The 114,416-nt window shown below is 68.2% G+C and carries 101 protein-coding genes (2 of these 101 only partly in view); 46 read left to right on the top strand and 55 right to left on the bottom strand.

What is annotated here, in order from left to right:
* On the bottom strand, window positions 1–757 hold the 5' portion of the coding sequence (locus O5K39_RS02450) for an SDR family NAD(P)-dependent oxidoreductase (RefSeq protein WP_271145725.1). The gene continues 26 nt to the left of window position 1, outside the view; the window shows 757 of its 783 coding nt (coding positions 1–757); its start codon is at window positions 755–757; its stop codon lies off the left edge, out of view.
* Window positions 758–812: 55 nt separating this feature from the next.
* On the opposite strand from O5K39_RS02450, the gene O5K39_RS02445 reads away from it, so the two are divergent.
* On the top strand, window positions 813–1,211 hold the full coding sequence (locus O5K39_RS02445) for a YkvA family protein (RefSeq protein WP_271145724.1): 399 nt from the start codon (window positions 813–815) through the stop codon (window positions 1,209–1,211).
* A 9-nt stretch (window positions 1,212–1,220) separates the two neighbouring features.
* On the opposite strand, the gene mutS is transcribed toward O5K39_RS02445, so the two are convergent.
* The gene (gene mutS, locus O5K39_RS02440; RefSeq protein WP_271145723.1) at window positions 1,221–3,902 is read right to left on the bottom strand and encodes a DNA mismatch repair protein MutS; all 2,682 of its coding nucleotides are present in this window, start codon (window positions 3,900–3,902) and stop codon (window positions 1,221–1,223) included.
* Between the two features lie 95 nt (window positions 3,903–3,997).
* Between mutS and O5K39_RS02435 the strand changes: the two genes are divergently transcribed.
* The 3 genes from O5K39_RS02435 (at window position 3,998) to O5K39_RS02425 (ending at window position 6,162) form a co-directional block, all read left to right on the top strand.
* Complete coding sequence (locus O5K39_RS02435; protein ID WP_271145722.1) at window positions 3,998–4,702, top strand: DUF4328 domain-containing protein; 705 nt, start codon at window positions 3,998–4,000, stop codon at window positions 4,700–4,702.
* A 139-nt stretch (window positions 4,703–4,841) separates the two neighbouring features.
* Window positions 4,842–5,000 (top strand): hypothetical protein, encoded by a 159-nt coding sequence (locus O5K39_RS02430; protein WP_271145721.1) that lies wholly within the window; start codon window positions 4,842–4,844, stop codon window positions 4,998–5,000.
* A gap of 16 nt (window positions 5,001–5,016) precedes the next feature.
* The gene (locus tag O5K39_RS02425; RefSeq protein ID WP_271145720.1) at window positions 5,017–6,162 is read left to right on the top strand and encodes a serine hydrolase domain-containing protein; all 1,146 of its coding nucleotides are present in this window, start codon (window positions 5,017–5,019) and stop codon (window positions 6,160–6,162) included.
* Here the strand turns inward: O5K39_RS02425 and rarD are convergent.
* Both rarD and O5K39_RS02415 read right to left on the bottom strand, forming a co-directional pair.
* Window positions 6,147–7,067, bottom strand: a complete 921-nt coding sequence (gene rarD / locus O5K39_RS02420) for an EamA family transporter RarD (RefSeq protein ID WP_271145719.1) — start codon at window positions 7,065–7,067, stop codon at window positions 6,147–6,149. The two genes, O5K39_RS02425 and rarD, sit on opposite strands and share 16 nt — an antisense overlap.
* A 157-nt stretch (window positions 7,068–7,224) precedes the next feature.
* Window positions 7,225–8,268 (bottom strand): aspartate-semialdehyde dehydrogenase, encoded by a 1,044-nt coding sequence (locus O5K39_RS02415; RefSeq protein WP_271145718.1) that lies wholly within the window; start codon window positions 8,266–8,268, stop codon window positions 7,225–7,227.
* Window positions 8,269–8,454: 186 nt separating this feature from the next.
* Between O5K39_RS02415 and zapE the strand changes: the two genes are divergently transcribed.
* On the top strand, window positions 8,455–9,555 hold the full coding sequence (gene zapE / locus O5K39_RS02410; protein ID WP_271145717.1) for a cell division protein ZapE: 1,101 nt from the start codon (window positions 8,455–8,457) through the stop codon (window positions 9,553–9,555).
* A gap of 207 nt (window positions 9,556–9,762) precedes the next feature.
* Window positions 9,763–10,326, top strand: coding sequence for a YbjN domain-containing protein (locus O5K39_RS02405; RefSeq protein ID WP_271145716.1), 564 nt, complete (start codon window positions 9,763–9,765; stop codon window positions 10,324–10,326).
* 92 nt (window positions 10,327–10,418) lie between these two features.
* Here the strand turns inward: O5K39_RS02405 and mdh are convergent, their stop codons facing one another.
* Window positions 10,419–11,381, bottom strand: coding sequence for a malate dehydrogenase (mdh, locus tag O5K39_RS02400; RefSeq protein WP_271145715.1), 963 nt, complete (start codon window positions 11,379–11,381; stop codon window positions 10,419–10,421).
* Window positions 11,382–11,548: 167 nt separating this feature from the next.
* On the opposite strand from mdh, the gene O5K39_RS02395 reads away from it, so the two are divergent.
* The gene (locus tag O5K39_RS02395; protein WP_271145714.1) at window positions 11,549–12,394 is read left to right on the top strand and encodes a WcbI family polysaccharide biosynthesis putative acetyltransferase; all 846 of its coding nucleotides are present in this window, start codon (window positions 11,549–11,551) and stop codon (window positions 12,392–12,394) included.
* A 156-nt stretch (window positions 12,395–12,550) separates the two neighbouring features.
* Window positions 12,551–13,474, top strand: a complete 924-nt coding sequence (locus tag O5K39_RS02390; RefSeq protein ID WP_271145713.1) for an SIMPL domain-containing protein — start codon at window positions 12,551–12,553, stop codon at window positions 13,472–13,474.
* A 75-nt stretch (window positions 13,475–13,549) separates the two neighbouring features.
* Here the strand turns inward: O5K39_RS02390 and O5K39_RS02385 are convergent, their stop codons facing one another.
* Window positions 13,550–14,407: a sterol desaturase family protein gene (locus O5K39_RS02385; RefSeq protein WP_271145712.1), complete on the bottom strand. Its 858-nt coding sequence runs from the start codon at window positions 14,405–14,407 to the stop codon at window positions 13,550–13,552.
* 53 nt (window positions 14,408–14,460) lie between these two features.
* Here O5K39_RS02385 and O5K39_RS02380 point away from each other — a divergent pair, with 53 nt between their 5' ends.
* Entirely contained in the window at window positions 14,461–14,880 is a 420-nt protein-coding gene (locus O5K39_RS02380) for an HIT domain-containing protein (RefSeq protein ID WP_271145711.1), read from the top strand.
* On the opposite strand, the gene O5K39_RS02375 is transcribed toward O5K39_RS02380, so the two are convergent.
* From O5K39_RS02375 to O5K39_RS02365, 3 genes are all read right to left on the bottom strand, one after another.
* Window positions 14,865–15,473, bottom strand: coding sequence for a hypothetical protein (locus O5K39_RS02375; RefSeq protein ID WP_271145710.1), 609 nt, complete (start codon window positions 15,471–15,473; stop codon window positions 14,865–14,867). The genes O5K39_RS02380 and O5K39_RS02375 overlap by 16 nt on opposite strands.
* Before the next feature lie 80 nt (window positions 15,474–15,553).
* Window positions 15,554–16,939, bottom strand: a complete 1,386-nt coding sequence (gene argJ / locus O5K39_RS02370; protein WP_271145709.1) for a bifunctional glutamate N-acetyltransferase/amino-acid acetyltransferase ArgJ — start codon at window positions 16,937–16,939, stop codon at window positions 15,554–15,556.
* Window positions 16,936–17,865, bottom strand: coding sequence for a peptidylprolyl isomerase (locus O5K39_RS02365; RefSeq protein ID WP_271147213.1), 930 nt, complete (start codon window positions 17,863–17,865; stop codon window positions 16,936–16,938). Before O5K39_RS02365 ends, argJ begins: the two co-directional genes overlap by 4 nt.
* 278 nt (window positions 17,866–18,143) lie before the next feature.
* Between O5K39_RS02365 and secA the strand changes: the two genes are divergently transcribed.
* The 4 genes from secA to O5K39_RS02345 are packed head-to-tail and all read left to right on the top strand — an operon-like array spanning window position 18,144 to window position 22,807.
* Window positions 18,144–20,999 carry a preprotein translocase subunit SecA gene (secA, locus tag O5K39_RS02360; protein ID WP_271145708.1) on the top strand — a complete coding sequence of 952 codons (2,856 nt, stop codon included), beginning with the start codon at window positions 18,144–18,146 and terminating at the stop codon, window positions 20,997–20,999.
* A 58-nt stretch (window positions 21,000–21,057) separates the two neighbouring features.
* Window positions 21,058–21,339 carry a hypothetical protein gene (locus O5K39_RS02355; protein ID WP_271145707.1) on the top strand — a complete coding sequence of 94 codons (282 nt, stop codon included), beginning with the start codon at window positions 21,058–21,060 and terminating at the stop codon, window positions 21,337–21,339.
* Window positions 21,336–21,641 carry a type II toxin-antitoxin system RelE/ParE family toxin gene (locus O5K39_RS02350; RefSeq protein WP_271145706.1) on the top strand — a complete coding sequence of 102 codons (306 nt, stop codon included), beginning with the start codon at window positions 21,336–21,338 and terminating at the stop codon, window positions 21,639–21,641. Before O5K39_RS02355 ends, O5K39_RS02350 begins: the two co-directional genes overlap by 4 nt.
* Window positions 21,642–21,643: 2 nt before the next feature.
* Window positions 21,644–22,807, top strand: a complete 1,164-nt coding sequence (locus O5K39_RS02345; protein WP_271145705.1) for an aminotransferase class V-fold PLP-dependent enzyme — start codon at window positions 21,644–21,646, stop codon at window positions 22,805–22,807.
* 4 nt (window positions 22,808–22,811) lie between these two features.
* On the opposite strand, the gene O5K39_RS02340 is transcribed toward O5K39_RS02345, so the two are convergent.
* Window positions 22,812–23,753, bottom strand: coding sequence for a hypothetical protein (locus tag O5K39_RS02340; RefSeq protein WP_271145704.1), 942 nt, complete (start codon window positions 23,751–23,753; stop codon window positions 22,812–22,814).
* Window positions 23,754–23,895: 142 nt separating this feature from the next.
* Here O5K39_RS02340 and O5K39_RS02335 point away from each other — a divergent pair, with 142 nt between their 5' ends.
* Complete coding sequence (locus O5K39_RS02335; RefSeq protein WP_271147212.1) at window positions 23,896–24,897, top strand: LLM class flavin-dependent oxidoreductase; 1,002 nt, start codon at window positions 23,896–23,898, stop codon at window positions 24,895–24,897.
* A 371-nt stretch (window positions 24,898–25,268) separates the two neighbouring features.
* Here the strand turns inward: O5K39_RS02335 and O5K39_RS02330 are convergent, their stop codons facing one another.
* From O5K39_RS02330 to O5K39_RS02315, 4 genes are all read right to left on the bottom strand, one after another.
* Complete coding sequence (locus O5K39_RS02330) at window positions 25,269–25,763, bottom strand: hypothetical protein (RefSeq protein WP_271145703.1); 495 nt, start codon at window positions 25,761–25,763, stop codon at window positions 25,269–25,271.
* Window positions 25,764–25,875: 112 nt separating this feature from the next.
* Window positions 25,876–27,027, bottom strand: a complete 1,152-nt coding sequence (locus tag O5K39_RS02325; RefSeq protein ID WP_271145702.1) for a polysaccharide biosynthesis/export family protein — start codon at window positions 27,025–27,027, stop codon at window positions 25,876–25,878.
* Window positions 27,028–27,111: 84 nt separating this feature from the next.
* On the bottom strand, window positions 27,112–28,395 hold the full coding sequence (locus tag O5K39_RS02320) for a glycosyltransferase family 1 protein (protein WP_271145701.1): 1,284 nt from the start codon (window positions 28,393–28,395) through the stop codon (window positions 27,112–27,114).
* 253 nt (window positions 28,396–28,648) lie between these two features.
* Window positions 28,649–29,641, bottom strand: a complete 993-nt coding sequence (locus tag O5K39_RS02315) for a KpsF/GutQ family sugar-phosphate isomerase (RefSeq protein ID WP_271145700.1) — start codon at window positions 29,639–29,641, stop codon at window positions 28,649–28,651.
* Window positions 29,642–29,817: 176 nt separating this feature from the next.
* On the opposite strand from O5K39_RS02315, the gene otsB reads away from it, so the two are divergent.
* The 3 genes from otsB (at window position 29,818) to otsA (ending at window position 33,937) form a co-directional block, all read left to right on the top strand.
* Complete coding sequence (otsB, locus tag O5K39_RS02310; RefSeq protein WP_271145699.1) at window positions 29,818–30,627, top strand: trehalose-phosphatase; 810 nt, start codon at window positions 29,818–29,820, stop codon at window positions 30,625–30,627.
* Window positions 30,624–32,426, top strand: coding sequence for a glycoside hydrolase family 15 protein (locus O5K39_RS02305; protein WP_271145698.1), 1,803 nt, complete (start codon window positions 30,624–30,626; stop codon window positions 32,424–32,426). Before otsB ends, O5K39_RS02305 begins: the two co-directional genes overlap by 4 nt.
* A 65-nt stretch (window positions 32,427–32,491) precedes the next feature.
* Window positions 32,492–33,937: an alpha,alpha-trehalose-phosphate synthase (UDP-forming) gene (gene otsA, locus O5K39_RS02300; protein WP_271145697.1), complete on the top strand. Its 1,446-nt coding sequence runs from the start codon at window positions 32,492–32,494 to the stop codon at window positions 33,935–33,937.
* 60 nt (window positions 33,938–33,997) lie between these two features.
* Here the strand turns inward: otsA and O5K39_RS02295 are convergent, their stop codons facing one another.
* Window positions 33,998–34,606 carry a glutathione S-transferase family protein gene (locus O5K39_RS02295; RefSeq protein WP_271145696.1) on the bottom strand — a complete coding sequence of 203 codons (609 nt, stop codon included), beginning with the start codon at window positions 34,604–34,606 and terminating at the stop codon, window positions 33,998–34,000.
* A gap of 232 nt (window positions 34,607–34,838) precedes the next feature.
* On the opposite strand from O5K39_RS02295, the gene O5K39_RS02290 reads away from it, so the two are divergent.
* Window positions 34,839–35,567 (top strand): YafY family protein, encoded by a 729-nt coding sequence (locus tag O5K39_RS02290; protein ID WP_271145695.1) that lies wholly within the window; start codon window positions 34,839–34,841, stop codon window positions 35,565–35,567.
* On the opposite strand, the gene O5K39_RS02285 is transcribed toward O5K39_RS02290, so the two are convergent.
* Window positions 35,561–36,763, bottom strand: a complete 1,203-nt coding sequence (locus tag O5K39_RS02285; RefSeq protein WP_271145694.1) for an acetyl-CoA C-acyltransferase — start codon at window positions 36,761–36,763, stop codon at window positions 35,561–35,563. The two genes, O5K39_RS02290 and O5K39_RS02285, sit on opposite strands and share 7 nt — an antisense overlap.
* Before the next feature lie 202 nt (window positions 36,764–36,965).
* Window positions 36,966–37,874: an SDR family NAD(P)-dependent oxidoreductase gene (locus O5K39_RS02280; RefSeq protein ID WP_271145693.1), complete on the bottom strand. Its 909-nt coding sequence runs from the start codon at window positions 37,872–37,874 to the stop codon at window positions 36,966–36,968.
* Between the two features lie 210 nt (window positions 37,875–38,084).
* On the opposite strand from O5K39_RS02280, the gene O5K39_RS02275 reads away from it, so the two are divergent.
* The 4 genes from O5K39_RS02275 to O5K39_RS02260 all read left to right on the top strand — a co-directional run bounded on the left by O5K39_RS02275 (window position 38,085) and on the right by O5K39_RS02260 (window position 44,338).
* Window positions 38,085–39,245: an outer membrane beta-barrel protein gene (locus tag O5K39_RS02275; RefSeq protein ID WP_271145692.1), complete on the top strand. Its 1,161-nt coding sequence runs from the start codon at window positions 38,085–38,087 to the stop codon at window positions 39,243–39,245.
* A 281-nt stretch (window positions 39,246–39,526) separates the two neighbouring features.
* Window positions 39,527–40,789, top strand: a complete 1,263-nt coding sequence (locus tag O5K39_RS02270) for a capsular biosynthesis protein (protein WP_271145691.1) — start codon at window positions 39,527–39,529, stop codon at window positions 40,787–40,789.
* A 90-nt stretch (window positions 40,790–40,879) separates the two neighbouring features.
* Window positions 40,880–41,500 carry a peptide-methionine (S)-S-oxide reductase MsrA gene (gene msrA / locus O5K39_RS02265; RefSeq protein ID WP_271145690.1) on the top strand — a complete coding sequence of 207 codons (621 nt, stop codon included), beginning with the start codon at window positions 40,880–40,882 and terminating at the stop codon, window positions 41,498–41,500.
* Window positions 41,501–41,824: 324 nt separating this feature from the next.
* Window positions 41,825–44,338 (top strand): TonB-dependent receptor, encoded by a 2,514-nt coding sequence (locus O5K39_RS02260; protein ID WP_271145689.1) that lies wholly within the window; start codon window positions 41,825–41,827, stop codon window positions 44,336–44,338.
* Between the two features lie 427 nt (window positions 44,339–44,765).
* On the opposite strand, the gene O5K39_RS02255 is transcribed toward O5K39_RS02260, so the two are convergent.
* The 3 genes from O5K39_RS02255 to O5K39_RS02245 form a co-directional block, all read right to left on the bottom strand.
* Entirely contained in the window at window positions 44,766–45,800 is a 1,035-nt protein-coding gene (locus O5K39_RS02255) for an alpha/beta hydrolase (protein WP_271145688.1), read from the bottom strand.
* Window positions 45,797–46,711: a methyltransferase gene (locus O5K39_RS02250; RefSeq protein ID WP_271145687.1), complete on the bottom strand. Its 915-nt coding sequence runs from the start codon at window positions 46,709–46,711 to the stop codon at window positions 45,797–45,799. The genes O5K39_RS02255 and O5K39_RS02250 overlap by 4 nt, the downstream gene beginning before the upstream one ends.
* Before the next feature lie 87 nt (window positions 46,712–46,798).
* Window positions 46,799–47,620: a methyltransferase gene (locus O5K39_RS02245; RefSeq protein ID WP_271145686.1), complete on the bottom strand. Its 822-nt coding sequence runs from the start codon at window positions 47,618–47,620 to the stop codon at window positions 46,799–46,801.
* 240 nt (window positions 47,621–47,860) lie between these two features.
* Here O5K39_RS02245 and O5K39_RS02240 point away from each other — a divergent pair, with 240 nt between their 5' ends.
* Window positions 47,861–48,331: an Hsp20 family protein gene (locus tag O5K39_RS02240; RefSeq protein WP_271145685.1), complete on the top strand. Its 471-nt coding sequence runs from the start codon at window positions 47,861–47,863 to the stop codon at window positions 48,329–48,331.
* Window positions 48,332–48,413: 82 nt separating this feature from the next.
* Here the strand turns inward: O5K39_RS02240 and O5K39_RS02235 are convergent, their stop codons facing one another.
* Genes O5K39_RS02235 through O5K39_RS02220 form a run of 4 tightly spaced genes read right to left on the bottom strand, consistent with a single transcriptional unit; the run spans window position 48,414 to window position 52,350 of the window.
* Window positions 48,414–49,667, bottom strand: a complete 1,254-nt coding sequence (locus O5K39_RS02235) for a pentapeptide repeat-containing protein (RefSeq protein ID WP_271145684.1) — start codon at window positions 49,665–49,667, stop codon at window positions 48,414–48,416.
* Entirely contained in the window at window positions 49,664–50,935 is a 1,272-nt protein-coding gene (locus tag O5K39_RS02230) for a pentapeptide repeat-containing protein (RefSeq protein ID WP_271145683.1), read from the bottom strand. The genes O5K39_RS02235 and O5K39_RS02230 overlap by 4 nt, the downstream gene beginning before the upstream one ends.
* A gap of 60 nt (window positions 50,936–50,995) precedes the next feature.
* Window positions 50,996–51,640, bottom strand: coding sequence for a bifunctional diaminohydroxyphosphoribosylaminopyrimidine deaminase/5-amino-6-(5-phosphoribosylamino)uracil reductase RibD (locus tag O5K39_RS02225; protein ID WP_271145682.1), 645 nt, complete (start codon window positions 51,638–51,640; stop codon window positions 50,996–50,998).
* Complete coding sequence (locus O5K39_RS02220) at window positions 51,637–52,350, bottom strand: 2,3-bisphosphoglycerate-dependent phosphoglycerate mutase (protein WP_271145681.1); 714 nt, start codon at window positions 52,348–52,350, stop codon at window positions 51,637–51,639. The genes O5K39_RS02225 and O5K39_RS02220 overlap by 4 nt, the downstream gene beginning before the upstream one ends.
* Before the next feature lie 227 nt (window positions 52,351–52,577).
* Between O5K39_RS02220 and O5K39_RS02215 the strand changes: the two genes are divergently transcribed.
* Both O5K39_RS02215 and O5K39_RS02210 read left to right on the top strand, forming a co-directional pair.
* Window positions 52,578–54,077, top strand: a complete 1,500-nt coding sequence (locus O5K39_RS02215; RefSeq protein WP_271145680.1) for a phosphomannomutase/phosphoglucomutase — start codon at window positions 52,578–52,580, stop codon at window positions 54,075–54,077.
* 57 nt (window positions 54,078–54,134) lie between these two features.
* The gene (locus O5K39_RS02210) at window positions 54,135–55,460 is read left to right on the top strand and encodes an FAD/NAD(P)-binding protein (RefSeq protein WP_271145679.1); all 1,326 of its coding nucleotides are present in this window, start codon (window positions 54,135–54,137) and stop codon (window positions 55,458–55,460) included.
* Here the strand turns inward: O5K39_RS02210 and O5K39_RS02205 are convergent.
* Both O5K39_RS02205 and O5K39_RS02200 read right to left on the bottom strand, forming a co-directional pair.
* The gene (locus O5K39_RS02205) at window positions 55,457–57,769 is read right to left on the bottom strand and encodes an EAL domain-containing protein (RefSeq protein WP_271145678.1); all 2,313 of its coding nucleotides are present in this window, start codon (window positions 57,767–57,769) and stop codon (window positions 55,457–55,459) included. The genes O5K39_RS02210 and O5K39_RS02205 overlap by 4 nt on opposite strands.
* A complete protein-coding gene (locus tag O5K39_RS02200; protein ID WP_271145677.1) occupies window positions 57,766–58,383 on the bottom strand; it encodes a methylamine utilization protein in 618 nt (205 codons plus the stop codon). The genes O5K39_RS02205 and O5K39_RS02200 overlap by 4 nt, the downstream gene beginning before the upstream one ends.
* Window positions 58,384–58,557: 174 nt before the next feature.
* Here O5K39_RS02200 and O5K39_RS02195 point away from each other — a divergent pair, with 174 nt between their 5' ends.
* The 6 genes from O5K39_RS02195 to O5K39_RS02170 all read left to right on the top strand — a co-directional run bounded on the left by O5K39_RS02195 (window position 58,558) and on the right by O5K39_RS02170 (window position 64,199).
* The gene (locus O5K39_RS02195; RefSeq protein ID WP_271145676.1) at window positions 58,558–59,499 is read left to right on the top strand and encodes a DUF3034 family protein; all 942 of its coding nucleotides are present in this window, start codon (window positions 58,558–58,560) and stop codon (window positions 59,497–59,499) included.
* 3 nt (window positions 59,500–59,502) lie between these two features.
* Window positions 59,503–60,030 carry a group 1 truncated hemoglobin gene (locus tag O5K39_RS02190; protein WP_271145675.1) on the top strand — a complete coding sequence of 176 codons (528 nt, stop codon included), beginning with the start codon at window positions 59,503–59,505 and terminating at the stop codon, window positions 60,028–60,030.
* Window positions 60,031–60,142: 112 nt separating this feature from the next.
* The gene (locus tag O5K39_RS02185; RefSeq protein ID WP_271145674.1) at window positions 60,143–61,546 is read left to right on the top strand and encodes a circularly permuted type 2 ATP-grasp protein; all 1,404 of its coding nucleotides are present in this window, start codon (window positions 60,143–60,145) and stop codon (window positions 61,544–61,546) included.
* A 6-nt stretch (window positions 61,547–61,552) separates the two neighbouring features.
* Entirely contained in the window at window positions 61,553–62,491 is a 939-nt protein-coding gene (locus tag O5K39_RS02180; protein ID WP_271145673.1) for an alpha-E domain-containing protein, read from the top strand.
* A 3-nt stretch (window positions 62,492–62,494) separates the two neighbouring features.
* A complete protein-coding gene (locus tag O5K39_RS02175; protein WP_271145672.1) occupies window positions 62,495–63,331 on the top strand; it encodes a transglutaminase family protein in 837 nt (278 codons plus the stop codon).
* 91 nt (window positions 63,332–63,422) lie between these two features.
* Window positions 63,423–64,199: a peptidase gene (locus O5K39_RS02170; protein WP_271145671.1), complete on the top strand. Its 777-nt coding sequence runs from the start codon at window positions 63,423–63,425 to the stop codon at window positions 64,197–64,199.
* Between the two features lie 853 nt (window positions 64,200–65,052).
* Here the strand turns inward: O5K39_RS02170 and O5K39_RS02165 are convergent.
* From O5K39_RS02165 to O5K39_RS02080, 18 genes are all read right to left on the bottom strand, one after another.
* Complete coding sequence (locus O5K39_RS02165) at window positions 65,053–65,538, bottom strand: periplasmic heavy metal sensor (protein WP_271145670.1); 486 nt, start codon at window positions 65,536–65,538, stop codon at window positions 65,053–65,055.
* Window positions 65,535–65,960 (bottom strand): hypothetical protein, encoded by a 426-nt coding sequence (locus O5K39_RS02160; RefSeq protein WP_271145669.1) that lies wholly within the window; start codon window positions 65,958–65,960, stop codon window positions 65,535–65,537. Before O5K39_RS02160 ends, O5K39_RS02165 begins: the two co-directional genes overlap by 4 nt.
* 2 nt (window positions 65,961–65,962) lie before the next feature.
* The gene (locus O5K39_RS02155) at window positions 65,963–66,538 is read right to left on the bottom strand and encodes an RNA polymerase sigma factor (RefSeq protein WP_271145668.1); all 576 of its coding nucleotides are present in this window, start codon (window positions 66,536–66,538) and stop codon (window positions 65,963–65,965) included.
* A gap of 63 nt (window positions 66,539–66,601) precedes the next feature.
* The gene (locus O5K39_RS02150; protein ID WP_271145667.1) at window positions 66,602–67,357 is read right to left on the bottom strand and encodes a hypothetical protein; all 756 of its coding nucleotides are present in this window, start codon (window positions 67,355–67,357) and stop codon (window positions 66,602–66,604) included.
* Between the two features lie 82 nt (window positions 67,358–67,439).
* Entirely contained in the window at window positions 67,440–70,313 is a 2,874-nt protein-coding gene (locus tag O5K39_RS02145) for a bifunctional [glutamine synthetase] adenylyltransferase/[glutamine synthetase]-adenylyl-L-tyrosine phosphorylase (RefSeq protein ID WP_271147211.1), read from the bottom strand.
* Window positions 70,313–71,731, bottom strand: coding sequence for a HAMP domain-containing sensor histidine kinase (locus O5K39_RS02140; protein ID WP_271145666.1), 1,419 nt, complete (start codon window positions 71,729–71,731; stop codon window positions 70,313–70,315). The genes O5K39_RS02145 and O5K39_RS02140 overlap by 1 nt, the downstream gene beginning before the upstream one ends.
* 6 nt (window positions 71,732–71,737) lie before the next feature.
* Entirely contained in the window at window positions 71,738–72,409 is a 672-nt protein-coding gene (locus O5K39_RS02135; protein WP_271145665.1) for a response regulator transcription factor, read from the bottom strand.
* Between the two features lie 78 nt (window positions 72,410–72,487).
* Window positions 72,488–74,038: a trypsin-like peptidase domain-containing protein gene (locus O5K39_RS02130; RefSeq protein ID WP_271145664.1), complete on the bottom strand. Its 1,551-nt coding sequence runs from the start codon at window positions 74,036–74,038 to the stop codon at window positions 72,488–72,490.
* A gap of 86 nt (window positions 74,039–74,124) precedes the next feature.
* The gene (locus O5K39_RS02125; protein WP_271145663.1) at window positions 74,125–74,652 is read right to left on the bottom strand and encodes a cytochrome c-type biogenesis protein; all 528 of its coding nucleotides are present in this window, start codon (window positions 74,650–74,652) and stop codon (window positions 74,125–74,127) included.
* Window positions 74,653–74,669: 17 nt separating this feature from the next.
* A complete protein-coding gene (locus O5K39_RS02120; protein ID WP_271145662.1) occupies window positions 74,670–76,655 on the bottom strand; it encodes a heme lyase CcmF/NrfE family subunit in 1,986 nt (661 codons plus the stop codon).
* Window positions 76,652–77,113 (bottom strand): cytochrome c maturation protein CcmE, encoded by a 462-nt coding sequence (gene ccmE / locus O5K39_RS02115; protein ID WP_271145661.1) that lies wholly within the window; start codon window positions 77,111–77,113, stop codon window positions 76,652–76,654. The genes O5K39_RS02120 and ccmE overlap by 4 nt, the downstream gene beginning before the upstream one ends.
* Window positions 77,110–77,964, bottom strand: a complete 855-nt coding sequence (gene ccmI, locus O5K39_RS02110) for a c-type cytochrome biogenesis protein CcmI (protein WP_271145660.1) — start codon at window positions 77,962–77,964, stop codon at window positions 77,110–77,112. The genes ccmE and ccmI overlap by 4 nt, the downstream gene beginning before the upstream one ends.
* Before the next feature lie 18 nt (window positions 77,965–77,982).
* Window positions 77,983–79,347, bottom strand: a complete 1,365-nt coding sequence (locus tag O5K39_RS02105; protein ID WP_271145659.1) for a hypothetical protein — start codon at window positions 79,345–79,347, stop codon at window positions 77,983–77,985.
* Window positions 79,348–79,432: 85 nt separating this feature from the next.
* Complete coding sequence (locus O5K39_RS02100; protein WP_271145658.1) at window positions 79,433–80,917, bottom strand: sensor histidine kinase; 1,485 nt, start codon at window positions 80,915–80,917, stop codon at window positions 79,433–79,435.
* Window positions 80,918–80,930: 13 nt separating this feature from the next.
* On the bottom strand, window positions 80,931–81,611 hold the full coding sequence (locus tag O5K39_RS02095; RefSeq protein WP_271145657.1) for a response regulator transcription factor: 681 nt from the start codon (window positions 81,609–81,611) through the stop codon (window positions 80,931–80,933).
* Between the two features lie 4 nt (window positions 81,612–81,615).
* Complete coding sequence (locus tag O5K39_RS02090; RefSeq protein WP_271145656.1) at window positions 81,616–81,945, bottom strand: hypothetical protein; 330 nt, start codon at window positions 81,943–81,945, stop codon at window positions 81,616–81,618.
* An 84-nt stretch (window positions 81,946–82,029) separates the two neighbouring features.
* The gene (locus O5K39_RS02085; protein ID WP_271145655.1) at window positions 82,030–82,914 is read right to left on the bottom strand and encodes an alpha/beta hydrolase; all 885 of its coding nucleotides are present in this window, start codon (window positions 82,912–82,914) and stop codon (window positions 82,030–82,032) included.
* Window positions 82,915–82,979: 65 nt separating this feature from the next.
* A complete protein-coding gene (locus O5K39_RS02080) occupies window positions 82,980–83,498 on the bottom strand; it encodes an HAD family hydrolase (RefSeq protein WP_271145654.1) in 519 nt (172 codons plus the stop codon).
* A gap of 181 nt (window positions 83,499–83,679) precedes the next feature.
* On the opposite strand from O5K39_RS02080, the gene O5K39_RS02075 reads away from it, so the two are divergent.
* From O5K39_RS02075 to mnmH, 4 genes are read left to right on the top strand one after another with little or no spacing between them, the layout of a single operon-like run.
* Window positions 83,680–84,837: a DegT/DnrJ/EryC1/StrS aminotransferase family protein gene (locus O5K39_RS02075; RefSeq protein ID WP_271145653.1), complete on the top strand. Its 1,158-nt coding sequence runs from the start codon at window positions 83,680–83,682 to the stop codon at window positions 84,835–84,837.
* 5 nt (window positions 84,838–84,842) lie between these two features.
* Window positions 84,843–85,784, top strand: coding sequence for a Gfo/Idh/MocA family oxidoreductase (locus O5K39_RS02070; RefSeq protein ID WP_271145652.1), 942 nt, complete (start codon window positions 84,843–84,845; stop codon window positions 85,782–85,784).
* Window positions 85,785–85,818: 34 nt separating this feature from the next.
* On the top strand, window positions 85,819–86,877 hold the full coding sequence (selD, locus tag O5K39_RS02065) for a selenide, water dikinase SelD (protein ID WP_271145651.1): 1,059 nt from the start codon (window positions 85,819–85,821) through the stop codon (window positions 86,875–86,877).
* Window positions 86,874–87,950, top strand: a complete 1,077-nt coding sequence (gene mnmH / locus O5K39_RS02060) for a tRNA 2-selenouridine(34) synthase MnmH (protein WP_271145650.1) — start codon at window positions 86,874–86,876, stop codon at window positions 87,948–87,950. The genes selD and mnmH overlap by 4 nt, the downstream gene beginning before the upstream one ends.
* On the opposite strand, the gene O5K39_RS02055 is transcribed toward mnmH, so the two are convergent.
* The 5 genes from O5K39_RS02055 to O5K39_RS02035 form a co-directional block, all read right to left on the bottom strand.
* Window positions 87,934–88,317: a type II toxin-antitoxin system VapC family toxin gene (locus O5K39_RS02055; RefSeq protein WP_271145649.1), complete on the bottom strand. Its 384-nt coding sequence runs from the start codon at window positions 88,315–88,317 to the stop codon at window positions 87,934–87,936. The two genes, mnmH and O5K39_RS02055, sit on opposite strands and share 17 nt — an antisense overlap.
* A complete protein-coding gene (locus O5K39_RS02050; RefSeq protein WP_271145648.1) occupies window positions 88,314–88,586 on the bottom strand; it encodes a type II toxin-antitoxin system prevent-host-death family antitoxin in 273 nt (90 codons plus the stop codon). Before O5K39_RS02050 ends, O5K39_RS02055 begins: the two co-directional genes overlap by 4 nt.
* Before the next feature lie 38 nt (window positions 88,587–88,624).
* On the bottom strand, window positions 88,625–89,074 hold the full coding sequence (locus tag O5K39_RS02045; protein ID WP_271145647.1) for a MaoC family dehydratase: 450 nt from the start codon (window positions 89,072–89,074) through the stop codon (window positions 88,625–88,627).
* A gap of 107 nt (window positions 89,075–89,181) precedes the next feature.
* Complete coding sequence (locus tag O5K39_RS02040) at window positions 89,182–90,171, bottom strand: threonine/serine dehydratase (protein ID WP_271145646.1); 990 nt, start codon at window positions 90,169–90,171, stop codon at window positions 89,182–89,184.
* 38 nt (window positions 90,172–90,209) lie between these two features.
* A complete protein-coding gene (locus O5K39_RS02035; protein WP_271145645.1) occupies window positions 90,210–90,599 on the bottom strand; it encodes a hypothetical protein in 390 nt (129 codons plus the stop codon).
* A 342-nt stretch (window positions 90,600–90,941) separates the two neighbouring features.
* Here O5K39_RS02035 and dnaK point away from each other — a divergent pair, with 342 nt between their 5' ends.
* The 4 genes from dnaK to O5K39_RS02015 all read left to right on the top strand — a co-directional run bounded on the left by dnaK (window position 90,942) and on the right by O5K39_RS02015 (window position 95,571).
* Window positions 90,942–92,846: a molecular chaperone DnaK gene (dnaK, locus tag O5K39_RS02030; RefSeq protein WP_271145644.1), complete on the top strand. Its 1,905-nt coding sequence runs from the start codon at window positions 90,942–90,944 to the stop codon at window positions 92,844–92,846.
* Window positions 92,847–93,020: 174 nt separating this feature from the next.
* Entirely contained in the window at window positions 93,021–94,205 is a 1,185-nt protein-coding gene (gene dnaJ, locus O5K39_RS02025; RefSeq protein WP_271145643.1) for a molecular chaperone DnaJ, read from the top strand.
* Window positions 94,202–94,951 (top strand): 4-hydroxy-tetrahydrodipicolinate reductase, encoded by a 750-nt coding sequence (gene dapB / locus O5K39_RS02020; protein ID WP_271145642.1) that lies wholly within the window; start codon window positions 94,202–94,204, stop codon window positions 94,949–94,951. Before dnaJ ends, dapB begins: the two co-directional genes overlap by 4 nt.
* Window positions 94,952–94,953: 2 nt before the next feature.
* Window positions 94,954–95,571: an alpha-ketoglutarate-dependent dioxygenase AlkB gene (locus O5K39_RS02015; protein WP_271145641.1), complete on the top strand. Its 618-nt coding sequence runs from the start codon at window positions 94,954–94,956 to the stop codon at window positions 95,569–95,571.
* Window positions 95,572–95,784: 213 nt separating this feature from the next.
* Here the strand turns inward: O5K39_RS02015 and O5K39_RS02010 are convergent, their stop codons facing one another.
* On the bottom strand, window positions 95,785–96,435 hold the full coding sequence (locus O5K39_RS02010) for an outer membrane lipoprotein carrier protein LolA (RefSeq protein WP_271145640.1): 651 nt from the start codon (window positions 96,433–96,435) through the stop codon (window positions 95,785–95,787).
* Window positions 96,436–96,610: 175 nt separating this feature from the next.
* Window positions 96,611–98,941: a PAS domain-containing sensor histidine kinase gene (locus tag O5K39_RS02005; protein WP_271145639.1), complete on the bottom strand. Its 2,331-nt coding sequence runs from the start codon at window positions 98,939–98,941 to the stop codon at window positions 96,611–96,613.
* A 165-nt stretch (window positions 98,942–99,106) separates the two neighbouring features.
* Between O5K39_RS02005 and O5K39_RS02000 the strand changes: the two genes are divergently transcribed.
* From O5K39_RS02000 to rlmN, 3 genes are all read left to right on the top strand, one after another.
* On the top strand, window positions 99,107–99,523 hold the full coding sequence (locus O5K39_RS02000; protein ID WP_271145638.1) for a metallopeptidase family protein: 417 nt from the start codon (window positions 99,107–99,109) through the stop codon (window positions 99,521–99,523).
* Window positions 99,523–100,110, top strand: coding sequence for a hypothetical protein (locus O5K39_RS01995; RefSeq protein ID WP_271145637.1), 588 nt, complete (start codon window positions 99,523–99,525; stop codon window positions 100,108–100,110). Before O5K39_RS02000 ends, O5K39_RS01995 begins: the two co-directional genes overlap by 1 nt.
* Before the next feature lie 66 nt (window positions 100,111–100,176).
* A complete protein-coding gene (gene rlmN / locus O5K39_RS01990) occupies window positions 100,177–101,340 on the top strand; it encodes a 23S rRNA (adenine(2503)-C(2))-methyltransferase RlmN (protein ID WP_271145636.1) in 1,164 nt (387 codons plus the stop codon).
* 16 nt (window positions 101,341–101,356) lie between these two features.
* Here the strand turns inward: rlmN and O5K39_RS01985 are convergent, their stop codons facing one another.
* Together O5K39_RS01985 and O5K39_RS01980 are read right to left on the bottom strand one after the other, a co-directional pair.
* On the bottom strand, window positions 101,357–103,768 hold the full coding sequence (locus tag O5K39_RS01985; protein ID WP_271147210.1) for a DNA translocase FtsK 4TM domain-containing protein: 2,412 nt from the start codon (window positions 103,766–103,768) through the stop codon (window positions 101,357–101,359).
* A 106-nt stretch (window positions 103,769–103,874) separates the two neighbouring features.
* Window positions 103,875–104,288, bottom strand: coding sequence for a CBS domain-containing protein (locus O5K39_RS01980; protein WP_271145635.1), 414 nt, complete (start codon window positions 104,286–104,288; stop codon window positions 103,875–103,877).
* 105 nt (window positions 104,289–104,393) lie between these two features.
* Between O5K39_RS01980 and O5K39_RS01975 the strand changes: the two genes are divergently transcribed.
* The 3 genes from O5K39_RS01975 (at window position 104,394) to O5K39_RS01965 (ending at window position 109,415) form a co-directional block, all read left to right on the top strand.
* On the top strand, window positions 104,394–105,923 hold the full coding sequence (locus O5K39_RS01975; protein ID WP_271145634.1) for an aldehyde dehydrogenase family protein: 1,530 nt from the start codon (window positions 104,394–104,396) through the stop codon (window positions 105,921–105,923).
* Window positions 105,924–106,002: 79 nt separating this feature from the next.
* Entirely contained in the window at window positions 106,003–107,208 is a 1,206-nt protein-coding gene (locus O5K39_RS01970) for an acetyl-CoA C-acetyltransferase (protein WP_271145633.1), read from the top strand.
* An 11-nt stretch (window positions 107,209–107,219) separates the two neighbouring features.
* Window positions 107,220–109,415, top strand: a complete 2,196-nt coding sequence (locus O5K39_RS01965; RefSeq protein WP_271145632.1) for a 3-hydroxyacyl-CoA dehydrogenase NAD-binding domain-containing protein — start codon at window positions 107,220–107,222, stop codon at window positions 109,413–109,415.
* A gap of 467 nt (window positions 109,416–109,882) precedes the next feature.
* Here the strand turns inward: O5K39_RS01965 and O5K39_RS01960 are convergent, their stop codons facing one another.
* The gene (locus tag O5K39_RS01960; protein WP_271145631.1) at window positions 109,883–110,710 is read right to left on the bottom strand and encodes an aldo/keto reductase; all 828 of its coding nucleotides are present in this window, start codon (window positions 110,708–110,710) and stop codon (window positions 109,883–109,885) included.
* A gap of 83 nt (window positions 110,711–110,793) precedes the next feature.
* On the opposite strand from O5K39_RS01960, the gene O5K39_RS01955 reads away from it, so the two are divergent.
* A complete protein-coding gene (locus O5K39_RS01955) occupies window positions 110,794–112,038 on the top strand; it encodes a CaiB/BaiF CoA-transferase family protein (RefSeq protein WP_271145630.1) in 1,245 nt (414 codons plus the stop codon).
* 3 nt (window positions 112,039–112,041) lie between these two features.
* Here the strand turns inward: O5K39_RS01955 and pheT are convergent, their stop codons facing one another.
* On the bottom strand, window positions 112,042–114,416 hold the 3' portion of the coding sequence (pheT, locus tag O5K39_RS01950; RefSeq protein ID WP_271145629.1) for a phenylalanine--tRNA ligase subunit beta. It continues 67 nt past the right edge of the window; only the last 2,375 of its 2,442 coding nucleotides appear in the window; its start codon lies beyond the right edge, outside the window — the gene reads right to left on this strand; it ends in the stop codon at window positions 112,042–112,044.

Raw genomic sequence — 114,416 nt, 5'->3', positions numbered from 1 at the left:
CATCAAGCCTGATGCATTCGCCGTTGATGTAGACGTTGCGGGCCAGTTCCAGCACCAGGGACGCATAGTCGGCGGGGCGGCCGAGGCGGCTGGGGAAGGGGATGGCGGCGGCGAGGCTGTCCTGAACCTTCTGGTCCATGCCGGCCATCATCGGGGTCCACATAATGCCGGGCAGGATGGTGTTCACCCGGATGCCCTCCTGGGCCAGGTCCCGGGCGATGGGCAGGGTCATGGCATAGACGCCGCCCTTGGACGCCGAATAGGCCGCCTGGCCGATCTGGCCGTCCTGGGCCGCGACCGAGGCCGTATTGACCACCAGGCCGCGCTCGCCGTCCTCCATCGGGTCCAGGGTCACCATGCCCAGGGCAGACTGCGACAGGACGCGGAAGGTGCCGAACAGGTTGATCCGCACGGTGCGCTCGAACGACGCCATGTCGTGGGCGCGGATCTCGCCCGTGTCCCTCTTGCGCGAGACGGTCTTCTGGCCGGTGGCGATACCGGCGCAGTTGACGGTCAGCCGTTCCTGGCCGTGGGCAGCGCGGGCCTTGGCGAAGGCGGCGGCGACCTCTTCGTCGCTGGTCACATCGACCTTGCAGAAGACCCCGCCGATCTCGGCCGCAATGGCCTCGCCCTTCTCCTCGTTCATGTCGAACAGGGCGACCCTGGCGCCGGTGGCGGCGATGGCGCGCGCCGTGCCCTCGCCGAGGCCCGAGGCCCCGCCGGTGACGACGGCCGAGATGGAGGAGTCGAGTTTCATCGCGGGAGTTCCTATGTTGTCGGGATCGAAGGCCGATGCGGAGGGTTTAGCGGCGATGCCGTCCCGATCACAACCTGTTACGCCAGACGATGTGCTGGACCCGGCCAAGGCGCTGGTACCTGCCGTGGTGCGCGCCAACGAGGTCAAGGTGAAGCGCGGCTTCTGGCCCAAGGTGGTCTCGACCGCCGCCCGCGTGCCCTTCCTCGATCAGCTGTTCTCCGTCTACTACGCCGCCCGCGACCCTGAGACGCCGACGGCGGCCAAGGGGATGATGCTGGGGGCGCTCGCCTATTTCGTCCTGCCGCTGGACGCCATCCCCGACATCTTCGCGGGCATCGGCTTCACGGATGACGCGGCGGTGTTCGCCGCCCTGATCGCCACACTCGGGGCGAACATCAAGCGCCGGCACCGGGATCAGGCCGGCGAAGCGGTGAAGCGGCTGAAGGAGAAGTGACGCCGTCTGCTACCCCTTCATCGCCTTCAGTCTGTACAGCGCCTCCAGCGCCTCGCGGGGGCTAAGGGAGTCGGGGTCCAGCGCCGCGACGGCCTCGTCCATGGCCGATCGCATCGGCGGCGGGGCCGGTTCCATCATGGCGAACAGGGGCAGGTCGTCGAGGCGGTCGTGCGCCGCCTTTTCAGCCTCCAGCCGGCCGAGCACAGCCTTCGCCCGCGCCACGACCGAAGCCGGCACCCCCGCCAGCCTGGCCACCTGCACCCCATAGGACCGATCCGCCGCGCCGGGCGCCGCCTCGTGCAGGAAGACGAGGTCGCCGTTCCATTCGCGTGCCTTCATTGACAGATTACAGACGTGGTCGAGCCGGTCCTCCAGCCGGGCCAGCTCATGATAGTGGGTGGCGAACAGGGTCCGCGACCGGTTGGTCTCGTGCAGGGCCTCGGCGCAGGCCCAGGCGATGGCCAGGCCGTCATAGGTCGCCGTGCCCCGCCCGATCTCGTCCAGAACGACGAAGCTGCGATCCGTGGCCTGCGTCAGGATGGCGGCGGTCTCGACCATCTCCATCATGAAGGTGGAGCGCCCGCGCGCCAGGTCATCTCCGGCCCCCACCCGGCTGAACAGCCGATCGACGACCCCCAGCCGCATCGATCGCGCCGGCACGAAAGATCCCGCCTGGGCCAGGACCACCATCAGGGCGTTCTGGCGCAGGAAGGTCGACTTGCCGGCCATGTTGGGTCCGGTGACGATCGACAGGCGCGGGCAGCCGGAGCCGGGCAGGGGGGCTCCGTCCAGCCGACAATCGTTGGGGGTGAAGGGGTCTCCGGCCTTCTTCACGGCGGCTTCCACGACCGGATGCCGCGCGGCCTGGACCTCGAAGGCCCGGCTGTCGTCCACGACCGGGCGCACCGCCCCGACTTCCTCGGCCCATTCCGCGAGGCTTGCCGTGGCGTCGAGGTCGGCCAGGGCATCCGCCACGGCCTGAAGCGGCTGGGCCAGACGCTGGACCGTGCGTCGCCAGCCCTCGAAGGTCTCGCCCTCCATGGCCAGGGCGCGATGCCCCGCCTGGCTGATCTTCGCGTCCAGTTCCGACAGTTCGACGGTGGTGAACCGCACCTGGGCGGCCAGGGTCTGGCGGTGGATGAAGGGGTTGTCGGGCCCGGCCCGGAACAGGGGTTCGGCGTGTTTCGCTGTGGTCTCGAGGAAGTAGCCGAGCACGGCATTGTGGCGGACCTTGAACGGCACGCCCGACTCGCGCACCGCCCGAGCCTCCAGATCGGCGACGACCCGGCGGCTGTCGTCGCGCAGACCCAGGGCCTCGTCGAGCTCGGGGCGGAAGCCGGGCCGCACGAAACCGCCGTCCCGCGCCAGATGCGGCGGCTCCTCGACCAGCCCCTCGGCCAGCTCGACCCTCAGCCCCGCTACCTCGGGCGACAGGGTCAGGCCGTCCAGACAGGCGATGATCCGCGACGGCGGGCCGGTCAGGGGATCGGGCGACCTCACGAACAGCCCGGCGATCCCCTCGGCCAGGCTCAGGCCGATCCGGATGGCCGCCAGATCGCGTGGTCCGCCGCGTCCGAGCGCCAGGCGAGACACCGCCCGCGCCACATCGGCTGAGGCGCGAAGGCCGTCCCTCAGGTCGCGCCGCAGGTCGCGGCGCTCCAGCAGCCATTCGACGGCGTCGAGCCCATCATTGATCCGGGCCAGATCGCGCAGCGGCCGTGCGATCCGCTCGGCCAGGGCCCGCGCGCCGCCCGACGTCAGGGTCCGGTCGATACAGGCCAGCAGGGACCCTTCCCGCTCGCCCCTCTGGCTGCGGTCGATCTCCAGGCTCTGGCGCGTCGCCGGATCGATGGCCAGGAAACCGACGTCGCCGGAGCGTCGCGGCGGAGCCAGGGCCGGAACCCGGCCCGCCTGGGTCGTCTCCAGATAGGCGGCGATCAGGCCCAGCGCCGAAACCTCCGCCTCCTCGAACGCCCCGAACCCGTCCAGCGAGGCCACGCCGTACAGCCGTTCGACCCGGCTGCGCGCCGCGACCGGCTCGGCCACCGCCGAGGCCAGGGCCTGGACGATGCCGCCCGACCCGTCGAGCGCGGCCTTCAGATCGGGGTCGGAGAAGGCCTTGTCGGTGACCAGAACCTCGGACGGCCGGAACGCCCCCAGCGTCGCGGCCAGGTCGGCGAGATCACAGGCGACCGAATCCACCGCCCCCGCCGACAGCTCGACCACCGCGACCGCCGCCCGTCCCTTGCGGATCGCTACGGCCGCCAGCCGGTTGGCACCCCGTGCGTCCAGCAAGGTGTCTTCGGTCAATGTGCCCGGCGTGACCACGCGGACGATGTCGCGGGCCACGATGGATTTCGAGCCGCGCTTCTTGGCCTCGGCCGGGGTCTCGATCTGGTCGCAGATGGCGACGCGCTTTCCGGCCCGGATCAGCCGCGCCAGGTATCCGTCCAGGGCATGGACCGGCACCCCGGCCATCGGGATGTCGCCACCCTGATGCTTGCCCCGTTTGGTCAGGGTGATGCCCAGCAGGCCGGCCGCGACCTCCGCATCCTCGAAGAACAGCTCGTAGAAGTCGCCCATGCGGAAGAAGACGATCGCATCCGGCTGCGCCGCCTTGGCCGCGAGGAACTGCGCCATGACCGGCGTCACGTCTTCCAGGGCGGGGGGATGTTGGATCGGAGCGTTCATGGGATGGCGACAGGGTGACGGATCACGGCCTCAGCCTCAAGCACTTGCCAAGCTTTGCCTGAAATGGCCTTCTACTGCTGGTTGGAGACACCACTATGGCGCGCAAGACGAAATCCGTCGAACCCAGATCGAGCCTGAAGCTGTGGGGCGCGATCCGTGTCTGGGCCTGGATGTTCATCCTGTCCGCCCTGGCTTTGGCTGGGGTGTCGGTTTGGCGGGCGACAGGCCTGTTCGAACTCGGCGACGTCTACATGACCGAGAACGATATTTTCGGCCACGCCCCCCTTCAGGATCTGGCCTACCTGGGAGTCATCGCCCTGTTTGTCCTGGCCTATGTCGTCTGCGTCATTCTGGTGCTGAAATGGTATTTGCGCTCCGTGCGGAACGGTCAGGTTCTGACCCGTGGGATGGAGACGCGACCGCGCTGGGCCGTGTGGTATTTCATCATTCCGATCCTGTCCCTGTTCCGGCCCTATTCGATGACCAGCGAACTGTGGCGGAGCAGCCTGAAGCCCGAGGGCTGGAAGGCTCTGCCTGACCCCGCCATGCTGCGCTGGTGGTGGGGTCTGGTCCTGGTCGGCGGGATCGTCTCGAACATCGCCAACGTCTTCAGCCGAAACGCGATGTCCGCAGAGCTTCTGGCGCAGGTTGATGTCGCGATGGCGGTGTCGCTTCTGCTTCAAGTCGCGGCCGGTCTGTTGTTTTTGGGGATCGGAGGCCCGGTGTCTCGGCGACAGTCCGCTCTGATCGAAGACGGCTATCGGCCGCCTGCCCCGACGATTCCCGCATGGTCGGCCTGACGACTGACAGTTATCCCTGCACGATCGTCCGAAACAGCGGTTGCGGTTGTCCCCAAGGCCGACTTGGCTCAAACAGGTCGGCTAACGCGCCGACGACGGCTCGTCAGGCGGTACGACCTACGGAAAGAGAGCCTGATCCATGGCCAGGAAGCCCAACTACAGTTTCGAGCGCCAGGAGCGCGAGCGCGCCGACGCCAAGAAGGCCGCCGAAAAGGCCGCCAAGAAGGCTGAACGCAAGGCCGCACAGGCCGCCTTCGAGGCCGGCGAGGGGCCGGACCCGGACCTGATGCAGGACTGACGCCGCAAACGTTCCGATGACCGACCTGCCCGAGATCCACGGCGTCTGCCCGGCGCGGTTCGCCGCCGTCCGTGACGCCTTTGCCGCCAACTTCACCGATGCGCCCGAAGGCCTGGACGAGCAGGCCGCGCGGTTCAGCGTCGTGCTGGCGGGCGAGACGGTCATCGACCTGTGGGCGGGGCTCGCCGATCCCCGCAGCGCCACGCCTTTCGTCCAGACGACGCTGACGCCGGTCTTCTCGACCGGCAAGGCGGTCATGGCCCTGCTGATCGCGACCTGTGTCGAGCGCGGTCTTCTGGACTACGACCGGCCGGTCGCCGAGATCTGGCCCGAGTACGGTCAGGCGGGCAAGGCGGCGATCACCCTGGCCCAGATGATGTCGCATCAGGACGGTCTGCCGGGCTTCGACGCGCCGGTCGATCCGACCATCTGGTTCGACCGACAGGCGGTGCTGGACCGGCTGTGCGCCCAGGCGCCGATGTGGCCGCCGGGGACGGCGTCCGGCTATCACCCGATCACGATCGGCTATCTGGCGGGTGAGGTGTTCCGGCGCGCCGACGGCCGGACCATGGGCCGGGCCCTGCGCGAGGATTTTGCCCAACCCTTCGGTCTGGACCTGTGGATCGGGCTGCCGGAGACGGAGCACGGTCGCGTCGCCACCATGCGCAAGCCGGGCAAGGCCGTGGACCTCGGGCCCATCGACGCGGTCAAGACCGCCGCCTTCCTCGACAAGGGCTCGGCCCCCGGCGGGCGCGGGTCGGCCGAGTGGCGCACGATGGAGATTCCGTCGGCAAATCTGCATGGCACGGCGCTGGACCTCGCGCGGATCCTCAACGTCCTCGCCAACGACGGGCTGCTGGACGGCAAGGCCATCCTGTCGCCGGAGGTGGTCGAGGCGGTAAGCAGCGAGCGCATCCACGGCCTGGACCGCGTCCTGCCCTTCACCTTGAGCTGGGGTGCCGGATATACGCGCAACGCCGGGATCGGCATCTTTGGCCCGAACCCGGACGCTGTCGGTCACTGCGGCTGGGGTGGTTCGTGCGCCTTCGCAGACGCCGATGCGAAGCTGTCGGCCGCCTATGTCATGACCCGCCAGTCGCACCACCTGATCGGCGATCCGCGCGCACGCCGGCTGATCGAGGCCCTCTATTCGGGGATCTGAAGCCGGATCGCCTGACGCTCGGCCCGTTTGCGCCACAGGGCGGCCCCCGCAAAGACGGCGGCACCGGTCCAGATGAAGGCGAACGAGGCGATCCTCAGGGGCGTCAGGGGCTCGCCCGAGGCGACCCCGATGGCGAACTGAAGCGTCGGGGCCAGGAACTGCAAAAAGCCGATGGTCGACAGCGGCAGTCGCCGCGCCGACCAGGCGAACAGGACCAGGGGCAGGACGGTGGCCAGCCCGCTGGAAATCGCCCAGCCCCAGTGCGCCGGGTTGGAGAAGCCGGCGACGCCGACCGTCTGGTTCAGCCACAGCAACAGACCGATCCCGACCGGGATCATCAGCAGGCATTCGACGAACAGTCCGGTTTGGGCGTCCGCATCGACCCGTTTGCGGATGATGCCATAGGCCGCGAAGCTGAAGGCGATGACCAGCGACAGCCACGGCGCCCGGCCCAGCGCGATCGCCTGCAACACCACCCCGACCGCCGCCGCCCCGATGGCGATCCAGCCCCAGCGGTCGATCCGCTCGCGGAACACGACCAGACCCGCCACCATGTTGAGCAGCGGATTGATGTAGTAGCCGAGGCTGGCCTCCAGGGTGTGATGGTTCGTGGTGGCCCAGACATAGGCCCCCCAGTTGATCAGGATCATCACCGTGGACAGGGCCAGCCAGGCCAGGGTCGCCGGCGTGGTCAGGACGCGCCGGACCTGATCAAGCCGCCCCGTGACCAGAACCAGCACGGCGGCGAACGCCACGGCCCACAGCCCGCGCTGAGCCAGGATCTCGGGCGCGGAAAACCCCGCCCTGGCCATGGCCATGAACAGCAGGGGAAAGACGCCCCAGCAGACGTAGCAGACCAGCCCGGCGATCAGGGCGTTGCGGGTCTCGGTGGGGGCGGGGTTCACATTCTACTCCGTCATCCTCGGACTTGATCCGAGGATCGGACGTGGGGCGAGACCGAAAGCCGTTTGGGCCGCGATCTCACCCCACTTCACTGTTCGAGCAGCCCGACGTCCGACCCTCGGATCAAGTCCGAGGGTGACGGCGATGTTGGGCAATCACCTACACCGCGATCGAACGATACCCCGTCGACGGTTTGATCGTCCCCGTCTCGTCCAGCAGCTGGGCGATCTGGACGGCGTTGAGCGCGGCGCCCTTGCGCAGGTTGTCGGACACGACCCAGAAGCACAGGCCGTTCTCGACCGTGTGGTCCTTGCGGATCCGCGACACATAGACGGCGTGCTCGCCGGCCGCGTCGACGGGGGTGATGTATCCGTCGTGCTCCTGCTTATCGACCACCAGGACGCCGGGGGCCTCGCGCAGGATGGCGCGGGCCTCGTCAGGGCTGATGGGCTTATCGAACTCGACGGTCACGGCCTCGGAGTGACCCACGAAGACCGGCACGCGGACGCAGGTGACCGTCAGCTTGATCTCGGGATCCATCATCTTGTGGACCTCGTTCCACATCTTGGCCTCTTCGTCGGTGTAGCCGTCCTCGTTGAACGACCCGATGTAGGGGATGACGTTGAAGGCGATCTGCTTGGGAAACTTCTTCGGCTTGGCATCGCCCAGGCCATAGATGGCCTTGGTCTGGTTCCACAGCTCGTCCATGCCCTCCTTGCCGGCACCCGACACGGATTGATAGGTCGAGACCACGACGCGCTTGATCTTGGCCGCGTCATGCAGGGGCTTAAGCGCCACGACCAGCTGGGCGGTCGAGCAGTTCGGGTTGGCGATGATGTTCTTGCGGATATCCTTGACGGCGTCCGGGTTCACCTCGGGCACGATCAGGGGGACGTCCTTGTCCATGCGGAAGACCGAGGAGTTGTCGATCACGATCGGACCGGCCGCGCCGATCTTCTCGGACCAGGCCTTGGACACCGTTCCGCCCGCCGACATCAGGACGATGTCGACGGTGGAGAAGTCGAACGTCTCCATGTCCTCGCACTTGATAGTCTTGTCGCCCCAGGCGACGTCCATCCCCTTGGATTTTCGCGAGGCGATCGCGTGCATGGTCTCGACGGGGAAGTTCAGTTCCTCGAGGATGGTCAGCATTTCCCGGCCGACATTGCCGGTGGCGCCTACGACGGCGACGCGATAGCCCATGATCTTAGTCCTTCGGACGCGCTAACGCTCGGCTCACGGAGCCTCGCTGCTTGAGCGCGGTTGGTGCGTGGGTGTTGGTTTCGTGTCTGCTGCAAGGTTTCTTGCGGCAGGGCGAGGCATGTAAGCCTTCGCGCGGGCGAAGTCATCGCTTTTCACATCGCTTGCGCAAGACTATGCCCCAGTTCGATGGGCTCCCGTATTCGTTCCGCTTATGACATCCGCGTCGAGGAAGGCGTCATCGCCCCCGATCCGGCGCAGGGTCCGCTGATCGCGGCCCTGGAGCGGCTGGAGGAGGACCTCGCGAAGAAGGGCCTGTTCGGCAAACAGCCCGAGGTGCGCGGTCTCTACATCTGGGGGCCTCCCGGGCGAGGCAAGTCGATGCTGATGGACCTGTTCGTCTCGGCCTCGCCCGAGCCGAGAAAGACGCGCGCCCATTTCCACGCCTTCATGGCCCGGGTCCACGACCTGGTCCGCCAGTGGCGCGAGGGCGACCGTAAGAGCCGCAAGGCCGTGTTCGGTAGCCACAAGGGCGACGATCCGATCGAGCCGGTCGCCGACCTGATCGCGTCCGAGGCCCGGCTGCTGTGCTTCGACGAGCTTCAGGTCACCGACATCGCCGACGCCATGATCCTGGGTCGGCTGTTCGACGCCCTGTTCGAGAGGAGGGTCGTGCTGGCCGTGACCTCGAACCGGGCGCCGGATCAACTCTACAGGAACGGCATCAACCGCCAGCTGTTCACCCCCTTCATCGACGAGATCAAAAGCCGCTGCGCGGTGATCGAGATCGCCGGGGCGCGCGACTGGCGGCTTGATCGGCTGATGGGCTCACCGGTGTGGTTCGCCGACGATGTGGCGGGCCGTCAGGCGTTCGAGACCCTGTGGTACGACCTCAAGGGCGGCGAGCCCGAGGAACCGGCCCATCTGACGGTTCTGGGCCGCGATGTCGTGGTCGAGCGTACCGCCGGGTCCCTGGCGCGCAGCCCCTTCGCCGACCTCTGCGCCCGGCCGCTGGGGCCGCAGGACTATCTGGCGGTGGCGCAGCGGTTCCACACCCTGTTCGTGTCGGATATCCCCCGCCTCGGCCCCGAGAACCGTCAGGAGGCGGCGCGGTTCGTCACCCTGATCGACGCCCTGTACGAGGCCGGAACCCGGCTGGTCGCCACCTCGGCCGCCGAGCCCGAGGCTCTGTATCCCGCCGGCGACGGCACCTTCGAGTTCGAGCGCACCGCGTCGCGCCTGCGCGAAATGGCCAGCGCCAGCTGGCTGGAGAAGGCGACGCATGAGTAGCGCATTCGGTTCTTCCCTCCCCCTGCGGGGGAGGGCAGATCGCGAAGCGATCGGGTGGGGGCGGCAAGGTGATACGGCGCTGTCTTGCCTTGCCCTTCCCACCCGGTCTTCGCTGCGCTTCGACCACCCTCCCCCGCGGGGGAGGGAGAACTCACAACTTCGCCGTATTGTAGCTTAGGCTGAGCCGGACCGCTGGAGACACCGCACATGACCCTCGCCCTCGCCGCCGTCGCGGTGCTCGCCCTCACCACGCCCGACCTGTCGCTGGCCCAGACCCAGACAGCGCCTGTCGCCGCCGCCCCCGCTGCGCGCCCGGCCGCCGCCGCACCGGCCCGCATGGTCCAGGGGGTTTCTCCCGCCGCCGTCATCGCCTGGCTGACCACCCAGGGGACCACCCCCGGCCCGGTCCAGACCGACGAGGGCCGCACCTTCGTGCGCGTCTCGGCCGACGGGCTCAGCTGGCTGCTGTTCTTCCAGTCCTGCGACGCAGCCGGCATGTGCTCGGACCTGCAGTTCTCGACCGGCGTCTCCAGCGCCACCATTACCCCCGACAAGATCAACGGCTGGAACCGCGACCGCCGATTCCTGAAGGCCATCTATGAGGCGCCGGACGGCACCACCCCCGCCTCGGCGGTGGTCCAGTACGACGTCCTGCTGACCGGCGACGGCCCCGACCAGCTCATCGACCACCTCGCCATCTGGCGTGGCCTGTTGCCCGAGTTCGCCCGGCTGACGGTGGGCGGGGCGGCGGCGGCTCCTGCGGCACAATAGAAAAGGGCCGCAGTTTGCACCGCGGCCCCCATTCTTGATCGAAAGGCGCTCAAGCAGCGCGCGACCGCGTCGCGCGCGTTAGCGCCCGCTGGCTATGCCAGCGACGGCTCGATATCCTTGCAGGCCTGCAACAGGCCCTGGACCGAGGCGACCGACTTCTCGAACATCGCCTTCTCTTCGTCGTTGGTGGTGAACTCGACGATCTTCTCGACGCCGCCGGCGCCGATCAGGGCGGGGACGCCGACATAGAGGTCCGACAGGCCGTACTCGCCCGACAGCCAGACGGCGCAGGGCAGGACGCGCTTCTGGTCCAGCAGGTAGGACTTGGCCATGGCGATGGCGCTCTCGGCGGGCGCATAGAAGGCCGAGCCGGTCTTCAGCAGGGCCACGATCTCGCCGCCGCCTTTACGCGTACGCGTGACGATGGCGTCCAGATCGGCCTGGGACAGGAAGCCGGCCGCGACGGCGTCGGGCAGGGGCAGGCCGCCGAGGGTCGAGTGGCGCACCATCGGCACCATGTCGTCGCCGTGACCGCCCAGGGTCCAGGCGTGGATGTCCTGAACCGAGACGCCGGTCTTTTCCGACAGGAAGTAGGCGAAGCGGGCCGAGTCGAGCACGCCGGCCATGCCGACGACCTTCTCGTGCGGCAGACCCGAAAACTTCTGCAGGGCCCAGACCATGGCGTCGAGCGGGTTGGTGATGCAGATGACGAAGGCGTTGGGGGCATGGGCCTTGATGCCCTCGCCGACGGCCTTCATGACCTTGAGGTTGATGGACACCAGGTCGTCGCGGCTCATGCCGTCCTTGCGGGGCACGCCGGCGGTGACGATGCAGACGTCGGCGCTCGCGATGTCGGCATAGTCGTTGGCGCCCTTCAGCGAGACCGACGAGCCGAACACGGCGGTGGCCTCGGCGATGTCGAGCGCCTTGCCCTGGGGCGTACCCTCGGCGATGTCGAACAGGATCACGTCGCCGAGCGCCTCGCGCGCGGCCACGTGGGCCAGGGTTCCGCCGATCATACCGGCGCCGATGAGGGCGATCTTGGCGCGTGCCATGGGATGTGTCTCTAGCTGGGCGGCCGAGGACAGGCCGCGATGGCGAGGGGTCTAGACGCACGCCCGATCACAGGCAAGCCGCCAGCCTGTCAAGCGCCATGCTAGGCCCGGTCCTTGCCTGACGAGACGTTACGCCCTAACTCACCGGAAATTGTGCGCGAGAGATTATGGAACGCTGGCTACTTATCTCCAACTGCCAGACTGTCGGCTTGGCCAACTCGTTCCAGCTCCTGAATCGGCGTTTCGATGTGACCGGCCTGGATATCTGGGGCTATCTGAACGACGTCGAAAAATGGGAAGCGTCCTTCTCCGACTATTTCCGCGTGGTGGTTTCACCCGAGGTCGAGGCCTTCATCCCCAACGGCCTGCCGAACGCGCCCAACCTGACGCGGGTGCCGGCCCTGTCGTTCTCCGGCTTCCATCCTGACCTGAGCTACGTCAACGGCCCGGCCGGCGCGGTGCGCGGGCCCTTGGGCAACTACCACTCCCTGATCGCCTTCGCGGCCTATATGAAGGGACTGTCGTTCGAGGATGCCGTGGCGCTGTTCAACGCCAAATTCTTCGAGCAATGCGGCTATTTCGACTACTGGGAGCCGCAGAAGGCCACCGTCCTCAACCAGTTCAAGACCCACGGCATCGACATTTCCGAGCAGTTCGTGCGCTGGGGCCGCTACGGCTCCTTCATGCATTCGAGCGATCACCCCAAGATCGAGGTGATCTATGATGTCGCCAAGGCCTTTCTCGTCGCCGGCGGCGTCGAGGTTCAGGATTCCGAATTCCGGCCCTACGACGGTCTGAGAAACGGCCCCTGCTGGCCGGTCTATCCCGAAATCGGTGAGGTCCTGGGGATCGAAGGTTCCTACAACTTCAAGCGCGACATGGTCTTCCGCCATACGGACCTGGCCGGCTTCGTCTGGGAATCCTATGCCGCTTACGCCGAGTTCGACCGGGCGGACCTGTCGCCTGCTCCGCCCTTCAAGGGCATGTTCGATCATGTCAGCGGGCTGATCTGACGCCCGCCGCCTTCGCCTGACCCTCCGCCTTTTCCAGGGCCGCAGACTCCCTGTCAGATCTTTCAGACCCGTTGTCGCGTGACCGACGGTCTGAAACCGCTTCCCCATTCCGGCAAAACGCGGGACGGTTGAGCCAATCAAGACAGGGAGATTCGCATGCGTCCCATCCTCTTCGGCCTTCTGGCGGCCGGTCTCGCGGCCCCGCTGGTGCCCGGTCAGGCCCTGGCCCAGACTCCACCTGCGACCATCGGCCAGCAGTATGTCCCCGCCCCTTGGTGGATGCGCGATCCGGTGATCGCCTCGATCGGCCAGGTGCGGACCGAGATCGCCGCCAACCGGGCGGGCTTCACCGCCGGTTTCACCGCCCTGGACCGTTCGGCCGCCGAGGCGTCGCGCAAGGCCGCCGACCTCGTTCGCGCCCTGTCCCAGCAACTGGCGACCTATGGCGCCGACAAGGTGCGGGTCGAGACCAGCCTGACCACCCGGCCGATCTATGAACAGTATCGCGACGAGGCGGGGGTGATGCGCGACAACGTGCGCGCCGACAAGATCGTCCGCTACCAGACCGAGGCCTCGGTCCGGCTGACCATCCGCGACATCGCGGTGCTGGAACGGGCCTATGCCACGGTGGTGGCGACCCAGCCGACGACGCTCAGCCCCGTCTATTTCAACCTCGAGCCCGAGAACGCCTGGAAGACCGCCCTGGCAGCCGAGGCCATGAAGGATGCGCGCCGCCGGGCCGTCGCGGCGGCCGAGAACGCGGGCGCGACCCTGGGTTCGGTCCGGGTCATCGACCCCACGGGCCGGGCCTGCCAGACCGACGTCCTGGCCGGCTGGCCCTCCTACAGCGCGGGCGGCGGGCAGATGCAGACCGATGTGGATGAGGTTGTGGTCACGGGATCACGCATGACCCGGTCCGAAGCCCTGATGGCGCCGCCCGCAGCGCCACCGCCTCCGCCGAGGCCCGTTCGGCCCGGCGAAGCACCCGACGAGGCCCAGATCGAGGCTGCCCGCCTGGCCCTGCAACCGCCGCTGCAGACGATGACCGACAGCGCCTGCGTGGTCTACGGATTGAGCTAGCCTCCCTCTCCCATCGGGAGAGGGCTTGAGCGCCCGGGAGCGCCAGCGACCGGTCTTGCGCGAAAGGGTGAGGGGTTACGGTGCGTCCCGTTGAGGCCGGAACCCCTCATCCGTCCGCTTCGCGGCCACCCCTCCTCGGATCGCATGCGATCCCTCGTCGACCCTCTGGGAGAAGGGAGACCCAATCGGATAACCCAACTGCCCGACGAACCCCTCCGGCACCGGATCGCTGACCCCGTACCGCTCAGGATGCCCCGTCTGCGGCAGGCGGAAGGTGCCGAAGATCCGGTCCAGGATCGACAGCTGGGCGGCGAAATTCATGTCATAGGCCTCGCGCTGATCGGCATGGTGCCAGTGGTGGAAGCGCGGCGACCCGATGACCTGGGCCAGGGGCCCGAAATCCAGCCGGACGTTGGCATGCAGCAGCAGCGCATGCACATGATAGGTCACCCCATAGATCAGCAGCGGCAGGGGCTCGATCCCGAACACGATGGCAGGGGCGAGCGCCACGCCCGAGAACATCAGCTGTTCGACCGGATGCTCGCGGTGCGAACTCATCCAGTCCAGCTCGCGGCTGGAATGATGAACGGCGTGGAAGCGCCACAGGACCGGCACCGCATGGGCCATCCGGTGGGTCCAGTAGATGCCGAGCTCGGCGGTGATCAGAACCGCCAGATACTGCGCCCAGACCGGCTGAGCCCGGACCGCGTCCGCTACCGGGCCCGGGACGAGGGGGGCGGCGATCAGGCTCAGCATCACCGCGATGGCGATCATGCCCAGCCGGATCACGGCCCCGCCGACGAAGATGTGAAGCACATCCGTCAGCCAGCCACTGCGCAGGACCTTCTGGCCCCGCTTCAAGGCGACGAGCCGCTCCAGCAGGACGAAGCCCACCGCGCAGCCGGCCGGAAGAATGAGGTCGATCATCGACATGGCACCAGTCTAGGGCCTCGTCCTTGCAAGGCCCTTAAGGCTAGGATCGCCGCATGACCTTCGAGATCGATCCCCGCCTGTTGGCCAATTCGGTGGCCCTGTCGCCGATGGCGCTGTCGGACCTGCGGCTGATGGACGACGCCCGCTTCCCCTGGCTGGTGCTGATCCCGCGCGTCCCCGGCGCGACCCAGCTCGACGACCTCGATGTGGGCCAGCGCGCTGTGCTGATCGAGGAGATTGTTGCCGTCGGTGCCATGGTCCGCCGTGTCGGCGAAGCCCTCGAACGACCCGTGGAGAAGCTGAACACCGCGGCGCTCGGCAATGTCACGCCCCAGCTCCACATCCACATCGTCGGCCGCCGCCACGACGATCCCCTCTGGCCCGATCCGATCTGGGGCCGGGGCGCTTCTGTGCCGCGCGCGGAGGGCGAGACGGCGGGGCTGGCGGCGGGCCTCGATCAGGAGCGAGGGTGAACGGTGACGTCCGGCAAGATGTCGGTGAAATATCGACCTCCGGGCAGCACGGCGTCGTACCGGAAGGCGATTTTCCCCTCGGTGATCGGTTCGGCACATTCAGCGATCACTGAAACGGTCGTGGGGGCGTTCGCCCGGATGGCAACCTCCGTGCCGACCGGGCCGCGGATGATTGGCCAGCGGCTTTCAGCGGTCTCTGTCAACAGGTCGATCGTCGTGCAATCCGCCAGATAAATGCCGTGGAACAGACCGGAGGCCGAGGTGAAGCGAATGGCCTCCGCGCCCCGGAAGTCGCCCGAAAATGTAGCTTTGTAGGTCAGCCGGAACGAGTTTTCCGATTGTCTGACGATGCGAGCGTCACGCACGGTAACAACGGCGGCCGCCTTCGGCGCAGGCGGTGGCGGCGTCACGGTCGGTATTGTCGCCGGCGACTCGGGCGCGGCTGGCCTCAAGACAGCGGGCAGCGACGTGGCGGGCGGTGCCGTTTCCCTGGCGGCATAGTGGCGTTGGACGAGGAAGCCGATTCCAGCGATCAACGGCACCGATACCGCGACCAGCCAGCCCGAATTTTCCCGGAAATCCTCCCAGCGCACACCGTTCCCCCAAAACTTGCTCAATCGTCGAACACGGTTCGCGCTTGAGTCAAGTCGCTACAACCGAATGGGGGCCTTGGTCAGCTCCGATAGTCCCCGTTGATCTCGATGTAGCCCTTGGTCAGGTCGCAGGTCCACACCGTTGCCGAGGCCCGGCCCGAGCCGACGTCCACGGTGATGTCGATCTCGGGGTTCTTCATATAGGCCGACATCGCGGCCTCGTCGTAGGTCGGGGACGGGGCGCCGTCGATGGCTGCGATATTGGGGCCGAAACGGATGGCCAGGGCGTCGCGGTCGACCGGTTCTTCGGTCTTGCCCACGGCCATGACGACCCGGCCCCAGTTGGCGTCCTCGCCGGCGATGGCGGTCTTGACCAGGGGGCTGTCGGCGATCGACTTGGCCAGCTTGCGGGCCGAGGCGGGCGAGGCGGCGCCGTCCACGGTGATCCGCACGAATTTGGTCGCCCCCTCGCCGTCGCGCACCAGCTGGTGCGCCAGGTCCAGCATGACCTTGTCCAGGGCCGCCGAGAACTCCTTGAGCCGCCGGTCGCCGACCCGGCCGATGCGCGGCGCGTTGGAGGCTCCGGTGGCGAACATCAGACAGGTGTCGTTGGTCGAGGTGTCGCCATCCACCGTCACCGAGTTGAAGGTGGTGCGGACGTGCAGGCCCAGCAGGGCGCGCAGCACGCCGGGATGGATGTCGGCGTCGGTGACGATGAAGGCCAGCATGGTCGCCATGTCCGGGGCGATCATGCCCGACCCCTTGGCGATCCCGGCGATCCTGACCTTTTCGCCGTCGATCAGGCATTCGGCATAGGACCCCTTGGGGAAGGTGTCGGTGGTCATGATGCCGCGACCGGCGCGAGCCCAGCCGTCGGCGTCGAGACCCGCCTCGATGTCGGGCATCCGGGCGGCGATCTTCTTGTCATCCAGCACCACGCCGATGACCCCGGTCGAGGCCAGCATGACGTCGCGCTGGCGACAGCCGAAACGTTTTGCCACTTCTGAGGCCGTGCGGCGGGCCGCGTCGGCCCCGGCCTTGCCGGTGAAGGCGTTGGCGCATCCCGCGTTGACCACCAGGGCGCGCACATCCTTGCCGCCCTCGGCCGCGTCGAGGTGCCGCTTGCACCAGTCCACCGGGGCCGAGCCGATCTTGTGCCGCGTGAAGACGCCGGCGCAGGTCGTGCCCTTGGCGAAGGAGAAGACCACCAGGTCGTCACGCTCGTGCTTGTAGAAGCCCGCGCGCGCCGTCGCGATCTCGACCCCACCGATGGGCGGGATGGTCGGGAAGGGCACGGCCAGGGGCGAGACGGCCAGACCGGGCTTGCCGGGCGCTGCAGGCGCGGGGGCTGTCGGCGTCGTGGCGCGCTTCAGGGCCGAGGCGAAGGGATCCAGCGCCTTGCCGACCGCCGCCTCGAACTTCTGGCCGGCCGAGGGCTTGCCGGGGGGCGGTGGCGTCCGGCTCATTTCGGGGCTCCGGCGGTGGGTTGGGCGGCAGGGGATGTCGCTGCGGCGGGCGCAGGCGCAGGCGCCGAGGCGGGTTCCTGCGGTTCCGGCCCGGTCGTGGTCTCGCCGGCCAGCAGCACCTCGACCTTGGCTCGACCGCGAAGCTGTTCCAGCAACTGGCGTACGCCTTCATAGGTCAGATAGCGCACGATCTGGGGCCGCGCCTGTTCCAGAGTCGGCGGGCTTTCCTTCCTCCGGTCCTCGACCCGCAGCACGGCCCAGCCGCCGTCGGTCTGGAACGGGCCGACCGTCGACCCGGCCGGCGCGTCGCGCAGCGCGTTGGCATAGGCCTGGGGCATCACGTCGATCGTCGAATAGCCCAGGTCGCCGCCCGAGAAGCGCGTCGCCTCGTCCACCGACCGCTCCTGCGCCACCGCCCCGAACTGGGCCCCTTGGGCCAGGATGCCGAGCACCGCGTCCGCCTCGGGCTTGGTGCGCGACAGGATCAGGCGGATGCGGATCTCCTCCGACGTCCGGGCCAGGCGCAGTTGCTCCTGATACAGGGTCTGGACCGCCTGATCGTTGATCCGGCCGTTGACCTCGTTCTCGACCAGCATGTCGCCCAGGATCCGCTCCTGCGTCGCCTTCAGCCGGCGCTGGGCCAGGGCGGAGTTGTCGAGCCCCCGCCGCTCGGCCTCGGCGGCCAGAAGCTTCTGGTCGATGACCTCGTCCAGCACCCGGCGGAACAGGTCGCTGGTCACGTCCAGCGGCTCGCCCTCGCCGACCAGCCCCTGGGCCACTGCCTCGCGCTTGACGTCCGACGCCCACAGGGTCTCGCCCTGGACCTTGGCCACGGCCCGATCGCCGGGTTCCGGCGGTGCATCGTCGCCACTGCCCCGACCGCAGGCCGCGACGGCCAGAACGGCGACGAAAGCGATCAGGATCAGGGGGTTGCGCGAATGACGCCCGGTGGAAAAAAGGGACAAGGGGAGGCTCTCCGTCCCGGACCGCAAAGGCCCTCGCGTTGACAGGGGTATGGCCGGTGCTTAAGTCCCGCCTGCGCCCAAGTCGAGGGGTTTTCGATCGTTCGCGCGGCCCCGCGCAGCGCCCTGTTTCAGGCGCGCCGGGTCGTCGATGACCGGGCCTTTCGGACCCAGGCGCTGACGGCCTTTCTCGGCCACCCTGTTCAAGAGCCTTCAGACGCTCGACCGCCCTCGGATACTCCATGCTCGGCTTCGCCAAGAAACTGTTCGGCTCCTCCAACGACCGCAAGGTCAAGGACTTCCTGGTCCGCGTCGAGAAGATCACCGCTCTGGAGCCCAAGTTCGCCGGCCTGTCGGACGACGAGCTGCGGATGATGACCCAGACCTTCCGGGACCGGCTGGCGGGCGGCGAGACCCCTGACAAGATCCTGAACGAGGCCTTCGCCGTGGCGCGCGAGGCCTCCAAGCGGGTCCTGGGTCAGCGTCAGTACGACGTCCAGCTGGCCGGCGGCATGATCCTGAACGAAGGCGGCATCGCCGAGATGCGCACCGGCGAGGGCAAGACCCTGGTCGCCGTGGCTCCGGTGTATCTGAATGCGCTCTCGGGCGAGGGCGTCCACGTCATTACCGTCAACGACTATCTGGCCCGGCGCGACGCCGACTGGATGGGCCGGGTCTACCGGTTCCTGGGGCTCGAGGTCGGGGTCATCGTCAACGGCCTGTCGTCGGGCCAGCGTCAGGCGGCCTATGCGGCCGACATCACCTACGGCACCAACAACGAGTTCGGCTTCGACTATCTCAGGGACAACCTGGTCTACAATCGCGACGAGATGGTCCAGCGCGGCCATAATTTCGCGATCGTGGACGAGGTCGACTCCATCCTGATCGACGAGGCCCGCACGCCCCTGATCATCTCGGGCCCGACCGAGGACCGCTCGGACCTGTACAAGATCCTCGACGGCATCGTGAAGGAACTGATCGTCGACAAGACGACCTATGACCTCGACGAGAAGCAGAAACAGGCCCTGCTGACGGAGGAGGGCTCCGAGAAGATCGAGCAGATCCTCGAGGATGGCGGCCATTTTGCCGAGGACACGACGGGCCTGTACGACGCCGCCAACATCAGCCTGGTTCACCACGTCAACCAGGCCCTGCGCGCCAACACCCTGTATACCAAGGACAAGGACTATATCATCAAGGGCGGCGAGATCGTCCTGATCGACGAGTTCACGGGCCGGATGATGACCGGACGCCGCCTGTCCGAAGGCCTGCACCAGGCCATCGAGGCCAAGGAGGGCGTGCAGATCATGCCCGAGAACCAGACCCTGGCCTCGGTCACGATCCAGAACTATTTCCGGCTCTATTCCAAGCTGTCGGGCATGACCGGCACCGCCGCGACCGAGGCCCAGGAATTCGGCGACATCTACAAGATGGAGGTTCTGGAGGTTCCGACCAACCGTCCCGTCCAGCGCATCGACTACGACGACGAGGTCTACCGGACCGAGCGCGAGAAGAATATCGCCATCGCCAAACAGATCGCCGACTGCCGCGATCGCGGCCAGCCGATCCTGGTCGGCACGGTCTCGATCGAGAAGTCCGAGACCTTGTCGCGGATGCTGGACGAGTACGAGCACAAGGTCGAGGTGTCGCGCACCCTCAAGCCCGAGTTCGTCGGCAAGCCCAAGGAGGCCGAGAAGCTCGGCGATGCGGCTTATGACATCGTCTGGGAGACCAAGTTCAAGGGCATTCCCCACAGCGTCCTGAACGCCCGCCAGCACGAGCAGGAAGCCTTCATCGTCGCCGACGCGGGCCTGCCCGGCGCGGTGACGATCGCCACCAACATGGCCGGTCGCGGCACCGACATCCAGCTGGGCGGCAACCTCGAGATGCGGCTGGAGAAATTCCGCCTCGACCAGCGCAACCTGGGCATCCCGGTCACGCCGGAAGAGGAAAAGGCCGAGGAAGCCCGGCTCAAGGCTGACATCGCCGTCCAGAAACAGATCGCGCTGGAAGCCGGCGGCCTGTTCGTCCTGGGCACCGAACGCCACGAAAGCCGCCGTATCGACAACCAGCTGCGCGGCCGGACCGGCCGTCAGGGCGACCCCGGTACCTCGAAATTCTTCCTCTGCTGCGAGGACGACCTGCTGCGCATCTTCGCCGGTGACCGGCTGGATTCGATCATGCGGTCGTTCGGGGTGGCCGAGGGCGAGGCGATCTCCCACCCCTGGCTGAACCGCGCCGTCGAGACCGCCCAGAAGCGCGTCGAGACCCGCAACTACGACATCCGCAAGAACCTCCTGAAGTACGACGACGTCGTCAACGACCAGCGCAAGGCGGTCTTTGAGCAGCGCCAGGAGTTCATGGATTCCGACGACCTGTCCGAACTGGTCGGCGAGTTCCGCCGCGACGTGGTCACCGACCTGGTCGACCGCTTCATGCCGCCCAAGGCCTATGCCGAACAGTGGGACATCGACGGGCTGGACGAGAAGGTCCGCTCCACCCTGGGACTCGAACTGCCCCTGCACGACTGGGCCGCCGAGGAGGGCGTGTCCAACGAGGAGGTCGAGGAACGGCTTCAGGCCGCCGCCGACGCCCGCGCCACGGAGCGCCTGGAGCTGATCGGAGAGGGCCAGACCCGGGGGCTGGAGAAGCAGTTCCTGATGCAGCAGATCGACATGAGCTGGCGCGAGCACCTGGTCCATCTGGACCACCTGCGCGGGGTCATCGGCCTGCGCGGCTATGGCCAGCGCGACCCGCTGAACGAATACAAGACCGAGGCCTTCTCCCTGTTCGAGGCCCTGCTGCACGACCTGCGCCACAACGTCACCCGCTGGCTGATGACGGTCGAGTTCCGGTTCCAGCCGCCGCCGGAGATGGAAATGCCCGTCTTCCAGGAAATCCACCTGAACCCCGGCACCGGCGAGAACGAGATGCTGAACGCCCGGGCCCAGAACCCGGAACAGCAGTTCACCGGCGACGACCGCTCGCGCTTCCCGGTCGAACTCCTGCCCGAGGGCTGGGAACGCACCTCGCGCAACTCCGACTGCCCGTGCGGGTCGGGTCGCAAGTTCAAGCACTGCCACGGCAGTCTGGTTTAGCCGCAGCCTTGCGCAATCAACGGGGATGACCGATCCTGAAAGGGATCGGAGGTCCGTGATGGGCAAGATGGAACGGGTCGTCGCCGAGCTTCCGAAGGATGTCTTTGCGGACATCGAAGAGGCCGTCTCGGCCGGAGAATTCAGCTCGGTCCAAGACGCCGTCACCACTCTGGCGACAGAGTGGTCCACAAACCGACGGGCGGACTCACCCGAGTTCAGGGCGCACGCTCTTGCAATGATCGAAGAGTCACGCAGGGATTCTCACCCCGGCTATCCGATGGAGGAGGTCTTCGCGGAGCTTCGGGCGCGATATGCCGATCCCGTGAGTATCAAGGAATGAGGGTTGTCTTCTCGCGAGCCACCAAACGTGATCTTCGCGAGATCGGCGACCATATCAGCGAGAGCAGCAACGAAGCCGCCAACCGCTTCCTGGATGTTCTGGAGGCGCGCTGTCTGGGGTTGGCCAAACGCCCGCTGCGCTTTCGCATCGTGTACTCTTTGGACCCACCGGTGCGTCAGGCCGTTGAGGGGCGATACCGCATCTTCTATTCCGTGCGAGAAGATCATGTGTTGATCGAACGCATCCTCTCCTCTTCGCGCCATATCGATGAGGGTGTCTTCGGTCGTTGTGTATCGGCATAGCCATGACCCACAAACCCCTCTTCTCCCGCGCTCTAGCCCTCGACCCCGCGCGGCTGCATTTCGCGGCGCATAGCCATCACCTGTGGCCTGACGCCTCGTTCGACGGACAGGTGCGGGCCTGGGACGAGGCGAACCGGTTCGCGGACCGGAAATGGGATCTGGTCTTCGGTGAGGTGGTGCCCGAGGCGCAGAGGCATATCGCGTCCGAGCTCGGCCTGCCGGATCCCGAGACAGTGGTGTTCGCCCCCAACACCCATGACTTCCTGATCCGCATCTTTTCGGGCCTGTCGAAAAAGCCCCTCCGCATCCTGACCACGGACGGCGAGTTCCACGCCTTTCGCCGTCAGGCCGAACGCTGGGAGGAGGCGGGCGAGGCAGTGGTGACGCGGGTGCCGCTGGAGCCGTTCGCCAGTTTTGCGGACCGGTTCGTCGCCGAGGCCGAACGGGGCGCCTATGACCTGATCGTGGTCAGTCAGGTCTTCTTCAAGACCGGTCAGGCCTTCGACCGGATCGCCGATCTGGCGGCTCTGGCGCAGCCTGATGGGCCATGGGTCGTCGTCGACGGCTATCACGGCTTCATGGCCACACCGACGGACCTGTCGGGCGTCGCGGACCGTGTATTCTACGTCTCGGGCGGCTATAAATACGCCATGACCGGCGAGGGGGCGGGGTTCCTGCACGCGCCGGACGGCTTCTGTCTGCGGCCCGTGGTGACGGGCTGGTTCGCGGAGTTCGGCAATCTGATGGGGCCGCCGGGTGGGGTTCAGTACCGCGAGGACGCGGGCCGGTTCTGGGGCGCGACCTTCGATTCCACACCGCTGTACCGGTTCAACGGCGTGCGGCGGATGCTGGACGAGGCCGGGCTGACCACAGCCGATGTCTCGGCCCATGCGCTGGCGCTGCAAAAGCGGTTCTCACAGGCACTGGCGGCCGGTGAGTGCCGCGCGCTGGGTCAGGCGACGGTGCTCAATCCGGTCGGGGGCGAGGGACCCCGCGCACGGTTCATCGCCCTCCGGCACCCGGATGCCCAGACCTGGCGGGCGGCGCTGCTGGCCGCCAATGTCGTGACTGACGTGCGCGACGACACCATCCGCTTCGGCTTTGGCCTGTATCAGGACGCCGAGGACGTCGAACGCCTGATTTCCATCTGCCGACGCCTGTTCTGACGTTTCAGTAGAACTGGGTGTCTTCGGGCTCGGGCGGCGGCGGGGTCGTCGGCCGGGTCTGGGCGCGCGGAGGTCGCGGACGGTTGGTCTCCAGCCGCGAGGTCGGACGCTGAGCAGAAGAGCCTGACGCCTGACCTGTCGGGGCCGGCACCGCCTGGCTTGGCTGGGGCGCTGTGGTCGGTGGCGTGGCCGCCGGGGGTGTAGCGGGCAGGTCCGGATAAGGCAGACCCTGGGTCTCGGGCACGGGCGTCGGCGTCATCGGTCCGGCCGGGGCGACCGGCGCGGCCTCGACGGCGATGGTGTCCGGCGCATCCAGGTCGTCGCGGATGAAGGCCCAGGACCGCCGGTCGGCACAGGCGCAGGCCTTCAGGAATCCCTCGCGGTCGCGCCAGATGACCAGAGGCCAGGTCGGCTTGACTCCAGCGTCCCGCATGAGGGTGTCCAGCCGCGCGACGAACTGTCGGCTGGCATCGACCACGGCGGTGCGGGCCAGGTTGCCGTCGGCGGGTGCGATGCCCTCGGCCTTCCAGCCGGCGCTCGGCGTATCCGCCCAGCGGCGGTACAGGTTCCAGTCCCGGTTCAGCCACAGCTCGGCGATCGTGGCCCGTTCGGCCGGCGTCGACTGGGTCGCCCCTTCGCGGTCGGACCGGGCGAACATCAGCACACGCACATCGGCCCCACCGGCACGCAGTTTCTCGGCCTCTTCGGCCTCATAGGCATGGGTCGAGGCACTGCCGCGATAGCCGATGATATAGAGGGGCTGGTCGCCGCCACCCGGCGACACCCAGGACGCCTCGTCCAGCAGCCGCTGGATCTCGCCCTGGTTTCGCGCGATCGTAACGGGCTGGAAACGCGCGTAAAAATGGTCGTAGGCCAGGTATCCGCTCACGGCCAGGACAAGGCCGATCACGACCGCCAGGCCAGACCAGATCAGGAAACGACGCATTCGACAGGCGGCTCCAGCTTGAGCATTCAACCCAACCTAACCCTCCGTAGCGAAATCGGTCGCGCAAGAACACCGCAGGCGCGAATGCAACTGTGACTGTGGCGGGGGTTTCGATCAGGGGCCGCCACCCCATATGGCGTCCATGACCACCCTGTCGATCCTCGATCTCGCCCCGGTGCCGCAAGGCTCGGATGTGTCGCAAGCGCTCGCCAACACGATCGATCTGGCCCGCCACGCCGAGCGGCTGGGCTTCAACCGCTATTGGCTGGCCGAGCACCACAATATGGCGGGCATCGCTTCGGCGGCGACCTCGGTGGTGATCGGGGCCGTGGCGGCGGCGACGAAGACGATCCGCGTCGGAGCGGGCGGGGTCATGCTGCCGAACCACGCGCCCCTCGTCATCGCCGAACAGTTCGGCACCCTGGCGGCTCTCCATCCCGGCCGTATCGACCTGGGTCTGGGTCGCGCGCCGGGCTCGGACATGGCCACGGCGCGGGCCCTGAGGCGCACGCTCCAGGGGGACGTCGACAACTTCCCCCAGGATGTGATGGAGCTGATGCACTGGTTCGCCCCGGCGACCGAGGACCAGCGCATCCGCGCCAATCCCGGCGAGGGCCAGGACATCCCGGTCTGGATCCTGGGTTCATCCACCTATGGGGCCCAGCTGGCGGCGCATCTGGGCCTGCCCTACGCCTTTGCCAGCCATTTCGCCCCGTCCGAGATGATGGCGGCGATCCAGACCTATCGCCGGACCTTCCGGGCCTCCGACCGGCTGGCAAAGCCCTATGTGATGCTGGGTTTCAACGTCTTTGCGGCCGAGACCGACGATCAGGCGCGACTGTTGTTCAGCTCGGTCCAGCAGGCCTTCGTCAACCTGCGCTCGGGCCGCCCGGGCAAGCTGCCGCCGCCGGTCGAGGGCTATGAGCAGGCACTGGGCGAGGCCGAACGCGGCATGATCGCCCAGGCCCTGGCCTGTTCGGCGGTCGGGTCGCCGGCCACGGTCCGTCGCGAGATCGACGCCTTCGTCGCCCGCACCGGCGCCGACGAGCTGATGATCACCAGCCAGATCTGGTCCCACGCCGACCGCGTCCGCTCGCTGGAACTGCTGGCCGACGCGATGGGTGGACTGGCGATAGCGGCTTAGGCCGTCGTGGGTCCAGTCGGGCTGTGTGTTCGACGATCTTCGGGCCTGTTGTGAGGACCCCTCGGTCGTATGGGATGTCCGGATTTGCCCGGTCGACGGCGCGGCGAAGGAAAAGGAATATAATCCTCTTTATCCCTTGCGGTCTGGACTTGCTGTCTCCATCTCGGCACCGGGGTCTTTGACAATGCGATGGGAGCCAGCCGTTACGAGGTGACGCGTCCGAACTCTACAGTCCAGCCCGTCCGGGGCCCGCCAAACTGTTAACAGTCTGATTTCTGATAACCCGCCATGACCTGGCACGGTATGGCACGTCGCTTGTGTCACGGTGACATTTGCTGACCCTCACGGTCCTCGCGTCACGTGAAGGTCGATCAGTCCTGGCTGTCCTTGGCCGGCTTGGGCTTGGCGCGGGATTTCCGAGGTTTCTTCGGTTTGGCCGGTGGGGCGATCCGAACCTCGACCGACCGGGGCGGCGAAAGCTGGAGTTGCCGCCAGGCCATGCCCAGGTCGATGGCCGTCTCGACATCGTTGGCGAAGTCCGGGCCGCTGCGTTCCGCCAGCCGGGTGCGCAGTGTGTGACAATCGCGCAGCATGAGCGACGCCTCCTTCAGGTCCGGTGGACTGTCCGGCTGGTCGCCGATGTCCTCCAGCGAGCCGAACCGCCAGCCCGACCCGTCCTTCTGGGCCAGGACCAAAGCCCAGCGCTCCTCAGCGGTCAGGTCGTCGGCCAGATAGCGCCAGCCGGTCGCGCGCGGTGACCGGGCGTACTGACCCGGCCGTGTCGGCAGATCGTGGGCGGCATAGACGGCCAGGGCCCCGGCCTCGATCTCGGACAGGAGGCGCGCGGCCGGGGTGTCGTCGGGCACGCGTTCACGGCGCGGCGCGGCCTCCCAGGGATCGATTGGCGACGCTTCGGCCCGGCGACGCCGAGACCCCGGCCAGGCCCATGGAATGCGCGGCGGACGCCAGCCCATGGCGCTACTGGTTCAGGGTGTTGGTCACCGAGATGTCGTAGATCACCCGCGTGAAGGTCTGGACCAGGGTGAAGAATTTGCTCAGTTCCGCCGAATCCGAGTTCGGGACGTACAGGATGTCGTCCGGCTGGATCATGAAGTTGTTGGCGGTGAAGAAGCCGGTCCCTTCCTCAAGGTTGAGGCGATAGACCACCGGAACCCCGCGCGGCAGGGCGGTTTGCGTCAGGCCGATCGCCTGGGCGACCTCGGGCCGCTCGAAGCGGAAGACCAGGACCGACCGTGCATTGGCGATGGTGGAGTTCAACCCGCCGACGCGGCTGAGGGCTCCGGCCAGGGTCAGGGGACCGGCCGCCATCTCGACCTGTGAGATCGCGCCCAGGGCCCCGAACGTCGAATAGCGACGGGGACGGTAGGTCAGGTTCACCTGATCGCCGCGTTGCAGGCGGATGTTCTCGCCGAACTCGGTCGTGACCACGCCGAGCGGTGCCGTATAGGTCCGGCCGTCGCGCTGGATGTTGACGATCACATCCTCGGGGGTACGGGTCGATCCCCCGGCGGCCGCGATGACATCCAGGATGGTGTTGGCGTTGCCGCTCAGCAGGGCCCGGCCGGGCTGGCGAACCTCGCCCAGAACGGTGACGGTGTTGTACGCGTTGTTGGCCACGGAGACGACGACCTGGGGGTTGCCGACCTTGCCGCGAAGCGCGCGTTGGATGGCCTGACCGGCTTCGGTGGCGCTGAGACCTGCGACATTGACCTGCCCGGCATAGGGGATGGTCACGGAACCCGCCGAGTTGACCACGATGGCGGGCAGATTCTGATTGCCGGGACGGATGCCCTCGCCTCCCGATCCGCCGCCGAACAGCGTGCCGCTGGGCTCCAGAATGGCCACGGCCAGGGTATCGCCGGGACCGATCATTCCGCCGGCCGCAGGCTCTGTCGCGTCCGTCAGCGAGCCCAGGAACTGGGACGGCTGGGCCTTGATCTGCTCGGTCAACGCATAGTCCAGATCGACGATCACATAGTTGGCCTGTTCGGCCGACGCACCGCGGGCGACCGCGCGGCCCGAGGGTCCGTCGCGCGGCAGGGTCGAGCACCCTCCCAGGATGGCGATTAGCGCCAGGGTCGAGACGGTGCGGGTCAGGGCGTTGGGCATGGTCATACGCCAGTGATTACCGGCCTTTGCGGCCTGGAGCCAGACCCCGCGAGATGATTCGATCGTCAGCGAGACCCGCAGGCCTCATACGGCGACGAGATCGCGGTTCAGGCCTGTCCGTTCCTCGACCAGACGGAAGTGGTCCGTCCACGTCGGGGCCCGGTACGGTGCCGCCAGCGGACGCACTCGGGTCGCCTTTTCCAGGGCCGCCAGCCAGCCCAGCCCGTCCAGCGGATCGATCAGCTGGGCGTGAGGCACCAGTTCGCGGTGGGCGGGGATGTCCGAGGCGATCAGGGGCACGCCCAGAGCACAGGCCTCCACCGCCGGCAGGTCGAAACCCTCGACCGACGACGGCGCGAGCACCGCCTGGGCGTTGTTCATCAGGGTGGCGAGAGAGGCGTCCGGCAGGTTGGCCGATTGATGCACCAGTCCGCGAAGATTGGGCGAGCGCTCGAGGTGATCCAGGACCGCCTCGTTCTCCCATCCGTAGCGGCCGACCAGCACCAGTTGCGGGGTCTCGGCTCCCATCCGCTCCTGGAGGCGACGCCAGACGGTCAGCAGGAAGGCCAGGTTCTTGCGCGCCTCGATCGTGCCGACGTGGACGAAATAGGGGCGGGGCGGCGCGGCCTGGGGCTTGGCCACGAAGACCGATTCCAGACCCAGATGCACCGCATCGATCGGCGGTGCCGAAACTCGCTCGAAGGCGGCGAACCGCAACAGCTCCTCGGCCGTGTACTGGGAATTGACGATGATCCGCGAGGCGTATTTCAGCGCCGTCAGCACCCGCAGCCGGTGTTTGGCGCCGTCGCCGGGCCGACAGAATTCGGGATGGGTGATCGGGATCAGGTCATGCAGCAGGACGACGCTGGGGATCGCCCGCACCTTCAGCGAGGTCAGGATCTGCGGCGTGTTCAGGCTGGTGTGGCCGACGTTGAAATAGACCCGGCTCGGCGGCAGGTCCAGCATCCGGCGGGACCGGAAGAACTGTTTGAAGACCCGCAACTGGCGACGACGACCCTTGTCGCCTCCGGAGTTCGAGGGCGGCGGCGGCGGCGCGCCGATCACCGACTGGGCGGCGGGTCTCTCGGAGTTCAGGGCGGCCAGAAGCCGGGTCGCATTGCCGGTCAGGGCGTGCTCGGCGTCGAGGCCGGTCCAGCGCGCCCGCAGCGTTTCGACGCAGGTCCGGAACCAGGCGTCGTCAACGGCGACCAGTTCATCGTGCTTTGACCGCACCGGGATCATCTTCAGGTCGGGCCGGGCCAGCAGCCACTCGGCGTAGGCCAGACAGACCCGATCGACGCCCGTGGGCGCAGTACGCTCGGTCCGGCTGATCAGCCGGCTGGCGTCGAACAGCACGCCCTCGATCATGATACGCCGACCTGACTGCAAGACCCGTGAGACCCGAACGGGTAGAGGCGGAGTGCCGGCCTCGCTGTAGCGGACAACCGCCGGGCGACTGGATACGCTGGCGAACGCCCGTGGCGCGAAGGGCAAACCTTGTCCAAGAATTCCCCGTTCCGTCCGTTGCGTCCGGTGCCCGTACGGTCTGTGCCGCGAGCCTTTTGACTGACGTAACCCCTTGTCGGGGAAGGGTCAATCGCGGTGTCCTGACGGTTTCCGATCACGAGACGTAGCCCGCCTGCATCAGTTCGGCGACATGGATGATGGCCACCGGTCGGTCGCTCTCCATCACGAACAGGGTCGCGATCTTGTTGGCCGCCAGCAGGTCGACGACGTCGCTCATCCGCTGGTCCGGGTTCACGGTGATCGGGGTCCGGCTCATGATGTCGGCGGCGGTGATGCTGGAAATGTCGTTGGCGAAGGCGCGGCGCACGTCGCCGTCCGTGATCATTCCGGCCAGGGCCCCTTCGGCGTTGAGCACGGCCACGGCCCCCTTGCGGCCCGCGGTGATCGTAGCCACCACGTCGGCGAAGGAGGCGTCCAGCGGCACGCTGGCCGGCGGAGCATGGTTGTCGCCCATCCACTCGCGCACGCTCTGCAGGCTCATGCCCAGGGCTCCGCCGGGATGATGCAGGCCGAAATCGGTGGCGGTGAACTCGCGCCGGTCCATCAGCACCATGGCCAGGGCATCGCCCAGCGCCAGCGTCATCAGGGTCGAGGTGGTCGGTGCCAGGCCGTTGGGACAGGCCTCGGCGACGTTGGGCATGATCAGGGGAACCGCCGACATCCGCGCCAGGAAGCTGGAACTGCGCTGGGTCATGCCGATGACCGGAATGCCTGCGCGCTGGCAGAAGATCAGCGGATCGCGCAACTCGCGGCTCTCGCCGGACGCCGAGATGGCCAGCAAGGTCGTGTCGGACCGCAACATCCCCAGGTCGCCGTGGCTCATCTCGGCGGGGTGGACGAAGAAGGCGTTGGTGCCGGTGGAGGCCAGGGTCGCGGCGATCTTGCCGCCGATGTGGCCGGACTTGCCGATGCCGGTGACCACCACATAGCCGGGCCGCGACAATATGACCTCGCAGGCGCGGGCCAGGGACGCGTCGATGGTCCGCTCCAGAGCCTGCAAGGCCTCGATATTGAGCTGCATCACCTCTCGCGCCCGGCCGGTCATGACGGCGATGTCGGCGGGCGATGAGTGAGGCAGTTCGGGCATGGTCGAGGCGTCCTGACCGAGGCCATCGCCCCGTTCCGGGTCCGGAATTGCCCCAGATCGGCCCCCGGCACAATCCTACGGAAAGTCGTAGTCCGGCAAAGCTCGCCCAATCGCCAACCTTTGCCGTCGTGGCGCGTTGGGGTGTGCAAGGGGACTTGAAGACCATGGGAGATCCAATGCCGAACGCCGGAATTCGTGCGCCCGACGCCGCGTCCACGGGGCCGCTCGCCCTGACGCCTCCGCCGGTGCGGTTCGATCGGCTGGCCCTGTTTCTGGACATGGACGGCGTGCTCGCGCCTCTGGCCGAGACCCCTGACGCGGTCGGCCCTGTCGCGCGGCGGACGGCGGTGCTGCGCCGTCTGGATGAGCGGCTTGAGGGCCGGCTGGCCATCGTCAGCGGTCGTACCCTGTCCGAGATCGACCGGATCAGCGCGGCCGGCCCCCTGGCCGCATCCGGGGTGCATGGGCTGCAACGTCGTCGCCGGGACGGTTCGACGGTGATCGCGTCGGCCTCGCCCGGCATTGCGCCCGCGACCCGGGTGCTGCGCGCCTTCCAGGGCGAGCACCCGGAGGTGATCGTCGAAGAAAAGGGCGTTTCGGTCGGCCTGCATTATCGTCAGGCTCCCGAGGCTGGCCAGGCTGCCCTGACCCTGTCGCGCTCGCTCGCGGCCGAACACGGGCTGTCGGTCCAGCCCGGCGTCATGGTGGTCGAGCTGAAGACGCCCGGGTCGGACAAGGGCTCGGCGATCACCGCCTTCATGGCTGAGCCGCCGTTTCAGGGCGCAACCCCGGTGATGCTCGGCGACGACCTGACGGACGAGAACGCGTTCCGGGCCGTGACGGCCCTCGGGGGCTTCGGGGTCCTGGTCGGGCCGATGCGGGAAACCCTGGCCAGCCACATGCTTGAGAATGTGGACGCAGTCCTGACCTGGCTGGAGGCGGTCGCCGACGGGGTTGAGGCCGCGGTCGGGGAGAAGGCGGCATGAGCGGCATGACCCCCCTTCGCCCCAACCTGGACCTGGCCCCCATCGGCAACTGTTCGATCAGCGCCCTGATCGACCGTCAGGGCCGGTTCGTCTGGGCCTGCGCCCCGCGCATCGACGGCGACCCGGTCTTCTCCGCCCTGATGAACGGTGAGACGCCCGAGCACGGCTTCTGGACGGTGGAGCTGGAGGGGCTGAAGGATGTCTCCCAGGCCTATGTCCGCAACACGCCCGTGCTCAGGACCGTCCTGACCGCCGAGGACGGGGCCTCGGTCGAGATCATCGATTTCGCGCCCCGGCACATGAAGCATGCGCGGACCTACCGCCCGCTGGCCTTCAGCCGGATCATCCGTCCGCTGGCCGGGGCCCCGCGTGTGACCATCCGCCTGCGCCCCTCGGCCGACTGGGGCGCGCGCCGGGCCGAGGTGACCTCGGGCTCGAACCATATCCGCTACCTGTGCACCGACATCACCCTGAGGTTGACCACCGACTGCCCGGTGTCGCACATCCTGGAGGAGCGGACCTTCCGGCTGGAGCGGCCCCTGGCCTTCTTCCTCGGTCCGGACGAGGGCTACGACCAGGAGGTCGGGCCCGGCGTCAACGCCACGCTCGACCGGACCATCGCCTACTGGAAGGACTGGGTCCGCACCCTCTATATCCCGCTCGACTATCAGGATGCGGTGATCCGCGCCGCCATCACCCTCAAGCTCTGCGTCTACGAAGAGACCGGAGCCATCGTCGCGGCCATGACCACCTCGGTGCCCGAGTTCCCCGAGAGCGGCCGCAACTGGGACTATCGTTACTGCTGGGTCCGCGACGCCTATTACACGGTGCGCGCGCTCAACCGGCTGGGGGCGGTGGACATCCTCGAGAACTACCTCGTCTACCTCCGAAACCTGGTCGATCAGTCGGCCGGAGGGCACGTCCAGCCGGTCTATGGCGTCGGGCTGGAAGAGGACATCGACGAGCGGATCGTCACCTCGGTCGCCGGCTATCGCGGTATGGAGCCCGTCCGCGTCGGCAACCAGGCCCGCGAACATCTCCAGCACGACGTCTATGGCCAGATCGTCCTGCCGCTGGTGCAGAGCTTCTACGACACCCGCCTGCTGCGTCCCGGCACGATCGACGACTTCTATGCGCTGGAAAAGGTCGGAGAGCGGGCCTTCGCCATGCACGACCAGGTCGATGCGGGTCTGTGGGAGTTTCGGACCATCGCCCGGGTCCACACCTATTCGTCGGTGATGTGCTGGGCCGCCTGCGACCGGCTGGCCAAGGCCGCCGATCATCTGGGCCTCGCCGAGCGCGCCGCCTTCTGGACCGACCGCGCCCGCATCATCCACGCGCGGGTCGAAAAGGAGACCTTCATCCCCGCAGAGGGCCGCTTCGGGGCCTCGTTCGGCGGTGACGAGCTGGACGCCTCCCTGCTGCAACTGGTCGATCTGGGCTTCCTGACGCCAGACGATCCACGCCAGGTCGCTACCTTTGAGGCCATCGAGCGCGACCTGAAGAAGGGCCCCTATCTGTTCCGCTATGTGATCCCCGACGACTTCGGCGAGCCGGAAACGGCGTTCAACTTCTGCACCTTCTGGTTCATCGAGGCCCTGCATCAGAACGGGCGCACCGAAGAGGCGCGCGAGATCTTCGAGCAGATGCTGTCGCGCCGGACCAACGCCGGCCTGCTGTCCGAAGACATCTCGCTGGGCGATGACGAACTGTGGGGCAACTACCCCCAGACCTATTCTCTGGTCGGGATCATCAACTGCGCCATCGAGCTCAGCCGGTCGTGGACTGATGTCCGCTGACGCACAGTCCGTTCACGTCCGGTTCATCGGCGTGATCCAATCGCCGAGCTTGGCGTTATAGGGGCATGTCTCGACTTATCGTTGTCTCGAACCGGGTGTCGGCCCCCGCCGACCCCGCCGCCGGCTCGGCCGGTGGCCTGGCCATGGCCCTGTCCGCCGCCCTGCGCAAGTACGACGGCCTGTGGTTCGGATGGTCCGGCGAAACCGTCGATCACTTCACCGGCGACATCAAATGGGAAGACCGCGCCGGTGTGACCGTCGCCCTCGTCGATCTGGAGGCCCAGGACGTCGACGAATACTACAATGGCTATGCCAACAAGACCCTGTGGCCCCTGTTCCACCACCGAGTCGACCTGACCGCCTATGAGCGGTCCTATGGCGAGGGCTACGAGCGGGTGAACGCCCGGTTCGCCGAGGTCCTCCGGCCCCAGATCCAGCCGGACGACATCATCTGGATCCACGACTATCACCTGATCCCCATCGCGCGGGACCTGAGGCGGCTGGGCGTGACCAACCGGATCGGCTTCTTCCTGCACACCCCTTGGCCGGCCCGGCAGTTGCTGGTGACCCTGCCGCACCATCGTCGGCTGGTGGAGAGCCTGTTCGCCTATGACCTGATCGGCTTCCAGACCCAGGAATGGCTCGACCTGTTCCGCGACTATGTGGTGTCGGAGGCGAGGGGTGATCTGGTCGGCGACGGCGGGCTCGAATGTTTCGGCCGCACGGTCCAGGCGGGCGTCTATCCGATCGGCATCGACGTGGACGCCTTCATCGACGCGCGGAATTCACCCCAGGGCAATCGGACCTACGACCGGATGGCGGCGTCATCGGCCTTCCGCTCGATGATGGTCGGGGTCGATCGGCTCGACTATTCCAAGGGGCTGGAGGAGCGGATGCTCGGTTATGAGCAGTTCCTGCACGACAATCCCGACATGCGTGGTGACGTCTTCCTGGTCCAGGTCACACCCATCAGCAGGGACGAGGTCGACACCTATCAGGACATCCGGGCCCGGCTGGACGCCCTGGCCGGGCGGATCAACGGCGAATATGCCGACATGGACTGGCAGCCGATCCGCTATCTGAACCGCAGCTATCGCCGGGACCAGCTGGCCGGGATCTACCGCGCCGCGCGGGTCTGTCTGGTGACGCCGCTGCGTGACGGCATGAACCTGGTGGCCAAGGAATATGTCGCGGCCCAGAACCCCGAGGATCCGGGCGTGCTGATCCTGTCGCGGTTCGCGGGGGCGGCCGAACAGATGGGCGAGGCCCTGCTGGTCAATCCCTTCAGCCGCGAGGAGGTCGCCGACGCCATCAAACGCGCCCTGACCATGCCGCGGGAGGAACGGGTGCGGAAATGGCAGGCCCTGATGAAGGTCGTCCGCGACACGGACGTGGCCATATGGCGGGATGATTTCGTCGGCGACCTTCTGAACGTCGTCATCACGGGCGACGGCGACGCCCTGTTCCATCAGGACCCGTTCCACCATCACAGCCAGGCCGACGCGGCCTGACGCCTATCCGTCAGGAAAGCGCTCGGTATAGGTCTCGCCGGTTCGTCGCGTCAGGTGCCATCAGGCGGCTCGCGTCAGGGTGAGATCGCCGTCGCGCGCGTCGGCGCGAACCTTGGCCGGGCGGGCGTTCAGCTGCCCGATATAGCGGTCGAACACCGGACTGTCCGGCAGATAGGCCCGTCCCCAGGTCAGGGCGCTGCCGATGATGACATCGGCGATGGTGAACCGCTCCCCCATCAACCACGGCCCCTCCCACAGCGCCTCGATCAGCCGATTGGTCGCCTGTTCATAGCGGCGTTGGGCCATCGGGTCCGTCCCCGTCGCGCCGCTGATCCTGCCCCAGAAGGCCGGCTCCATCTCGCCCGCCGCCCAGAACATCCAGCTCAACAGAACGCCGCGCTCGGGGGACCCTTGCGGAAAACCCAGACCCGCCTCGGGATAAAGCCCGGCCAGATAGACGGCGACCGCTCCAGACTCGGTGATCAGCGCCCCGTCATGCAACAGGGCCGGCACCTTGCCGTCCGGATGCGGGTTTTGCGGATCCCGGGCGCCCGAACCGTCGCCGCGCAGGATGTCGCAATAATGGATATCGACCTCGGCCCCCAACTCCTCGATCAGCCAGACCAGGCGCGACGAGCGCGATTGCGGGGCGTGAAACAGCGTCAGCATGATGAAACCCTCCTTGTGCGCTATCGCTCGCCGCGCGGCGGCTCGCTGCTTGAGCGCGATGGCGGCCGAGCCCTCCCCGGCGGCAGGGATTGACTATTGCCACCCTGCTGCCAGCATGCTGTCAGCAGCGAAGATCCAGGGTGAAATCGGACGCGCTCAATCGCCGTCCTCAGGGAGGGAATCGCCCTCAAGCAGCGTGGCTCCGCGAGCCGAGCGTCAGGGCCCTGAATTCATGAGACGCGCCGACCGCCTGTTCCAGATCGTCCAGCTGCTGCGCCGCAGTTCGCGACCGCTGACGGCCGAGGCGATCGCTGTCGAGCTGGAGACGTCCAAACGCAGCGTCTATCGCGACATCGCCGCCCTGATGGGCCAGCGGGTGCCTATTCGGGGCGAGGCCGGTATCGGCTATGTGCTGGAGGGCGGCTTCGACATGCCGCCCCTGATGCTGACGTCGGACGAGATCGAGGCGGCGGTGCTCGGTGCCCAGTGGGTGGCCGGGCGCGGCGACCCGGCCCTGGCCCGCGCCGCCCGTGATCTGGTGGCCAAGATCGCGGCGACCGTGCCGGAGCGACTGCGGCCTGTGGTGCTGGAGCCGGCGGTGTCGTCCGGGCCGGTCTGGAAGCCGGCGGAGGCGGATCGACTGGACATGGCTCAGGTCCGGGCCTGGATCCATGCGGGGCGCAAGCTGACGCTAGACTATTCGGATGAACAGGGGCGGGCCAGCCGGCGCGTCATCTGGCCCTTCCTGATCGGCTATCGCGAAACGACGCGACTGTTGGTCGGCTGGTGCGAGAGCCGCGCCGACTTCCGCACCTTCCGCACGGACCGGGTGGTGGCGGCGATCTTCCTGGACGATCGCTATCCGGGCCGCCCGGCCCAACTCCGCGCCCGCTGGCAGGCCAAGATGGACGAAGAGCACCGACGGCATCAGGCCGCCGGTTCCCCGCCGTTCGATCAATAGATCTCGAACAGACCCGCTGCGCCCATGCCGCCGCCGATGCACATGGTGACGACGCCATATTTGGCGCCGCGCCGCTTGCCCTCGATCAGGACGTGGCCGGTCATCCGCGCGCCCGACATGCCATAGGGGTGGCCGATCGAGATGGCGCCGCCCGAGACATTGAGCCGCTCGTCGGGAATGCCCAGCACGTCCTGGCAATGCAGCACCTGGGCCGCGAAGGCTTCGTTCAGCTCCCAGATGCCGATGTCGTCGACGGTCAGACCGTGGCGGCGCAGCAGGATCGGCACGGCATAGATCGGGCCGATCCCCATCTCGTCAGGCTCGCACCCTGCCACGGCCATGCCGCGATAGGCACCGAGCGGCTGCAGCGCCCGCTTCACAGCCTCCCCCGCCTCCATGACCACACAGGCCGAGGCGCCGTCCGACAGCTGGGACGCATTGCCGGCGGTAATGAACTCGCCCTGCTGGATTTCCTCGCCGCCGCCGAAGACGGTCTTCAGCGATTTCAGGCCTTCCAGCGTGGTGTCGGCGCGGTTGCCTTCGTCCTTGGACAGGGTCACTTCCTTGGCCGAGGCCTGGCCTGTCGCCTTGTCCATCACCTGCATGGTGGTGGTCATCGGCACGATCTCGGCGTCGAAGCGACCGGCGTCCTGGGCCGCCGCCGTGCGCTGCTGCGAGCGCAGGGCGTATTCGTCCTGACGGTCGCGCGAAATGCCATAGCGGCGCGACACCACCTCGGCCGTCTCCAGCATCGACATATAGATGTGGGGCGACAGCTTCAGCAGCTCTTCGTCCTTCATCCGGTACAGGTTCATATGCTGGTTCTGGACCAGCGAGATGGACTCCAGCCCGCCCCCGACCGCCATCTTCATCTGGTCGAAGACCACCTGTTTGGCCGCCGTCGCGATCCCCATCAGGCCAGAGGCGCACTGGCGGTCCAGGCTCATGCCCGGCACCGACGCCGGCAGCCCGGCGGCCAGGGCGACCTGGCGGGCGACATTGGTGCCGGTGCCGCCCTGTTGCAGGGCCGCGCCCATGACGACGTCCTCGATCTCGGCCGGATCGACACCGGCGCGGGCGACGGCGTGTCTGACCGCATGAGCGCCCAGTTGCTGGGGCGCGGTGTCGTTGAAGGCCCCGCGATAGGCTCGACCGATCGGGGTCCGGGCGGTCGAGACGATGACGGCTTCACGCATGGGGATGCATCCTTGTTCTAGGGCGCTACCGTTCGGCTCGCGGAGCCTCACTGCTTGAGCGCGGGTTTCCTCTTCGCGTCCGGCTTCTGTGTCCGGGATCGCGCGCTTTCGTGTCGAACCTACGCACCTGCCGTGGCGTCAACGCAAGCAGCATGCGCCTGAAGCAGTGAGCGACCGCGTCGCGAACGTAGGCGCGGCGGCGTCAGCCGCCATGGGCAGCCTGCGCCTTGGTCAGTTCGATCATGCCCTGGGCGGCACCCATCTCGGGCACGATCTCGCCGGTGCGAGCCGAGATGACGTCGAAGCGGTCGGCGATCTGTTCCAGCGCGTCGGGACCCGTCGCATAGTCGCCTTGCGTGATCGTGACATAGGCCCGCTCGAATCCACCGGCCCCGGCGGCCAGGATGACCCGGCTGGGGGCGTCCTCGCTGACGAGGTACAGCAGGCCCGGCGACACGAGTTCGGGCCCCAGGGCCTCGAGCGGCAGGGCGGCACCCAGATCCTCGGTCATGCGGGTGTGGGCGGTCGGGGCCAGGCAGTTGACCTTGATGTTGTTCTTGGCCCCCTCGATCGACAGGGTCTGCATCAGCCCGACCAGCGCCATCTTGGCCGCGCCGTAGTTGGCCTGGCCGAAATTGCCGTACAGGCCCGACGACGAGGTGGTCATGACGATGCGGCCATAGTTGCGCGCCCGCATCCCGTCCCAGACCGCCTTGGTGCAGTTGACCGCCCCCATCAGGTGGACGTCGACGACGAAGCGGAAATCCTCGAGCGTCATCTTGGCGAACGACTTGTCGCGCAGGACGCCGGCGTTGTTGACCAGGATGTCGACGGAGCCCCATCTGGCGACTGCGTCGTCGACCATGGCCTGGACCGCGACCGGATCGGTGACCGAGGCCCCGTTGGCGATGGCTTCGCCGCCCGCCGCGACGATCTCGGCCACAACGGCCTGGGCCGGGCTGGCGGATGAGCCTTCGCCGTCGCGCGCGACCCCCAGATCGTTGACGACCACTCTGGCCCCCCGTGCCGCCAGCGCCAGGGCGTGCTGTCGACCCAGGCCGCCGCCTGCGCCCGTCACGATCGCCACCTTGCCGTCGAACCGGATTGCCATGGTCATCCTCCTTGAAGCTTCGGATCGCGTTTAAGCGTGCGTCGTTACGTAAGCCAAGAGCGCCGGATGTGTTGAAACGGCGCCACAGTCGCCACATTCAGGGTCAAAATGTGGATCGGTACGGAACCCTGCACACGGGTCACCGTTCCGGCAGTCGAGTGCTTCGCGGCGAGCGAGGCCCATCGACATTATCTTTGTATGAGGACGACCATGAAGCTGAAACTTCTCGCGAGTGTTGCTGTTGCGGGGCTGTTCGCAGCCGGTGCTGCGGCGGCTGAGCCCGACGGCTGGTACGGTGCCGTTGACGCCGGCTACCATCACATGGACCGCGACATGGTCATGGAGTCGGCCACCACCGGCAACAATTTCCATTTCGAGGTCAACGACGGCTGGGCCGCTTTCGGGCGCCTGGGTTACCGGTTCAACCCGAACTGGCGCGTTGAACTTGAAGGTGGATATCGCTCTGGCGATGTCGGCCGCGTCCGCGCCTCGACCGGCCCGAACGGCGTCTGCAATCTGGATCCCGCCATCGGTCCCTGCTACTCGCCCGAAGGTGACATCACCTCGACGACCCTGATGGCCAACGTCATCTATGACTTCGGCTGGGAATATTGGGGCATCCGTCCCTTCGTCGGCCTGGGTGCCGGTGTGAACCACGTCAACACCGACCTGATCGGCCGTCACCGCAACAACCGCACGGTCGGCTTCGCCGCCGACGACTCGTCCACCAAGTTCGCGGCGCAAGCCATCGCGGGTCTGGCCTGGGCCGTTTCGGACCGCGCCAACATCGACCTGACCTATCGCTACCTGACGGGCGACGCCGAGTTCTTCACGACCTCGTCGGTCGCGGCCTTCTCGCAAGGCACGATGGAAGGCGACTACGACTCCTCGCACACCGTGACCCTGGGCCTGCGTTACGCCTTCGGCCCCGACGCCGAGCCGGTCGCACCGCCGCCCCCGCCCTACGTCCCGCCGCCCGCTCCGCCGGTCGTCGCGCCCCCGCCCCCGCCGCCCCCGGCTCCCGTTCAGGGCCCCGTGCGTCGTGAGTTCGTGGTCTACTTCGACTGGGATCGCTCGGACCTGACGCCGGAAGCCCGCACGGTCATCACCTCGGCGGCCAACTACGCCAAGTCCGGTCGTCCGACCCGCGTCCTGGTCGTCGGCCACGCCGACACCTCCGGCTCGGCCGCCTACAACATCGGCCTGTCGAACCGTCGTGCCCGCACCACGGCTGACGCCCTGGTCGCCCAAGGCGTCCCCGGCGGCATCCTGTCGCTGAACGGCGTGGGTGAAACGCAACTCGCCAAGGCCACGGCCGACGGCGTGCGCGAGCCGCTGAACCGTCGCGCCACGATCGACATCAACTTCTAGGACGAACGGGACCGCGTTTCGGCGCGGTCCCGGCCTGGACGATCTGATACTGAAGAATCGCCGGTCGCTCACGCGGCCGGCGATTTTTCGTTTGATTTCAGTCCTGGCGAGCGTTTTTTCCGGAAACGGCCGTTTCAGAACGGGTTTCTGCGTCACAAATCCGCCGCTGACATGACGGATTCGACAAGTTCTGCGAGAGGGGGCGTCGCGAGCCTTGCCATGCGGCGTCTGCGGCCTCTAGGAAGATGAACCGCCGTGCTGAGCTCAGGAATTTACAAGGTTTGCTCGCCAGTCTCGATCCTGATTATCCCGAGGTCCCGGCCTCAGAGAGCACGGTCGTCGACGCCCTCGGGTTGGCCGGCCGCCGGTTCCTGATCGTCACGGCGCCTTTCGGGCCTTTCGGCCGCGTTCTGGCGGAGACCCTGCGGGCGCGCGGCGCCGAGGTGTCGCGGATGCTGCTTAACGCCGGTGACCTGCTCTACTGGCGCGGACCGGGCGGGATCACCTTCAAGGGCGAGGCGACGGCATGGCCCGCCGCGCTCGACGCCATGGCTCCGGACTATACGGACATCGTCGTCTTCGGTGAGGGTGGGGCCTACAACCAGGCCGTCCTGCGCGACGTCGAACGGTTCTCCGCCACCGTCTGGGTACTCGAGAACGGCTATTTCCGCCCCGACTGGGTCACGCTGGAAAGGAACGGCGTCAACGCCTCGTCCAACCTGCCGCGAACCCGTGTCGCCTATGAGCCGCCGACGCCCGAGATTCCGGTGACTCGCGCCGTCGGCAAGATCCTGCCCCACCATGTGCTGAACATCAGCCTGTATCACCTGATCCAGCTGCCGGGCCGGTGGCTGTTCCCGCGCTACAAGGCCCCCTATACCGTCGCGCCCTGGCTTCAGTGCGCCGGCCATATCCGCCGCTACATCGGCCTGGCCTTCCAGAGGGGCGATGCCTGCGACCCCGTCGCGATCCGCCGCAAGGGACCCTTCTTCATCGCCTGCCTGCAACGCGAGGGCGACGCCCAACTTCTGCGCTATTCGCATTTCGCGGACAACACGGCCTTCCTGGCCGAGGTCATGACCAGCTTCGCCGCCAACGCGCCCAGGGATGCCCGGCTGATCGTCAAGAACCATCCGCTGGATCCCGGCCTGGTCGATCTGGGCCGGATCACCTATCGGCTGGCGGTGGACCGGGGGCTGGAGAGCCGGGTCGATTTCATCGACGGCGGCAATCTGGCCCAGCTGTGCCGGGCGTCGCTGGGCATGGTGGTCAACAACTCCAGCGCCGCCCTGTCGGCCCTGGGTTTCCACACCCCGGTCAAGGTGCTGGGCGAGGCCTTCTTCGACTTCGACGGCCTGACGGACCAGCAGCCGCTGGACGGCTTCTGGACCCGGCCCGCCACGCCGGACTCCGACCTGTTCCACCGCTTCCGCGCCCATGTGATCGCGCGCAGCCAGCTGAACGGCAACTATCACGAACCGCGCGCTCTGGGCCCGACCGCCCAGGCCATCGCCGACGCCTTCCAGGGCCGCAAGCGCCGCTGAGCCGGGCCAAGGTGTCGGATGATGTATCCGAAGGGTCGGGACGGACGTATCTGATTGCAGACGCCGTCCTTTGCTTTTCGGAGCCCCGCCATGTCCCTTCGATCCATCCTCATCGCCACAGCCATCGCCGCCGCGGCGGCATGTTCCCCGGCTGCCCCGCCCGCCTCGGCCCAGGCGTCGGGGCCCGACAGCGGCCGGCGCGAGGTCGCGGTCTTCGCCGGCGGCTGTTTCTGGTCCGTCGAGGCGAATTTCGAGCGCATACCGGGCGTGGTCTCCGCCGTGTCGGGCTTTGCGGGCGGGCGGGTGACCAATCCCACTTATGACCAGGTGGTACGAGGCGGCACGGGCCATCTGGAGGCGGTCCAGGTCACCTTCGACCCCGCCCGGATCAGCTATCGCCAGCTGGTCGACCGGTTCTGGCGCACCATCGACCCGACCGATCCCGACGGACAGTTCTGCGACCAGGGCGCGACCTATGCCACGGCCGTCTTCGCGACGCCTGCCCAGAAGCCCGCCGCCCTGGCCTCGCGTCAGGCTGCGGTCGCCGTGATCGGCGCGCGTCGCTTCGTCACACCTGTCCGCGACACGGCCCGCTTCTGGCCCGCCGAGGCCTATCATCAGGACTTCGCCCGCCTGAACCCGGTCCGCTACGGCGGCTACACCCGCTTCTGCGGTCGCGCCGCCCGTCTGAGGCAGGTCTGGGGGGCCTGACCGGAAGGGCTCTGAAGGTTCGAGGGGTGAGGGGCGAGGGGCGGCCCCGCGACCGGACGCTCATACTCGTCCTCAACACTGACCTTCGTCCCTCTAACCTCGAACCTCGCCCATGGACCGCCCCATCCGGGTCACGAATCGACTTGGGCGAGGTACGGACAGCACTGTGGCCCAAGGGTCACCCTGTGGCCTTGTCATATCACTGTCACATCACTGTCGTCGCTCGTTCCAATACGGGACGTAGACGGGGCGAGATTTCGACCGGCTGCCTCCTTTTCGCCGGGCATGGGCATTGGCCCGCATCTTTCTGGGGATACAGAAACCATGATGAACCGCAAACGCGTGTTCTGGGCGACGACCGCCCTCTTCACCGGCATGCTCGCCGCCGGTGCCGCCTCCGCTCAGTCGACCGGCACCGAAGCGACCGAAGTCGAATCCGTCGTCGTCACGGGCGCGCGCGGTCCCGCTGCCGCCGGCGTCGCCATCGCCGAGAACGTCGCCAAGACGCGCAACACCATCAATCAGGAATTCATCGCCACCCAGCAGGCCGGTCAGACCATCCTGCAGGTCCTGAACCTGACGCCGGGCCTCAGCTTCACCAACGCCGACCCCTACGGCTCGTCGGGCGGCAACATCCGTCTGCGCGGCTTCGACGGCAACCGCGTCTCGCTGACCTTCGACGGTATCCCGCTGAACGACACCGGCAACTACGCCACCTACACCAACCAGCAGCTGGACCCGGAACTGATCGAGCGCGCCTCGGTGAACACGGGCTCGACCGACGTCGATAGCCCGACCGCCTCGGCGACCGGCGGCACCATCAACTACGTCACGCGCCGTCCGGCCGCGGACTTCGGTGGCTGGGTCCAGGGTTCGCTCGGTGACTTCAACTATCGCCGCATCATGGGCCTCGTCGACACCGGCGAAATCGGCCCCTGGGGCACGACGGCCTGGTTCGCCGTCTCGTACCAGAACTACGACAAGTTCAAGGGCATCGGCGAGCTGGAGAAGACCCAGTTCAACGGCCGCATCTATCAGCCGCTCGGTGACAACGGCGACTTCGTCGCCCTGTCGGGTCACTACAACGAGAACCGCAACAACAACTACAACGGCCCGAACCTGGCCACCTCGACCGGCTTCTGCGACGTCGCCCGGACCCAGGTCTGCGGTGATCAGGTCAACGATCCGGCCAACCCGTTCGGCTGGAACATCGACTTCGATCGCACCTATGTCGCTCCGACCGTCCGCACGGGCGTCGCTGACGTCGATACCAACGGCACCGGCTACTGGGGTCTGCGGGTCAACCCGTCCAACACCGGCAACATTCGCGGCAACTCGCGCTTCACCCTGATGGAAGGCCTGGTCCTGACGGTCGACCCGTCGTTCCAGTACACCCTGGCCAACGGCGGCACCCAGCAGGCGGTTCTGTCGGAAACCAACCAGCTCCTGCGCGGCACCCGCACCACGGGCGGCGTCGATCTGAACGGCGACGGCGACACCCTCGACAGCGTCCGCGTCATGACGCCGTCGAACACCAACACCCATCGCTATGGCCTGAACTCCTCGCTGATCTGGGACCTGAACGACAGCCACCGCCTGCGCGCCGCCTATGCGCTGGACTGGGGTCGTCACCGCCAGAACGGCCACTACGGCTTCGTTGACTTCACCATCCCGACCAAGCCCGTCTTCGTCGACGTGTTCGGTGGTCGCAACGATGAGGACAACCGCGTCACCAACCTGGACGGCTATGAGCTGCAGGCCCGCGACCGCAAGTCGATCGCCATGCTGAACCAGTTCTCGCTGGAATATCGCGGCCGCTTCCTGGCCGACGCCCTGACGGTCAATATCGGTGTGCGCGCGCCCTTCTTCGAGCGTGAACTGAACCAGTATTGCTTCTCGCAGAACTCGTCCTCGAACGTGCTCTGCACCAGCCAGCTGCCGAACGCGCCCCTGGCCAACGGCAATGTGACCTTCGGCACCTCGACGACCCAGTACATCCGTCCCTATTCGCTGACGAAGAAGTACGACGACATCCTGCCCAACGTCGGTGCGACCTATCGCTTCGGCGACGGTCACTCAGTCTTCGCCAGCTACGGCGAATCCCTGTCGGCCCCGCGTACCGACAGCCTGTACGTCGTGCGTCGTCTGGCCGACGGTTCCATCGGCAACCCGACGGTCCAGCCCGAACAGTCCAAGAACATCGACCTGGGCTATCGCTACACGGCCTCGACCCTGGTCGTTCAGGCCTCGGTGTTCTCGAACCAGTTCGACAACCGCATCGTCTCGACCTTCGACCCCGACCTGGACACCTTCGTGGACCGGAACGTGGGCTCGGTGGAATCCATGGGCGCCGAGTTCTCGGTGGGCTGGGAGCCGATCGAGAACCTGAGCCTGTACGCCACGGCCTCGTTCCTCGACAGCGAACTGCAAGACAACTACGTCTTCAACGCCGCCGGTGCCCAACTGCAGACCAAGGGCAAGAAGCAGGTGGAAACACCTGAGGAAATGTTCTCGGCCCGCGCCAGCTACAAGTTCAACGACGTGTTCTCGGCCGGCGTTCAGGCCAAGTACACCGGCGAACGCTGGGTCACCGACGTCAACGACCTGAAGACCGACGCCTATACGATCGTCGACATGGATGCCCGCTTCGACCTGGCCACCTTCGGCCTGGAAGGCACCTATATGCAGTTCAACGTCACCAACGTCACGGACGAAGACTACTACGCCAACCTGGGCACGGGCGCTTCGGCGACCCCGGGCGCTCTGGGCTACGGCCGTCGCTTCGCCGGTGTCGGTGCTCCGCGCACCGTCATGGCCAGCCTGCGCGTTTCCTTCTAAGGACACGCTTCAGGATCAGAACTGCGAAAGGGGCCGCGAGCGATCGCGGCCCCTTTTTGTTGTCCTCTTGGGCCTCGGGGTTTCAGGTCGGATCGACATCGGGCCGTGGATATAGGATTAAATTCTTCTGGGACTCTTGCGCCCGTATTGCGACGTGCCCACATCGATCGACAGGTCTTTGAAATGTGCAGGTCCAGAGGCTCGCCGCGGCCAGGGTGAGAACCGACAGATCTGGCGGTCGTCCACGACGTCGCCCGGATAAGCCATTGTTTTCGCTGAGCCGCCCGAGGCGGCTTGGCGGTTTGGCGGTTTGGCGGTGTGTTTTCGCTGCGCCACCGCCAATGCAGCCCGCGTCAGCAACCCGATTGCGCGACCCTGTTTCGTTCCGACGTCAGCGGAAGGAACGTCATCGCAAGGACCGGAAGGCTCAGGCCGCGCCGACCTCGGCATCATCGGGCTGGGGCAGGGGGCGCAGGTCCTCGACGGGCGAGATATAGTCGGCCATGGCGTCGAACTCGCTCAGGAAGTGGGCGCGCAGGTCGTCGGTCTCCATGATGACCTCGTGCTTGGCCCCCGGAACCTCGACATAGCGACCCCGGCCCAGGCGTTTGGCCGCCCATTTGTTGGTCTGTTTCCAGACCCGGTCATCCTCGGCCGCCTGGACGAAGGTGGTCGGAATCTTGACGGCTTTCAGGGCCTTGGGCTTGAGCGCCCGCTCGCCGGCGTCCAGCGCAAACGCAAGCCAGCCCCAGGTCGGGCCACCGACAGCCAGGTGCGGACAGGCGTACAGCTGCTGACGCCACAGCTCGTAGCGGCCCTCGTCCGAGGTCAGGGCGTCCTTCTCGAAGGTGTGGTCGAACGGATCGTCGGCGTCGTCGAGCACGAACTCGCCCGCCTTGCCGTGACGCAGGTTCCAGCGGACGGCCAGCTTGACCGACCACATCGACCGCTTGCCGGTCTTGATGCGCAGCATCGGTCCGACCAGGACAGCGCCGGAGAACCGGTTCTCGCCGTTCTCGAGGGTCAGCAGGTTCAGCGCCGCTCCCATCGAATGGCCGACCATGATCCAGGGCTTGGGCGCGCGGGTCTCGAAGGCGTTCAGCAGCCGGTCGTAGTCGTCCAGGAACTCCTCGACCGCCCGGGCATGGCCCTTCAGCCGGTCGGGCAGCAGCCGTGCCGACAGCCCCTGTCCACGCCAGTCGTGGGCCAGGACGCAGAAACCCCGGGCCAGAAAATTGCCGATCACCTCGAAATATTTCTCGATCGGCTCGGTGCGGCCGGGCGAGAGAATGACCGTGCCGCGCGGCTTCTTCGCCACCATGGTCGACGGCGTCCAGAAGGCAGCGCGCAGCCGCAAGCCCCCGGCCCCCCGGAACCAGTCTCCCTGTCCGCCCGGAGGCGAGGAGGCACCCGGAACCCCCATCAGGGGTGCCTGAGCGGCAAAGGCTTGGGCTCGGTTCACTCAGGCTTCCTGAACTTCAAGGTCATGCGGTCGCTTTCACCGATCGCATCGTATTTGCTGCGGTCGAACGTCGGGTCGGGCGCCTGACCCTGCGGCGCCGTCAGACGCTGGGGCGGCAGGGTTTCGACGCCGAACGGATGATCCTTGGTATCCGTTGCATTCGCGTTGATTTCCGAGGCGGCCACGAAAATAAAGCCCGCCTCGGCCGCCAGCTGGCGCACGAAGGCCTCCTGGACATAGCCATTGGCCGCAGACGGGTCCTGGTCCTCGTCGGGGGCCAGCCTGTGCTGCTCGATTCCGAGCACCCCGGCGGGTCGCAAGGCCTCGAAGGCGTCGGAGAAAGCCTTCTCGGCAATACCCGCGGCCATCCAGGCGTGGATGTTGCGCATGAACAGGACCAGGTCCGCCGACCCCGCCGGGGCGACAGCACCCGTGGTCGGCCCGAAGGCGGAGAATTTGACCTCTCCATACAGTTTCGGGTCGGCCGTAAACCGCTGTTCGTAGTTGGCCATCAGGGCCGCCTGCGCCGGATCGGCACCCGGTCCGGTCGGGAAGCCCGCCGCATAGTAGGTGCCCTCGCCCCGCGACAGATAGGGGGCCAGGATCTCGGTGTACCAGCCGCTGCCGGGCCAGAAATCCACCACCGTCATCCGGGGCTGCAGGCCGAAGAATCGCAGTGTCTCCATCGGGTGCCGCGCCGGATCGCGGACCCGGTCAGCCGCGCGCCAGGGCCCCTGGATGGCCCATTCCAGCGTGCCTTCGGGCGGACCGGCGGGCGTGTCCGGGGCCTTGGTCTCGGCGGGTTCGGGCTTGCGGTCACAGGCGCTGGGAAGGACCAGCGTCGCCGCCGCCATCATCAGCATGGATCGCCGCGAGGGCGTCGTCCGCGAGGTTGGCGCGCGCTGTCGCATCAAGGTCTCCCACCCAACCGTGCTGACCCACGGTCGCCCAAGGGTGAGGGCTTAACGGGGTTCTATCGTGCGGTCAAAAGGGGCCGATCAGCCCGGTTTGCGGAAGCGCAGCGTCATCCGGTCCGCCTCGCCGATCGCATCGTACTCGGCGCGCTGTTCCGGGGTCAGGGCTCCCGTGCCGTCGCGGTTGGCCGAGCGACGGGCGGGCGGCAGGGTCCAGACGCCGAACGGGTGGTCGCGGTCGTCCTTCGCATTGGCGTTCAGCTCGCTGCGGGCCTCCAGCACGAAGCCGGCGTCCTGGGCGGCGTGGATCACATAGCTTTCGGGCACATAGCCGGTGGAGGCGACGGTCGCGATATTGATGCCGTCGACGCTGCGTTGCTCCTCGATGGCCAGGATGCCGCCGGGCTTCAGCGCCTTGAAGAAGGCCGCCAGATAGGGCTCGGTGCGGCCGTCACGGGCCCAGTTGTGCAGGGCGCGGGCCACGATGACGATGTCGGCCGTGCCGTCGGCGACCCCCATCCCCTCCAGTGGCTTGGCCACCCCGACATAGGTTCCGCCGGTCGCGGCGGCATAGGGTTGCAGGATGTTGCGCCACCAGCCGGCCGCGCCGGGCTCGATCTCGACGATGGTCGTGCCGGGGTTCAGACCCCAGAAGGTCAGGGTCTCCAACGGCCGGCGCTGGCCGTCGCGGGCGACGTCGGCGTCAGGCCGGGTGTCGGAACCGATCGCCGCCTGCAACGCCTCGTCCTCCTGAAGCACCGGCGGGGTCATGGCCGCGCGACGGGCGACACGCTGGGCCGGGGTCTCGCCCAGCGTCGGCAGGTCGAGCCGGGTGGCTTGCTGCGCAGCAGCCGGAACCGCCGCGAGCAGGGCGCATGAAATCAGGACGGGGGCGATCAGGCGCATGGGGAACTCCAATGGGTAGCGCCCAGATAGCCCGGTCATGTCGGCGAAGGAAAGGCGGCGAAACGTCCTGACCTGACCTCTTGCGCGCCGAAAACCGCTTCCCACATCGTCAATCGAAGGTGCCGCTCGCGGGCCTTCCAGAGCGCCGGGGCCCATCAGGGACCGGAACTTTGATCACCACCGCCGGCCCGGGCACAAAACGCGGGGCGGCTCCATCTTGCTGATGATCAGGAGATCGACATGCGTACCATCGACTTCACCCCCCTCTATCGCTCGGCCGTCGGCTTCGACCGTCTGGCGGGCATGCTGGAAAGCGCCGCGCGCACCAGCCAGGAGAACGGCTGGCCGCCCTACAATATCGAGACGACCGGCGAGAACGCCTATCGGATCGAGATCGCCGTCGCCGGCTTCAAGCCCGACGAGCTGTCGCTCGAGGTCAAGGAAAACCTGCTGACCGTGGTCGGAAAGAAGGCCGCCAACGACGACGCCACCGCCGCGCAGAAGACCTATCTGCACCGCGGTCTGGCCAAGCGTGACTTCGAGCGCCGGTTCCAGCTGGCCGACTATGTCGTCGTCACCGACGCGAACCTTGACAATGGCCTGCTGTCCATCAGCCTGAAGCGCGAACTGCCCGAGGCCCTCAAGCCCCGCCGCATCGAGATCGGCACGGGCGCAGCCCGTCTGATCGAAGGCGAAGCCGCCGCCGCATAAGGCAGTGACCGGCCTCAAGTCGCCCGAACGCGCGACAGGCCAGAAAAGAAGGCGAGAGGCGGCGCGGTGCGTCGCCCCTTTTCTATGCCGCGATCCGCTGGGCAGGCAGGCCCAGGGCGTGGTCGAGGTGGGCCTCGACGAAGGTGGCCTCCATCACCGTCGCCCCGGTGAAATCGGCTCCCGCGAGGTCGGCTCCGTCCAGATTGGCGCGCGTCAGGTCGGTTCCATGCAGGCTGGAATAGCGCAGGCGCGCGCCCTTGAGGACCGACGGCATCGACCGGGTTGGGCCCAGAGGCAGGGGCCCCAGCTGGGCGCCGCCCAGATTGGCCTTGTTCAGGATGGCGCCGGACATCCGCGCGCCGCGCAGGTCCGCGCCCCGCAGATCGGACCCGCGCAGGTCGGCGTTCTCCAGATTGGCCCCCTGAAGGAACATCTTGCGCAGGTCGAAGCCGACCAGACAGGCCCCCTTGGCGCTGAGCGCCGGCAGCTTGAGACCAGTCAGGCGGTCTCCGAGGGGACGCAGATCCTCGCCGTCGAAACAGGCCGGCGCCCCCAGTTCTCCGCCGCTCTCGGCCCAGGCGTTGGCATCCAGCGCCATCTCCATCAGGGTCTCGGCCCGGTCGATTGCGGCCGCGCTCGGTGCCCTCAGGCTGCCAGTCATGTCGGTCCGGTCCAGGCGAGCGCTTTCCATGACCACGCCCGACAGGTCGGCCCCGATCAGTCGGGCCCCGGCCAGGTTGGCACCTCCGACCTCGGCACCTTCGAGCATGGCACCCGACAGATCGGCATCCTTGAGGTTGGCTCCTGTCAGACGGGCCCCCTTCATCGAACAGTCGGTGAAGTCGGCCTTGAAGGCGCTGACGCCTTCGAAGCGCGAGCCGTCCAGGGTGGCACCGGCGAACCGGGCCCCGTCGGCCAGGCCCGGCCGCTGTTCGTGTTTCATCTCCGCCAGCCCCTTGGTGGCGTGGGGGATGGCGATGACGCCTTCGCGGAAGTCCGCCTGGGTCAGGTCGGCCTGGCTGAGGTTGGCCCCTTGGAGGCAGGTGCCCCGGATATCGGCCCGGCGCAGACAGGCCCCCGACAGGTCCGCGCCGCGCAGGTCGCAGCCGAACAGGATCGCCCGTTCCAGCCGGGCACCCGACATCCTGACCCCCTCCAGCGAGGACCCTGTGAAGTCTGCGTCATCGAGTAGGCGACCGGTCAGGTCCAGCCCGGTCAGATCGACGAATTTCAGCGACAGGCGGCGGCCGCCCGACTTGCCTTCGACGAAGCGGACATGGGCCGTCACGAACAGATCCAGGTCGCCCTGACCCAGCTTGCGTCGCACCACGCTCATGCGGCCTTCTCCTCGATATCCAGACCCTTGACGCCGGTCAGGGTCGCCCCGTCGAAATCGGTATGTCGTGTCTGCGCGCCGTGCAGGATGGCGCGCGTCAGGTCGGCCTTCGCCAGGCAGGCCCGTCGCAGATCGGCCCCGCCCAGGTCGGTGCCCCTCATCGTCGCGCCGGTCAGATCGGCGGCCAGCAACCGGTCCGGGCCGATCATCAGCGGGCCCAGCTGAGCCTCGCGCATGTCCGCACCGGACAGCTTCGCGCCGGTCAGACGGGCGCCCCGCAGGTCGGCCCGGCGCAGATGGGTCTGCCGCAGGTCGGCACCTTCCAGGCGAGCCCCCTGAAGCTGTACCCCCTCCATGTCGAGGCCGTAGAAGACGGCGCGGCGGGCCGACAGGGCGGTCAGGTTCAGGCCCGTGATCGACCGCAGCGGTCGCAGGTCGACGTCGTCGAAGACCGAAGGCTGGCCCTTGGCTCCGCCGGTCTCGCACCAGGTCGCATGGTCGTGCAGCATGTCGGCGGCGGGCAGGTCGGCGACCCGCGATCCCGAGGACCGGTCGTCGGTCAGAGCACCGTCCAGATTGGCTCCGTCGGTCCGCCACATCGAGGCCGTGACCCCTACCAGGACGGCATCGCGAAGGTCGGCGCCGGACAGGTCGGCACCCGACATATCGGCACCGGCCAGGTCCGCGCCCCGGAAACAGGCCTGTTTCAGATTGGCCCGCACCAGTTTGCAGTCCTTCATGATCGCGTCGGAAAAGTCGGCGGCCTGGGCGGCGATCCCCGACAGACGCGAGCGTTGCAGATTGGCTCCGGCCAGACAGGCACCCTGGGCCTGGGTATCGTGCGATCGCGCCGCCTCGACGATGGCGAAGCCGCCTTCGGGTCGGGCGGTGGCCAGGGTTCCTTCGCGCAGATCGGCCTCAAACAAATCAGCCCCCGACAAGTCGGCACCGCGCAAACAGGCGCCGCGCAGGTCGGCCCGTCGCAGACTGGCCTCGGTCAGGCTGGCACCTTGCAGGTCGGCCCCGAAGAAGATGGCGTTGTCGAGCTTGGCCCCGGTCAGGTCGCAACCGCTCAGGCAGGCTGCCGTGAAGTCCGCGTCAGCCAGGTTCCGGCCGGTCAGGACCAGACCCGAGATATCCATCCAGGCGAAGACGGCGCGAGCCCCGCCCGGCTTCGCCTGCCAGAGCCGATCATGGCGTGCGCAGATCGCGTTCAGCTCGGACTGGCTGATGCGGCGTCTCGGTGGATGCTCGGCAAGCGGAGTCATGACCGAAGTTTGCACCCGCCTCACTTAAGGAAGGCTTGCGCAATCAGCGTTTTGTCACGCTTAAACGGTCAGCAACCCTTGAGCCGACAGGGCGTCGGCCAGTTCGCCGGGACCGGTCCACAGGCGCGTGTATCCGGCCTCGCCGAGGCGTTGCAGTTCGGTGACCAGATCGGCGCGGGGCGAGGCCGCGAAGCGGGCGTCGAAGCCGGCCCCGTCCGTGCTGATCTTGACCATTGGCCGGCCGGTTTCGAGCCGATGCAGGAAGCCTTCGCACAGCACCCGGGCCTCGGATCCCAGCAGTCCCGTCTCGACGGTGAGCCCGGCCTGCCGCAGCCGCTCGGTGCCCCGCCCCGAGGCGAAGGGCGAAGGGTCCAGACAGGCCACCACCACCCGCGCGATCCCGGCCTCGGCCAGGAACTGGGCGCAGGACTGTCGGCCCGACGACCGCGCCCCGCAGGGCTCCAGCGTCACATAGGCTGTTGCGCCACGCACGTCCGGTCCGGCCCCGGGCACAGCCTGTTCCTCAGCGTGCGGACGGCCGCCAGGCGCGGTCGCCGCCTCGGACAGGACGACGCCGTCCTTGACGATCACACAGCCGACGGCAGGATTCGGCCAGGTCTCGCCCATCCGCGACAGGGCCAGTTCGATGGCCCGCCCCATATGGGCCGTATCGTTCGATCCGACCTCGGCTGAGGACGCCGTCATGCGACCGGCGGCAGGGCTTGAGCCCGTCCTTCGTCGAGATAGCGGGCCGCCGTGGGCTTCAGGTCAGCGCCCAGGGTGATCTCGAGCGGATTCCCGGTCGGAATCTCGACGCCCACGATCTGGTCGTCCGGCACATCGAACAGCAGTTTGACGATCGCTCGCAGCGAGTTGCCGTGGGCCGTGATGAGCACATCCTCGCCGGCCTTCAGGCGCGGTGCGATGGCCTCGTTCCAATAGGGCAGGACGCGGTCGAGCGTGGTCTTCAGGCTCTCGGTGTCGGGAATGGTCTGGCCGGCATAGCGGGGGTCGGCGTTGAAGTCCCATTCCCCGCCCGGGGCCAGCGGCGGCGGCGGGACGTCATAGCTTCGGCGCCAGACCTTGACCTGATCCTCGCCGTGCTTGGCGGCCGTCTCGGCCTTGTCGAGCCCGGTGAGCCCGCCGTAGTGCCGCTCGTTCAGCCGCCAGTCCTCGATCACCGGCACCCCGGTCAGCCCCGCCGATTGGAGGGCCAGGGCCCCGGTGCGTTTGGCCCGGGTCAGGACCGAGGTGAACATGACGGTCGGCTTGAAATCCGCACCGGCGATCAGTTCGCCGCCCCGCCGCGCCTGGGCCTCGCCCTCAGGCGTAAGATCGACGTCGACCCAGCCGGTGAAGCGGTTTTCCAGGTTCCACTGGCTCTGGCCGTGGCGCAACAGGATCAGACGAGGCATGGGCGGCTCCGCGAAGTTCAGCGCTCCGGCGTAGGTCGCACCTCGCCGGGGGTCAAGCGGGTCGGGGCCGAACCGTGTCATCCGAAAGTCGCAATCCGAGGACTTTCAGCAGGTTGGTTGTGACCCGCAGGGGCATTGGCTATACCGTCGCGACCTTGGCGAGGCATGGGGCCGGTATCCGGTTCCGCTCTTCGCTTACCCACACCATCACCGCCAGGACCCGTCCCATGATGAAGCCGCGCCAGGACCTGACGCCGAACACGATCGACTTCGAGAACATTCCCTTCGTCAAGCCGACGGGGTTCCGGGAATATGACGCCCGCTGGATCCTGGATAAGGAGATCAATCTTCTGGGCATCCAGGCCCTGGGTCTGGGCCTGGCCACCTTTGTCCACGAAAGCGGCGTTCAGCCTCGCATCGTCGTCGGCCACGACTTCCGCTCCTATTCGCTGATGGTGAAGCAGGCGCTGATCCTGGGCCTGATCGAGGGCGGGATGGAGGTGCTGGACATCGGCCTGGCCCTGTCGCCGATGGCCTATTTCGGACAGTTCGCCCTGAATGCGCCGTGCGTCGCCATGGTCACCGCCTCGCACAACGAGAACGGCTGGACCGGCGTCAAGATGGGCACCAATCCGCCCGTCACCTTCGGACCGGATGAGATGGGCCGGCTGAAGGAAATCGTGCTGGGCGGCCTGGGCGTCTCGCGCCCGGGCGGACGGGTCGAGCGGATCGAGAATTTCCGGGAAACCTATCTCAAGGAGGTGGTCGGCGACATCAAGCTGAGCCGCCCGCTCAAGGTCATCGCCGCCTGCGGCAACGGCACGGCCGGTGCCTTCGCTCCCGACGCCCTGCGGATGATGGGTGCCGAGGTGATCGAGATGGACTGCGACCTCGACTACACCTTCCCCAAATACAATCCGAACCCCGAGGACCACGAGATGCTGGTCTCCATGGCCGAGCGGCTGCGCGAGACGGGCGCCGACCTGGCCCTGGGCTTCGACGGCGACGGCGACCGCTGCGGCGTGGTCGACGATACGGGTAATGAGATCTTCGCCGACAAGATCGGCCTGTTGCTGGCCCGCGATCTGTCGGCGATCTACAAGGACGCGACCTTCGTCGTCGATGTGAAATCGACCGGCCTGTACAAGACCGACGAAGTGCTCAAGGCCAACGGTGCCACCACCGTCTACTGGAAGACGGGCCACTCCTACATCAAGCGCAAGACCGCTGAACTGGGGGCCCTGGCCGGGTTCGAGAAGTCCGGGCACTTCTTCCTCGCGAACCCGATCGGCCGTGGCTACGACGACGGCCTGGTCGCCGCCGCCGCCGTGCTCCAGATGATGGATCGCAATCCCGGCAAGGCTTTGTCCGAACTCAAGACCGCCCTGCCGGACGCCTGGACCAGCCTGACCATGTCGCCCCACTGCGGCGACGAGGTGAAGTACGGGGTGCTCGACAAGATCGTCGCCGAGTACGAGGAGCTTGCGGCCGAGGGCGGCTCGATCCTGGGGCGCAAGATCCTCGAGGTCATCACGGTCAACGGTGCCCGGGTGCATCTGGAGGACGGATCCTGGGTCCTGGTTCGCGCCTCGTCGAACAAGCCGGAGATGGTCGTGGTGGTCGAGTCCATGCGGTCCGAGGACGACATGCGCGCCCTGTTCCGCGAGGAGATCAAGCCGCGCCTGGCCGCCCACCCCGAAATCGGCGCCTACAATCAGGAAATCTGACTCCGATTGCGCGGCGGCGGCGGCGGGTCCACTGTCACCGCCTGAGTTGGAGGTCGAGTGGCTGAGGCGGCGTACCCGGTAGCGATCGTCGGTGGCGGCTTTTCCGGAGCCATGCTGGCGGCGCGGCTGGCCGAAAGCGGCGTCGCGTCCGTCCTCATCCACGACAACGCCGATGCCGGTTTGGGTGTCGCCTATTCGACGGCGTTCGAGGGCCATCTGCTCAACGTGCGGACGGGGCGGATGAGCGCGGTCGATGGCCGACCGGACGACTTCGTGGCGTGGCTGCGGGCTAATCGGCCGGAGCTTGCCGACCCGATCGATTTTGCACCGAGGAAGGTCTACGGCGACTATGTGCGCGACCGCCTGGCCATGATCGAGGGCACGTTTCCTGGTCGGATCGAGCGCATCGTCGCACGGGCTCACGCGATCGACGGCACTGGCATAGGCCTGACCGACGGACGGACGATCGCGGCCGATGCCGTGGTTCTGGCCACGGGCAATCCGGCACCTGCGACAGCCTCGGCCGAGCCCGGCGGAAGGGTCGTGAGCGACCCTTGGGCCCCCGGCGCGCTGGACCTTGTCGGCGCGGACGACAGCATCCTGATCGTCGGCACGGGCCTGACCATGGTCGACATGATCCAGAGCCTGTTGGCGAGAGGCTGGAAGGGGCGCGCGACGGCCCTGTCGCGACGCGGCCTGGTTCCGCGCGCCCATGCCGCCACACCTGACCTTCCCGCCGACCTGCCCGCAGATGCCCTGACCGGGCCGGTGTCGAACCGTCTCGCGGCGGCGCGCGCGACGACCTGCGCCAGCGGCTGGCGCGGCGTGATGGAGGCCTATCGACCGATCACCGCCGACCTGTGGGCGATGGCTGACACCGATCAGCGTGCCCGGATGGTTCGGCACCTGCGGCCCTGGTGGGACGTTCACCGCCACCGGATCGCGCCCCGGATCGCCGAGACCCTGACCGGACTGATCGCGTCACGGCGGCTACGAGTCGTCGCCGGCCGGCTGGGCGTCGTCGAGACGGATCGGGATGGCGTCTGGGCCGGCTGGTCGCCGCGCGGCGGTGGGGCACAGCCGCCGCTGACTGCGAACTGGCTGATCGACTGCACGGGCCCGGCCCATTCTCCGGCGACCGACCCGCTGACCGCTCCGCTGCTGGCCTCGGGGCGAGCACGGCTGGATCCGCTGCGCCTCGGTCTCGATCTCGATCCGTCCGGCCGGGTGCTGGACATCAAGGGCGTCGCCGATCCGAGACTGTTCGTGCTTGGGCCGCCGGCCCGCGCGGCCTTCTGGGAGACGATCGCGGTGCCCGACATCCGCAAGCGGATCGAGGCGGTGGTCGACGCCCTGGTCTCGGGTAAGCGTCCGGTCGGTTAGGCGGCGGCCGTCCGTGCCTCGCCGACCGGCGCGGCCAGCCGCTCGCTCAGGTCCTTCAGGGCCATCGGCTTGCCGATGAAATAGCCCTGGGCGATGTCGCAGCCCATGCCTTGCAGCAGGGCCATGGCGGTCGCGGTCTCGACCCCTTCGGCAACGACCTTGAGGCCGAGGCTGTGGGCCAGGTCGATGGTGGACTTGACCAGCAGGGCGTCGCGCGAGCTCTCGTCCAGGGCCAGGACGAAGGCCTTGTCGATCTTGAGCTCGTCGGCCTTGATTCGCTTCAGATAGGCCAAGGACGACAGGCCCGATCCATAGTCGTCGATCGAGACCTTGATCCCCGCCGCCGAGAACCGGTCGATGATGGCCAGGGCCAGTTCGGGATTGTCGATGACGGCGGTCTCGGTGATCTCGAAGCACAGGTCGGCGCCGCTGGCCGTGACTTCGTTCAGGGCGAAGTCGGCGAAGGCCTCGTCGGACAGCAACCGGCCGGAGATATTGACCGACATCATCAGGTCGTGGCCCTGATCGGCCAGAATTTTCTGGTCGGCGATGGCTTGGTGGATGACCCATTCGGTCAGGGGACGGATATGGCCCGTCTCCTCGGCCATGCCGATGAACAGGTCGGGCGAGACGAAGCCGCGCCGGGGGTGCCGCCACCGCATCAAGGCCTCGACGCCGGTGATCGCATCGGCGCGCAGGTCGTGCTTGGGCTGATAGGCCATCCAGACGTCGCCGGACTCGACCGCCGCCATAAGCTCGGAGATCAGCGACAGGTTGCCGCCGGGATCGCCGTAGCTGGCCGCATCGAACAGGCTGCACCGACGGCGGGCCGCTCGCGCCTGATCCAGGGCGATGGCGGCGCGATCGACGGTCGAATCGACCCCGGACAGGCTCTTGCCTGCGCGGGCCAGGCCGGCGCTGAGCGAGACATCGACGGTCGCGCCGCTGAGGCGCACCGGTGTTTCGGCCTGGGCGCAGACGGCGTCGGCGATGGCAATGGCTTCGGCGTCGTCGCCGGCCGCGAAACTGAAACCCAGGGTCCCGCCGCTGACGCGGGCGATGGCCGATCCTTCGGTCAGGGTCGCCAGCCGGCCACCCAGGGCGGACAGAAGCTGGGCCATGGAATCATAGCCGATGGCGTTGCGCACGACCTCGAACCGGTCGACCCCGACCACGGCGACGTAGACGCCCGGATGGGCGGCGGCCTGGCGCTCCAGCGACAGCCGGTTGGGCAGTCCGGTCTCCTGATCGTGCAGGGCCATGTGGGTCAGGCGGGCCTCGCGGTCGCGGATGTCGCCCGCCATGAGGTTGAAGCTGGCGGCCAGGCGGCCGATCTCGTCGGTCGATCCGACCTCGACCTCGGCATGTTCGCCCTGTTGCAGCCGGTGGACGGCGTCGTCGAGCGCGCTGATCGGCCGGGTCAGGCCGCGCGCCAGGACCCAGGTTCCGGCCATCAGCAGGGCCAGACCAGCCAGGCCGATCACGGCTAGGGCCAGAAACAGCGGCTCATAGGGCTTCATCGCCCGCTTCAGGGGATAGTTGAGCACCAGCACGGCCGGCGCATCGGTGTCGAACGAGGGCAGGGCCCTGGCCAGGACCATGGCTGAACCTTCGGGCGTGCGGGTCGTGACGGCCTGGGCTGCGCCGTTGAAGGTCTGGCGGTCGAGCAGTGCGCCCAGCGGACTCGCGGCCCCGACCATGTCGCGCCAGCCGGTGGTTGCGCGGGTGGCGACGGTGGCGTTCAGCGGAATGGCCGAAAGGCTCTCCAGGTTCTGCATCTGGCCCACGTCGAGGGGATCGACGAACACGACCCAGCCGATCAGGACCGGAGCCATGATCGGGGCCGCGACGACCTGATAGGGTCCGGTACCGATGGTCATCACCCCGGCGTCCAGCCGACCGGATTCGAGACCCGCGTACAGGGTGTCGATCGCGGCTTCATCGGGGTTCAGGCCGGCGGCAGTGACGTAGCCATCGATGCCGACGATCATGGCCCCGTCCACCTTCTGGCGGGCGCGCAGATTGTCCAGGGCCGAGCGGATGGTGGCCTCGTCATTGGTGGCGACCGCTTCGCGGAATCCGAAGTCCTGAGCGAGCACCGACGCGCCCTGACGCAGCTGTTCGGACCGACCGGCCCAGATCTGGTTGTAGACGGCGCCCGATGCCGTCAGTTCGTCGCGCACCACGCGGTGGGCGCTGGACGTGACCGCCGTGACCACGGCGATCGCGACCAGCACGAGGGCGATCCCGAACAGCCCCATATAGAGGACCGTCAGTCGGGTCTGGAGACGGTTGAAGCGGATCTTCATCGGACGGCGGCCCGACCGGAGAAGTCGCCGGTGATCAGCTGGCGCGAACCCGCTGCCGCCTGGGTATAGATGGTGGCGATCTCGTTGCCGCGTCCGGTCAGGCGCGGGTGCCAGACGCGCAAGGTGGCACCGCCCGCGGGCAGGCCGGTCACCGTCACGTCGCCGGTCGCCCCGGTCTTGGCGGCCCACGGGGTATCGACGACCTTCACATAGGCCAGCATCTGGTCGTGGATGTTGCAGCCCAGGGCGGCGACCCCGGCCGCCCCGAAGACGTGGCTTCGGCTCTCGTCGCGGCCATACAGCTCGATCTCGAACCGGTTGCCGCGCGAGAAGGAATAGACGTGGTGGCGGACCCGATCGAGGTTCGGAAAGCTGACGGTCGCGCCGACGGGCACGACCAGGACGAAGGGGTCGAACTGGACGTTGGACTGCGTGACGCGCAGAGGCCAGGCGAACCGGATCGGTCCGCGTGGGACACCCGAGTTCGGAACCACCGTGATCACGGCGTCGCGCACGGGCCGCCCGGCGGTATCGCGGACGCTGACCGTCAGATCAGCGGCGACCGCAGGCAACCCGAAAAGCAAGGCCAAGGCCAGGGCGAGAACAAAGCGCATTCTTTCTGAGTAACAGACGGCCGTGAACTTGCCGTAAACCATAATACAATCAGGAGTTGTTGTGTGGCTTGGCGTCCTTGTCTTTGGGGTAGCAAAGGCGACGGCGTTCAAGTGTCGTTAACCGTACTCTGGCTTTTTCGGCCTTGCTGCTCCTTCCCGGCATCGAGGCTGACCGTGTTCTTCCCCCCTGTCTTCTCCCTCCGGAGGGCACCCGGGCGTGCCGCCCGACCTGCGGCACCGTTCGCCATTGCCGCCGCCGTGATGAGCGCCGCCGGTCCCGTCGCGGCCCAGGTCTTCGACTGGGTTCCGGAATCGCGGACGGGCGGCAAGCTGTTGCTGACCGGCGGGGTGTCCTCGGTCGAGGGGTCGGGCGGGGGCGGGATCGCGACATGGGCCGTGACAACGGGGTACGGGGCCGAAGACGGCGTCGGGGCCAATCTGCACGCCACCTACATCAACCTGCCCGACTATGAGTTTCGCTCGGTCGGAGCCGCCGTCGGTCTGTGGGACCGGGTCGAGGTGTCGATCGCGAGGCAGGAGTTCGACACCGGCGCGACCGGTGCCCTGCTGGGCCTGGGCAAGGGGTTCACCTTCACCCAGGACATCGTGGGGGTGAAGGTCAAGGTCCTGGGCGACGCCGTCTATGCCTCGGACAGCTGGATGCCCCAGATCGCCGTGGGGGCCCAGTTCAAGTCCAACGACCAGGGCGCGATCATCGCGGCCGTCGGCGGACAGGACGACGAGGGAACCGACGTCTATGTCGCCGCGACCAAACTGTTCCTGGGCCAGAGCCTGCTGGTCTCGGGGGCAGTCCGCTGGACGAACGCAAATCAGACCGGCCTGCTCGGCTACGGCGGCGATCGGAACGACGACCTGGAGCCCCAGTTCGAGGGTTCGGTCGGATATCTGTTGAGCTCGAACCTTGTGGTCGGTGCCGAATACCGGACCAAGCCGGACAATCTGGGCTTCGCCAGCGAAGACGACTGGGTCGATGTCTATGCCGCCTATGCCTTGAACAAGCACCTGTCCGTCACGGCCGCCTGGGCCGATCTCGGGTCGATCGCGACCTTCGAGGATCAGCGCGGGCTTTATCTGTCCCTCCAGGTCGGGTTCTGAACCATGATCCGCTTCGCCCTTGTCGCCGCCTTCGCCCTGATCGCTGCGCCGGTCCTGGCCCAGGACGCAGCCCCGTCGGCTCCCGCCGACGTCATGTCCACCGAGCACCCCGGTGAGCTGGCCGTCGCCCCCTACGCCCAATCCAACGCCCATGCCGGCGCGACGCCCTTCGAGGGCACGGCCATGTACGAGGCCTTTCACGGCGAGGCCGGCGTCGGACGCATCGTGGACGGGCTGGTCGCGCGCAGCGTCGCCGATCCCCGCATCTCGGGCATCTTCGCGGCCTCGGATCTGGTGCGCTTGCGCCGGACGCTGAAGGAGCAGTTCTGCTATATCCTGGGCGGCGGCTGTGCCTATTCGGGCCGTGACATGGCGGCGGCCCATGCCGAGATGGGGGCCCAGGCGGCGGATATGGGGGCCTTGGTCGAGAACCTTCAGGCCGCCATGCGCGAGGAGGGTGTGCCCTTCGCGGTGCAGAACCGTTTTCTGGCAAAGCTTGCCCCGATGAAGCCCGACGTGGTCACGCGCTGACACGGAATCGGCGGTTATCGTCTTCGCGCTGCAACATTTCTGTTGCGCGAACCGTGGCCTCCAGCCCAATCTGACATTCAGCCTTAAAGGGAGCAGGGCCACGTTCGACGAGATGACAGGCACGAGCGGACCCGGAGAGGTCCGTCACCCCTACCGGACCCTGTCCCGGTGGCTGGATGCCGCGCCGGCTGACCTACTGACTTCGCGCTCGCGCCAGGCCGAACTGTTCTTCCGCCGGATGGGGGTGACCTTCGCCGTCTATGGCGACGTCGAATCCAACGAGCGGCTGATCCCCTTCGACGTGGTGCCCCGCATCATCGGCGCCGCCGAATGGACGGCCCTTGAAAAGGGCCTGGTCCAGCGGGTCAACGGGCTGAACGCCTTCCTGAAGGACATCTACGGTGCCCAGGAATGCATCAAGGCGGGGATCATCCCGGCCGACCTGATCTTCACCAACCCGCACTACCGGCCCGAGATGCAGGGCCGCCGTCCGCCCGGCGACATCTGGACCCATATCTGTGGCGTCGATCTGGTCCGCACGGGCGAGGACGGCTTCATCGTGCTGGAGGACAACTGCCGTACCCCGTCGGGCGTCTCCTACATGCTGGAGAACCGCGAGATGATGATGCGGCTGTTCCCGGACCTGTTCGCAGAGCACCGCATCCGGCCGGTCGAGACCTATACGGACATGCTGCTGTCCTCGCTCCAGGCCTCGGCGCCGGAAGGGGCGGGCGGCGATCCGAACATCGTCGTCCTGACGCCCGGGCCGTACAACTCGGCCTACTACGAGCACTCGTTCCTGGCCGACAAGCTGGGGGTCGAGCTGGTCGAGGGGGGCGATCTGTTCGTCAACGACGACATCGTCTTCATGCGCACCACCCAGGGGCCCAAGCGGGTCGACGTCATCTATCGCCGCATCGACGACGACTGGCTGGACCCCCTGACCTTCCGTCCGGATTCGTCGGTCGGGGTGCCCGGCATCATGAACGCCTATGCGGCCGGCAACGTCACCCTGTCGAACGCGGTCGGCACGGGCGTCGCCGACGACAAGGCCGTCTATACCTACATGCCCGAGATCATCCGGTTCTTCTCGGGCGAGGAGCCGATCCTCAAGAACGTGCCGACCTGGCGCTGCCGCGAGCCGGATGCGCTCAAGGAGGTCCTCGACAAGCTGCCGGAGCTGGTCGTCAAGGAGGTCGGGGGATCGGGCGGCTATGGCATGCTGGTCGGCCCGGCCTCGACCAAGGCCGAGATCGAGGATTTCCGCGCAAAGCTGATCGCCGACCCCGACGACTTCATCGCCCAGCCGACCCTGTCGCTGTCCACGGCCCCGACGCTGGACGGGTCCGGCCTGTCGCCGCGCCACGTGGATCTGCGGCCTTTCGTGCTGTCGAGCCCGGCGGGGGTCAAGGTGGCGCCCGGCGGTCTGACCCGGGTGGCGCTCAAGGCCGGATCGCTGGTCGTCAACTCCAGCCAGGGCGGCGGGACCAAGGATACGTGGGTGCTGGATGAGTGATCGCCCATGCTGAGCCGGACTGCCGAAAGCCTGTACTGGACCGGCCGCTATATGGAGCGGGCCGATTTCCTGGCGCGCATCCTGGAGGCCGCCGTGCGTCTGGCCGCCCTGCCGGCCAAGGACGGGGCGGCCGCGACCGCCTGGGCCAGCGCCATCGCCTCGGCCGGGGTCAGTCGCGCCTTCGCCGCCTCGGGCCGGTCGCCGACCGAGAAGTCGGTGCGCGAATACCTGGCCTTCGCTTCGGACAATCCGTCGTCGATCCGGGCCTGTATCACCGCCGCCCGCACCAATGCCCGGTCCGTCCGCACCGCCCTGACCATCGAGCTGTGGGAGGCGATCAACGGGGCCTGGAACGGGCTGAACGAACTGGGCGAGCCGGGCAAGCGCGACGACTTCGTGCGCTTCCTGGAGTGGGTCAAGTCGACGTCGCTGAACGTCGAAGGCGCTTCGTCGCGAACGATGTTGCGCAACGACGCCTACTGGTTCCTGCGCCTCGGCATGGCGATCGAGCGGGCCGACAACACCGCCCGTCTGCTGGACGTCAAATACCATCTGCTGCTGCCGGCGGGCGAGCGGGTCGGGGGGCAGCTCGACTATTTCCAGTGGACCACCCTGTTGCGCGAGGTCTCGGCCCTGACCGCCTATCGGTGGGTTTACCGTGAGTCCGTGCGGCCCTGGCTGGTCGCCGACCTGATGGTGCTGAACCGCCAGATGCCGCGTTCGCTGGCCTCGTGCCAGGGGATGATCGTGTCGTATCTGGAGCGGCTGGCGACCGACTACGGACGGCGCGGCCCCGCCCAGCGGCTGGCCTCGGCGCGGCTGGCCCAGTTCAACGACGCCAGGATCGAGGACATTTTCCAGTCCGGCCTGCACGAATACATCCTGGGTTTCCTCGGCGAGAACAACAAGCTCGCGGCGGCGATCCAGGACCAGTATCTGGTTTAGATCATGCGTATCCGGATCGACTACGAAACCCGTTATTCCTACAGCCGGCCGGCGCGGTTCATCGTCCAGACCCTTCGCGTCACGCCGCGCTCGACCGAGAGCCAGCAGGTGCGGGAGTGGCGGATCGAGACCGACGTGGACACCAAGCTGCGCCGCGCCGAGGATTCCTTCGGCAACATCGTCCACACCCTCTACACCGAGCGTCCGACGGAGGGGCTGACCGTGCGGGTCACCGGCGAGGTGGCGACGACCGAGACCGGCGGCGTCCTGCGGGGCGTGCCCGAGCGGCTGTCGCCGCGGGTCTATCTGAGGGACAGCCCGCTGACCCATGCGGACGACGCCCTGCGCGCCTTCGCCGATCGGGTGGGCCCGGGCGACGACCTGACCCGGCTGCACCGGCTGATGGCCATGATCCACGAGGAGGTGGCCTTCATGGTCGGGTCGACCACGGCCGACCACACCGCCGCCGACGCCTTCGCCCAGAAGAAGGGTGTGTGTCAGGACCACGCCCAGATCTTCATTGCCTGCGCCCGCCGCATCGGCATCCCGGCACGCTACGTCTCGGGCCATCTGCACCGCACCGACGGGCTGGAAGACCAGGACGCGGCCCATGCCTGGGCCGAGGGCTGGGTCCCGGATCTGGGCTGGGTCGGGTTCGACGCCGCCAACGGGATCGCGCCCACCGAACACTATGTCCGGGTGGCCTCGGGGCTGGATGCGCTGGGGGCCACGCCGTTCCGGGGGACCAGCTATGGCGGTGGGATGGAGACCATGACCGTGGCCCTGCGTGTGCGCCAGATGCAACAGCTTCAGCAGCAACAGCAAGGAATTGGTTGGTGACCCTTTGGCAAGGGTCGCCGTGCGACACGAATCTGTTAGCGTTTCCTGTCCTTGCGGCGATGTCGTGCGTTTGGGGGTCTGAACTGAGCCGATGACCTATTGCGTCGGAATGCTGGTGAACGATGGATTGGCGATGATCGCCGACACGCGCACGAATGCGGGTGTCGACAACATCTCCTCCTACAAGAAACTGCACGTGACCGAGATCACGGGCGAGCGGGTCATCGCCATCTCGACCGCCGGCAATCTGTCGGTGACTCAGACGGCCCTGGCCATGGTCGCCGAGGGCATCAAGATGCCCGGCCACGACGACGTCGAGACCCTGGAAAACGTCCCCAGCCTGTTCCGCGCGGCCCAGCTGGTCGGTTATGCCCTGAACCAGGTACGCAACCAGATCGCTCCCTCCCTGTCGGCCGATGCGCTCAAGGTGACGGCCTCGATGCTGCTGGGCGGCCAGATCCGGGGCGGCAGGATGGGGCTGTACCTGATCTATGCCCAGGGCAATTTCATCGAGTGCGGCCTGGACACCCCCTATCTGCAGATCGGCGAGCTCAAGTACGGCAAGCCCATTCTTGACCGGGCGTTGCGGCCCGACACCCCGATGGCCGAGGCGGTCAAGCTGGGGCTGATCTCGTTCGATTCGACGATCCGCTCCAACGTCGCCGTGGGGCCCCCCTTCGACATGGTGGTCATCAACCGCGACAGCCTGCACGGCCACCAACGCCGCATCGAGAGCGACGACCCCTATTTCAAGGACCTGGGCCGCCGCTGGTCCGAGGCCCTCGCCCAGGCCCACCGCGCCATGCCCGCCCCGCCGTGGCTGGAACCCCAGACGGCGGGTCGGCCGAATATTTCCATCGTCAGCTAGGTCGGGGTCGGATCGCTCCTCCTTTCTGCATGATTAGTGGTTGTCGCATCCTCGACGCCACGACGACGTCCCCAGCCGGGCGCGCTGCCAGATGCAGCAACCACAAATCACCAGCCACTGATCACCCACCACACACACACCTCTTTGCCCTCACGCGCCGAGGCGCTGAAGTGATGGAAAGGGCCGGCGGAGCGCCGGGCGCGACGCCCGGTGACCGTAGAGAGAGTATGTTTCGGCATCGCGTCGTCGCTCCGCGTGCGTGGTTTTCCGGGAGCTGTACGGCTCGATCGCTCGAACCAGCGGGGGTGTTAACCCCTTGCCGCTACCGCGCCCCCGGCGGGAAGGCGGGCGCCTTGCGTGCCCGTCCCCTGATCGATCCGACTCTCTGCGCCAGACCCTTTGTTCGGCCTCGGCCTGACACGGGCGCTTACGACCGTGACGCGACCGGTACCGATCCCGCTCCACACACCCCCGCCGCAACAAGATCGCAAGGCCTTGCGCCCTTCCCCGCGACGGGACGGGAAGCATCATAAGGGGCTTTGAACCCTGGGCGCGTTCGAGGGGCCGAAAAATCTCCAATCCGTTGCAGGGCAAGGGATTGGTGGCTCGAGGTTCGCAACTTCGAGGCGTCGGACGAGCCGGATTTCTTCTTCTCCCGCGCAGCGGGGGTGGAGGAACGAGCGGCGAAGCCGGTCGGACGACGGTCGCGTCTTCGAGCGAAGCGAGAACAGCGACGATGGGGGCTGTGTCACGCAGGGCGAAGAAGAAAGACTTCCCCCATCGGTCCTGGTCTCGCTGCGCTCGACGACGGATCGCTTTCCCCCGCAAGCGGGGGAAGAAAAGGCGCGCCCTACTACTTCTTCTCGCCGCCGCCTTCGCGCGGGCCGTCGTTGCGGCTGCGCTTGTTGAGAAGTACCGACAGGGACTGGCGGTCGGCGGGGCTCAGGGTGGCGAACAGGGGGACGACGTCGCGTTCCATCCGTTCGCGGCCGCGGATCTCGGCGGCGCGGGACTGGTCCAGCAGGGCCGCGACCTGGGCCGGGTCGCCGTTCGGGGAGGCGGCCAGGGCGATGGCGGCCTGGCGGGCCTCGCGCGAGGCCTGGAAGTCGGGCCGGGCCGCCTGGGCGGCGGTGCGGAAGGTGGTGCGGACGCGGTCGCGGACGGCGGGGTCGAGGCCGTCCATGATCTGGCGGAAGCCGGGTCGGCCCGGTTGCGAGGGCGCGCCGGTGCGTTGTTCGACCTTCTCGCGCGCCACCCAGGCCGCGACGCCACCGGCCAGGCCGAAGACATTCAGCGCGACCGACAGGGCCAGGGCGATCTTGAGGGTGCGGCCCGTCATCCCAGCACCTCGGTGTCGTCGACGACGCCCGACATCGACTGGGAGATGACGGCGTCGGTCTGGTCGTCGGCGGTCAGATGGCTGGTCAGATTGACCCCGGCGACGACCCCCGCGCAGGCCGCTGCGGCCCAGCCGGCTGCGAACCAGACCACCAGCCGATCCCAGATCCGACGCGCCTGTTTCGGCGTCAGTCCGGCCGCGACGGCAGAGGCCAGGACCCGGTCGCGCAGGGCGGTCGAGACGACGGGTCGGGGCGAGGCGTCGAGCGCCCCATCGATGCGGTCGGCGTCGGACAGCAGGAGACGGGCGGAGTCGCCGTCACGCGCCACGACGGCACGCGCGGTCTCGCGCTCGGCCTGGGGCCAGCGACGTGGGTCGGCACCATAGGCCTCGGTCAGGGCTTTCAGCCTGTCGGTCGTCATCGTCATCCTCGTTCAACCCCCCGCCCGGCGGCGGGTCCGAGATCCGCCAGGGTCTGTCGCAGGGTGCGGCGACCGCGCGACAGCAAACTTTCCAGCGCCTCGACGCTGACCTCCATCAGGGAGGCGGCCTCGATATTGCCGAGCTCCTGATAGTGGCACAGCACGATGGCCTCGCGCTGCCGGTCCGGCAACCGCCTCAGCGCGGCATCGACCCGGACGCCCAGCTCGGCGCTGAGCAGACCCTGATCCGGGGCCGGGCCGTCGTCGGGACGATCGGGCGGGGTCTCGGTCGGCACCTCGCGGCGGCGCCGCAGCCGGTCGTAGCAGAGGTTGAGCCCCACCCGGTGCAGCCAGGTGTCGAAACGTGCCTTGCCCGGCACCCAGCGCGGGGCCTGTTTCCAGGCCCGGAGCATGGCTTCCTGCGCCACATCCTCGGCCTCGACCGGATCGCCCAGCATGCGCTGCGCCAGGGCCAGCATGCGCGGGAGCTTGCGCGCCACCATGGCCTGGATGGCCGCAGGGTCGCCCTGACCCACGCGGCGCACCAGATCCTCGTCGGGGTCGGCGCTCAGAGCCAATCCGGCCTCTTCCTCTGTCCAAGGCTGGGACCGGCGACATCCGGGCCTCCCGCGCCACCCTGACTACTCCGAAGCGGGGGCGGAAGGCGATGGCGTAACGGCGGGGGCGTGCATCTGGCGATGCATGGGTCGGTTCATGCGCTGAGCCATGCGGGGGGGGGCCATGCGGCCGGCACCCATGCGATGCGCGGCACGACCCATGCGATGACCGGCCATGGCGCGACGGCCCATGACCTCGGGGGCGGTCAGGAAGCCGTCGTTGTCCTTGTCCAGACGGGTGAAGTTGGCGGCGGCGCGGGTCTGGACGTCGGCGATGACGACGGCGGCCGGGCGGGTCTCAGAGGCGCGGCCCGGCGTCCGGTTCATGCGGCGTTCGGCGCGTTGGGCCCAGCGGGCACCGCCGGGGCGTGCATTGTGCATGCGTTGGGCGCGACGGCCGTCACCCCGGCGGGCCTGACGGGGGGCCTCGGCGCGGGCGGTGCGGGCTGAGTCGAACTCGGAGCGGCTGATCTCGCCGTTCTTGTCGGCATCCAGCCGGTCGAAGCGGGCGGCGGCGCGGGTCGCGCGCATCGCCTGACGTCCGGCCTGGCGTTCGGCGGCCGTGACCTGGCCGTCGCGGTCGGTGTCCAACGCGGTGAGGCGGGCCGTGCGGGCCTGGACGAACTCGGCCTGGCTGATCTTGCCGTCGGCGTCGGGATCCAGACGGGCCTGTCGGGCCGCCGCCGGGCCCTGAGGCGCGGACGTCTGGGCCATGGCCGATCCGGCCAGAAGGGCGGCGAGCGACACAGCGGCCACGCCGGCGAAACCAAATCTGCTCATCTGCAAGTCTCCCATGGGTCCATGACCCGATTGCCCACCTGTACCGTTCAACGACGGATCGACGACGAATCCGTCGCGGGGCCTATTGCGGGGCCGGCAGGACGGTGTCGAAGGCCGCGCGGGCCTCGCGACGCGTGCGCTCCAGACGCGCGATCAGGGCCTCGAAACCGGTCTCTCCGGCCGCCTCGGCCAGACGCCGACGGAAGGCGGTGGACTCGGTATCGGGGTCCGGCTTGTCGTCGAAGGCGACGGCGAACAGCTGGCCCAGCCGCTGTTGCAACCGCCAGGCCTCGGCAAGGGCCGGGTCGTTGGCCAGCTGGTCGAGGGTGCGAACGGTCAGGGGGCCGCCGGACGCGGCGGCCTGGAGCTGGCGGTACTGGCCGACGAACTCGGCGTCGACCAGGCCGCCCGGTGACAGTTTCAGGTCCCAGAAACCGGACGGGCGGCGTTCCCGCTCCATCAGCGAGCGCATGGCCCGGATGTCGGCGGCGACGTCGATGCCGGGGCGGGGCCGACGCAGGGCCGCCTCGATCCCGGCCGTGACCCGGGCGCCGAAGTCCGGATCGCTGGCCCAGGCGACGCGGGCGCGAGTCAGGGCCATGAACTCCCAGGTCGCGGCCTCGGTCGCATAGTAGTCGGCGAAGGCAGACAGGGGCACCGACACCGGCCCTTTCGATCCCGACGGCCTCAACCGCATGTCGACCTCGTACAGGCCCCCCTCAGCGGTATGGGCCGACAGGGCCGAGATCAGCCTCTGGGTGAAGCGGATGTTGAAGACGTCGGCGGTCCAGCCTTTCGACGCCGAGGTCGCCTCGGGCGGGGCGTCATAGACGGTCATCAGGTCGAGGTCCGAGCCGGCCGTCATCTCGCGCGACCCGGCCTTGCCGAGCGCGATCACCGCGACCGCGCCCAGCATGGCCCCACCCAGACGGACGGTCTCATTGAGCGCCGCATCGGCCAGGGTGCGCATGACCGCGTCGGCCAGGTTGGTGAAGCCCAGTCCCGCGGCCTCGGGCCCGATCCGGCCGGTCAGGGTCTGGACCCCGATGCGGAACTGCTGCTCGCGGTGCAGGCGGCGGACGGCGTTCATGGCTCCCTCGAAATCGCCGGCGGCGCGGGCCTCGGCCTCCATCTGGTCGAACAGGCCGGTGTTGGGGCCGAGGGGGGTCTGGAACCGGGCGTCCAGCATGGAATCCAGCGCGGCCGGATAGCGGCCGAGCGTCCGGGCCAGCCGGGGGGCGAAGGCCATGACGCCGACGATCATCTCGAACAGCTGGGGCTGGTTCAGGAACAGGGCCTGGACCTGGACCCCCGAGCTCATGCCCGAGAAGAAGACGCCGAAGCGGCGGAAGGCGGCGTCGGGCGATCCGGTCGCCGCCACGGCTTCCAGCAGCTTGGGGGCCAGGCGGGTGAACAACTCGCGGCCCCGCGCCGACCGGGTCGCGCCGATCCGGCCGTGGTGCCAGCTGCGGATGGTGTCGGAGACGGAAGCAGGCTCGGTGAAACCCATGCGCGTCAGGGTCTTGAGTGTCTCCGGGTCGTTGTCCACGCCCGTGAAGACCAGACTGCCCCAGGACGAGGACAGGTCCTCTTCGCCTTCGAACAGTTCGCCGTAGCGGCGATTGACCCCGACCAGCAGGGCCTCGACCCCGGCGTCGAAGGCCGCGAGGTCGCCCTCTCCGGCCAGGACGGCGACGGCGGCGCGGCGGGTGCCGTCGATCGGCAGGGAATGGGTCTGTTCGTCGTCCAGCATCTGGACCCGATGTTCCAGGGCCCGCAGCTCGCGATAGGCCTGGGTCAGCTCCCAGGCGACCTCGATCGGGATATGGCCGGCGCCGGCGAGCGCGGCCAGGGCGGCCTCGGTGCGGGGGCAGCGCAGGCGGGGGTCGCGGCCACCGAGAATCAACTGTTGAGTCTGGGCATAGAATTCGATCTCGCGTATGCCGCCGCGGCCCAGTTTCAGATTGGCCCCCATGGCGACCATGCCCTCGCCGGTCTTGTGGGCGTGGATCTGTCGCTTGATCGACTGGATGTCGAGGACGGCCTGATAATCCAGGCTGCGGCGCCAGACGAAGGGGATCAGGGCCTTGAGAAAGTCGGCGGCGGCGCGCCGGTCGCCGGCGACGCAGCGGGCCTTGATGAAGGCGGCGCGCTCCCAGTTCTGGCCGACCGATTCGTAATAGGCCAGGGCCATGGGGGTGGTGACCACCGGCGGGGTCGAGGACGGGTCGGGGCGCAGGCGCAGGTCGACGCGGAAGACATAGCCGTCGGCCGTCCGTTCCGAGAGCAGGGAGGCCAGGGCCTGGGCCGCGCGGTTGACGAAGCCCTGCGCCTCGACGCCGGGGGCGAGCGCCGGTTCGAGGACGTCGGGGTCGAAGAACAGGCTGAGGTCGATGTCGCTGGAATAGTTGAGCTCGTCGGCACCGTGCTTGCCCATGGCCAGGACGAACAGCCCGGGGATGGGGCCGCCGGGGTCTTCGGCTTCGGAGATCAGCCGGCCCTTCTCGCGCTGGTCGTGGGCCACGGCGCACAGGGCGCGGTGGGTGACGGCGTCGGCGAAGCGGCTGAGGGCGCTGGTGACCTGGTCCAGATCCCAGACGCCGCCGAGGTCGGCCAGGGCGGTCAGCAGGTGCAGTTCAGCCTTGAGCAGGCGCAGGGGTTTGCGGGCCTCGTCGGCACCGCCGGTCAGTGCCTCGGTTTCGGCGAGGATCTCCGCCAGCCGGGCGTCGGGATCGGCCTCGAGGATGGCCTTCAGCCGCTCGGGCCAGCGTCGCGCGATGCCGTAAAGGTAGGGCGAGGCGGCGAAGACCGGCTCCAGCGCAGGCCAGGCCCGGTCGAACAGGGCGCGCCAGCCGGCGATGTCGGCGGCCTCGGCGAGGCGGGCCTGGGCGCGGGCGGCGACCTCGGGGTTCAGCACGGGTCCGCAGGGGACGAGACGATCGACGAGCGGGCCGATCACGCGACCGCCGCCGTCGCAGGCGGCAGAACGAGGGCCACCCTCAGGCCGGGGCCGAAGCCGCCATAGGCACCGGGGCCTTCGTCGAGCTGGACGCGGCCGGAATGGGCCTCCAGCACGGCGGACACCAGGGACAGGCCGAGGCCCGACCCGGCCTCGGTGCGGCTGTTGTCGAGGCGGACGAACCGATCGATGACGCGGCCACGGTCGGCCTCGGGCACGCCGGGGCCGGTGTCGGTGACCGAGTATTCGATGTCGCCCGAGGATCGCCGACGCGCGCGCAGCATCACCGCGCCGCCGCTGGGCGTGTATTTGATGGCGTTGTCGATGACGTTGGCCAGGGCCTGGGCCAGGAAGGGCTGGTTGCCCTCGATCATCAGGCCGCGCTCGATCTCGGCGGAGAATTCCAGCCCCTTGTCCTCGGCGGCGGGCTCGTAAAGCTCGGCCATGTCGGCGGCGAGGTCTGCGGCGTCGAACACGACGGGGTCGGGCGCACCCCCCGCCTGAAGCCGGGCGATGGCGAGCACGGTGTTGAAGGTCTTGAGCAGGTGATCGGTCTCGGCCAGGGCGACCTCCAGGGCCTCCACGCCCGAAACCTTGCCGGAATCGGCGTCGATCAGGGCGACCTCCAGCTTGGCCCGCATCCGGGTCAGGGGCGAGCGCAGGTCGTGGGCCACGGCATCCCCGGCGTGACGGATCGAGGCCATGGAGGCCTCCAGACGGTCCAGCATCCCGTTCAGGCCGCGTCCCAGTTCGTTGAGCTCATCGCCGGAGGTGCGGACCTGGGCGCGCGCCTTGAGGTCGCCTTCCTGCACCGCCGTGACCACGCGATTGAGCCGACCCATCGAGCGTTCGACATTGCGGCTGATCAGCAGACCGCCGCCGGCGCCGAGGATCAGGACCAGACCCATGGCCATCCACAGGGCCTGGGTCAGGCGGGCCAGATAGGCCTCGGTGTCGCCCATGGATTCCCCGACGAACAGCCGCTCCCCGCCGCTGAGCTCCATCTCGACGCCGAAGCCCTGGGGGCGTTTGACGCGACCATCCGGGTCTGTCTCCGTGAGGGTGAAGGTCCCCCACTGGCCCTCGGTGGCACCGGGCACGGCGGCGATGGGCGAGCTGTCGAGGTTGGCGCTGATCTTCTGGCCGACCTTGTCCGTCAGGAAATACAGATAGCTGCCACCCCGGCTGATCCGCTCGATCAGGGCGACGTTGAGGGCATCGACGCCGCGCGCGTCATAGATGGCCTTCAGACTGTCGGCCTCGACCTGGACCTGGCCCTGCGCCCGCGCCTGGGCCTCCTGCGCCGACGCCACATAGACATAGGCCAGGATGGCGCTGGCCGCCGTGGCGAACAGCGCCAGGAACAGCAGCGTCAGCCGGAACGGCGTGCGGCGGAAGAGGGAGGGGAGTTTCATCCGCCCCTAGGCTTCCAGCCGATACCCCGCCCCGCGCACGGTCTGCAGCATGGCCCGGTCGAAGCCCTTGTCGATCTTGGAGCGGAGGCGGCTGATGTGGACGTCGATGACGTTGGTCTGGGGGTCGAAATGGTATTCCCAGACCTTCTCCAGCAGCATGGTACGGGTCACCGACTGGTTGGCGTGGCGCATCAGGAACTCCAGCAGCTGGAACTCGCGCGGCTGCAGGTCGATCTCGGTGGTGCCGCGATGCACGGTGCGGGCGATCAGGTTCATCTCCAGGTCGCCGACCTTGAGCACGGTCTGGACCCCGCCGGTCTCGCGACGGCGCGACAGGGCCTCGACCCGGGCGACCAGTTCGGCAAAGGCATAGGGCTTGACCAGATAGTCGTCGCCGCCGGCCTTGAGGCCCGTGATCCGGTCCTCGACCTCGCCGAGCGCCGACAGGAACAGCACCGGGGTCTGGTCGCCGTCCTTGCGCAGGGTCTCGACCATGCCGATCCCGTCCAGGCGCGGCATCATCCGATCCACGACATAGACGTCATAGCCGCCGCGCTGGGCCTCGAGCAGGCCATAGGCGCCATCGACCGCATGGGCGACCTCGTGCCCCGCCTCGGTCAGGCCCCGCACCATCGCCGTAGCCGCCTCGGCGTCGTCCTCGACCACCAGAATCTTCATGCGAGCCCCTCCCAAATCAGTATCGCCGCCGATGCTAGCGCATCGGCGGCGATTTGGAGAGTTAGGGATTATTCAGGCTTATTCGGGGGCCGCGAATGGCACGATGATGCGGCCTTCCTGACCCGTCGGGGCGCGCACGGCCAGCAGGACGCTGGGTCGACCCGCCGCGCGAGCCGCCTCGACCGCAGCCTTGAACTCGGCGACGCTGTTGACCCGGACGTAGTTGACCCGCTCGATCAGGATGCCGGCGACAGCGCCCTCGCGAGCCGCAGGCGACCGGGCCTCGACGGCCGTGATCAGGACGCCGCCTTCTGTGGCTGAAAGGCCGTAACGCTCGCGCATGGCCGAAGGAACCGGACCCACAGTCATGTCCAGAACGGTTTCGCCCTTCTCGGCTTGCGGCTGGCCGGGAGCGCCGGATGACCGGGAGCCCTCCTCGAATGCCGCATTGATGTCGGCCGGGCGTGTACCCGCGCGAACATTGACCGTCTGGCGGCGGCCGTCGCGATAGAGGTCCAGCCGCATGGTCTGGCCAGGGCGGACACTGCCGACCGCACGGGTCAAGGCCGTGGAACTATCGACCGACTCGCCGTTGATGGCGACGACGACATCGCCTTCGCGCAGCCCGGCCTGCTCGCCCGGAGCGCCGGGGGTCAGGGATTCGATGGAAGCCCCTTTCAGCCCGTCGGGCAAGCCGAGCGCAGCCCGCTGATCGGCCTGCGATACCGTCCCGATCTGGGCCCCGAGATAGCCCCGCTCGATGGTTTCGCCGCGGATCAACTGATCGGTGATCGTCTTGGCGATCGACGCCGGAATCGCGAAGCCGATCCCCACCGACCCGCCGGTCGGCGTCAGGATCGCCGAGTTCACGCCGATTACGCGTCCGTAGATGTCGAAGGTCGGCCCGCCCGAGTTTCCGGTATTGATGGCAGCGTCGATCTGCAGGAAGTCGGTGTAGGGGTTGTCGGACGACGGATATTCGCGCGCCGTCGCCGAAACGATGCCGGCCGTGGCGGTGCCGCCCAGGCCGAACGGATTGCCGACGGCGATCACCCAGTCTCCGACCCGGGGCTGGGCCTGTTCCTCGAAGGTGACAAAGGGGAAGTCGCCGCCATCCACCTTGACTACGGCCAGGTCGGTGGCGTTGTCACGACCGACCAGACGGGCCGGAAGCTCGCGTCCGTCGGCCAGGGTCACGGTGATCTCTGTCGCATTCTTGACGACGTGGTCGTTGGTGACGATGAAGCCGTCAGCCGAAACGAAGAAGCCCGATCCAGCGCCGCGTTGGGTCGGAGGTTCCGCGTCAGGGTCGGGCTCGGGCAGCTGGAAGCCGAAACCGGGCAGACCGGGAACCGGCACCCGGCCGCCTGCCGGACGTTCAATCGTCGATTCGACGTTGATCTGTACGACAGCGGGCGACACCTGGGTGAAGATGTCGGCGAAGCTGAGGGGCGCGCCTTGCGGCGGGGCGAAGGCCAGTCCGGCTCCGGCGCTCGGCGTCAGCCGGCCCGACGCGCCCGCCACCTCCGCATGGGCTCCGGGCCAGGAAATGACGCCCCCGGCGGTGGCGCCGGCGGCGACCAGCAGGCCGCAGGCGGCCCCCAGAATGAACTCCTTGCGCTTCAGCATCGTCGTTTAGCGATCCTCTTGTCGGCGTCTTCGCGACGCCGTTCCGCGTTGAGATATAGAGCCGTTCCGCAGAGAACCAACAGGGTTCAATCCGGGGCCGGAACGATGGTTGATCCCGCCTGACGCCCGTCGTGGGGCGGGTTTGCGTCCGTATCGGGGCGAACATCCCCGTGCGCGAGAAGTTCGGCCAGTTCGGTCTCTTCCTCAAGCGAAAGCGGGGCCGAGGTCTCTGGCTGGCGGCGCGACAGGGCGCGCCAGCCGAACAGGCCGGCGAGCAGCAGGACCGCCAGCATCGGGCCGAACCACAGGAGCCAGGTCGCCGGGTTCACCGGCGGCTTGAACAGGATGAAGTCGCCCCAGCGCCGGACCAGATCGGCGCGGACGGCGTCGTCGCTGGATCCCGAGGCGATCTCCTCGCGCACCAGACGGCGCATGTCGGCCGCGATGCCGGCGGGGGAGTCGGCGATGGATTCGTGCTGGCAGACGACGCAGCGGACCTCCTCGAACAGGGCCTGGGCGCGGGCTTCCTGGGCGGGGGAGGCCAGGGGCTGGTCGGGGACGGCGGCGGGTTCGGCGAGGGTGGGGGTGCCTGCCAGGGCCACAAGCAAGGCCATGACCTGTATCGCGCGCCTCATCGCGCCACCCGCTTGCGCCCCGGCACGCAGATCCTGAGCCTCCGGTCCAGCAGGGACAGCAGGCCGCCCAGGGCCATGATCATGGGGCCGAGGAAGATCAGCCGGGCCCAGGGGTTCCAGTAGGCGCGGACGGTCCAGGCCTGGGCGGCGTCGGGAGTGCTGCGGCGTTCGCCCATGACGACATAGACGTCGTCCAGCCCCCGGAAGTCGAGGCCGACCTCGGTGGTCGTCTGGCCGCCGGCGGGGAAGAAGCGGCGCTCGGCGGTGACGGTTTCCATCCGACCGCGCGCGGAGGTGACGGTCAGGGTGCCCTGTTCGGCCAGATAGTTGGGACCCTCGACGATGCGGACGCTGTCGAGGCGGATGGAATAGACGCCGACGGTGATCTGGCCGCCGAGGGGGAGGGCGGCGGCGGTCTCGGCCTTGAAGCCGGTCTCGACCACGGCCCCCAGCACGAAGACGCCGAGGCCGGCGTGGGCGAGCGTCATGCCCCAGGCACCGAGCGGCAGGCCCCGGATGCGGCGCAGGGTCTCACGGCCGGAGACGCGGAACAGGCGGATGCGCTCGACCACCTCGGCCAGGGCCCCCAGGATCAGCCAGGCCCCAACCGCGATCCCGGCGGCGACCATGGCCTTCTTCGGCGCGAAGGCGAGCCAGCCGAGGAAGCCGCAGCCGAGGGCCAGAGCTCCGGCCAGAGCCAGTCTCTGGCCCGCCCCGACCAGATCGCCGCGCTTCCACGCCATGAGCGGCCCGGCGGGCAGGATCAGGAAGGCGACGACCATCAGGGGGGTGAAGGTCAGGGCGAAATAGGGGGGGCCGACCGAGATGGTGGCGCCTGTCGCGGCCTCCATGATCAGGGGATACAGGGTGCCGAGCAGGACCGTCGCCGCCGCCGCCGTCAGGAACAGGTTGTTGAGGACCAGTGACCCCTCGCGGCTGATGGGGGCGAACACCCCGCCGCCCTTCAGATTGGGCGCGCGCCAGGCGAACAGGGCAAACGCGGCTCCCGCCGTCAGCCCCAGAATGGCAAGCAGCATCAGGCCGCGCTCCGGGTCGACGGCGAAGGCGTGGACGGAGGTCAGGACGCCCGACCGGACCAGGAAGGCCCCCAGCATGGAGAAGGTGAAGGCCAGAAGCGCCAGAAACACCGTCCAGCCGGCCAGGGCTCCGCGCCGTTCGGTGACGACGGCGCTATGCAGCAGGGCCGCGCCGGCCAGCCAGGGCATGAAGGAGGCGTTCTCGACCGGATCCCAGAACCACCAGCCGCCCCAGCCGAGCTCGTAATAGGCCCAGAACGACCCCAGCGTGATCCCGACGGTCAGGAAGGCCCAGGACGCCAGGGCCCAGGGCCGGACCCAGCGGCCCCAGGCCGGCCAGAAGCTGGAGTTCGGTCGGCCCTCGATCAGGGCGGCGACGGCGAGCGAGAAGGTCACCGAAAACCCGACATAGCCCATGTAGAGCAGGGGCGGATGGATCGCCAGCGCCGGGTCCTGGAGCAGGGGGTTGAGCGACGCGCCCTGGAACGGGGCGGGGTTCAGCCTGCCGAAGGGGTTGGATGTGAACAGGGCGAAGGCCAGGAACAGGGCCCCCAGCCCCCCCTGGACGGCGACGGCGCAGGTCTTGAGCCCGAACGGCAATCCTCTGGCACGGGTGAGCGCCGCGCCGAAGCCGGTCAGGACCAGCGACCACAGCAGCAGCGACCCCTCATGGCTGCCCCAGGCCCCGGCGACCTTGTAGAGCATGGGCTTGTCGGTATGGCTGTTGGCCGCGACGTTGGCGACCGAGAAGTCCGAGCTGACGAAGGCCAGGATCAAGGTCCCGAACGCCAGGGCCACGGCGGCGGCGCAGGCCAGGGCCGCGCCGTTCGCCGCGCCGGCGAGGACGGCGTTCGAGCGCAGGCGGGCCGCTGTTGCCATCGCCGTCTGCAAGACCGCCAGCGCCAGGGCGAGCGCCAGAATGAACCCCCCGAATTCTATGATCATGTGGGGGTCTGGGCCGGCCGCCACTCGCCTTTTTCCTTCAGGCGGTCGGCGACTTCGCGCGGCATATAGGTTTCGTCGTGCTTGGCCAGGACCTGTCGGGCCACGAAGGTGCGGTCGGGGCGGAAGGACCCTTCAGCCACGATGCCCTGACCCTCGCGGAACAGGTCGGGCAGGTCGCCCTGGAAGACGACGCGTGTGACGGCGGCATTGTCGGTGATCGAAAACACGGTCTCGGCCCCGTGACGTTCGACGCTACCGGCCTCGACCAGACCTCCCAGACGGACGTCGCGGCCGGGAGGGGCCGCCTCTGCCGTCGCCTCGGACGGCGAGAAGAAATAGGTCACGCTGTCGTTCATGGCCCACAGCGACAGGCCGACGGCCAGGGCCAGGATCGGGGCGGCGGCGGCGACGATCCACAGCCGACGGCGCGCCTTGGGCGATCGGGGAAGCCAGCTCATGACGTCGCCTCCGACGGGGGTGTGCGTTCGCCGGCCTCGATGCGGGCCAGACGACGGACCAGATCGGCGCGGCGCGGGTCGGCGGGATCGAGGGCCGCGATCAGGGGGGTCCAGGTCACGCGCACCCCGTTGACGTCGCCGCGCGCCATCGCGGCCTCGCCGAGGAAATACAGGGCGCCGAGCTGGCCGGGGTCGCGGCGGGCCGCCTCGCGGAAGGCGACCTCGGCTTCGACGCCGACGACGCCGTCCTGGGACCGGACCAGGCTTTCGCCCAGCCGCGCCCAGCTGCGGGCGTCGTTCGGGTCGGCGGCCAGGACGCGGCGGAAGGCGGAGGCCGCGCCGATAGAGTCTCCGGCCTGGAAGCGGGCAGCGCCCAGCATGGACTGCAGCTGCATGTTCTCGGGTTCGGCGGCGGCGTCGCGGGCCAGGACGGCGGCGACCTGGACCGGTTCGAGCGGCGTGGCACCCGTCGCCCACTCATTGACCCGCGCGACATAGGGCTGGTCCGGCAGGCCGGGCGTTCCGCTCAGGACATAGAGGCCGGCCGCGAGGAGCGCGGTCAGGGCCAGCCCGGCCAGCAGGATGCGCTGCTCGATCCGGCTGCCGGTCGCGGTCGGGGCGATCTCTTCGGGCGTGGCGATCAGGCGGCGGGCGGCCTCGGCGCGGGCGGCGGCGAAGGCATCCTCGGCCAGCAGTCCGCGGGCCTTCAACCGGTCCAGCTCGCCCAGTTCGGCGGCGGCGAGGTCGGGCGCGCCCAGGGCACCGGCGTCAACGCCCCGGCGCGCGCCGGTCAGCACAAGCCAGCCCGCCAGCGCGGTCGCAAGGGCGGCCAGGATCCAGAAAGCGATCATCGCAGACCCTCTAGCGGGTCAGGCGGCCCGGGGCGAGTGGGCTTGGGGGCCATGGCCCGCCACCGCGACGCGGCGTCGCATGGTGCGGGCCTGATCGACGGCTTCGAGACGATCCAGGAAGTCCGCCGCCAGCTCGACCCGGCGGATCGCCAGGGCCTCGTCGGTGACGTCGCCGGCGTTGATCTCTTCCAGCGCCAGATCGGCGTAGTTGAAGGCCTGGGTCGTCAGATCGGTCACCAGGCCGCTGCGCTGGGCCTCGCAACCGAAGACACCGGCGGGGGCCCGCAGGATGCGCACCAGGTCCAGGGCATCCCCGGCGGCCGCCGTCGTCGCGGGGTCGAGGGGTACGTCCAGCTGCGGCATCTCGCGGGTCATCCGTCCGGCGGTCTGGACCCTGGTCATGGGAAGGGCGGGCGTCACCGCGCGCTGGACGCGACCCAAAAGCGCCCCGACTGTCTTGGACACCCCCAGCCGGACCTGACGGATGCGCTTGCCCCAGGCGGTGTCGGGATGGATCTGGACCGTGGCGTCGCTCTCGGTGAGGAAGGTCGCGATCCAGGTCAGGGCGTGATGCAGGGTCTCGACCGGCTGGCCGGGCTTCCAGGTGTCGACGCTGCGGGCGCGGTCTTCGGCCGCGTCGATCAGCCGGTCGACGAAGACGGCCAGTTCCGATCCGCTCAGGAAGCTGTCGCGGCCGGCGGCGCTGGACGAATGGGTGACCAGCCGCAGGATCATCGGCGCGTCGTCCAGATGGGCGAACAGGATGTCGAGCAGTTCCTGGGCCCCGTCGGGCGAGATGGCGGCGGCGTCGCGCAGCAGCAGGCGGAACTCTGCGACCTGGTCCCCGTCCGGCCGACCGACCCAGGCCCCGAGCGAGGGCAGGGCGCGGTGGACGAGGCCGCCGAGATCGCAGACACGGGCCAGGGCAACGAGGCCGGTGTCACGCTCGGCAGGGGCCAGGCCTGCGGGCCAGACGGCCTCGGCCTGATCGCGGACGGCGGCGGCCCCGGCGGCATAGAGGCGAGTGCAGACGGCGGCCACGCGATAGGCATCGCGCTCTCCGTATTCGTCGGGGTCCAGATAGGCCAGGACGTCGCCCTGATTCGCCGAGGCCGCCTTCCACAGCCGGGCGAGGACCGGAGCTGGAAAGGTGGTCGCGACGACGCCGTCCGGGCGGGGCCGGAACATGGGGGCTATGGCCGTCAGGGCGTGGGTGCGGCGGACCCGGTCGATCCCGGCCTGGGCCAGCATGGATTCCAGGGTGCGGGCCTTGTCGCCCGGCATGCCAGCGACGGCGAGGGCGAGTTGCCGCAAGGTCCGGTCGGGGACGTTTTCAATCAGCTGCGCCAGGGCGGCGCGATGGGCGACCGACAGATCGGACATGAAGGGGCGGCCCCCACGACCGCTGAACAGAGAGCTTCAGCGTAAAACGAGAAGGTTAACGGTTTCTCCTGCCTGTCCGAAGTGATCAGGCGTCCGCAGCGGGAAGCTCGAGGATGACCTTGAGGCCACCCATGTCGCTGGCGGCCAGGGTCAGGCGGCCGCCATAGGCGCGGGTCAGATCGTCAACGATGGACAGGCCCAGGCCCGAACCCGGCGCCTCCTCGTCCATCCGCTGTCCGCGCTTCAAGGCCCCCTCGCGCTGGTCCTCGGGCAGGCCGGGGCCGTCATCCTCGACCACCACGATCATCTGGCCCAGTCCGCTGGCCCCGGCCGAGATGCGCACGCGACGTTTCGACCATTTGCAGGCGTTCTCGATCAGATTGCCGAGGATCTCTTGCAGATCCTGGCGCTCGCCCAGGAAGGCCAGGTCGTCGGGCGCGCGCCAGTCGATCTCGACGTCCTTTGACTGGAACACCCGCTCCAGCATGACCGCCATTTCGTCCAGCACCGCGTCGACGGGGGTGCGTTCGCCCAGGCCGTGGGCGGCGCGGGCGGCGGCGCGGGCGCGGCGCAGGTGGTGATCGACCTGGCCCTTCATGATCTCGGTCTGACGGCGGACCAGATTGGCCAGGGGTTCGTCGCGGCCGTCGGCCTCGGCCAGCATGACCGACAGGGGGGTCTTCAGCGCATGGGCCAGGTTGCCGACGTGGGTGCGCTGGCGCTCGACCACCTCCTGATTGTGGTCCAGCAGCCGGTTGACCTGTTCGGCCAGGGGGGCGATCTCGATCGGATAGGACCGTTCGATCCGCGCCGCCTTGCCGTGGCGGACGTTGGCGATCTCGACCCGCAGGTCATAGAGGGGGTTCAGCCCGATCCGCACCTGGATGAACACCGCCGCCATCAGACCGAGCCCCAGAAGGGCCAGGGAAATCCAGGTCAGGGTGGCGAAGTCGCGGGTGTCGGCGTCGATCTCGGACCGGTCGATGGCGGCCAGGAAGATCACCGGCGTCTGGCGGCCGGGCAGGATCTTCATCGTGGCGGCCACGCGCAGCGGCTCGCCGATCGGGCCGACGTCATTGTAGGTCAGGGTCTGGCCGAAGCCTGCGTTCAGACGCTCCACCAGGTTCGACGGTGCCGGGATGTCGCTGTCCCAGATCGACAGGGAGCGGGCCAGGACGCGAAAGCCGCCCTGCCCGTCCGGCTCGGCGACCGACCAGTATTTGCCCGACAGGGGTTGCTGGGTGCGTTCGTCGAGGATCTGGGGCGTGACCACCTTGGTCGGTGCGGCGGTGGTCCGCAGGGCCAGGGTGTCGATGGTCTGGTTGAGCACGCCGCCGAGGCGCCGCAGTCCGGATTCCTGGAACTGGGAGGTCAGGACGAAGCCGGTGATGACCAGGGCCGCCGCGATCCAGGCCGCCGCCAGCAGGACCAGTCGCCGGGTCAGGGACCGGCCGGCCCCCAGCTGCCAGCGCCGCCATCCGCGCGACAGGGGAGTCGGCGACCCTGTCGGAGCCGGTGTCTCGACGCCCGTCGTTTCGTCCACGGGGGTCTCGCGCGCGGCCTGATTCATCAATCGTTGCGGCTCACGCCTCGACCGCTTCGCCCGCCAGGGGGGTCAGGCGATAGCCGAGGCCGCGCACGGTCTCGATCCGGTCGGACCCGACCTTCTTGCGCACCCGGCCGATGAAGACCTCGATGGTGTTGGAATCGCGGTCGAAGTCCTGATCGTACAGGTGTTCGACCAGTTCGGTCCGGCTGATCACCCGGCCCTGGTGCATCATCATGTAATGCAGAAGCCGGTATTCGAGCGAGGTCAGCCGCAGGGGTTCGCCGTTGACGGTGGCGCGGGCCGCGCGCGGATCGAGGCGCAAACCCCCGCACGACAGGGTCGCCGACGCGATCCCCGCCGAACGCCGCAGCAGGGCGCGCAGCCGGGCAAGAAGCTCCTCGGTGTGGAAGGGCTTGGTCAGATAGTCGTCGGCCCCGGCGTCGAAGCCCGACACCTTGTCGGACCAGGCCCCGCGCGCGGTCAGGATCAGCACGGGCGTGGCCTTGCCGTCGCGCCGCCAGCGTTCCAGCACCGAGACCCCGTCGATCTTGGGCAGACCCAGATCCAGGATGATGCAGTCATAGGGTTCGGTGTCGCCCAGGAAATGGGCTTCCTCGCCGTCGGCCGCGTGATCGACGGCATAGCCGGCGTCGGACAGGGCGGTCTTCAACTGACGCGACAGATCGACGTCGTCCTCGACGAGCAGGATGCGCATGGGCTTATCGTTCTCCGATGATGCGGCCCGAGCGGGCGTCCACGGTGATGTCGGCGATCCGGCCGTTGGGATATTCCCAGCGCACCACCGCCGTATCGCCGGAGGGACGAACCCCCAGCATCCGGCCCTCGCGGCCCGACTGGACGATGCGGACGACCTCACCCAGCGACAGGCGGCGGCCGTTCTCGGCCTCCTCGCGGTCCTTGTCGCGGCGACCGCCGTCGATCTGGCCCGAGGCTACGCCGCCGAAGCCGAAGCGCGCGCCCTCGGCCGACGCCACGACCGGGGTCGCGGCGATCAACAGGGCCAGAAGAAGGGTGCGGGCGCGGATCATGGGCTGTTTATGGGCGAGCCGCTCTGAACGGCGTCTGAACGCCACCTTACGGGGGTTTGTCAGGATGTCGAACCCGCGCTCCGATCAGGGGAGATCGGACAGGAACTCGAAGATCGCGGCCTTGGCCTCGGGCTCGTCCAGCATGGGGGCGTGGCCGATGCCGGGGATCTCGGCCAGGATCATGGCAGGGGCGGCCTTCTTCATCTTGGCGGCGATCTCGGCGCTGAGCAGGTCGGAGGTCGCGCCGCGCACCACCAGCACCGGCCGCTTCTTGGCCAGCTTGCGGAACCAGGGCCACAGGTTGGGGACCAGGGCCTTGGCCCCCGCTGCCCGGATCGGCACGGCGATGTCGGGATCATAGTCCAGCACCGGCGACCCCTCGGTGCCTTCGCGGAAGATGCGGCGCGCAAACGCCTCCCAGTCGGCGTCGCCGTAGTGGGGAAAGGCGACGGCATTGATCGACCGGGCATAGTCGGCGGCGGCGGCCCAGGTCGGGGTGTCCACCGCCTGGCCGGAATAGGCGGCGATCCGGGCCAGGCCCTGGGGCGAGACCTCCGGGCCGATGTCATTCAGGATCGCGGCGGTCACGATACGCGGCTTCATGCCCGCGATCGCCATGGTGATCAGCCCGCCCATGGAGGTGCCCAGGAAGACGGCCCGGTCGATGCCCGACTGGTCCATCAGGGCGAGCACGTCCTTCGCATAGACCTCGGGCGAATAGGTCATGGGGTCGGGGGCCCGGTCCGACCGGCCCCGCCCGCGCACGTCGACGGCCAGAACGCGTCGGCCGCCCCGCGCGATCAGGGGCGCGATGGCGTCGAAGTCGGCGCTGTTTCGGGTCAGGCCGTGGATGGCGATGACCGGCAGATGGGTCGCGCCCGACCCGGGGGCATAGTCGCGGGCGAACAGGCTGAGCCCGTCGTGCGACGTCCAGCGTCGCTCGGCATAGGGAACGGTCGATGTCGGCAAGACCAAACTCCTGATTTGTCGCGACTCTATTTCATCGCGTGACGAAATGCGAACCCGACGAAAGTTCAGGTGCCCAGCAGCTCGTCGACGAACTGGGACAGGTCGCCGCCGGGAAACAGGAAGCCCGGAATGCCTGCCCGCTTCGCCGCCTCGATGTCCGAATCGCGGTCGCCGATCAGGAAGGAGCGGGCCGGGTCGATAGGGTGATCCTGCATGGCCTTCAGGATCATGCCGGCGTTGGGCTTGCGGTCCGGGTGGTCGGGGTGGATCCAGTCGGGGTCGGAGCCGTCGGAATGCCAGGGGCAGGCATAGACCGCCCCGATCCGCGCCCCCTGGACGGCCAGTTTGCGCACCAGCAGGTCGTTGAAGGCGTTCATCTGGTCCAGGGTGAACAGCCGGCGCGCCACGCCCGACTGGTTGGTCACGATCACCGCCATGTATCCCAGGCCGTTCAGCCGCCGCACCGCCTCGGCCGCGCCGGGGATCAGCGTCAGATGCTCTTCCAGATGCGGATAGTGGGTGTCCTCGTTGAGGACGCCGTCGCGGTCGAGGAAGACCGCCGGAACAAGCGCTTGCGTGGTCATGGCCGGGCAGGTCTAGGCCCCTGCGTTGCAAGTCGCAACGCGATGTGACCCCATCGGGTTTGGTGTCAGGAACCGTCATGCGATAGGGACGCGACACGAAAACGCCGGCTGGGTCCCAGGTGACCGCCGGAACGCTCACGGCCGGTCCTGCGGAACGGGCCCCAGAAGAAAGCGATCGCCGATGTTGCCCTTCATCGACCTACAGGCCCAGCGGCGTCGTCTCGGTGGCAGGATCGAGGCCGCCATGATGGCCGCCGTCGAGAGCGGCGCCTATGTCATGGGCCCGCCGGTGCGCGAGTTCGAGACCGCCCTGGCCGCTTTCGGTGGGGCGAAACACGCCCTCGGTTGTGGCAACGGCACCGATGCCCTGGTCCTGCCGCTGAAGGCCTGGGGCGTGGGCCCCGGCGATGCGGTCTTCGTGCCCAGCTTCACCTTCTGCGCCACCGCCGAGATCGTGCCGTGGACAGGCGCGACGCCGGTCTTCATCGACATCGACGCCACGACCTACAACATGGACCCCGGCCATCTGGAGGCCGCCATCGAGGCGACGATCGCCGAGGGGAAGCTGAAGCCGAAGGTGGTCATCGCCGTCGACCTGTTCGGCCAGCCCGCCGACTATCCGGCCATCAAGGCCATCTGCGACAGACACGGGCTGAAGCTGATATCGGACTCGGCGCAAGGGTTCGGCTGTACGATTGACGGAGAGCATCCGCTGAAATGGGCCGATGCGACGACGACCAGCTTCTTCCCGGCCAAGCCGCTGGGTTGTTATGGCGACGGCGGGGCGGTGCTGACCAATGACGACGCCCTGGCCGAGCTGATCGACAGCTTCCGCGTCCACGGCAAGGCCGTGTCGCAGGACCTGGTTGGTCGGACCTTCGAGCACGACACCAAATATCTGAACATGCGGGTCGGGATGAACTCGCGCCTCGACACCGTCCAGGCCGCTGTCCTGATCGAGAAGCTGAAGGTCTTCGGTCAGGAGATCGAATGGCGCAACCGGATCGCGGCCCGCTACAACGACCTGCTGGCCTCGCACGTCGCCTCGGTGCCGCAGACGCCGGCCGGCAATGTCTCCAACTGGGCCCAGTACACGATCGAGCATCCGGACCGGGACGGTCTGGCGGTTCACCTGCGCGAACAGGGCGTGCCGTCGGCGGTCTATTATCCGATCCCGCTGCATCTTCAGCCGGCCTATGACATGCACCCGCGCGGACCGCAGGGTCTTCCGGTGACCGAGGCCAAGATGAAGGTGGTCATCAGCCTGCCGATGCACTCCGATCTGGACGAGGCGACCCAGGACCGGATCGTCGCCGCCGTCGCCTCGTACAAGGGCTGAACCGCATGAACCCGACCCAGCTGCACGCTCCCCTCCGCGCCGGCGTCGCCGGTGTCGGCGTCATGGGCAGGAACCACGCCCGCGTTCTGTCCGAAATGCGCGAGTTCGACCTGGCCCTGGTGTTCGATCCCGATGCGGTGACCGCGCAAGGCGTCGCCGAGGCCTACGGGGCCAGCCCGGTCACGGCGGCGGCCGATTTCGTCGCAGGCGGGCTCGAGGCCGCGATCGTCTCCACCCCCAACCGCCACCATGCGGACCTGTCGGTGGCCCTGCTGGAAGCCGGCGTCCATGTGCTGGTCGAAAAGCCGATCGCCGCCACCGTCGCCGACGCCCAGCGGATGATCGACGCGGCCAAGGCCAACGACCGGGTCCTGATGGTCGGTCAGGTCGAGCGGTTCAATCCGGCGGTCGAGGCGGTCAAGCGCGCCATCGCGGGCGAGGACGTGATCTCGATCCAGATCACCCGCGTCGGCCCCTTCCCGCCCCGGATGGGCGAGGTCGGGGTGGTCATCGACCTGGCCGTCCACGACATCGACATCATCCGCCACCTGACGGGGTCGGAGATCGCCGAGGTCCAGCCGCAGCTGGCCCGCACCCGGGCCGACCGTGAGGACACGGCGTTGCTTCAGTTCCGGCTCGAGAACGGCGCCATCGCCCACATCACCACCAACTGGGTGACCCCCTACAAGACCCGCACATTGCAGGTCGCGACCCACAACAAGTTCGTCGTCGCCGACCTGATGACCCGTCAGGTCACCGAATATTTCGGCCAGCAGCCCGATGGCTCCTATTCCACGCGCGGCCTGATGAGCTGGCCCAACGAGCCGCTCAAGAAGGAACTCGAAGCCTTCGCCCACGCCATCCGCACCGGCGAGACGCCGGCGGTGACCGGCGAGGACGGGTTGCGGAATCTCGAAGTCGCGCTGAGGTGCCTCGGCGAGGGGTGATGCCTCCGGGGCGCGGCTGGTCTAGACGGTGGCCATGACCACAAGCGCCACCACCCCCGAACCCCGTCTGACCTCGCTCGCCCACGGGGGCGGGTGCGGGTGCAAGATGGCGCCGGAGCGGTTGAGGAACATCCTGGCCGAGATGCCGTCGGCGGCCGCCTTTTCGTCGCTGCTGGTGGGGACCGAGACCTCGGACGACGCGGCGGTGTGGAAGATCAGCGAGGATCAGGCGGTGGTGGCGACCACCGACTTCTTCATGCCGATGGTCGACGACCCCTTCGTGTTCGGCCAGATCGCGGCGACCAACGCCCTGTCCGACGTCTATGCCATGGGCGGCCGGCCGATCCTGGCCCTGGCCATCCTGGGGATGCCGATCAACGTCCTGTCAGACGCCACGATCCGTCAGGTGCTGGCAGGCGGGGCCGAGGTCTGTGGGCGGGCGGGGATCCCGGTCGCGGGCGGCCATTCGATCGATTCGGTCGAGCCGATCTATGGACTGGCGGCCATCGGGCTGGTCGATCCGGCGCGGGTATTGACGAACAAGGGGGCGCGGGTCGGTGATCGGCTGATCCTGACCAAGGGGATCGGCGTCGGGGTGCTGAGCGCGGCCTTCAAGCAGGACCGGCTGTCGGACGCGGGCTATGCGGCGCTGGTCGCCTCGACGACCCAGCTGAACGCGGTCGGCACCCTGTTGCCGGGGACGCCGGGGGTTCATGCCGTCACCGACGTGACCGGGTTCGGCCTTCTGGGTCATGCGCTGGAGATGGCGCGCGGGGCGGGGGTCACGGTCGAGATCGACGAGGCGGCGGTGCCCATGCTGGCCGGGGTCGAGGCGCTGGCGCGGGATGGCGTCGCGACGGGGGCGTCGGCGCGCAACTGGTCGAGCTATGCCGAGGGCGTGGTGTTGCCGGACGGGATCGAGGGCTGGCGGCGCACCCTGCTGACAGACCCCCAGACCAGCGGCGGCCTGTTGATTGCGGTGGCCGAGGACCGGTGCGAGGCAGTGCTCGATCTGGTCCGGGGCGAAAGCTTCGGCCTGGCCGCCGAGATCGGGCGGATCGCGGCGGGACCGGCGGTCGTGCGCGTCTCGTGATCCGGCTGACGACCGATCTCGAAACGGATGCGCGGGCGGGATACGACGCCCTGATCGATGTGCGCAGCCCGGCCGAGTTCGCCGAAGATCACATCCCCGGCGCGATCAACCTGCCGGTCCTCGACGATGCGCAGCGTGCCGAGGTGGGGACGGAATACGTCCAGGGCTCGAAATTCCTGGCGCGACGGCGCGGGGCGGGCCTGGTCGCGCGCAATATCGCGGCGCATTTGGAAGGGCCGCTGGGCGAGCGGGAGGGGGGTTTCAAGCCCCTGGTCTATTGCTGGCGCGGGGGTCAGAGGTCGCACGCCATGGCCACGGTCATGGATCAGGTCGGCTGGCCGGTCGCGCAGCTGACGGGCGGGTATCAGACCTGGCGACGACGGGTGCTGGCCCGATTGTACGATGTCGAAAGCGAGGCCGAGCCCCTGCCTCCGCTGGTCCTGCTGGACGGCCCGACCGGGGTCGGCAAGACGGCGGTGCTGGCCCTGATGGCCGAGCGCGGCGCGGCCGTGCTGGATCTCGAGGGGTTGGCGGCGCATCGCGGGTCTCTGTTCGGGGCGACGGCTCAGGCGCAGCCGCCCCAGAAGCTGTTCGACAGCCGGCTGGCGGTGGCGCTGGAGGGGCTCGATCCGACGCGGCCCGTGCTGGTCGAGGCCGAGGCCAGCCGCATTGGTGCCCTGACCCTGCCGCCCCGGCTGTGGGCCGCGATGAAGGCCGCGCCGCGCATCGCCCTGACCGGATCGCTGGACGACCGCACCGCCTTCAGCCGCGCCGCCTATGCCGACATAGCCGCCGATCCGGAGGCGCTGGATGCGGTGCTGTCGCGCCTGCCGCTGCGGCTGGGGCGGGCCGTGATCGAGCGGTGGAAGGGGCTGGCGCGGGACGGCGACCTGTCGGCCCTGATCGCCGAGCTTCTGGAGACCCACTACGACCCCGCCTATCGCCGCGCGGCCTCGAAATATGAGGTGCCGGTCGCCGCGGTGGCGTCGCCGGTGTTTGGATCAGAGGTCGCGCGGGAGGCTTCCCTGGCCGCGATCGAGGCGGCGCTGCACGGTTTCAGCCCAGAGCGCTGACGATGTCGGTCTGGGCGAAGTCGTTGCCCACGTAGAGCAGGGGGCACTGGTACATCTCGGCCAGGGCGTAGCTGAAGCTGTCGCCGTAGTTCAGGTCAACCTTGTGAAACCCCTTGCCCCAACGGGTGTAGGCATAGGCGGCACGTTCGGCGAAAGCCTCGTCCACGGTTTCCACTTCGAGGTTGAGCAACTCCAGCAGGCCGTCCAACTCGCTCGCGACCTTCTTGCGCCGAGACACGATCAGCGCCTCCGCGAGGGTCGCCGCCGAGATGATAAGTTCGCTCCGCAGCAGGACGGCGGAACAGGCATCCGCCCTCGATTGCCGGGCGACTACTTCGATCAGCGCCGAACTGTCGAGTGCGATCACCCCGGCATACCGTCATCGCCGTACAGGAAGTCCGCGCTGCGGGCCGCATCGAAGCCCGGCTCGAACTTGCCTCGGGCGGACTCCTGGATTTCCCGGATGATCTTCATCTTCTCTTCGACCGAGAGCAGATGCTTGCTTCGCGCGGGGGCCGCCGTGATCCGGGCGACGCGACGACCGTTCCGGGTCAGGAAGACGTCGTCCCCGCCCTCAGCCTGACGGACGAGGGCGGTGAGTTGGGATTTGGCGGCGGAAACGGCTACTTCGATCATGATCCGAGAATGGACCAATCGATGGTCCAATTCAATCCTCACCCCACGAACTGCATCCCCAGCCATTCGGCGATCAGGGCGGGTTTTTCGGAGCCTTCGATCTCGACGGTGACCTCGTGCTTGATCAGCCAGCGACCGCCGCCCTTGTCGTCGGCACTCATCAGCCTGAAGCGGCCGCGCACCTTCGATCCGGCGGGGACCGGGGCCAGGAAGCGCAGTTTGTCGAAACCGTAGTTGACCCCCATGACCACGCCCTCCAGCCCCGGATTGGCGTCATAGGTCATGGCCGACATCAGGCTGAGGGTCAGGAAGCCGTGCGCGATCGTGCCGCCGAAGGGGCTGGCCTTCGCCGCCCCGGGGTCGATGTGGATGAACTGCCAGTCCTCGGTGGCGTCGGCGAAGGCGTTGATGCGGGCCTGGGTTATCTCGAACCATTTCGAGACGGTCTCGTCACCGATCATTCCGGGCAGGTCGCTGGGCTTGGTCATCGTCGTCTCCCTGATGTTTCGGCAAGGCTAACCAGCTTCCGTCACGGCAGGCCACCCCTGCGCCGATCGTCTCCGCGATGGCGGGGGTGATGCGGACAAGACCCCGGTCAGCCTTCAAACCAGTCCTCGATGATGGCCGAGAACAGGGCCGGATCGACGTTGCCGCCCGACAGGACGATGGCGGTGGTCTGGCCCGCGACGTCGAGCTTTCCGGCCAGGAGGGCGGCGAGCGACACCGCCCCGCCCGGCTCGACCACCAGCTTCAGGTGGCGGAAGGCGAAGCGGACGGCCTCGGCGACCTCGGCGTCCGTGACGGTCAGGATGCCGGCCAGCCGCCGGTTGATCGGAAAGGTCAGCTCGCCCGGCCGGTCGGTCATCAGGGCGTCGCAGATGGTGCCGGACGCGGGTGCGTGGGTCAGCCGCTCGCCGGCCTTCAGCGAGATTTCCGTGTCGTTGTAGGCGGCGGGCTCGACCCCGTGAACGAGGGTGTCGGGCGACAGGGCGGCCATGGCCAGGTTGATCCCCGCCATCAGCCCGCCGCCAGAGGTTCCGCACAGCAGCCGGTCGATCCGGTCGATCCCGGCCGCCGTCGCCTGTTCGACGATCTCCAGCCCCGTCGTGCCTTGGCCCTCGATGATGAAGGGGTCGTCGAAGGGGCGGACGAGGACGGAGCCGCGGGTTTGCGCGATCTCCTCGCCAATGGCCTCGCGGCTTTCGGTGTAGCGATCGTACATGCGAACCTCGCCACCGAAGGCGATGACCCCCTCGACCTTCACTCGGGGGCTGTCGGCGGGCATGACGATGACGGCGGAGGTCCCGACCATCCGGGCGGCGGCCGCGACCGCCTGGGCGTGGTTGCCCGACGAATAGGCGACGACGCCGCGCGCCTTCTCGTTGTCGGTCAGCCGGCTGATGCGGTTGTAGGCGCCCCGGAACTTGAAGGCCCCGGCGTATTGCAGGGTCTCGGCCTTCATCAGCACCCTTCCGCCGAGACGCTCGTTCAGGGCGGGGCTCTCGATCAGGGGGGTGCGGACGGCGACGCCGGCGATCTGGCGGGCGGCGTCCTGGACGCCCTGAAACGAAGCGGTGTGGGTCATGGGAAGGGTCTAGCCCGCCCCGGCGCTGCCTGAAAGGTTCAGCGCGTCAGGTAGTAGTCGGCGATCTCGCAGACATTGATCGGGCCGCGCTCCAGCGCCTGTCCGTTCGAGAACTCGGCGCGAAAGACATAGGTACAGGCCCCGGAACCGTCGTCGATGGTGGCGACCCGGCTGGCCCCCGTGGTCAGGACCTGATCGCCGACCACGTCGCCCTGCCAGGCGCGTGAGCGGGCATCGGCGGCCTGGAGCCGGACCATGGTCCAGCCGGTCTGGTTGTGGATGCGGACGCGTCGGTTCTGGCCGTCGCGGGATTGGCCCGGGGTTGTGGGCGCGGCTCCAGGCGCGGGGGATGCGGCGAGGCCCGGGGCGGGAATGGCGACCGCCGCCGCCATCAGGCCTGCGATCAACAAGGTGGGGAGTTTCGACATTGTGGGTCAGCTTCCGATGGCGGCGCCGCCCCCGCAGCGCCCGTCGATGACCTATCCTGCCCTACGGGCGGACGTATGGCATCTGACGCGGCCTGACGGCGGAGGTGATTCTGTTCCGCCGCTGATTTTGTTGCGAGACGCATCAAGCCCTTGCGGGCCATGAGGGCTTTCCCATATCCGCAGCCACCGGATTGGCCCTGTATCTTTCAGGGCTTTCCATTAGACAGCCACCCTGCCGGACCCAGACGGGCACGGCGCAATCCACACGGGGACGGTCAAGCGCGGCGCTTCGCTTCAAAAGGCCGCCGCACCGCCCGCCACACGAAAGAGACGATACAGACTATGGCCAAGATCATCGGCATCGACCTGGGCACCACCAACTCGTGCGTGGCCGTCATGGACGGCAAGAACCCTAAGGTCATCGAGAACGCCGAGGGCAACCGCACGACGCCCTCCGTGGTCGCCATCCAGGACGGCGGCGAGACCCTGGTCGGCCAGCCGGCCAAGCGCCAGTCGGTCACCAACCCGTCCAACACCTTCTTTGCGATCAAGCGCCTGATCGGCCGCCAGTTCTCGGACCCCGTCGTGGCCAAGGACAAGGCCATGGTCCCCTATGAGATCGTCAAGGGTCCGAACGGCGACGCCTGGGTCAAGGCCCACGGCAAGGACTATTCCCCCCAGCAGGTTTCCGCCTTCACCCTGATGAAGATGAAGGAAGCCGCCGAGGCCTACCTCGGTGAAACGGTCACCCAGGCCGTCATCACCGTGCCCGCCTATTTCAACGACAGCCAGCGTCAGGCCACCAAGGACGCCGGCAAGATCGCCGGTCTGGAAGTCCTGCGCATCATCAACGAGCCGACCGCGGCCGCGCTGGCCTATGGTCTGGACAAGAACGACGGCCAGAAGATCGCCGTCTATGACCTGGGCGGCGGCACCTTCGACGTCTCGATCCTGGAGATCGGCGACGGCGTGTTCGAGGTGAAGTCGACCAACGGCGACACCTTCCTGGGCGGCGAGGATTTCGACGTGCGCCTGGCCGACTATCTGGCCGACGAGTTCAAGAAGGAACAGGGCGTCGATCTGCGTCAGGACAAGCTGGCCCTGCAGCGCCTGCGCGAAGAGGCGGAAAAGGCCAAGAAGGAGCTGTCCTCGACGGCCCAGTATGAGGTCAACCTGCCGTTCATCACCATGAACGCCTCGGGCCCTCTGCACCTGAACATCAAGCTGAGCCGCGCCAAGCTGGAGGCCCTGGTCGACGACCTGGTCCAGCGCACCATCGAGCCCTGCGCCAAGGCGCTGAAGGACGCGGGCCTCAAGGCCTCGGACATCGACGAGGTGGTGCTGGTCGGCGGCATGACCCGGATGCCCCTGGTCCAGGAAGCCGTGAAGAAATTCTTCGGCAAGGAGCCGCACAAGGGTGTGAACCCTGACGAAGTCGTGGCCCTGGGCGCCGCCGTTCAGGCCGGCGTTCTGCAAGGCGACGTCAAGGACGTGCTGCTGCTGGACGTCACCCCCCTGACGCTCGGCATCGAGACCCTGGGCGGGGTGTTCACCCCCCTGATCGAGCGCAACACTACCATCCCGACCAAGAAGAGCCAGGTGTTCTCCACCGCCGACGACAACCAGTCGGCCGTGACCATCCGGGTGTTCCAGGGCGAGCGGCCGATGGCAGCGGACAACAAGGTCCTGGGTCAGTTCGACCTGATGGGCATTCCGCCGGCACCGCGCGGCCTGCCGCAGATCGAGGTCGCCTTCGACATCGACGCCAACGGCATCGTTCACGTGACCGCCAAGGACAAGGCGACCAACAAGGAACAGTCGATCCGCATCCAGGCGAACGGCGGCCTGTCGGACGCCGACATCGACAAGATGGTCAAGGAAGCCGAGGCCAACGCCACGGCCGACAAGGCCAAGAAGGACCTGGTCGAGGCCAACAACGCGGCCGAAAGCCTGATCCACTCGACCGAAAAGGCCATGGCCGAGCACGGCGACAAGATCCAGGGCCCGGACAAGGACGCCATCGAGACGGCCCTGGCCGAGCTCAAGGCCGCCAAGGAAGCCGGCACGGACCCGGAGGACATCCGGACCAAGACCAATACCCTGGTCCAGGCCTCGATGAAGCTGGGCGAGGCCATGTACGCCCAGTCTGCCGCCTCTGACGAAGACGTCACGGCCACCGCCGACGACGGCGTGGTCGACGCCGAGTTCGAGGACGTTTCGGGCGACGACGAGAAGAAGAGCGCGTAAGCCACACGCGGTCTGAAAATTGCAGGGCCCCGCTTGCCACAGGCAGGCGGGGCCTTCTTTTATGAAGGTTGCATCACAAGACCCGTTTCCCATGTGAACAGGGTCGGCGTCAGAGGATCGATTGCCCGCAGAGGCGACGCCGAGACGCGAGGGATTAGAGGACGAGTTCGCCCGATGGCGCGTGACTATTACGAGATTCTGGAGGTCGAGCGGACCATCGACGCTGCGGGGCTGAAATCCAGCTATCGCAAGCTGGCGATGGCTCATCACCCCGACCGCAACGGCGGCTCGGAAGAGTCGATGGCGAAGTTTAAGGAAATCTCCGAGGCCTATACGGTCCTGTCGGACGAGCAGAAGCGCGCGGCCTATGACCGGTTCGGTCATGCGGGCGTCAACGGTGGCGGCGGGGGAGGCCAGCAGGGCTTCCACGACGTCAACGACATCTTCTCCCAGGTCTTCGGCGACGCGTTCGGCGACGTCTTCGGCGGACGTCAGGGCGGGCGTCAGCAGAACGGGCCGCGCCGGGGCTCGGACCTGCGCTACGACCTCGAGATCACCCTGGAGCAGGCCTACAAGGGCGCCGAGGTCGAGATCAGCGTGCCCTCGACCATGACCTGCGAGCCCTGTTCGGGATCGGGTGCCAAGCCGGGCACCAAGGCCACCACCTGTTCGACCTGCGCCGGCCAGGGCCGGGTGCGTCAGGCCAACGGCTTCTTCCAGGTCGAGCGAACCTGCCCCCGCTGCGGCGGTTCGGGCCAGATGATCGCCGAACCCTGCCCCAGCTGTCATGGCCATGGCCAAGTCCGCAAGACCCGCACGCTGAACCTGAAGGTTCCGGCAGGCGTCGACGACGGTTCGCGCATCCGGCTGACGGGCGAGGGCGACGCAGGCGCGCGCGGCGGCCCGCGCGGCGACCTGTATGTCTTCCTGTCGGTCCAGCCGCACGAGCTGTTTGAGCGCGACAACCTGGACCTGCTGTGTACCGTTCCCGTGCCGATGACGGTGGCGGCCCTCGGCGGAGAGATCGAGGCGCCCTGTCTGGTGTCCGAGGCCTGTGACGGCCAGTGCAAGGCCCCGGTCGACGTGCCTGCGGGTGCCCAGACCGGCAAGACCATCCGCATCAAGGGCAAGGGCATGCCCCATCTGAACGGCCGCCAGCGCGGCGATCTGGTGGTCGAGCTGTTCGTCGAGACGCCCACCGACCTGACCGCGCGCCAGAAGGAACTGATGCAGGAACTGGCCCTGTCGTTCGGCGAGAGCCAGAACCCGCGCAACACCTCCTTCGCCGGCAAGGCCAAGCGTTTCTGGGCCGACATCCTGGGGTCCGAAGAAGCCGGCAAGCGGGAAACCGCCGCGTGAGCGCGATCTTTCACGCCGGTATCTCCGGCGCGCAGGGGCGGATGGGCCGGGCGGTCGATCATGTGCTGGACGCCCGCGACGATGTCGTCGTGGCGGTTCGGTTCGACTGGGGCGACACGCCGGACCTGAGCCTGTGCGACGTGGTCATCGACTTCTCGACGGCCGAGGCGTCTGCGGCCCTGGCGACGCGGGCGGCAGAGCGTGGCGGGCCGGCCCTGGTGATCGGTTCGACCGGGTTCACCGACGAACAGGACGCCGCGATCCGCGCCGCCGCCGAAAAGATCGCCATCGTGCGCAGCGGCAACTATTCCCTGGGCCTCAACATCCTGATCGGCCTGGTCGAGCACGCGGCCCAGCGGCTGGACGCCCGCGACTGGGACATCGAGGTGATCGAGGCCCACCACAGGCTCAAGCTCGACGCCCCGTCGGGCACGGCCCTGATGCTGGGCGAGGCCGCCGCCAACGGTCGCAACCACGAGCTCGCCGACGTGCGCTCGCGGCCCTACGACGGCATCACCGGCGAACGCGAGGTCGGAAAGATCGGCTTTTCGTCGATCCGCGCGGGCGGCATCGTGGGCGATCACACCGTTCTGTTCGGCTCCCAGGATGAGACCCTGACCCTCAGCCATTCGGCCATCGATCGGTCCCTGTTCGCCAAGGGGGCCGTCGCCGCCGCCGCCTGGGTCCGGACGCGCCGCCCCGGCCTCTATGACATGCAGGACGTGCTGGGCTTCCGGCAGGCCTGATCGTGGCGGCCTGCGCCGAGATCGATACCGGTCTGCCGGGCTTTCGGCTCTGGCCCCAGGCCTTGTCGGTGACGGCGCAGTCTGCGCTGGTCGCCGAGGTCATGACGGCGATCGAGGACGCCCCCTTCTATCAGCCTGCCACGCCGGGCGGACGACCGTTCTCGGTGCGGATGAGCAATCTGGGGCCGCTGGGCTGGGTCTCGGACCGGGCAGGCTATCGATACCAGGCCACCCACCCCGAGACTGGCCGCGCATGGCCGCCGATCCCGCCGCTACTGCTGCGCCTCTGGGACGATCTGACCGGCTGGCCCGCGCCGCCCGATGCCTGTCTGGTCAACCTGTACCGGGGGCGTGCGAAGATGGGGCTGCATCAGGATCGGGACGAGGCGGACACGACCGCGCCGGTGCTGTCGGTGTCGCTGGGGGATACGGCGGTGTTCCGGATCGGCCCGGCAGGTGGTGGGCCGACGCGGACAGTGCGGCTGACCTCCGGCGACGTCTGCGCCCTGACGGGCCCGGCACGACTGGCGCGGCACGGGATCGACCGGGTGCTGGAAGGGTCGTCGCAGGTCGTGCCCGGCGGCGGGCGGCTCAATCTGACGCTGAGACGCGCGCGATAAAAAAGACGCCCGGCGATCGCTCGCCGGGCGTTTTGAAGTGGTCTCTCTCACACGCCGCTATCGGGAGGGGATGACGTCCGACGCGGAAGGACGACCGCCGTCGTCCTGTGGTCAAAGTGTCACGGCCCTAAAAAAATGTCAAACACTACAATGTGACGCTTTGCTGTTGTCGCAGAACCACGATCAGTGAGTCGGTCCACCGCACGTGGGGCGTCAGTTCCGCCCCGGCCGTCGGGTCGGATCGCGCAATTGGAACAGGCTGGCGGCCAGACCTGATGCGGGTGCCATGGAGGTCAGCTGGGTCCGCGTCCGCGAGCCCTGGGCGTCCGTGATGGTCCATTCCTGAAGCCTCAGCGGCGACCCGGCGAAGGCCAGGATGACCGAGCCGTCGTTGGGGCGGCGGCTGTCTCGCGCTGTGATGGCAAAGGCGCCGGTCTGCATCCGGGTGACGCGGTCGACGCGGACCCCCTGGTCGAAGCGGACGTTGCGGGCCAGGAAGGTCGACAGCGGCGTCTGGCCCAGCGGCACCTGCTGGAAGGTCTCCAGCCGGGGGTCGTAGCGTTTGACGTTATAGCCGTCCGACACGACCAGCAGCCCGGCCGGGTTGGTATATTCAAACCGCATCTTGCCGGGGCGCTGGATATAGAACCGCCCCTCGCGCCGCTGTCCGCCCGCGCCGGTCTCGACGAAGGTCCCCTGGGCCGAGGTCAGAGCCTGGAGATAGCCCTGGGCGCGGGCCAGCGTGGCCTGGTCCTCGGCGGACAGGGGGGCCTGGGCGGCGGCGGGCCCGGTCAGCAGGCCGGGGGCGGCCAGGCCGGCGATGGCGGCGAGGCCAAAACCGAGGTCGCGGCGTGAAAGGGTCATCTGGGGTCTCCTCCCGTTCGGGATGATGGTTCGATCCTGCCGTTCTGGCGGTCCGGCGCGGCGAGGTGATGACGCCAGCCTGACCATATTCCGGCGGCCCGATGAAGCCCTGTTCAGGCAGGAAGGTTCCCTGACGCAGAGGATCGGGTCGCGAAACGGGCAGGGAGTGGCCCGGCTAACCCAGCAGCAACTCCGGCGCCGCCGCGTCGCTGACGGCTTCGATCGGCAGGTGCAGGATGAAGGCGGCACCCTTGCCGGGCTCGCTCTCGACCTCGGCCCAGCCGCCGTGCAGTTCGACCAGGGCCTTGACCAGGGCAAGGCCGACGCCGGGGCCACCCCGGTCGCGGCGCACGAACCGATCGAAGACGTGGGCCTGGAGGTGATAGGGGATGCCGCGCCCAGTGTCCTCGACCCGGATGCGGACCTCCGTCTCGTTGGCCTCGGCCTTCAGCGTCACCAGCCCGCCCTCGGAGATCGCGCGGACGGCGTTTTCAAGCAGATGGTCCAGCGCCTGACCGATGCGACGGGCGTCGCCGCGGATCGCAGGCAGGCGGGCGGCGGCCAGCGCCCGCAGCACACCGCCCCGGCCCTCGACGCGCGGACGGAACCGTTCGACCGCATCGGCGAACAGGTCACTGATACGGACGTCGCCCAGCGTCAGCTCCATCTCGCCGGCGTCGATCTGGGCCATGTCCAGCACGTCGTCGATGGATCGGGCCAGCTGGCTGGCGGCGACGCGGATGGCGCCGGCGTGCTGGCGGTTGCGCTCGTTGAGGTCGCCCAGGGTCTCCAGCAGTTCGGAATAGCCGACGATGGTGGTCAGGGGCGTACGCAGCTCATAGCTGACCGAGCCGACGAACTCGCGCTTCAGGGCCTGGCTTTCCTCGAGCGCGGCGGCCTTGGCGGCAAGGGCCTGTTCCAGCTCGCGGCGCGCGGTGACGTCGGAGAAGGCGACCAGGGTGGCGCCGTCGGGCAGGGGCCGGGTCTGCCAGGCGGCGATCCGGCCATCGGTGGTCCGCGCCTCGCCCGAGACGGCGACGCGGCTTTCGGGGTCGGGATCGGCGACCCGCGCCTTGAGCCCCAGCCACAGGCCTGCGTCGGGCATGGCGGCCTTGGCCAGTTCGGCGACGGCGTCGAAATCGCCGGCCTCGACCAGCTGGTCGTTCGACAGGCCCCAGAAGGTCTCGAACGCCTCGTTGTGCAGGCGCAGACGGCCGTCGGAGCCGAACACGGCCACCGCATCGTTCAGCTTGTCCAGGGTCGCGGTCTGGACCTGGATCTGGGCGTTGTAGCGGCTGCGCAGCTTCAGCTCGTCGGTGATGTCCGAGAACAGCAGCAGGATGCCGCCCAAGGGATGGGGCTGGCGCACCACGCGCAATGTTCGGCCGTCGGGCAGGGACCAGCTGTCGTCGGGGGCGGCCTCCGACGCGCCATAGAAGTCGAGCTCGGTCGCCTTCCAGCCCGCATAGTCGATGACCTCGGGCAACTGCCGCTTCTGGCGCAGGCGATCCAGCAGTTCGGCATGGGTCGGTCGCTCATCCAGCCAGGCCGGATCGATGTTGAACAGGGTCTGGAAGGCGGTGTTGTGGAAGGCCAGCCGCTTGGACGGACCGAAGATGGCGACCGCGTCGGCCAGGTGGTTCAGGGTCTCGTCATGGGCCTCGACGTGACGGCGCAGGGTGTCGCGGGTCTCCTCGGCCTCGGTCATGTCGATGGCGAAGGCCAGCACCGCCCCGCCGCCCTCGACCGAGACGGCCAGGGGTTCGGCGACGATCCGCCAGGCACGGCGACGGCCGCCGCCGGTGGTCCACCGAAAGCCTTCCTGTCGGGTGCCGATCCGCCCGGCCTCGGCCAGGATGGGCTCGGCCCCCCGGTCGAAGCTCAGCGCCCGCTCGCGCGCCTGATCGACGGTGTCGGCCCCCACCTCGGCCAGCCAGGCGCGGTTGGCCCAGATCAGCCCCCCGCTCGCATCCACGACCCAGGTCGGGGCCGGCGAGGCGTCGGTCAGCAGGCCCAGGCCCGGGTCCACGCCGGTGGACGCCGCCTGTCCGGGCGACAGCCGAAGCCAGGCCAGGCCACCGGCCGGTCGGCCCTCGACGGCCCAGTCATCGATGGTCAGGTCGAAGGCAACCCCCCGCTCGACCAGGTCGCGCACGGCCTCGGAGTAGTTGGCGTGGACGGCGGCGGCCAGAATGACCGCATCGTCGTCGGCCTCGGTGGTCGGGGTCTCGGGGGCCAGGGCCAGGCGGGCGGCGGCGACGGTCTCGGCGGCCCCGGCCAAGGAGAAGACGCCGCCGCCGGCCACCAGGCCGATGCGGATGTCGTCGAAGGCGCTCAGGGCCCCGTCGCGCTCCGCTTCGGCGCGCTGCTGGCGGGCCGCTGCGGCCTCGACCGCCGCCTCGCGCGCGGCCAGACCGGCGCGCAGCCGCAAGGCCCAGGCGCTGACCGCCAGCGCCAGTCCCGCCGCTCCCGCCGCCGCCACATAGGCGATTTCGGCTTCCGCCATGGATTTCACCCGCCGATTCGGCGTTCACCATAATCGAATTGGCGCGGATTGCATGGGGGTTGGGGTGGTTGGTGATTAGTGGCTAGTGATTGGTGGCTGGGGACGTTGTTCGATCCGCGACGAGCAACCACTCATCACCAGTCACTAACCACTCAGGACCGCACTGTGCCGGACAAACCCACCTGGACCGACCAGTCTGCCCCCTCGCTCGACGATTTCGCGCGTCTGGCGCAGCAGGCCTTTGCCGACCTGCCTGCGCCGTTTCGGGCGGCGGCGGGCGAGGTGGTGATCCGCATCGACGACTTCGCCGACGACGAGACCCTGGCCTCGTTCGACATGGAGGACCCGTTCGAGCTGACGGGGCTGTATTCGGGCGTCGACATCGGCAGCCGCGACGCCCTGGGCCCGGCGGCTGAACCGTCGCGCATCTTCCTGTATCGCCGGCCGATCCTGGACGAATGGTGCGAGCGCGGCGATGTCGGCCTGTCCGAGATCATCGCCCACGTCCTGATCCACGAAATCGGCCACCACTTCGGCCTCGACGACGACCAGATCCACGCGATCGAGGATGGGGAGGGGTGATGTTTGAACCGGACCCCAACGCGCGCGCCGTTCTTGCTGCGGGAACACTGTATGCAGTCGTCGGGACTGATGGATGGATCTATTTTGGACAGGTCACGCCGCTGAGGCGTATTGGATTTCTTCGTTACCGCAGTCGGGAGATCGAGAGTCCCCGGCGGATTTTGTCCATGCCGATTATGAGCGAGGTCACTGTCAGCTACCCCTCGATCGGAAATGCCCTACGCAATGGGGTATGGAAGAGGATCGGAAAGGCGGAGATGCACCCGGACCTCGCCGTTCCGCGCGACCAGGTCCAGTGGCCAGTTGGAAACTCGACCCTTACGGTATGGCCGGGAGATGGCGGCGCCCCGTATGATGCGCGGCCTGATGATCCCGCCATCCAATCGCTCGAGATCGTGGCCGCGTGGGATGCCGACTGCCATATTCCGGACCGTCTGCCAGCGGATTTCGACCCGGCTCGCGAGGAGCCGTTGCTAGGGCCGATTCTTCGCGTTCGCCGGGGGAAGGAGCGATTGGCGCAGCAGTTTCCTGACGTCCCGTGGCATGCGCTGCCGGCCGATTGGGTTTCCACGGGAAAAGCCGGATAGGCCACGCCTTAAATCCAGCGCGATCCGTGCTATAAGGCCCATCCGCCTCCCCATCAGGACATCCCCTTGAGCATCACGCTCGATCTCACGCGCACGACGCCTGCCCCCAGGTCGCCCGTCAACCTCGCCGGTCTGACGCGTCCGGACCTGCGTCAGGCGATGATCGACGGGGGCATCTGTCCCCCGGAGAAGGCGCGGATGCGGGCCAGCCAGGTGTGGCGCTGGATCCATCACTATGGCGTCACCGACTTCGCCCTGATGAGCGACGTCGCCAAGGACACGCGGGCCAAGCTGGCCGAGACCTTCACCCTGGCCCGGCCCGAGATCGTCGAGCGCCAGGTGTCCAAGGACGGCACCCGCAAATGGCTGATCCGCACCGCGCCGGGCATCGAGGTCGAAGCGGTCTATATCCCCGACGTGGGCCGCGCCGGGGCCCTGTGCGTGTCGTCACAGGTCGGCTGCACCCTGAACTGCACCTTCTGCCATACGGGCACGCAAAAGCTGGTCCGCAACCTGACCACCGCCGAGATCGTGGCCCAGGTCCAGGTCGCGCGCGACGACCTGGAGGAATGGCCGTCCCCCAGTGAGGATCGCCGCCTGTCCAACATCGTCTTCATGGGCATGGGCGAGCCGCTCTACAATCTGGACGCGGTGTCCGACGCCATCGACATCATCTCCGACCCCGAGGGCATTTCCCTGTCGCGCCGCCGGATCACGGTCTCGACCAGTGGTGTGGTGCCGCAACTGGAGCCGCTGGGGACCCGGACCCAGGCCATGCTGGCGATCAGCCTGCACGCCACCAACGATGCCCTGCGCGACGTGCTGGTGCCGCTGAACAAGAAATATCCGCTGGATCAGCTGATGGCCGGCATCCGCGCCTATCCGGGCCTGTCGAACGCGCGGCGGGTGACGTTCGAATACGTCATGCTCAAGGGCGTCAACGACAGCCCGGCCGAGGCCCGTGCCCTGGTCAGGCTGATCGACGGCCTGCCGGCCAAGGTGAACCTGATCCCGTTCAACCCCTGGCCCGGCACCGACTATGAATGTTCGGACTGGAAGACGATCGAGACCTTTGCCGCCATCCTGAACAAGGCCGGCTTCGCCAGCCCCATCCGCACCCCCCGCGGCCGCGACATCCTCGCCGCCTGCGGGCAGTTGAAGTCAGAGAGCGAAAAGCTGCGGGCGTCGGCGGTCAGGAAGGCCGAACAGGCGACCGTCGAGGCGGCCTAGCTCGGTCGCCCCGGCCTTACGCCATCGGCGGGGGTCCGGCCAGGATGTCACGCTTGCCGGCGTGATTGGCGGCCGAGACGACGCCTTCCTGTTCCATTCTCTCGATCAGGGAGGCGGCGCGGTTGTAGCCGATCTGGAGGCGGCGCTGGACGTAGCTGGTCGAGGCCTTGCGGTCGCGGGTGACCACGGCGACGGCACGGTCGTAGAGGTCGTCGCCGGAGCCTCCGCCGTCCTCGCCACCCATGGCCGCGTCGCCGTCGCCGTCGGGATCGTCGGTGATCAGGTCCAGATAGTCGGGCTCGGCCTGGGCCCTCAGGTGTTTGCAGACGTCCTCGACCTCCTTGTCGTCCACGAACGGGCCGTGCAGGCGGGTGATGCGGCCGCCGCCGGCCATGTAGAGCATGTCACCCTGGCCCAGCAGCTGTTCGCCGCCCTGTTCGCCCAGGATGGTTCGGCTGTCGATCTTGGAGGTGACCTGGAAGCTGATCCGGGTCGGGAAGTTGGCCTTGATGGTGCCGGTGATGACGTCCACCGACGGACGCTGGGTGGCCATGATCAGGTGGATGCCCGCGGCGCGGGCCATCTGGGCCAGGCGCTGGACGGCCCCTTCCACATCCTTGCCGGCGACCAGCATCAGGTCGGCCATCTCGTCCATGACCACGACCAGATAGGGCATGGGTTCGGGGCGGATCTTCTCGGACTCATAGACCGGGCGGCCCTGGTCATCGAAGCCGGTCTGGACCGTGCGCTCGAAATGCTCGCCCTTGGCCTGGGCCTCGCGCGCGCGGTCGTTGTAGCTGGCGACGTTGCGGACCCCCAGCTTGGACATCCGGCGATAGCGGTCCTCCATCTCGCGCACCGTCCATTTCAGGGCGACGACGGCCTTCTTGGGATCGGTCACGACGGGGGCCAGCAGGTGCGGAATGCCGTCATAGACCGACAGCTCCAGCATCTTGGGGTCGATCATGATGAAGCGGCATTCGGCGGGGGAGTGCCGGTACAGGATCGACAGGATCATGGCGTTGACCCCCACCGACTTGCCCGATCCGGTGGTGCCCGCGATCAGCAGGTGGGGCATCCGGGCCAGGTCGGCGACATAGGGCTCGCCGCCGATAGTCTCGCCCAGCGCCAGCGGCAGCAGATGGCCCTTCTTGTCGTATTCGGCGCTGGACAGCAGGTCGCGCAGATAGACGGTTTCGCGTTTGGCGTTGGGCAGTTCGATGCCGATGGCGTTGCGGCCCTGAACCACGCTGATGCGACAGGCGCGGGCCGACATGGAACGGGCGATGTCGTCGGACAGGGCCACGACCCGGCCGTGCTTCACGCCGGGGGCCGGGGCGAGTTCGTACAGGGTGACGACGGGGCCGGGGCGGATCTGGTCGATCACGCCGCGTACGCCGAACTCGGCCAGGACGCCCTCCAGCATCTTGGCGTTCTGCTTCAGCGCGTGTTCGTCCACGGCCCCGACGCGGGCCAGCGGCTTGGTCAGGATACCGAGCGGGGGCAGGTCGAAGGCGCCTTCGGGACGGGTGAACTCGAAGCCGATCTGGTCGTCGTCAACGGCGCGCTTCTTGGGGGCCTTGGGGGCGGCGACGCGGGGTTCGGTCGAGGCGAGGGGGGCGGGAGCCGGGGCATACGGCGCGGGCTCGTCCCAGGGCGGGGCGGCGTCGACATCTTCCAGCGCGGGCTCCTCGACCGGCGCGCGGGTGCGGGTCGAAAGCGCAGGCTCGACCTCGGGCATGATAAGCGGAGCGGCCGTCGGCGCGGCGCGCGGCGCACGGGGCTTGCGAACGGGGGCGGCTGCGACCGGTGCGGGCCGACGGCGCAGGCCAGAGGCCCAGGCGGTGGCCTCGCCGAAATCCGAAATGCGCAGGCCCACGGCATAGCCGGTGGCCCACAGGCCCAGACCGCCAAACAGCAGGCCGACAATGATCGCCGCGCCGGGGATGCGCAGGGCGGTCAGGCCGCCGATGGTCACGCCGGACACGGCGTCTCCCCACAGGCCGCCCATGCCGGCCGCCAGCGGCCATGCGGCGGGGGCGGCCAGGGCCGAGAGCGCGGCCGACAGCATCAGGACGCCGCCGGTCGCCGACAGGGCCTTGAGCGGCGTGGGTTTGAGCCTTTGCTGGATGGCCTCACCGATCGCGTGGGCCAGGCCGAAGGCGATCAGCAGGGCGGTCATCGGCCAGGCGGCCAGACCCAGGGACTGCATGGCCAGATCGGCGAACAGGGCCCCGTTGTCACCCAGCCAATTGGTCGCGGACGCGCCCGACGACGCGTTGAAACTGGGATCGGCCGGATTCCACGACACCAGCGCCACCGCCAGCAGGGTCGCCAGCAGGGCCTGAAGCACGCCCCGGAACCGCACCATGAAGGGCGCGTCCCACAGCACGCGGGCGCTCAACCAGGCGCGATTGCCGATGATCATGACGGCGGACATACGGGCGCAGCTCTCCGGAAGGGTCGAGCCGCGAGTGTCGCGCGGACAGGGTTAAGGGGGCATTTACCAGCGCGGAGAACGCCCCCTGATGACCTCAGTTCGGGCGGGAGATGGTTTCCAGGGTTTCGCCGGCGTATTTCTCTTTCACGCGGGTGGACAGGTCGCCCAGCGAGACGACCCCGACCAGCCGCTCGTGCTTGTCGACGACGGGCAGGCGGCGGATCTTGCCCGCGGCCATGGCGTCGAGCGCGGCCTGGAGCGGGTCGGAATCGAGCACCGTGGTCACGGTCGAGCTCATGGCCTGGCTCACCGTCGCCTCGGGGCCGAGGCCGGCACCCACGGCACGGATGGCGATGTCGCGGTCGGTGATGGCCCCGACCAGCTTGTCGCCGTCGGCGACGGGGATGAAGCCGAAGTCTCCGGCGCCCATCCGGGCAGCCACCTCGCGCAGGCTGTCGGTCGGCCGGGCGACCTGGACATCCTTGCTCATCACATCGCGAATTCGCATCGATCGTCTCCTTCAAGGGGGTGTGCGTCAGAACCCGGCCCAACACGTGCGGTTCCTTGTCGCCCGCGACGGCGCTACAGCCGGGGACCAGACGAGAGAGCCCCGATGACCGATCCGACCCCCGCCCAGACCTCCACCGCCGCCGATCAGGCGCGCGCGATCCTGTCCCGCCTGGGCGTGCCGGACGCCGTCTGGAGCGAGGGCGGCGTCACGGCGCGTTCGCCGATCGACGGGTCAGAGGCGGGGACGCTGGCCGCCGCGACGCCGGATGCGGTCGAAGCCGCGATCGATCGGTCGGTGCAGGCGTTCCTGAGCTGGCGGCGCGTGCCGGCGCCCCGACGTGGCGAACTGGTCCGGCTACTCGGCGAGGAACTGAGGGCGTCGAAGGACGACCTGGCCATGCTGGTCACCTTGGAGGCCGGCAAGGTCGTGTCCGAGGGCCTGGGCGAGGTTCAGGAGATGATCGACATCTGCGACTTCGCCGTCGGCCTGTCGCGCCAGCTGTACGGCCTGACTCTGCCCAGCGAACGGCCCGGCCACCATATGCGCGAGACCTGGCAGCCCCTGGGGCCGGTGGCGATCATCACGGCGTTCAACTTTCCGGTCGCGGTCTGGGCCTGGAACGCGGCGCTGGCTCTGGTGTGTGGCGACCCGGTGATCTGGAAGCCGTCGGAAAAGACGCCGATGACGGCCCTGGCGGTGCAGGCGGTGTTCGACCGGGCCATGGCGAGATTTGGCGATGCGCCCGAGGGCCTGGCGCAACTGTTGATCGGCGAGCGGGGCGTCGGCGAGACCCTGTCGGCCGATCCGCGCGTGGCGCTCGTCTCGGCGACCGGCTCGACGCGGATGGGCAGGGCAGTGGCCACGGTGGTGGCGGGGCGGCTGGGCCGGTCGCTGCTGGAACTCGGCGGCAACAACGCCATGATCGTGACGCCCTCGGCCGATCTGGAGATGGCGGTGCGGGCCATCGCCTTTTCCGCCGTCGGCACGGCCGGGCAGAGATGCACGACCCTGAGACGCCTGCTGGTGCATGAGGACGTGGCCCCGGCCCTGCTGGAGCGGCTGGTCAAGGCCTATGAGACCCTGCCCTGCGGCGACCCGCGCGAGGCCGGCGTTCTGGTCGGGCCGCTGATCGACGAGGACGCCGGCGCGGCCTTCGACGACGCTCTGAGACAGGCCGAGGGTGAAGGAGGCGAGGTCCTCGTCGGCGGGACCCGGCCCCGGTCGCCGGGCATCTATGTGCGGCCCGCCATCGTCCGGATGCCGGGCCAGACGGATGTGGTCCGGCACGAGACCTTCGCCCCCATCCTCTATGTCGTGACCTGGAAGACCTTCGACGAGGCGGTCGAGATGCAGAATGCGGTGCCGCAGGGGCTGAGTTCCTGCGTCTTCACCGACTCGGTGCGTGAGGCGGAGGCCTTCCTGTCGGCCTGGGGTTCGGACTGCGGCATTGCCAACGTCAATATCGGCCCGTCCGGCGCCGAGATCGGCGGGGCCTTCGGTGGCGAAAAGGACACCGGAGGTGGGCGCGAATCCGGTTCCGACGCCTGGAAAGCCTATATGCGCCGCCAGACCCAGACGGTGAATTTCTCGGCGGAACTGCCGTTGGCGCAAGGGGTGCGGTTCGACGTCTGACGCTTCTTACTTGACGTTGACGTAAACGTAGGCTTTGTGGCGCTCACGCTCGAACCGTCCTGAATGGAGACTGAGTCACATGGCCGACGCTTATATCTACGACGCGGTGCGCACGCCGCGCGGCAAGGGCAAGAAGGACGGTTCCCTGCACGAGATCACGGCGCTCAGCCTGGCCTCGCAGGTTCTGGAGGCGCTGCGTGATCGCAACGATCTCGATACGTCCAGGGTCGACGACGTCATCCTGGGCTGCGTGACGCCCATCGGGGAACAGGGCGCCGACATCGCGCGCACCGCCGTTCTGGCGGCCGGCTGGGCCCAGACGACGGCCGGCGTTCAGGTCAACCGCTTCTGCGCCTCGGGCCTGGAAGCCGTGAACATGGCGACCGCCAAGGTGAAATCCGGCGAGGCCGATTTCGCGGTCGGCGGCGGCATCGAGGCCATGAGCCGCGTGCCCATGAGCTCGGACGGCGGCGCCTGGCCGATCGACCCCTCGGCGGCCATCGCGGCCTATTTCGCGCCCCAGGGCGTCTCGGCCGACATGATCGCCACCAAGTATGGCTTCAGCCGCGACGACGTGGACGCCTATGCGGTCGAGAGCCACAAGCGCGCCGCCCGCGCCTGGGCCGAGGGCCGGTTCTCGAAATCGGTCGTGGCGGTCAAGGATCAGCTGGGCCTGGTCCGGCTGGACCATGACGAGACCATCCGCCCGACCACCGACATGCAGTCCCTGGGCGGGCTGAACCCCTCCTTCGCCATGATGGGCGAGATGGCCTTCGACGCCGTGATCGGCCAGCGTTACCCCGAGGTCGAGCGCGTCAACCACGTCCATACCCCCGGCAACTCGTCCGGTATCGTCGATGGATCGGCCGGCGTCCTGATCGGCACGCTTGAGGCCGGCAAGGCCCTCGGCCTCAAGCCGCGGGCGAAGATCCTGGGCGGCGCCTCGATCGGCTCCGAGCCGTCGATCATGCTGACCGGACCGGAATATGTGACCCGCAAGCTGCTCGGCAAGCTGGGCATGACCACGGCCGACATCGACCTGTGGGAGCTGAACGAGGCCTTCGCCGCCGTCGTGCTGCGCTACATGCAGGCGCTCGACATCGACCACGCGAAAATGAATGTTAACGGCGGCGGCATCTCGATGGGCCACCCGCTGGGGGCCACCGGGGCCATGATCACCGGCATCGCCCTGGACGAGCTGGAGCGGTCGAACCAGTCCACCGCCCTGATCACACTGTGCATCGGCGGCGGCATGGGCACCGCCACCGTCATCGAACGCGTTTGAGGATCACACCGATGGAAAACTTCAAGATCGACGTCGACGCCGACGGTATCGCGCTCGTCACCTTCGACGTGCCAGGCCAGTCGATGAACACCCTGACCAATGGCGTCATGGCCGAGCTGCCGACCCTGGTCGAACGTCTCAAGACCGACGACGCCATCAAGGGCGCGGTGATCACCTCGGGCAAGGCCTCGGGCTTCTGCGCGGGCGCTGACCTCGGCGACATCTCCGGCGGAATGCTGGCGGGCGGCGGGGGCCTTCAGGGCGCCTATGACGCCGGCTGGCGCTTCAACGGGGCCCTGCGCGCGCTGGAGACCTGCGGCAAGCCGGTGGCGGCCGCGATCAACGGCCTTGCGCTGGGTGGCGGTCTGGAGCTGGCTCTGGCCTGCCACTACCGCGTGGTCGGCGACAGCCCCAAGATCCAGCTGGGCCTGCCCGAGATCAAGGTCGGCCTGTTCCCCGGCGGTGGCGGCACCCAGCGTCTGCCGCGCCTGATCGGCGTCCAGGCGGCACTGATGGCCATGACGGCGGGTTCCTCGTGGCGTCCGAATGACGCCAAGGGTGCGGGCGTGGTGCATGAGGTCGTCGCCCCGGGCACCGAGGTCGAGGCCGCCAAGGCTTGGCTCAAGGCCGGCGGCAAGGGCGTCCAGCCCTGGGACACCAAGGAATTCAAGATCCCCGGCGGCGGCCCCTACCACCCGGCCGGAATGCAGAATTTCCTCGTCGGCAACGCGATGATCCGCAAGCAGTCGTATGGAAATTTCCCGGCCGCCATCAACCTGATGAAGGCGGTTTATGAGGGCCTGCAGGTGCCGATGGACGCAGCCCTGCGGATCGAGACCCGCTATTTCATCAAGACCCTGATGACGCCCCAGGCCCAGGCGATGATCCGGTCCCTGTTCCTGTCCAAGCAGGAGCTCGACAAGGGTGCCGTGCGTCCCGCCGGTATCCCCAAGTCCGATCCCAAGAAGGTCACGGTCATCGGCGCGGGCATGATGGGCGCGGGCATCGCCTATGTTCAGGCCCTGGCCGGGATCGAGACCATATTGATCGACCGCGATCAGGACGCCGCCGACAAGGGCAAGGCGCACGTCGCCGACCTGCTCAAGAAGCGTCTGTCCAAGGGCGCGATCGATCAGGCCAAATACGACGCCCTGCTGGGTTCGGTCACGGCGACCACCGACTATGACCTGATCAAGGGCTCCGACCTGGTCATCGAGGCCGTGTTCGAGAACCGCGAGATCAAGGCCGACGTCACCAAGCGGGCCGAGGCCCAGCTGGCCCCGGGGGCCATCTTCGGCTCCAACACCTCGACCCTGCCGATCACCGGCCTGGCCGAAGCGTCGGTTCGCCCCGAAGACTTCATCGGCATCCACTTCTTCTCGCCCGTCGACAAGATGATGCTGGTCGAGATCATCCTGGGCGAGAAGACCGGTCAGGCAGCGATCGCCAAATCGCTGGACTACATCCTCAAGATCAAGAAGACCCCGATCGTGGTCAACGACTCGCGCGGTTTCTATACCAGCCGCTGCTTCTCCACCTTCCTGATGGAAGGCATGGCGATGCTGGAAGAAGGTTACGCCCCGGCCCTGATCGACAACATCGGTCGGATGACCGGCATGCCGCGCGGCCCGCTGGAGATGCACGACGACGTCGCTCTGGACCTGTCCTACAAGATCGCCAAACAGACGGCGCTCGACCTGGGCGACAAGTTCGTCCCGGCCGAGGGAGCCGACATCGTGGCCAAGATGGTCGAGGGAGGTCGTTTCGGCCGCAAGAACGGCATGGGCTTCTATGACTATGCCTCCAAGCCCAAGACCATCTGGCCGGGCCTCGCCGAACTGGCCCCGACCACCAAGGGCATCGACGGTCCGGAAGAGCCCACAGCCTTCGCCCAGATCGACGAGCTGAAGACCCGTCTGCTTTACCGCCAGGCCGTCGAGGTCGCGCGCTGCTGGGAAGAGGGGGTCATCGACGATCCGCGCGAGGCCGATCTGGGTGCCATCCTGGGCTGGGGCTTCGCGCCCTGGACCGGCGGGCCGATCACCCTGATCGACCAGACGGGGCTGTCGACGTTCGTCGAGACCTGCGACCGGCTGACGGCGACCTATGGCGACCGGTTCAAGGTGCCCCAGCTGCTGCGCGACATGGCGGCCAAGGGCGAGACCTTCTACGGCAATTTCGAAGGCGCTCAGAAAGCCGCGGCCTGATCTTCTCCTCCCCGTGCCGAAGGCATGGGGCTGCGGGCGGCTCGTATACGAGCCGTCCTCAGGCGCGGCGCTTCTTCAGCGCCGTGACGGAGGGGGCGACACGCTGCGTAATGTGGAGGCTTTTTGATCGATTCGGACAGACCGAGTCGCCCCCTCCGTCTCCTCGCAAGAGCTCGGATCCACCTCCCCATTCGCCAAGCGGCGAACGGGGAGGAGAATAGAAAGCGGCGGCCCCGTCCCCCGACAAGGCCGCCGCTCATGGCGCCGGCGTGTGGGCGCCGGCCCCTCAATCAAGCGCTTCGGACGTTGTCCCCCAACGACGCCCTTCGCCTGACCGATGCTGTTGTCCCTGGTTCCCCCCAAGGGCCGATGCTGATCGGCGAACCGAGGAATGACGTTCATCGAATGAACGCGATCTGAACGAAACCTGCGCCTTTCGTACAGGTTCGCGCGTCAGGCGAACCGCGTCAGATGATGTCGAGCGGCTGTTCGCTAGTGGGCGGCGGAAAGGCGCGATCCAGAGCCTCGAGGTCCTCGCCGTCCAGCTGGATGTCGAGCGCGGCGGCATTGTCCTCGACGTGGGCGATCGTCGATGCCTTGGGGATCAGGACGACCCCTTCACGCAGCATCAGGGCCGCCAGGGCGATCTGGGCCGGGGTCGCGCCGTGGCGATCGGCGACGGCGATCAGGGCGGGATGTTCCAGCAGTTCGCCCCGCCCGAGCGGCGAATAGGCCATCAGCGGCATGGTCCGCTCCTGCATCCACGGCAGCAGGTCGAACTCCACCCCGCGCGAGCCCAGGTGATAGAGGACCTGATTGGTCTGGCAGTGCTCGGCCCCGTCGATCCCCTCCATGATGGTCATGGCCCGCATGTCCAGGTTCGATACGCCCCAGCGCGCGATCATCCCCTCGTCGACCAGTTCCTCGAACCCGGCGATGATCTCGTCCATCGGGTGGCGGCTTTCCCAGTGCAGCAGATACAGGTCCAGCCGGTCGACCCCCAGCCGCTCCAGACTGCGCTCGCAGGCCAGCATCATCGACATCTCGCCGGCGTTCTCGGGTCGCACCTTGGAGACCAGGAAGACCTCGTCGCGACGACCCTGAATCACCTCCCCGACCAGCCGCTCGGACGCCCCGTTGCCGTACAGTTCGGCCGTGTCAATCAGGCTGAGGCCCAGGTCGAGCCCGCGCGACAGGGCCGCCTGTTCGGCGTCGCCGGTCCTCAGGCTGTCGCCGATCTCCCACGTCCCCTGGCCGAGCACGGGGATCAGGGTTCCATCGGGAAGGGCGGTCATGCGGCTCATGGTTCCCTAATGCCCCAGGACGGCGATCGGCGCCAAAGGTTCCACGCGGCGGCCTGTCGTGCGAGACGAGGACGATGACGGAGACGACGATGGCGGACGGCGAGAAGACGGCGGGCGGTGCCCTGGCCGGGATCAAGGTGCTGGACCTGTCGCGCATCCTGGCCGGGCCGTGGGCATCGCAGGTTCTGGGTGATCTGGGGGCCGAGGTCATCAAGGTCGAACGACCGGGCGAGGGCGACGACACCCGCAAATGGGGGCCGCCCTGGCTGGCCGACGGCGCGGGCGAACCGACCGATCAGGCCGCCTATTATCTGGCCGCCAACCGCAACAAGACCTCCGTCACCATCGACTTCACCAAGCCGGAGGGCCAGGCCCTGGTACGTCGGCTGGCGGCGCAATCGGACATATTGATCGAGAACTACAAGGTCGGCGGACTCGCCAAATACGGCCTCGACTACGACAGTCTGAAGGCCGTGAATCCACGGTTGATCTATTGCTCGATCACCGGCTTCGGCCAGACCGGACCCTATGCGGCGCGGCCGGGCTACGACCTGCTGCTGCAAGGCATGGGCGGGTTGATGAGCATCACGGGGCCGAAGGACGGGCGGCCCCAGCGGGCGGGTGTTGCGGTGGTCGATCTTCTGACCGGCCTGTACGGGGTGGTGGGGGTTCTGGCTGCGCTGGCCGCCCGGGAACGCACCGGCGAGGGGCAGCAGATCGATCTGGCCCTGCTGGACGTCGAGGTCGCCTGTCTGGCCAATCAGGCGTCGAACTTCCTCGTCTCGGGGGTGTCGCCGGGCCGGATGGGCAACACCCACCCCAACATCGTGCCCTATCAGGAGTTTCCCACCGCCGACGGCTTCATGATCGTGGCGGTCGGCAACGACAGCCAGTTCCGCGCCTTCGCCGGAGTTCTGGGTCATCCGGAATGGGGCGGCGACCCGGCCTATGCGACCAATCCGGCGCGGGTCGCCAACCGCGATGTGCTGGTTCCCCTGATCGAGGCTCTGACGCCCATGCGGACGACGCAGGCGTGGGTCGGGGCGCTGGAGGCGGCGGGCGTCCCCTGCGGCCCCATAAACGTCATCGGCGAGGTCTTCGACGACCCCCAGGTCCGGGCGCGCGCCCTGCGGGTCGAGATGGCCCACGAGGCCGGCGGCACGGCCCCCGGCGTCGCCAGCCCGTTGCGGATGTCCGGCACCCCGGTCGCATACCGCCACGCCCCGCCGGTGCTGGGCCAGCATACGGACGCGGTTCTGGGCGGTCTGGGCCTGTCGGCCGATGAGATCGCGGAGCTCAGGGCGCGGGGGGTGGTCTGAGGGTCAGCCCCTCAGCTTGCCACCCAGTTTCTCGACCGCCGCCACCACACGCGCCGACACGGCCTCGATCTCAGCCTCGGTCAGGGTTGCGGCCTGGGGCTGGATGACGACTTCCAGCGCCACCGACTTGAACCCCTCCGGCACGCCGGTGCCGCGATAGACGTCGAACACCCGAACCTCGGCGATCAGCGCCTTGTCCGCGCCCGCCGCCGCCTTGATCAGGTCGCCCGCCGCCCGGCCGTCCTCGACCACGAAGGCGAAGTCGCGGGTCAGGGGCATCAGGGGTGACAGGCTGGCCGAGCCGCGCGTCTTGGACCCCCCCGCCTTCTGGGCCTTGGGCTCCGGAACACTGTCCAACACGATCTCGAAGGCCAGCATGGGGCCGTCGGCGTCGAGCGCCTTGAGCACGCGCGGATGGACGGCACCGAACTCGGCGATCACGGTCTTGGGGCCGAGCTGGAGGCGTGCGGAACGGCCCGGGTGCCACCAGTCGCGGTTCTGGCCCTGGACCAGTTGCAACGACCCGACCGGCGCGCCGATCTGCTCCAGAACCGCCATCAGGTCGCCCTTGAGGCCGAACAGGGCGTCTTCCGCGCCGCCACTCCAGTGACGCGCGGGCGAGGGGGCGATCAGACCGGCGATCACCGTGCGCTGGCCGTCCGGCTGGTCGCTCAGATAGATGGGGCCGATCTCGAACAGGGCGGCGTCGGGGTGGCCGCGCGCGGCGTTCCTCGCCGCCGCCTGGATCAGATTGGGCAGGGCCGATGGCCGCATGCAGTCCAGATCGGCTGCGATCGGGTTCTCGAGCACCAGCCGGTCGTCACCGCCACCGAACAGGGCGGCCGTGGACTGTTTGGTGAAGGACCAGGTGACGGCCTCGGCGTAACCGGCGGCGGCGAGGGCGCGGCGGGCCAGCCGCACCCGCGCCTGACGTGGCGACAGCACGCCTTTCGACGACGGCGTCTGGTCGGGCAGGGGGGTGTCGGGCAGGGCGTCGAAGCCCTCGATCCGGGCCACCTCTTCGACGAGGTCGGCTGGCCCCTCGACGTCGCGGCGGAAGGACGGCGGGGTCACGGTCCAGGTCCCGGCGGTCTCTCCGGCCGTGATGAGGAAGCCGAGCTGCCCCAGGATGGTGCCGATCCGGTCGTGGGCGAGGTCGAGACCCGACAGCCGCTTCACATAGTCGGGATCGAAGGCGAACGGTGCCGGATTGGCGGGGTGCTCGCCCGCCAGCACGATCTCCGACGGCTCGCCGCCGCACAGGTCGAGGATCAGCCGGGTGGCCAGTTCCAGCCCCGGCACGACAGAGGCCGGATCGACGCCACGCGCGAACCGGTATTGGGCGTCGGAGTTGATCGTCAGGGTCCGGCCGGTCTGGGCCGTGACGATGGGATCGAACCAGGCGCTCTCGACGAAGACGTCGGTGGTCTGGTCCGAACAGCCGGTGGACTCACCGCCCATGACGCCGCCCAGGCCGATGGGGCGCTCGCCGCCTGCGTCGGCGATGACGCACATGGCCGGATCGACGGTGTAGGTCTTGCCGTCCAGCGCGATCAGATGCTCGTGGGTGCCCTCGGCGATGTGGGCGGCACCGGCGGACAGCTGCCCCGCCCGCACCACGATCTCGGACCCGACCAACTTCCTGGCATCATAGACGTGCAGCGGCCGGCAGCGGTCGTAGGCGATCAGGTTGGTCACATCGACCAGCCGGTTGATCGAGCGCAGGCCGATCGCTTCCAGCCGCCGCTTCAGCCAGTCGGGCGACGGGCCGTTGGTCACGCCCCGGATCAGCCGTCCCGCGAACACCGGGCACATCCCGGGGGCCTCGATCCGCACCGCGATCGGCGAAGGGAAGGCCCCGCGCACCATGGCGATGTCGAAATGCTTGAGCTTGCCCAGGCCTGTCGCGGCCAGATCACGCGCGATCCCGGCGACGCCCAGCCAGTCGGGCCGGTTCGGCGTCACCTCGAAATCGATGACGGGATCGGCCCCGAACAGCCGGGCGACCGGCGTGCCGACGGGGATCTCCGGCGGCAGTTCCTGGATGCCGTCGCTGTCGTCGGCCAGTTGCAGTTCGGACGCCGAACAGAGCATGCCGTTGGACACCACGCCGCGCACCGGCTTCTCGACCAGGGTGACCCCCAGGCCGGGCACATAGGCGCCGATCGGGGCGTAGATGGTGGTCAGGCCCGCGCGCGCATTGGGGGCGCCGCAGACGATCTCCTTCATCCCGTCGACGGTCTCGACCTGACAGACCTGCAGCCGGTCGGCGTTGGGGTGGCGTTCTGCCGAGACGATCCGGGCCACCGTGAACGGCGCCAGGGCGACGGTGGGGTCCGTGACGTGTTCGACCTCCAGCCCCGCCATGGTCATGGCGT

Source organism: Brevundimonas sp. NIBR10 (genome assembly GCF_027912515.1).
Taxonomy (GTDB): Bacteria; Pseudomonadota; Alphaproteobacteria; order Caulobacterales; family Caulobacteraceae; genus Brevundimonas.
The sequence above is the reverse complement of the archived record's forward strand: the minus strand, read 5'-3'. Positions and strand labels throughout refer to the sequence as shown.

Coding starts and splice junctions, on each gene's coding strand:
- O5K39_RS02445 (WP_271145724.1), top strand. CDS start 813: ATGCCGTCCCGATCACAACCTGTTACGCCAGACGATGTGCTGGACCCG.
- mutS (WP_271145723.1), bottom strand. CDS start 3,902: ATGAACGCTCCGATCCAACATCCCCCCGCCCTGGAAGACGTGACGCCG.
- O5K39_RS02435 (WP_271145722.1), top strand. CDS start 3,998: ATGGCGCGCAAGACGAAATCCGTCGAACCCAGATCGAGCCTGAAGCTG.
- O5K39_RS02430 (WP_271145721.1), top strand. CDS start 4,842: ATGGCCAGGAAGCCCAACTACAGTTTCGAGCGCCAGGAGCGCGAGCGC.
- O5K39_RS02425 (WP_271145720.1), top strand. CDS start 5,017: ATGACCGACCTGCCCGAGATCCACGGCGTCTGCCCGGCGCGGTTCGCC.
- O5K39_RS02415 (WP_271145718.1), bottom strand. CDS start 8,268: ATGGGCTATCGCGTCGCCGTCGTAGGCGCCACCGGCAATGTCGGCCGG.
- zapE (WP_271145717.1), top strand. CDS start 8,455: ATGGGCTCCCGTATTCGTTCCGCTTATGACATCCGCGTCGAGGAAGGC.
- O5K39_RS02405 (WP_271145716.1), top strand. CDS start 9,763: ATGACCCTCGCCCTCGCCGCCGTCGCGGTGCTCGCCCTCACCACGCCC.
- mdh (WP_271145715.1), bottom strand. CDS start 11,381: ATGGCACGCGCCAAGATCGCCCTCATCGGCGCCGGTATGATCGGCGGA.
- O5K39_RS02395 (WP_271145714.1), top strand. CDS start 11,549: ATGGAACGCTGGCTACTTATCTCCAACTGCCAGACTGTCGGCTTGGCC.
- O5K39_RS02390 (WP_271145713.1), top strand. CDS start 12,551: ATGCGTCCCATCCTCTTCGGCCTTCTGGCGGCCGGTCTCGCGGCCCCG.
- O5K39_RS02385 (WP_271145712.1), bottom strand. CDS start 14,407: ATGTCGATGATCGACCTCATTCTTCCGGCCGGCTGCGCGGTGGGCTTC.
- O5K39_RS02380 (WP_271145711.1), top strand. CDS start 14,461: ATGACCTTCGAGATCGATCCCCGCCTGTTGGCCAATTCGGTGGCCCTG.
- argJ (WP_271145709.1), bottom strand. CDS start 16,939: ATGAGCCGGACGCCACCGCCCCCCGGCAAGCCCTCGGCCGGCCAGAAG.
- secA (WP_271145708.1), top strand. CDS start 18,144: ATGCTCGGCTTCGCCAAGAAACTGTTCGGCTCCTCCAACGACCGCAAG.
- O5K39_RS02355 (WP_271145707.1), top strand. CDS start 21,058: ATGGGCAAGATGGAACGGGTCGTCGCCGAGCTTCCGAAGGATGTCTTT.
- O5K39_RS02350 (WP_271145706.1), top strand. CDS start 21,336: ATGAGGGTTGTCTTCTCGCGAGCCACCAAACGTGATCTTCGCGAGATC.
- O5K39_RS02345 (WP_271145705.1), top strand. CDS start 21,644: ATGACCCACAAACCCCTCTTCTCCCGCGCTCTAGCCCTCGACCCCGCG.
- O5K39_RS02340 (WP_271145704.1), bottom strand. CDS start 23,753: ATGCGTCGTTTCCTGATCTGGTCTGGCCTGGCGGTCGTGATCGGCCTT.
- O5K39_RS02335 (WP_271147212.1), top strand. CDS start 23,896: ATGACCACCCTGTCGATCCTCGATCTCGCCCCGGTGCCGCAAGGCTCG.
- O5K39_RS02325 (WP_271145702.1), bottom strand. CDS start 27,027: ATGCCCAACGCCCTGACCCGCACCGTCTCGACCCTGGCGCTAATCGCC.
- O5K39_RS02320 (WP_271145701.1), bottom strand. CDS start 28,395: ATGATCGAGGGCGTGCTGTTCGACGCCAGCCGGCTGATCAGCCGGACC.
- O5K39_RS02315 (WP_271145700.1), bottom strand. CDS start 29,641: ATGCCCGAACTGCCTCACTCATCGCCCGCCGACATCGCCGTCATGACC.
- otsB (WP_271145699.1), top strand. CDS start 29,818: ATGCCGAACGCCGGAATTCGTGCGCCCGACGCCGCGTCCACGGGGCCG.
- O5K39_RS02305 (WP_271145698.1), top strand. CDS start 30,624: ATGAGCGGCATGACCCCCCTTCGCCCCAACCTGGACCTGGCCCCCATC.
- otsA (WP_271145697.1), top strand. CDS start 32,492: ATGTCTCGACTTATCGTTGTCTCGAACCGGGTGTCGGCCCCCGCCGAC.
- O5K39_RS02295 (WP_271145696.1), bottom strand. CDS start 34,606: ATGCTGACGCTGTTTCACGCCCCGCAATCGCGCTCGTCGCGCCTGGTC.
- O5K39_RS02290 (WP_271145695.1), top strand. CDS start 34,839: ATGAGACGCGCCGACCGCCTGTTCCAGATCGTCCAGCTGCTGCGCCGC.
- O5K39_RS02285 (WP_271145694.1), bottom strand. CDS start 36,763: ATGCGTGAAGCCGTCATCGTCTCGACCGCCCGGACCCCGATCGGTCGA.
- O5K39_RS02280 (WP_271145693.1), bottom strand. CDS start 37,874: ATGGCAATCCGGTTCGACGGCAAGGTGGCGATCGTGACGGGCGCAGGC.
- O5K39_RS02275 (WP_271145692.1), top strand. CDS start 38,085: ATGAAGCTGAAACTTCTCGCGAGTGTTGCTGTTGCGGGGCTGTTCGCA.
- msrA (WP_271145690.1), top strand. CDS start 40,880: ATGTCCCTTCGATCCATCCTCATCGCCACAGCCATCGCCGCCGCGGCG.
- O5K39_RS02260 (WP_271145689.1), top strand. CDS start 41,825: ATGATGAACCGCAAACGCGTGTTCTGGGCGACGACCGCCCTCTTCACC.
- O5K39_RS02250 (WP_271145687.1), bottom strand. CDS start 46,711: ATGCGACAGCGCGCGCCAACCTCGCGGACGACGCCCTCGCGGCGATCC.
- O5K39_RS02245 (WP_271145686.1), bottom strand. CDS start 47,620: ATGCGCCTGATCGCCCCCGTCCTGATTTCATGCGCCCTGCTCGCGGCG.
- O5K39_RS02240 (WP_271145685.1), top strand. CDS start 47,861: ATGCGTACCATCGACTTCACCCCCCTCTATCGCTCGGCCGTCGGCTTC.
- O5K39_RS02235 (WP_271145684.1), bottom strand. CDS start 49,667: ATGAGCGTGGTGCGACGCAAGCTGGGTCAGGGCGACCTGGATCTGTTC.
- O5K39_RS02230 (WP_271145683.1), bottom strand. CDS start 50,935: ATGACTCCGCTTGCCGAGCATCCACCGAGACGCCGCATCAGCCAGTCC.
- O5K39_RS02225 (WP_271145682.1), bottom strand. CDS start 51,640: ATGACGGCGTCCTCAGCCGAGGTCGGATCGAACGATACGGCCCATATG.
- O5K39_RS02220 (WP_271145681.1), bottom strand. CDS start 52,350: ATGCCTCGTCTGATCCTGTTGCGCCACGGCCAGAGCCAGTGGAACCTG.
- O5K39_RS02215 (WP_271145680.1), top strand. CDS start 52,578: ATGATGAAGCCGCGCCAGGACCTGACGCCGAACACGATCGACTTCGAG.
- O5K39_RS02205 (WP_271145678.1), bottom strand. CDS start 57,769: ATGAAGATCCGCTTCAACCGTCTCCAGACCCGACTGACGGTCCTCTAT.
- O5K39_RS02200 (WP_271145677.1), bottom strand. CDS start 58,383: ATGCGCTTTGTTCTCGCCCTGGCCTTGGCCTTGCTTTTCGGGTTGCCT.
- O5K39_RS02190 (WP_271145675.1), top strand. CDS start 59,503: ATGATCCGCTTCGCCCTTGTCGCCGCCTTCGCCCTGATCGCTGCGCCG.
- O5K39_RS02185 (WP_271145674.1), top strand. CDS start 60,143: ATGACAGGCACGAGCGGACCCGGAGAGGTCCGTCACCCCTACCGGACC.
- O5K39_RS02180 (WP_271145673.1), top strand. CDS start 61,553: ATGCTGAGCCGGACTGCCGAAAGCCTGTACTGGACCGGCCGCTATATG.
- O5K39_RS02175 (WP_271145672.1), top strand. CDS start 62,495: ATGCGTATCCGGATCGACTACGAAACCCGTTATTCCTACAGCCGGCCG.
- O5K39_RS02170 (WP_271145671.1), top strand. CDS start 63,423: ATGACCTATTGCGTCGGAATGCTGGTGAACGATGGATTGGCGATGATC.
- O5K39_RS02165 (WP_271145670.1), bottom strand. CDS start 65,538: ATGACGGGCCGCACCCTCAAGATCGCCCTGGCCCTGTCGGTCGCGCTG.
- O5K39_RS02160 (WP_271145669.1), bottom strand. CDS start 65,960: ATGACGACCGACAGGCTGAAAGCCCTGACCGAGGCCTATGGTGCCGAC.
- O5K39_RS02150 (WP_271145667.1), bottom strand. CDS start 67,357: ATGAGCAGATTTGGTTTCGCCGGCGTGGCCGCTGTGTCGCTCGCCGCC.
- O5K39_RS02140 (WP_271145666.1), bottom strand. CDS start 71,731: ATGAAACTCCCCTCCCTCTTCCGCCGCACGCCGTTCCGGCTGACGCTG.
- O5K39_RS02135 (WP_271145665.1), bottom strand. CDS start 72,409: ATGAAGATTCTGGTGGTCGAGGACGACGCCGAGGCGGCTACGGCGATG.
- O5K39_RS02130 (WP_271145664.1), bottom strand. CDS start 74,038: ATGCTGAAGCGCAAGGAGTTCATTCTGGGGGCCGCCTGCGGCCTGCTG.
- O5K39_RS02125 (WP_271145663.1), bottom strand. CDS start 74,652: ATGGCCTTGCTTGTGGCCCTGGCAGGCACCCCCACCCTCGCCGAACCC.
- O5K39_RS02120 (WP_271145662.1), bottom strand. CDS start 76,655: ATGATCATAGAATTCGGGGGGTTCATTCTGGCGCTCGCCCTGGCGCTG.
- ccmE (WP_271145661.1), bottom strand. CDS start 77,113: ATGAGCTGGCTTCCCCGATCGCCCAAGGCGCGCCGTCGGCTGTGGATC.
- ccmI (WP_271145660.1), bottom strand. CDS start 77,964: ATGATCGCTTTCTGGATCCTGGCCGCCCTTGCGACCGCGCTGGCGGGC.
- O5K39_RS02105 (WP_271145659.1), bottom strand. CDS start 79,347: ATGTCCGATCTGTCGGTCGCCCATCGCGCCGCCCTGGCGCAGCTGATT.
- O5K39_RS02100 (WP_271145658.1), bottom strand. CDS start 80,917: ATGAATCAGGCCGCGCGCGAGACCCCCGTGGACGAAACGACGGGCGTC.
- O5K39_RS02095 (WP_271145657.1), bottom strand. CDS start 81,611: ATGCGCATCCTGCTCGTCGAGGACGACGTCGATCTGTCGCGTCAGTTG.
- O5K39_RS02090 (WP_271145656.1), bottom strand. CDS start 81,945: ATGATCCGCGCCCGCACCCTTCTTCTGGCCCTGTTGATCGCCGCGACC.
- O5K39_RS02080 (WP_271145654.1), bottom strand. CDS start 83,498: ATGACCACGCAAGCGCTTGTTCCGGCGGTCTTCCTCGACCGCGACGGC.
- O5K39_RS02075 (WP_271145653.1), top strand. CDS start 83,680: ATGTTGCCCTTCATCGACCTACAGGCCCAGCGGCGTCGTCTCGGTGGC.
- O5K39_RS02070 (WP_271145652.1), top strand. CDS start 84,843: ATGAACCCGACCCAGCTGCACGCTCCCCTCCGCGCCGGCGTCGCCGGT.
- selD (WP_271145651.1), top strand. CDS start 85,819: ATGACCACAAGCGCCACCACCCCCGAACCCCGTCTGACCTCGCTCGCC.
- O5K39_RS02050 (WP_271145648.1), bottom strand. CDS start 88,586: ATGATCGAAGTAGCCGTTTCCGCCGCCAAATCCCAACTCACCGCCCTC.
- O5K39_RS02045 (WP_271145647.1), bottom strand. CDS start 89,074: ATGACCAAGCCCAGCGACCTGCCCGGAATGATCGGTGACGAGACCGTC.
- O5K39_RS02040 (WP_271145646.1), bottom strand. CDS start 90,171: ATGACCCACACCGCTTCGTTTCAGGGCGTCCAGGACGCCGCCCGCCAG.
- O5K39_RS02035 (WP_271145645.1), bottom strand. CDS start 90,599: ATGTCGAAACTCCCCACCTTGTTGATCGCAGGCCTGATGGCGGCGGCG.
- dnaK (WP_271145644.1), top strand. CDS start 90,942: ATGGCCAAGATCATCGGCATCGACCTGGGCACCACCAACTCGTGCGTG.
- dnaJ (WP_271145643.1), top strand. CDS start 93,021: ATGGCGCGTGACTATTACGAGATTCTGGAGGTCGAGCGGACCATCGAC.
- O5K39_RS02010 (WP_271145640.1), bottom strand. CDS start 96,435: ATGACCCTTTCACGCCGCGACCTCGGTTTTGGCCTCGCCGCCATCGCC.
- O5K39_RS02005 (WP_271145639.1), bottom strand. CDS start 98,941: ATGGCGGAAGCCGAAATCGCCTATGTGGCGGCGGCGGGAGCGGCGGGA.
- O5K39_RS01995 (WP_271145637.1), top strand. CDS start 99,523: ATGTTTGAACCGGACCCCAACGCGCGCGCCGTTCTTGCTGCGGGAACA.
- O5K39_RS01985 (WP_271147210.1), bottom strand. CDS start 103,768: ATGATCATCGGCAATCGCGCCTGGTTGAGCGCCCGCGTGCTGTGGGAC.
- O5K39_RS01980 (WP_271145635.1), bottom strand. CDS start 104,288: ATGCGAATTCGCGATGTGATGAGCAAGGATGTCCAGGTCGCCCGGCCG.
- O5K39_RS01975 (WP_271145634.1), top strand. CDS start 104,394: ATGACCGATCCGACCCCCGCCCAGACCTCCACCGCCGCCGATCAGGCG.
- O5K39_RS01970 (WP_271145633.1), top strand. CDS start 106,003: ATGGCCGACGCTTATATCTACGACGCGGTGCGCACGCCGCGCGGCAAG.
- O5K39_RS01965 (WP_271145632.1), top strand. CDS start 107,220: ATGGAAAACTTCAAGATCGACGTCGACGCCGACGGTATCGCGCTCGTC.
- O5K39_RS01960 (WP_271145631.1), bottom strand. CDS start 110,710: ATGACCGCCCTTCCCGATGGAACCCTGATCCCCGTGCTCGGCCAGGGG.
- O5K39_RS01955 (WP_271145630.1), top strand. CDS start 110,794: ATGACGGAGACGACGATGGCGGACGGCGAGAAGACGGCGGGCGGTGCC.